Source organism: Archangium lansingense (genome assembly GCF_026626635.1).
Classification (GTDB): Bacteria; Myxococcota; Myxococcia; order Myxococcales; family Myxococcaceae; genus Archangium; species Archangium lansingense.
In genome coordinates this window covers 3104608-3217068 of the sequence record NZ_JAPNKA010000001.1, presented here as the reverse complement: position 1 = coordinate 3217068, position 112461 = coordinate 3104608, and the positions used below count along the sequence as shown (strand labels likewise).

Below are 112461 nucleotides of genomic sequence, written 5' to 3'. Positions count from 1 at the left end.
GCTTGTCAGCTCGCGCCTGGGATAGGTGCCCACTTGCGAGCGCCTGGCCCCTCCTTGCCGAGACGGTCGCCGGGGTTGGCCAGCTTGCAGCTCTTCAAGGACAGGCAGCCGCAGCCGATGCAGCCCGTCAGATCGTCACGCACCTGCATCAGCCCCTTGATGCGTGCATCGAGCTCGTCGCGCCATTGGGCAGACAGCCTCGCCCAGTCCGCCATGGTGGGCGTGCGCTGCTCAGGCAGGTAGCTGAGCGCCTCGCGGATCCGCTCGAGCGGGATACCGACCCGTTGCGCGGCCCGGATGAAGGCGACGCGGCGCAGGACGTCTCGAGGGTAGCGGCGCTGGTTGCCGCTCGTGCGGCGGCTGCGCAGCAGGCCCTTGTCTTCGTAGAAGCGAAGTGCCGAGACGCTGACACCGCTGCGCCTCGCGACCTGTCCGACCGTGAGTTCCTCCAGCTGCATGGCGACCCTCCTCACCTCAAAATGAAACCTCAAGTAAGGTCGAGGTCAAGTGAGGGTTCGGGTCGCTCGTTGCGTTGAACTCAGAGGTGCCCGCCGTAGCGTTGAGGGCATGAACGAGCCACTGACCCAACCCCCCTCCCATTCCCCCACCCCGGCCCCTGCTCCGCTGCGCCTGGCCGTCATCCTGGGCAGCGTGCGCGACGGCCGCTTCGCCGACACCCTTTCCTCCTGGCTGGTGCCGGAGCTCCGCCAGCTGCATGACGGCGAGCTGGACGTCATCGATCTGCGCCACGCCGGGCTGTCCTTCGGCTGGGGCCACGAGCCCACGCCCCTGTCCGACGGAACGCCACGCTTCGACGAGCGCATCGCCGCGGCCGACGGCTTCGTGTTCGTCGTGCCCGAGTACAACCACTCCTTCCCGGGGCCTCTGAAGACAGCCATCGACCAGGCCTATGCGGAGTGGAACGCCAAGCCAGCCGCATTCGTGTCCTATGGCGGAGTGTCCGGCGGCCTGCGGGCGGTGGAGCAACTGCGCCTCGTGCTGGGCGAGCTGCACGTCGTGGACATTCGTGACGGAGTGAGCTTCCCCAACGTCGGGAGACAGTTCGACGCCAATGGGCAACCCCGCGACGCTCAGGGCGTGCACCAGGCGCTGCGGCTCATGCTGCGCCAGCTCGAGTGGTGGGCGCACGCGCTCCAGGTCGCGCGCCGCCAGCGCCCCTACGGGAGTGGGTCCTGAATCGCAGGCACAGCCATGAACCACACACCACAAGGAGCTGAACACATGCCAATGCAACGCACCTTCCGGGCCCCAATTCGCCAGTCTGGCGCCGGAGCGATCAACCCGAGTCTCTGGACCCTCGAATCACCCGCAGCGCAGCAGGCCGCCGCCGAAGCCGTGCTGTCGGCCATGCCGGCGTCACCGGGCCTCCTGCGCCTCAGTGTGTTTCGTGGGCTCGAGGACCTCACGCTCTTCATCCTCTCCCAATGGACGGACGCAGCTGCGCGCGACGCCTTTCTTGCAACCAACGGGACGCCGCGAGCAGCAGTCGATGAAGCGGTGCCGGGCATCCGCCGCGATTGGCGGGAGCCGTCCAGTCCCTATCGCAGCTTCGTGAGCAGGGAGCGAGGGGAGGCCGGGTGCCTCGTGGTCGTGCGCCAGCCCTTGCTGCGCTCGGATCCCCAGGCCCAGCGCGACTGGGTGGATACGGTCATGGCGGCGCTAGAGGCGGATCCCCATCCGCCCGCTGGCCTGCTCTCCGCGACGTTCTTCTTGTCGGATGATGGCGCGCACGCCATCAACCTCGCCGAATGGACGAGCGCCGATGCGCACCATGCGGCGCTGCAGCGTGGGACGGACCCGCGGGCCCAACACGGGAGCATCGGAGACTCTCCCCTCTGGCGGGCGGTGCGCTCGCACCCGGCCATCCGCGCCGAGCACGAGGTCCGGCGCTTCCAGCTCCTCGGCGCGGTCGAGCCCTGAGGCAGGGCTGCCGGCGCCCGGCCTCTGAGGTGTGGAAGCCTCACGGGCCGCCGAAGGACCAGAAGATGGACGGGATCGAACGTCTATCCCCGAGGCAGCACAAATCCCTACATCAGTGGTAGACGTCCACCACTGAGTCGCGCCAGTGTCCGCGTCCTCGAATTTACGGGCGCGGGTGGCGCGGCTCGCGAGAAGACGATGGCCTCCGCCACCGCCGTCCTGAAGGTGATGCTCGATGAAACGGCGAAGAAAACCATTGAGGAGGAACTCGAGAAATGCGCGAACCAGGCACGCACTGAAGTGCTCCTCCGGTATCCGAAGCAATTCAAGGGCCCTGCACCTGATGCGAGCGAGTGCAAGCAGGAAACAAAGTCCCAAGGCAGGCGCGTCACGTGGGCCATGCGACTCGGTATCGAGATGCATGAGGTCGCTCGGAAATGCGCCGAGGAAGCGCTGAGTCGGGTGCGGCCCGGGAGATTCAGTCTGGAACAGCGCTACCGCATCACCGACATGGAGACAGGCGAAAAGGAGTTGGTCAGCGCCGAAGAGGAACAAGTGCTCGAAGAGTCCGGCAATGGCGGAGAGTTGAAGGGCACCCTGAAGCCCGACGTGGTGATCCACGAGGGGGATCCGCTCCATGCACAAGCCGTCTACGACTTCAAGTTTCCCTGTGTGGATACTGGCTCGATGCCCAAATGGACCCCATATCCACCGGGACATCCGTTCGCGGGTTCCACCCAAGGACGCATGTACCTGGACTTCATAGCCCCCATTGCTGGGCGCATCATGCCTTGGATTGGAGCATTCTATGATTGAGCACTACCCGCGAATACGCATCCACGCCAAGAACGGGTACCTGCTGATCAGGGATGGGCTGGCCCTGACATTCTTCATGCGCCATTCCCATGCGACAATCACGCAAGCCATCCATCAATCGTTGGAGACGTACCTCCGTGCGGTTGGCCCTGATGCGCTCACTTTGTACGCGGATGAAGAAGGCTTCTGGCAGTCGCTCGATGCTGTTGGATGGGAACTCATCCATGGCAACCTGCGACACCCGCAGATGGCCATGATTGACTTATCGGGCGTGGCGGACAATCAGCGGAGCTATCAATTCAGCTACCAGGGCAGGGAGCTGGAAGGTCCTTTCTTCAAGGGACATCCGGGTGCGGTCTCCGCTGTCTCCTTCTGGTTGCCCACCGAGTACATTGAGGAGCATGGTCCGAGACGGGTACGAGAGCTCGCGATGGAGCTGGCCTCGGGACTGCCCTTCTGTACTGGCAATGCCGGGCTCTCCTTCCACTGCGATACCAGCCTGGTAGGAGTGCAGAGAGAAGTTCACAAGCTGCGCCTCCGCTACCCGGGCATGGATGTTCCGGACATCGATTGGATCTCGTTACACATTGGCACCCAGGTACGGGGCCCCTCCTGGCTGACTTTCCTCGGACAGCCCGTGCTGGGGGAGTTGGGCGGTGTATCCGGGCTTAGCGCCCAGTTGCGCCATCCGGAAACCACCGTCCAGGCGATGGAGGGTGATAGGGGCGTTGTCTCCCTGGGGCTCTGGCCCGAGGCTGGTGACACCGAGCAGGGCAACGTCTTGCCCGAGTACCGGGAACTGGCGCGCGTGCTGGAGCCCTGGCTCTACCACGAGCCGCGTCTCCATACCTTCCAGTCCATGGAGGACACGCGCCGATGGGAACGACGGTTCCTCGAGTGACAACAACGTTCCCTCACCCCGGCATCAGGAAGCGGGCGATGACGCGCTTGAGGCCCACGCCCCCACCGAACTCCACCGTCACCTTCGCGTTGGGTCCGCTGCCGTCCGTCGACACGATGCGCCCCATGCCGAACTGCTCGTGGCGCACCCGCATCCCGCGCACGTCTCCGCTCACGCCGTCCATGTCCGACGTCTGGGAGTAGGAACGGTCGATGCGCGGGCCATCGTCCTCCTCGGCCCAGTTGCGCTTGCGCGTCATCATCGGCGACGCCTTCGGCGCCGGTGTCTCCAACTCCTGCTCCGCGAAGCCGAAGAGCGACTGCGGCACCTCCCGCAGGAAGCGCGAGGGCGGGTTGTAGCGCAGCTCGCCGAACAGCGAGCGGCACTGCGCCAGGCTCACGAACAGCCTCTTGCGCGCGCGCGTGAAGCCCACGTAGCAGAGCCGCCGTTCCTCGGCCATCTCCTCCCCGTCCGGGTCATCCGCCGCCAGCGAGCGCGAGTGCGGGAAGACGCCGTCCTCCATGCCGGTGATGAACACCGCATCGAACTCGAGCCCCTTCGCCGCGTGCAGCGTCATCAACGCCACCCGACCCTCGCCCACCTCCGCATCCGCCTCGCCCACCAGGCTGATCTGCTCCAGGAAGGCATTGAGCGGGGGCACGTCCGCCGTAAGGGGCGAGTCGTCCAGGCCCTCCTCCTCCGGAGGTCTCGCGGGCATCGCGCCTTCCTCGTCCCCCACCGACGACGCCGCCACCGCCGCGGCTGCACGGTTCAGGTCGAACTCCTGCGCGGCACCCAGGAACTCTCGCAGGTTCTCCGCCCGCGTCAGCGACTCGTCACTGCCCTCCGTGACGAGCGAGTCCACCAGGAGCGTCTCCCTCAGCATCTGGTCCACCGCGCTCGCCGCGTCCTTGGACTCCTGCGCGTAGGCGTGCAGCGAGGACACCACCGCGTGGAAGCCGGTGAGCCGGCGCACCGCCGCCGAGTTGAGGCCGGTAATCCGCTCGGGCGCCGCGGTGGCCTCGTACAGGCTCACCCCCGCCTGTTGGGCCCAGTCCACCAGCCGCTCCACCGTGGTGTCGCCGATACCGCGCGCTGGCGTGTTGATGATGCGCAGCAGGTCCGCGTCCGAGCGCGGGTTCACCATCAGCCGCAGGTAGGCCGCCGCGTCCCGCACTTCGGCCCGGTCGTAGAAGCTGCGCCCGCTCACCAGCGTGTACGGCACCCGCGCCAGCCGCAGCGCCTCTTCCAGCACGCGGCTCTGCGCGTTGGTGCGGTAGAACACCGCCATCCCCGCGTACTTGATGAAGCCCTCGCGCTGCAGTTCGTGGATGCGGCGCGCCACGTCCTGGGCCTCGGCGCGCTCGTCCCGGTTCATCATCAGCGAGAGGTTCTCGCCCTTGGGCCGATCGCTCCACAGCTTCTTCGGCATGCGCCGCGTGTTGCGCGCGATGACCGCATGCGCCGCGTCCAGGATGTTCTGGTCCGAGCGGTAGTTCTGCTCCAGCTTCACCACCCGGGCGCCCGCGTACGACTCCGGAAACCCGAGGATGTTGTCCACGCTCGCTCCACGCCAGCGGTAGATGGACTGGTCGTCATCGCCCACCACCACCAGGTTGGGCCGCCGCTCCGGGGGCGCCAGCAGGCGCAGCAGCTCGTACTGCACCGGGTTGGTGTCCTGGAACTCGTCCACCAGGATGTGCTGGAAGCGTCGCCGGTACTGGTCCGCCACATCCGGGCGCTTGCGGAAGAGCGCCACCAGCAGCAGGAGCAGGTCGCCGAAGTCCACCGCGTTCGCCGCGCGCAACAGCCGCTGGTAGGCCCGGTAGGTCTTCTGCACCACCATCCCGCGCAGGTCTTCCGTGTCCACCTCCATGTCGTCCGGGAGGCGCGCCGCGTTCTTCTCCTGGTCGATGCGGTGGAGGATCTCCCGCGGCTGCATGACGGGGTCCACGCGGACCTCGCGCATGGCGCGCTTCACGAGCTGGAGCTGGTCTCCATCATCGTAGATGACGAACGAGGGGGTGAGTCCGCCCACCACCGACTCCAGCGACTCATCCCGCCCCACCGACTCGTCCCGGAGGACGCGGCGGAGGATCATCGCCGACGAGGAGTGAAAGGTGCTCACCACCAACTCGTGCGCCTGGGCCCCGAGCAGATGGAAGAGCCGCTCCCGCATCTCGCGCGCGGCCTTGTTGGTGAAGGTGACGGCGAGGATGCGCCAGGGGAAGACGCCCCGCACCTTCACCAGGTGAGCCACCCGGCGGGTGATGACGCGCGTCTTGCCGCTGCCCGCGCCCGACAGGACGAGGAGCGGACCATCCCCGTGGAGGACCGCTTCCTTCTGGGGATCGTTCAGGTCTTTGAGGAGTTCGTCGGCGTTCAAGGCAAGGTGCTTTTCTAGAGGCAAACCCTGCTTCTAACGAGTTTCCGTCCGAGTGGAAGGACGTTCCACGCAGGGACTCGCCCGCCTGCCCTACGGGGGAGCATTTCCGAGGCGTCTCAACACCCGCAGTCGCAGTTCTCCACCACCGCCCCGGCCAGCTCGGAGCCGTCCTCCTTCAGCAGCCGCACCGCCTGCGAGGGCCAGGACTCCTGCACGAGCAGCTCCACCTTCCCGTCCCCCTCCAGGTCCAGCACCCCCACCACGTCCTCGCCCGCCAGCTCCTCGCGACCGAGCGTCCGCTCCCCGCCCGGCCCCAGCACCACGGCCCGGGTGACCTGCTGGTTGTAGTCGCTGCCGCACACCGAGTTGCCCTCGCCCGTGCGGAAGCGCGCCACCGTGAAGACGGCATGAGTGTCCCCAGAGGCGAAGCGGAACGCCTTCACCTCCTGGCTCAGTCTCTCTTGCACCTGCTCCGCCTGGATGGAGCCCTCGGAGCGCAGCGCGGCAAAACGCGCAGAGCGCCGGAGCGCTTCCTCCTGAGCAGCCAGAGTCTCGGCGGAGGGCCCCTCACTGGCCTCGAAGAACACCGGCGCCTTCGAGCCCGCGGGCAGGGCGAACGCCAGCACGTCCGGCGCCACCGAGCAGTCCAGCTCGGCGAAGGCCCAGGGCCGGCCACAGCCCGGAGCCTCGGGCGGCGGCTCCTGCTGGAAGTAGCCGAAGTGGGGCACGCCCCGGTTGATCCACGCGAACCCCTTCACCGTACAGCCCGCCTGGACGGGCCCGGCCGCGCCGTAGAGGTCCACCGTGTCCCCCTTCACGAACAGGCCCATGGGGTCCTCCTCCACCGAAGCCATCCAGACGCTCCGGCGCGCGTCCACCGGCTCGAGCGCGACGCTCGTGGTCCCCTCACCCAGCAGCATGAAGGTGCGCCCGGCGTGCGACTCCACGAAGCGCGGCACCGTCCGCCGGTTCAGGGCCTCGGCACGGGCAGCATGGGCCTCGGCCTCGGCGCGACAGGTAGCATCCCGGCGCTCCCGCTCGGGCTCCAGCGGCCCGGCGTTCTTCACGTACGCCTCCACCCCCGCCTCGGAGAGCTGCTTCCGGAAGGCCTCCGCCTCCGCCCTCGCCGCAAACACCTTCGCCACCACCACCTCCAGACACGGGCGCAGGTCCCGGAAGGCGTTGGTGGACAGCCGCAGGGGCTCCGCGGGCAACCCCTTCTCCCTCATCGCCTCCAGCACCTCGCTCCCCTCCCCCGGGACGGACGAGGAGTGGACGATGACCAGCCACTTCTTCGCGTAGCGGGCCTCGGGCGGCGGGAGAGCCACACTGGGAGTGGAGGCGTCCGGCGTCCCGGCGTCCGGGGCTACGGCGACAGCGGCCGGAGCTGGCTCGGATGCCCCACAGCCGCGCAACTCCGTGCATCCCGAGAAGGCCAGCAGGACAAGGACGGACAGACGCGGCAGGCGAGGCATGGACGACGTTCTACCAGTAGAGTCGCGCCATGTCCGAAGCAGACACCCGTCCGAGCCAGGAGCAACTGGACCGCTACGCCGAACAGTTCAACCAGAGTCAGACCATGCGTCTGTTCGGAGCGCGGTTGAGCTTTCCCCAGGGTGAAAAGGTGGTCGTTGCCCTCTCCGAGGTCCGTCCCGAGCACCGGGGCGGGCTGGGCACCGCCGCCATCAACGGGGGCATCATCTCCGCCCTCTTCGATTACGCCATCGGCTGCACCCCCGCCCTGGTGGACCCCACCCGCCGCGCCGCCACCATGCAGCTCTCCATCAGCTTCGAGCGGCCCCTCCGCGGCAACGTCGTCCGTGCCGAGGCCACCATCGACAGCGTCGGCACCTCCACCCTCTTCGCCTCCGCCCGGATGTACGACGACAAGGGGCAGGTGTGTGCCCGCTGCCAGGGGGTGGTCAAGCTGTCCCAGATGAAGTGGGCCTCGGGAGAGAGCCCAGCCTTCAACTGACGCCCCCCGCCACCCCCCTCCGATATGTCCACCGACACGGGACGTTTCCCAGGCACCGGGCAGCAGCGAGACCCCGGCGGGCCCGTGGAAGCTCGGGAAGACACAATGGGTGTGGCCTTGGTGCAACCAATTCGGAGCGTGGTGCGACAGCCGGAGGAGAGCGCGCGACCGGGGGGGAGTGCGCTGGAGGACGAGGCCGAGCTCGCACGACGCGCCCTGAACGGGGAGCGTGCCGCCTGGAACGCCCTCATCTCCCGCTACCACCACCGCGTCGTGGTCTCGCTGCTGGCCCGGGGGGTCCGGGTGGACCGGGCCCAGGAGATCGCCCAGGAGACGTGGACCCGGCTCATCCAGCAGCAGCAGAAGGGGATGCTCACCGAGCTGCGCCTACCCAACCTCGCCCTCACCCAGGCGGCCTTCCTCGCCGCCGACGAGGCGCGCCGGGCCCGCCGCGAGTCCCTGGCCGGCCCGGTGGAGGAGCTGCCCGAGTCCCACCACCCGGTGGACCCCTCGGTGTCCGCCGAGCGGCGCCTGCTTTCCGAGGAACAGCTGGCCCGGGCCCAGGCGGCCCTGCGCGAGTGCTCGACGAGTGCTCAGCGTGTCTTTCAACTGGCGTGTGACGGCCAAGAGCTGCCGCACGCCGAAGTGGCCGCGCGCGCCGGCTTGTCCGTGCAGCGCGTCCGTCAAATCCTGTGCGAGGTCCGCAAGAAGCTGCGGGGCGCCCTCGAGGAGGAAGCATCATGAACCAGCCGCACATCCACCCCGCCGACGCCGAGCAGTACGTGCTGGGTGCATTGCAGCCGGAAGCCGCGGCGGCCCTCGAGGCCCACACCATCGCCTGCCCGCCCTGTGCCCTCATCCTCCAGCGCGAGGCCCTGCTGGAGGAGCAGCTGCGCGAGGTGGCCCAGGCCCCCGTCCAGGAGGCCCGGGTCATCCGCCCTGCCCGCTGGAACCGTCCCAGGGTGTCCGCCGCCGCGGGGGTGATGATGGCGGCCGCGGCGGCGGTGACTCTCCTCGTCCTCCGCCCCGAGCAGGCCATGCAGCCGCAGCCCCAGGACGAGGACTTCCCCGTGATGGCGCTGCCGATGGAGCTCCCCGAACTGCCCGAGCGGCTGGTCGCCTGCCCGGATCTCACGAGCCAGGAAACCTGTGCCTCGGAGGCGCTGGCGCGCGGGCTGCTGGTGCAGTACCCCCAGGGCGTGGGCGAGGTGCCCCGCTACGAAGGCCACTCGGGAATTCCAACGGACGCGCTGAGCGCCACCGGGCCCTATCCGCTGTGAAAGGCACCGCCATGACCGACCGGATGAAGCAAATCCTGACGCTCCTCTGGGTGGCGGTGCTCGCCCTGGGAGGCCCCGCCTCGGCCGCCGAGGACAAGAAGGCCCTGCCCGAGGGGTGGTTCGTCACCGAGAGCACCCCCAAGCTGTACGAGGCGGGCCTGGACACGGAGAACCCGTGCGAGGGCAACCGCAGCGCGTACCTGCGCTCGCTGCACGCGATTCCCTCTGGTTACGGCACCTTCATGCAGGCCTTCGGCGCGCAGACCTTCCGCGGCAAGCGGCTGCGCTTCTCGGCGGTAGTACGCACCGAGAACGTACAGGGCTGGGCTGGCCTGTGGATGCGCGTAGAGGGGGAGGACCCCAAGGAGCCGCTCGCCTTCGACAACATGCAGTCGCGTGCGCTGGTGGGCACCACGCAGTGCAAGCGCTACGAGGTGGTGCTGGACGTGCCCCAGGAGGCCAAGGCCATCATGGCCGGGCTGATGCTCAGCGGCACGGGCAAGGCGTGGATGGGCACGGTGCGCTTCGAGCCGGTGGACGCCTCGGTGCCGGTCACCAATCTCATCGCCGAGAGGCCCCGCTCCCTGCCCGCCGGCCGCATCGGGGGGGTCTGGTTCAACGCGGAGAAGGTGGACTCCCCCACGTACCGTGCCCTGCCGCAGCCGGACGGCTCCTGGAAGGACAACCGCGCCCACGTGGTCTCCCTGGTGGACGGCAACAGGGTGAAGGGCACCCTGGCCAACCAGGAGCTGAACGTCACCATCAAGGCGGGCGGGCCCTCCACCCTCATCCAGGGCCAGTGGGGCGTGGATCCGGTGTTCATCGAGCTGGGCGCCGAGAAGCTCGTCATGAAGAAGGGCATCCACTCGCGCGAGCTGGTGCGCGAGGACGAGCGTCCCCGCGACGACGGGCGCTGCATCCGCTACCGGGTCGCGGGGGGCGTCCAGGGGAGCGACTACCTCGACATCTGTGGCATGGCGCTCAGCAAGAACCCACCGTTGCTGCCGCTCGTCATCGCCTTCCTCACCAACGACTTCCGCCCGCTGTCCGCCCAGCTCGGTGGCGTCATTCATCCCCAGGCCCCGGTGGATCGCGTCGCCCAGCCGCCCCGCGTCAACCATTAGTCGACCCAGTCCGTCGGACAGTAGGCTGAAGCGCCCCTGGCGCCAGCGCACGGGTTGTGCTGAGCATCCCGCGCATGGAAACGCAAACACGCACCGCGCTCGTGGCCGGCGCGAGCGGGCTCGTCGGAGGCTTTCTGCTCGACGCGCTGCTCGAGGATCAGCGGTACCGGGAAGTGCACTCGCTGGGCCGCCGTCCGCTGCCCCGGCAGCACCCGAAGCTCGTCCAGCACACCGTGGACTTCGCCCGGCTCGGCGATGAAGCGCTGCCGCCCGCCCAGGATGCCTTCTGCACCCTGGGCACCACCATCAAGAAGGCTGGCAGCCAGGAGGCCTTCCGCGCCGTGGATCATGACGCCGTGCTGGCCTTCGCGAGCGCCGCGAAGAAGGCAGGCGTGCGGCGCCTCCTCGTGGTGACGGCGCTCGGCTCCAATGCGCGCTCGCGCGTCTTCTACAACCGCGTGAAGGGAGAGACGGAGGAGGCCCTCAAGGCCATGGGCTTCGAGTCGCTCGTCATCCTCCAGCCGTCGTTGCTGCTCGGCGAGCGCGCCGAGAGCCGTCTGGGTGAGCACGCGGCCATCATCGCCTCGCGAGTGCTCGCGCCCCTGCTGCGCCCGCTGGCCAGCCGCCCCATCGAGGCCCGCACCGTCGCGAGGGCGATGGTCTCCCTGGCGCACACGGCACCTGGCGGTGTGCGGCTGGCTCCGTCGGGAGAATTGCAGGAGCTCGGCCGGTAGGGCGTACCTAAAAGGAGAAGTCGCGCTCGAAGATCTCGTTGTTGCCCACCCGCACCATGAGGTGGGCGCTGCGACCGCCACCGGTGCCGAGGTCAAACTGGAGACCTTCAGGGCCTTGTTGCGGCTTGAGCGAGGGCTTGCCGGGAGCCAGGAAGACGGCCGCCGTCACGGCACGCCCCGCGAGGGGTTGAACCAGGAGCCGGGCCCGCTGACGCTCTCTCACGAGCACCACGCGGAACTCTCGCCGCTCCTCCAGGACTTCACGCTGCTCGGGATGGCGCGCGGCGCCGGGCCTGCGCGCGGGGGGCTCCGCGGTGCGCGAGGTGCGGGCCGAGGCGGCGGGCTGCTCGTCCAGCGCCTGCTCGATGGCCTCGTCTCCCTCCTCCAGCGCCCAGATGGCCTGTGCACACTCGATGCATTTCTCCGTATGTCCATCCACCCAGTTCAGCTCCGTGGCCGACATCAACCCCATGTCGAAGCGCCACAGGTCATCCGCACTCAGGTGCCGCTTGGGGGGAACTTCGACGGTCTCACTATTCGCCAGGTCCGCACGGCAATCCGAGCAACTCTGCAGGTGCGGCCCTGGCCGCTCGGGCCGGCTGCTCAGCGCGGCGAGGAAGTCGTCACAATCCGCGCGCTCCGTGAACCACCAGGCCCGGGGCCGCTCGGCCGTATCGAGGATGTCGCGCTCAGCCCGGCGTTGCGAATTCAACGGGATGAACCAGCGGGCCTTGGGACGGAGCGCGGCATCCAGACGTCCCAGGCCGTCGCGAAACGCCTTCAACCGCGCTGCCGCCTCTCCATCGAGCGCCCCATGAATTGATTCCCACTCGCCGATGGCGCGCGCGGCGGACTCGGCCCTGTCGCGCGCGGTAAGTCCGTCCATGGAGGAGGTGCGCCAAACCTCGGCTTCTTCGCCTTCCTCTCCCAGCGCGGCCTCGGCGGCTTCTTCCGCAGCGCGCAGCAGCGCGGGCTGAAGTGCCTCGGGCTTCTGCGACCGCAGCCAGCCGTCGATGTCCGCGCGGGTCAACCCCCGAAGGGCCTGCTCGACGCCCTCTCTGCCCAACCGCTCGGCGCGCCGGAGAACGTCTCCAATCGCCTCGAGCGAACCGCCGTTGGAAGCACCACCCCGGATGAGCTGCGCACGCCGGGCCTGATAACGAGAGAGTGTGTCGACGACCATGTAAGTACCCTCCTCCGGGTACGTGGGGGGCTCACTCGTGCCCGCCCTCCTGCTGGAGGTCGAGCAGATAGAGCCGTAGGTAGGCCTGTGCGCGGCTGACGCGCTTGTACGAGTTGACCACGCTGATGTTCAGGCGCCGGGCGCATTCCTCGTGGTCCTCTACGTCCTGGTGGTGGTACAGGTCCCACGCACCAGCTTCCTTGGGGTGCTCCTGCTGCAGGCGCTCGAAGGCACGCCAGTAGAGCTCCTGCGCCTCGGAGCGCTCCTCGCTGCGCCGAGACAAGTCCACCGCGCGAGCCACCTCGGAGGCTGGCTCCTCCATGACCTCATCGGGGTCCGACGCGGCAGGCGCGAGGTCCTCGCGCTGGCGCCGGTAGAAGTCGATGGCCACGTGCTTGACGATGCGCAGGAAGAACGTCTTGGGAGACGCGCTGCGCCCGGGCATCTGCTCGGAGACGCCCCGGAACTGGTCCAGGCCTCGGTCGAGGAACTTGCCGACAGCGTCCTGATAGAGCTCGTCCGCGTCCGCCGGAGAGCCACGGCCGTAGCTGGCCTGAATCTTGGAGATGACATAGCGGGCCGGACGGGCCCAGCGCTCACACAGCGCACCAAGGGGCGCCCCCACCGCGTCGCCGCCGGCGCGGCGCTGGAGCACCTCTGCGAACAGTTCGTCATCCGTGAGATCGTCGAACACCAGAAGGTCCTCGAAACGCCGCCTGGAAGGATGAGCCACCTGCCTGAGCAGGGTGGGGTTCGGTGAAACGGCGGGTCAAGGTAGCACGACGGCATCCGAAGGCGGTCTCCCGATGACACGGTCCCCGAATGTCCGACAGAGGGCACACGAGGGGTACTGGAGGACAGGGACGGAACCCGCTCGGGATTCCTGACACCGGGGATTTTCCGTCCCATTTCCGGGCAGTTTTCGGCTCCGGGCCCCGGCCGGGCAGGCTTCGCCCCGGGTGCCAGGTGGCCCGGACGACCCGGGAAGCCCGAGAGGTTGCCCAAATGTCCCCCCTGGAAACCCGGCAGGGGGAGGAGGACAGGGCATGTGGGGACCCCAGCCTGAAGCCGAACCCCCTCCCGCTCCAGGCCAGACCCACGAGAGTGACAGCGAGCGCATGCTACGCACCCTGCTGGGAAATCTACGGGGGATGGCCTACCGGTGTCCCAATGATCCCCGCTACCCCCTGATGTACGCCAGCCCGGGCGCCCTGGAGCTCACCGGGTACAGCCCCGAGGAGCTCACCGAACACGTCGTGCTCTGGCGGTCGCTCATCCACCCCGAGGACGTCCAGCAGGTCTGGGAGGGAATCCAGAGGGCGCTCGCCTCGCGGAGCCCCTTCACCCTCACCTATCGGATTTACACGCGCAAGGGCGAGGAACGCTGGGTGTGGGAGCGCGGGGTGGGCCTCGGCGAGAGCCCGGACGGGGTGCAACTCCTGGAGGGCTTCATCACCGACATCACCACCTTCAAACGCGCGGAGCACCGCCAGGCCTTCCTCTCCTCGGTGAGCGAGACCCTGGCCAGCTCGCTCGACTACGAAGACACGCTGGCCCATGTCGTGCAGCGGGCCGTGCCGATGCTCGGAGAGGGGTGCTTGCTGGACATGGTCGAGCCGGAGGGCCCCATGCGCCGGCTGGCGGTGGCGCATGTGGACCCGACCCGGGCGGAGCTGGCGTGGGAGCTGGCCCGGAGCTACCCCCAGTGGCGAGAGGATGCAGGCGGACCCGGGGCTGTCGTCCGTACGGGGAAGACCGAGCTGCTGGAGGACGTCTCCGACGAGTGGCTCATTGAATACGCGCGTGACGCCCGGCACCTGGAGTTGCTGCGCAAGACCGGAGTCAGCTCCGTGCTGACGGTGCCCCTGCACGCCCGGGGCCGCACCCTCGGAGCGCTCACCTTCTTCCACTGCTGTGCCAGGCACCGCTATGACCCGGAGGATCGACTTCTGGCCGAGGACCTGGCGCGCCGGGCCGCGCTCGCGGTGGACAACGCCCGGCTCTACCGCGAGGCCCAGCTTGCGGTGCAGCTCCGGGACGAGTTCCTCTCGGTGGCCTCGCACGAGCTGAAGACACCGCTCACACCCCTGCACCTCAAGCTCACCGCCCTGTCACGTGAGCTGCCGCGGTGCGGCGCTGGGGACACCCGCACCGAGGCGCTCCAGCGCCACGTGGAGGTGGCCAAACGCCAGGTGTACAAGATGTCCACGCTCATCAACGCGCTGCTCGACGTCAGCCGCCTGTCGCGGGGGAAGCTCAAGCTGGAGCCCTCGGACACGGACCTGGGCGAGGTGCTGTGCGAGGTGACGGCCTGGTTCGCCCCCGAGGCGGCCCGAGCGGGCTCGGAGCTGCGGGTGGAGGCCTGGCCACATGTGACGGGCTGGTGGGACCGGCTGCGGCTGGAGCAGGTCGTCACCAACCTCATCTCCAATGCCATCCGCTATGGCGCCGGCCGCCCCATCCATGCCCAAGTGGAGGTGGTGGGAGCGCGCGTCCGCCTGGTGGTGCGCGACCAGGGCATCGGTATCGCGCCTGATGCCTTGGAGCGCATCTTCGGCAAGTTCGAGCGAGCCGTCTCGGAGCGCCACTCGGGAGGCCTGGGGCTGGGGCTCTACATCACCCGCAGCATCGTGGAGGCCATGGGCGGCAGCATTCGGGTGCAGAGCCGCCCGGGAGAGGGCTCCACCTTCACGGTCGAGCTGCCACGCCGTCAGGAATGAGCGAGACTCCACGTCACTGGAGGCGAAGCGAATTTTCGGGCACCCGGCCGAAGAGGCCCTACAAGCCTTGGTGGTTCGACTCCACCCACCTCCACTCTCATGGGGGTGACGCCGGCGGTCGGCACTGAATTTGGGATTCAGACAAACCGGCTTCTTCACTCGGGTGCCCACTTCTTCAAGGAAGTATCATCATGTCCCGCACCATCGTCATCGGAGACCTTCACGGGTGCTACGACGAGGCCCTGGAGCTGCTCGACAAGGTGGGCGCCACCTCGAGTGACCGGATCATCTTCACGGGTGACCTGGTCGACCGCGGCCCCAAGCGCCGCGAGTGCGTCGAGCTGGCCATGCAGCACGAGTCCATCCTCGGCAACCACGAGGAGAAGCACCTGCAACAGCGCCGCCGCAAGGACGCCGACCTCATCCCGGACCACCTGGAGACCCGGCAGGCCCTCGGCCCCGAGCACCTCGACTACTTCGCCACCCTGCCCCATTTCATCCTCCTGCCCGAGTACAACGCCGCCGTGGTCCACGCGGGTGTCCTGCCCGGCAAGTCCATCGCGAACCAGGACCCCTACCACCTGCTGCACGCCCAGTGTGTGCGGCCCCCGGAGCGCAAGAGCTTCTGGCCCTCGAAGGCGCCAGCGGACTACCGCTTCTGGACGCACCACTGGAAGGGCCCCGAGCGCGTCATCTTCGGACACACCGTGTTCGACCGGCCGCTCGTCACCGAGTACGCGGTGGGCATCGACACCGGGTGCGTCTACGGCCGCTCGCTCACGGCGGTGGTGCTCCCCACGTGGGAGCTCGTCTCGGTGCCGGCGCGACAAACGTACCGGGGTGGCAAGGACGTGGCCCTGCTCCCCGTCCACGGCGACGTGAACGTGTTCTCGTGAGCCGCGGCGAGCCGCATGTGAGGCGGGTCATCCACCCCGCCCGCATGCGAAGCTCCCGCCCCGATGACACGCGTCCTCTCCTTGCTGCTGCTCCTGGGTCAGGTGCCCGCGCTCGCCGCGGAGTCACCGGCCCCTCCCGCTTTTGACAAGCAGGGCCGCACCCTCGGCCCGCCCCTCTCCGAGCGCGTCACCGACTACGAGATCGACGCCCGGTTGGACCCCTCCACCCACGCGCTCACCGGTCAGGAGACTGTCACCTGGCGCAACCGGAGCGCCGAGCCTCAGGCCACGCTGTGGTTCCATCTGTATTGGAACGCCTTCAAGAACGACCGCTCCACGTTCTACCGGGACTCCAAGGCGATGGGAGGCATCCGCAACGAGGACGCGAACTCCCCCTCCTACCCCGAGCGCAAGAAAGACGAGTGGGGCTACTCGAACGTGAAGGCCCTGAGGGTGAAAGGCGGGGCGGATCTGCTGCCCACGCTGCGCTTCGAGCATCCGGACGATGACAACGCGGAGGACCAGACGGTCTTCACCGTGACGCTGCCCGAGCCGGTGCCTCCCGGCGGCCAGGTGACGCTGGAGCTCGAGTGGGAGGCGCGCGTGCCCAAGGTGATCCTCCGCGCCGGCCGCACGGACAGTGGCTTCTATCTGATGGGCCAGTGGTTTCCGAAGCTGGGCGTGCTGGAGGTGCCCCCCGAGGGCGGCGCCACGAGCCCCCGCTGGAACTGCCACCAGTACCACGCTGCCTCCGAGTTCTACGCCGACTTCGGCACCTACGACGTGCGCCTGACGGTGCCCCAGGCGATGAAGGTGGGCGCCACGGGCGTGCTCGTGGATCGCCGCGAGAATCCGGACGGCACTCAGACGCTGCGCTACCACCAGGATGACGTGCACGACTTCGCCTGGACCGCCTCGGAGCGGTTCGAAGTGCTCGAGGACGTGTTCCGCTCGCCGGGCCTGCCCGAGGTGGGGCTCACCGTGCTCGTGGACAGGAACCATCTCCGCTCGGGGCCGCAGCTCATGGCGTCCGCCAAGGCGTCGATAGAGCACTTCGGGCGATGGTGGTCCCCGTGGCCATACTCGCACCTGACGGTGGTGGCCCCTCCTACGGACGGCACACCCGCGGGCGGCATGGAGTACCCCACCTTCATCACCGCGGTGGGCCGCGCCGAGCCGGGCGAGCCCAAGGACTTCATCATCTGGCAGACGGTGGCGCACGAGTTCGGCCACAACTACTGGCAGGGACTGCTCGCCTCGAACGAGTTCGAGGAGCCATGGCTGGACGAGGGCATCAACAGCTATGGGACCTACAAGCTGTGCCTTGCCGAGGACGTGAGGGCCAACCCGGCCGATTTCCTTCCCAGCCCCCTGCGCGGATGGGTGGGACCCCTGTTCGCCCAAGACTGGGATGAGCGAGACCGGATGCGCGGCATGAGCGGCCTGCGCGAGAACTCGCCCATCATCCAGGCCTCGTGGCAGTACCGGAGCCGGGGAGACTATTTCCGCAACGCCTACAGTCGTCCGCAGCTGACGCTCTTCGCCTTGGAGCAGCTGGTGGGCGAGGAGACCATGGCGCGCATCATGCGCACCTATGTGGAGCGCTGGAAGTTCCGCCACCCGCGCGGCGAGGACTTCTTCGCCGTGGTCAACGAGGTATCCGGGCAGGACCTCGGCTGGTTCTTCGACACGTTCTTCCGTGGGACGGGCGCGCTGGACTACGCGGTGGGCCCAATCGAGTGCGAGGAGCGCGCCGGGAAGAAGGGCCTCTTCGACGACGGCAAGGGCGGCGTCCTGCTGGTGGAGCGCGAGCCTCGAGACGCGGCGAAGGACGAGCCGGTGAAACGCTGCGAGGTGCAGGTGAGCCGACTCGGAGACATCCGCATCCCGGTGGACGTGAGGGTGACGTTCGCGGATGGCTCGTCGCTGGTGGAGCGCTGGAACGGACAGGAGCGCTGGAAGCGCCTGAGCTTCGAGCGCACCGGCAAGGACGCCGGCCTCAAGCAAGTGGAGCTCCACGGAGTCAACGCGCTGGACATCCAACCGGCCAACAACTCGCAGACGAAGGACCTGTCCGGCCACGTGGCTGTCTCGCTGTTCGGCTGGACCACCTACGTGAGCCAGATGCTCTCCACCGCCGCCTCCCTCTTCCTCTGAGCCACGCCATGAACCCCTTCCGTTCGATTCTCACGGCGCCGCTCAGGGCCTTCTCCGAGCTGAAGCTGCTCGGCGTGCTGCTGGTGGCCAACCTGTGCATCTCACTCGTCCGGTCCGTGCCCGTCCTCCTCCCCGCCATCGGCCAGTTCGGACACTCCCTCGCCGGCCGGGACCGGCCCTTCCCCTCGCCCGAGGCGGTGTTCGACTTCAGCAAGCAACTCGCCCAGGGCGGAGGCTCGTTCCTCGCGGGCCCGCTCCTGCTGGGCACCCTCTTCGCCTTCGGGCTCCAGCTCGTGCTGGCGGGCGGCATCACCTCGCGGCTGTGCTCGCCGGGACGCTTCTCGCTGGCCGACTTCGCCCGCGACTGCGCCGCCCAGCTCGGCCGCAACCTGCGCCTGCTCGGCTGGGCGATACTGGGGCTGCTCCCAGTGGTGGGGCTGGGGGTGCTCGCCACCGTCCTCCTCTCCCGCGCGGGGAAGCCCACGCTGTTCACCCTTCCGGGCGAGCACTGGGCACTCGAGAACCCCTTCACCTTCTGGAGCGTGGCGCACCTGGCCCTGATGGTGGTGCTGTTCGCGCTCTGGCGGTCGAGCTTCGACCTGGCGCGCGTCCAGCTCTACGCGGACGACCAGCGCAAGACGCGCCTCGCCGCCTGGCGCGCACTGAAGCAGATGGTGCGCTCCCCGGGGGCACTCCTCAGCTATATCGCCGTGGGCCTGCTGGGCCTGGGGATGGTGCTCGCCTTCGCGCGACTGCACGCGGCGGTACAGGTGACCAGCACGGGGAAGGCCTGGCTGGCGCTGCTGGTGGCACAGCTGGTGGTCGCCGCACGGCTGGGCTTCTCGATGGCCACCACGGCCGTCACCGTGGAGGTCTACCGCACCATGGCTCCGCTGACCGTCCAGGCCCCGGTGGAGCAGCCCGCCTCCACTCCCGAGGCTCCTCCCCTGGCTCCAGCCCCCGAGGCAAACGCAGCCGAGCCGACACCCCTGCTCGCCGACACGCAGAACGTCAGCGCGGAGCCGAGGGCTATCGGGGATGATGCAGGACGTTCCTGAACCCCCCCTGGGAGGACTTCATGCATCGCAGCCGGCTCGCTGCTTTTGTCATCGATTGCAAGAGCGAGGACGTCGAAACGGCCACGGCCTTCTGGAGCAAGGCCCTCGGCAGACCCGTCGCGCCCCACACACCAGAGGACAACAAATACCGCGAGCTCTCGGCGAAGGCCGAGGAGCCGATGATCCTCATCCAGAAGGTGGATCATCCGAGCCGCATCCACCTGGACATCGAGACCGATGACCTCGAGGCCGAGGTGAAGCGGCTGGAGGCGCTCGGAGCAAAGCGGGTGGAGTTCATCAAGCGCTGGTGGGTGATGGAGGCGCCGACGGGCCAGCGCTTCTGCGTCGTCCGCCCCCAGCGCGGGCCCCTGGAGTCCCACGCCAACGAATGGAAGGGCGAGGGCTGACGCACCTCAAGGAGGCGCGGTCATGATGCCGAGCCCCTCCGCGCCGGCCTGCTTGGCTCCATCGAGCGCGGCCACCACCTTGCCGTAGGGGGCGCGGTCATCCGCCGTGAAGAACAGGAGCCTGTCTCCCGCGCGTCTGGCGGCCAGGACGCGCGTCAGGCGCGGGATGTAGTCCGCCTCGCTGATGGGCTCGTTGTTGAGCGTGAGCTGGCCCTCGGGAGAGACCGCCACCACCACCTGTGAGGCCTCGGGAGCCGAGGACTCTGTCGCTTCGGTCGCGGGGAGCTTGACGTCGAGCTCCCGGTTCAGAAGCGGGGTAACGACCATGAAGATGATGAGCAGCACGAGCACCACGTCCACGAGCGGAGTGACGTTGATGTCCGCGTTCGCCTGGCCTTGAGGCAGCACGAGCTTCCTGTTGCGGGTATCCATGGCGTGCCTCCTCGTTACGGACTCTTCGGCTGCACCACGCCAATGGCCACGCCCTTCGCACCGGCACTGCGGGCCACGTCCATCACCTTGCGCACGTCCCCATACGAGAGCGCCTGATCCGCCTTGAGCAGCAGGCGGCGGTGGGGCTTCTCGCGCAGCTCCTGCTTGAGCCGCTCCTGGAGCGCCGCGGCGTCCGCGTAGTGCTCGGCCTCGACGAAGGTCTTCTTGTCCGGGGTGACCGAGACGATGAGCGGATCCTCATGCTTCTCGCCATTGACGTGGGTGGCATGGGGAAGCGTCACGTCCTTGCCGCGCTGCATCATGGGCGTGACGACCATGAAGATGATGAGCAGCACGAGCACCACGTCCACGAGCGGGGTGACGTTGATCTCGGCCTTCATACCGCCCCGGCCACCACCGACGTTCATTCCCATGGGGATTCGCACTCCTGTGTGAGGGGGAGAATGAGTCCACCGTACGCAGGCGCACGAGGGCGTTGGCCGACGCCCTCCCATGCTTTCGTCATCGTTGTGTCACGGCGCCGAGGCGCCAGAGGCACTCAGCTCCGGCGCAGCACGAAGATGTGGCAGTCCCCGCCCTTGAGTCCCCGCAGGAGCGGGCCGACGAGCCGCGTGAGCAATCGGTTGGGCAGGCGGGTCACCGAGGGCTCGCGGCGGTTGAACGTGTGCTCCACCTGGACGAAGCCCGTATCGCGCACCATCCGCTCGAACATATGGGTGTGGATGGGCGTGATGTGGGTTGGATCATTGAAGCGAGGATCCTTACCGAACATGCGCAAGCTGCCCGTGGCCAGGTACTGCAAGCGGGCGGGAACGTTCTCGATGTTGGGCGTCGTGAGGAAGAGGAAGCCTCCAGGCTCGAGCAGCTTGTGACACTCCCGGAGGAAGGCGCGCGGGTTCTCCAGATGCTCGATGACCTCGACGGAGGTCAGGGCAGCGAAACGCCCCGAGAGCTTCGCGGCGAACGGCTCGTTGAGGTCGGCCACCACCAGCTCGGCCCCTGAGAATCGATAGGAGTCCGCATCCCGCTCGACGGCGACGACCTGGTGCCCGAGTGCCTTCAGGCGCGCGGCCCAGGCGCCCGTGCCCGCCCCGAGGTCCGCCACCCGCCCGGAGGCTGGCAGGTGCCGCCGCAGGACGGAGATCAACCCCTCGTGGAGTCCATCGATGGTGCGGGCCTGCAGGTCCGCAGGAACCGCTTCGTTCTTCTCCTGAATGCTGGCGTGCATGGCTCCCGCTTCCGACGCTCGTTCCGGAAGTCTAACCCGGCAGGGCCCCGACCCAGAAGCTCGGCCCGAGCGAGGGAATCGCCCCCCGCGGCCCAAAGAAAAATGCGGTTAGGCTGCGTTCCGCGAGTGCGCGACATGAGGACTTCCTCTCTCCTTTTCATCCTGCTGGTGGTCACGGGGGCCGCGTGCCGGAGCCATACGGATGGTTCGGGCTCGCCCCTGGACTTCGCCATGCGGGTACCGGGCCCCAACATGGCATGCGCGCCGGCCGGGGTGATGGAGGGAGCGAGCGAAGTGCACGCCCAGGCCTGGACGGCTACACGAGAGCTGAAGCGCAAGGGAGCCTGGCTGGAACTCGGGCTGCGTGTGGAGGGCAAGCGGGTCCGGTTGCTCACCGTACACAAGCACGAGGGCACTGGCGGCGAGGCGGGCCCAACGGACGCGGAGGGTTTCCGCAGCCTGCTGGAGTGGGCGCTGTACCGGTACGCGCGAGAAGAGACTGGCGAGGTGGTGCTAACACTGCGGCGGGGCGAGGGCATGTGGAGGGAGGAAGAGGACTCCACCGGCCCGGTGCTCTCGGCCACCCTGCCCCAGGCGCCCTATGAGGTCTTCCTGCGTCATCAGCGCGAGAAGCCACCGCCCGCTGGCCTCTCCCAAGAGGAGCGCAGCCAGCGCCTGACGGCTCTCAAGAGGCTGGAACAGTGGCTGATGCTTCAGACGGAGGAGGCGTTGAAAGAGGCGCCTTCTCCCTTGGAGAAGTACGTCACGCTATTGGAGGAGGAGCGGCAGCGCGAGGTGCGCTGGCAGGCGGTGCAGCGCAAACTGGCCGAGTACGAGCATTGGGGCATGAAGTTGCTGGACACCTACGCCCCGCCTCCTCGCCGCCTGGCGCCGGGCTATCTCTTGAGCGAGTCGCCCCTGCGCGAGCAGTCACTGCGTGCACTGGGCAATGCCACGCTGGCCTGGGCCTACGCGCACACAGAGGACCCTGACTTCCTGAAGCGCACTCCGGACGAGGTGGCGCTCTACCTGCTAGCGAGCCGCTCGGCCCTGGCAAGCGCGGTGCAACTGGGCCGGATGGCACCGGTGCACCTGGACTACAACGAGGCCTTCGACCCGGAGGTGTACAAACCCGAGGAACTGTTGGTGGAGGTCCTGGTGGGCCTGACACCGGGCTCGGGCGAGGTGGCCGACGCACGAGCCGCCGTCACCGGCAGGAGCATCACCGAACACCGGCTCACGAGCACCGAACGCATGGTGTGCGCGCTGGCGGTGCTGGTGCCCTTCGTCGCCGGTTCCGTGCTGCTACGGGGTGGCGACGAGGGCGTGGAGCAACTGGCGCTGCTCACCGGCCGGAGCCTGGACGAAGTGCGGGTGCTCTCCCGGGTGGCCTCGCATCTTTCTCCTGGAGACGCGAAGGAGATAGAGCGCCTGATGGCGGCCGCATCCCGGGGCCACTCCTTTACGGAGGAGGAGTTCCAATTCCTCCAGCGGGTGGCGCGTGGGCTGGAGGCTCCGCTGCGGGAGGCAGCCGGGGCGCTGAAGGCGGGCCAGAAGGTGCCGCTGCTGGGCGTGCGCATGCTGCCAGATGGAAGCCGGCTGCTGCCCGGTACACCCGCCCATAAGGCCCAGCGCTGGGTGGACTACCAGTTCCGCCACCCGGAGAAGTACCACCGCTTCACCTTCCAGCCAGACTCCGACTGGGAGCGCATGTACGAGTCCATCCTCAAGAACCGGCCGGCGGGCAACGCCTTCGAGGATGCCATCCTCCAGACAGGAAGATACGAGCGCAACAGCGCGATGATGATGCCTCCGCCGGGCAGCCGCGCGCAGGGCTTCATCCCGGACTCGGTGAAGGGCAACCCGGCGGAGCTGGTGTGGGGCCAGCCCTACCCCTTGGTCGAGGCCAAGGCGCGTCAGAAGCTCTCCCTCTCTGGAAACCTCGAGGCGATGCTCAGGTACGTAAATGAATACGGAGGTCACATCGAATTATGGGTTCGTTCGGCTGCTCATCCCCAAGGAGCCACACACCTTTCAAAACCGCTCATGGACCTTTTGAACGAACTGCAAAGTAAAGGTAAGGCGCGCGTGATGCGCTACCCGTGATCCCCTTCTCCTGCGCCATCGCCATGCCTATCAAATACTTCAAAACCCAGATTGGACTCCCACCCGGCCGCCCGTCTGGTGAAGTGATAGGGAAAGTCCTTGAACTCATTCTCTGTAGATACCGATGGTTCGAGCCCAGGCGCTACGGTTACGCATCCCTGGCGGAGCCCATTGACCCAAGCAACATGGAGCTTGACCCACTCGTCACTTACTACAAGGAGCATGGCAGCCTTTGTGTTGCAGCGCGCACCGATCGTGACTTCATCTGGCTCAGTCCCAGCCTCACCGTTGATCCACCCTTCACGGGAAAAATCAGCTGGCAGACGTCCGTCACCTCCGCATCGAAAGCCGCCTGGCGCGCGGCGCATGCCCAGCAGGTGGCGGAGCTGATGCGCCTCGTCCGGTCGCCCCTGGCCCTGGCTGGGTTGGATACAGATCTCCACGGCAAGCAATGGCGGCTCGTCCACAAGAGCCTGCCCACGGAGACAGGAAAGGACTTCACCTACTCGGAGGAGGAGTTCATCGTGCGCGACTACAGCGAGGGGCTCCCGGGGCTCGTCTGGCGCAACTTCTACGGGCCTCCCTTCATCCGCATGTTCGGCGAGCGCCTCGACGCAGTGCCCTCCGAGTGCCGCAAGCCCCTCGGAGAAGACCTCGTCCTCGTCCAGCCCTATGAGCTGCCGACCGAGGCTGGTACCGAGACCGGAATGGCCCGCGAGCGCGAGCTCATCTCCCTGCTCGGCCCCGAGTGCTTCTACGACCACGAGCGCCGCACTCTCCCGACCCGCCGCCCCGTCCTCGACTCACTCGGTCAGCCCGTTCACTGAGCTGACAACCCTCGACGCCAGGGCGGTCCCGCGTGCAAGCTCTGCCCTGCCCGAACCTCTGGAGAGAAGCTCATGGCCATCGATGATGTGCAGGGCCCATCCGCGCGGGAGTTGCTGTCCCTGCCCCGCCTCGCTCCCCTCATTCCCATGCTCTACGTGGCCTGGACCGACGGCGAGCTGACACCAGAGGAGATCCGCGCCCTGGGCGCCGCGGCCCGCTCGCAGCGCTGGTTGGACCTACGCTCCACCGCCGTGCTGGCCCACTGGTTGGATCCCCTCAATCCGCCCAGCCCCAGCGCCCTGGCCCAGGTGGGCGAGCACATCCGCCGCACCTCCGAGCGTCTCTCCCGCAGCGACCAGAAGAGCCTCGTGGAGCTGGGCGCCCAGCTGGCCGAGGCCATTGGTGGCAAGGACGCCCTACCCGCTCCCATGCCCGAGCTGGCCCGAGACCTGGCTCCGCTGGAGACCGCGCTCGGCGTGTCCGGCGTCGAGGCCGTGCGCACGCTCGTCCCCGTCCCCACGCTCCGCTCCGTCAAGCCGGCCGAGCCCCACTCCTTCAGCGTGGATGCAATGAATGCCGTGCTGGAGCGCACGTACTCCGCCGAACGCGCCCGCGCTCGCGAGTGGCTGGCCGACCCGAGCTTCCGCTACGTGGATGAGCGGAACACGGCCGCCTACCGCGCCCAGGTCCTGACCTGGTTGAAGGAGCTGGCCGGGCGCGGGCTGGGCAAGCTCGCGTACCCGGATGACCTCGAGAAGGTGGACCTGGGCCGCTTCATCGCCGCCTTCGAGACGTTGGCCTACTTCGACCTGAGCCTCGTGGTGAAGGCGGGCGTGCACTTCGGGCTCTTCGGCGGAAGCATCTACTTCCTGGGCACCGAGCGACACCACCGGGAATTCCTGCCCAAGGTGGCCTCGGTGGAGCTGCCCGGCTGCTTCGCCATGAGCGAGCTCGGCCACGGCTCCAACGTGCGGGACGTGGAGACACTGGCCCGCTACGACGCGGAGCGCGGCGAGTTCGTGGTGCACACGCCCTCGGAGTCGGCGCGCAAGGAGTGGATCGGCAACGCAGCGCTGCACGCGCGCCTGGCCACGGTGTTCGCACAGCTCGAGGTGAATGGAGAGCGCCACGGCGTCCACGCGCTGCTCATTCCCCTCCGTGACGAGAAGGGCCAGCTGACTCCCGGGGTGCGCGTGGAGGACTGCGGCCTGAAGATGGGGCTGAACGGGGTGGACAACGGGCGGCTGTGGTTCGACGGCGTGCGCATCCCGCGCGAGAACCTGCTGGACCGCTTCTCGCAGGTGAGCCCCGAAGGCCAGTACACCAGTGCCATCACCGGTGTCTCCAAGCGCTTCTTCACCATGCTGGGCACGCTGGTAGCGGGCCGGGTGAGCGTGGCGTGCGCGGCGCTGAGCGCGGCCAAGAGCGGGTTGAGCATCGCCATCTCGTACGGTGACGAGCGACGGCAGTTCGGCCCGGCCGGTGCGGAGGAGGTGCGGCTGCTGGACTACCAGGCGCACCAGCTCCGGCTGCTGCGCCCGCTGGCCACCACGTACGCCCTGAACTTCGCGCTCGAGCACCTGGTGAAGCGCTACGTGGGACGCACGGAGGAGGACGCGCTGGAGGTGGAAGCCCTGGCGGCGGGCCTCAAGGCCTATTCCTCCCGGCACACCACGCGCACGCTCCAGGTGGCGCGCGAGGCGTGCGGCGGCCAGGGCTACCTCGTGGCCAACCGACTGCCCTCGCTCAAGGCGGACACGGACGTCTTCGCCACCTTCGAGGGTGACAACACGGTGCTGTTGCAGCTCGTGGCCAAGAGCTTGCTCACCGGCTACCGACAGCAGTTCGAGGACGACCGCGTCTTCACGGTGATGCGGCTCATCGTGGACCGGGCGTCGGGCGCGCTCGGGGACCGCAACCCCTTCTCGGTGCGGCGCACGGGCAGCGAGCACCTGCGCGACGGGGACTTCCAGCTGCGTGCGCTGCGCTTCCGGGAGTCGGATCTGCTGGCCTCGGCGGCGCGGAGGCTGCGTGAGCGGCTGAGCGCGGGGGTGGACTCCTTCGAGGCGTTCAACCAGTGCCAGGACCACCTGTTGGCACTGGCGCACGCGCATGTGGAGCGTGTGGTGCTGGAGCGCTTCCTCTTGGGCCTCGCCGAGGTGGAGGACCCCGCGCTCAAGACGATGCTCGGACGGCTGTGCGACCTGTACGGCCTCGGCTGCCTGCAGGACGCGAGCGGGTGGTTCCTGGAGAACGACCACATCGAGGGCGCAAAGGCCAAGGCCATCCGCAAGGAAGTGACGCGGCTGTGTGCCGAGCTCCGGCCCGACGCGGTGGCACTCACGAAGGCCTTCGGCATCCCGGACACATGCCTGGCAGCCCCCATCGCACTGGGCAGGCCGTCGCCGTAGGGCGACCTTGCACGTCCACCTGCCGCTCGGCGGCCCGGCCGAGAGCCCGGGCACGCCCCGCCACTGAAATCCCCCGTCAGGAAGCCCGGAGAGCGTCGTCCTTCCGGGCAGAACGAGACATCGCGCCCGGCCGACCCGGCCCAACACGCCCAATTGACCTGAAACGTCAATTTGACCATCCAAGTCAAATCAATGGCCGGGTCACTCGGGCGCGACCTTTCCTGGAGGGGCAGCACATGACGACGCGCAACCAGACCACCCCTACGCTCCCCGAGGCCCAGCGCGGCCCGGCGGAGAAGCTCCTGGACCTGGTCCTCGGGGGCTCCGCCCACCTGTGGCACAACCGCCCGGGTCTGGACGTGAACGGCGTCTGGCATCCGGCCCAGGGCGCCAGCGCGGACCTCGTCCGCCGCGGCACCCCGGTGAAGCCCGGCCTCTTCGTGCCCGCCGCCGTGAAGCTCTACCGCCAGCTGCTGGACATCTACCGGCTCAACACGGACCTGATGGCGCACTTCGCGTCCTACGCGCTCACGCAGACGGACTGGCGTGACCTGAAGGTGGCCACGTGCGCGCTGATGCTCGTGCAGAGCCACTCCGGTCAGCCCGTGCGCGAGGACGACGGCTCCATCGCGTTCCTCGACGACGACTTCCGCGTCATCGGTGAGGCGATGATCCTCCACTACGAGCGCAAGTCCACGCGCATGCTCACGCCCAAGGCGGTGCTGCGAGTGGCCGAGCTGCTCGAGACGCCGGAGATCGCCCGCCTCAACCGAGAGGCCGGCTTCGGTGACCCCGCGTCCCGCAAGCCGCCCCTCGGCCGGTGGAAGAACGTGGCGACGAAGTGGCTGCGGCTGCGTGAGCAGAACCTGCCCATGCTCCAGGGCCTGGTGAAGGCTGGCTACAAGGAGACGATGAAGAGGACTGCCCGCAAGGCCGGTTACAAGCCGGTGACGCAGGCCTTCTTCGAGGTGCTCGGCTGGAAGCAGAAGCAGGCGGCCGCGGGCCACCGCTCGGTGGGCCTGGAGGGTCTCAACCTCGTCAAGCGGGAGCGCTTCGATGGGCTCTCGGAGGCGGAGATCTGCGAGTGGATTGAGCTGGAGCGCCTCTCCTACAAGGAGGTGGTGGGCCGGCTGCCCAAGGACATGGGCCTGACGCCGGCCATCATGGCGGCGCTCTTGCCCTCGCTGTCGGACCGCGATTTGCGCATCCTGACACCGACGCTCGAGGAGCTGGGGTTGATGTCGGACCCGGCCATCCGCGGGCGGTGGGAGAAGGCGGTGCAGACGGCGACCGACCAGCGGGCGCTCCACATCGTGAAGAATGTCCGCAGCCAGGAGCTGAAGGCGAAGCTGGAGGAGGCGAGCGACAACGCGGCCAAGGCGGCGGTGGCGGAGGCGACGGCGGAGATGGACGTGAGGGTGATGTTCCTCATCGACAAGTCCGGCTCCATGGAGGGCGCCATCGAGCAGTCCAAGGAGGCGCTGTCGCGAATCCTCGCGGGCTTCCCGCTGGAGAAGCTGCACATCGCGTCGTTCGACACGATGGGCACGGTGCTCAAGCCCAAGGCGGCGAGCCGGGCGGCGGTGCAGCACATGCTGCAGGGCATCAAGGCGTCGGGCGGCACGACGCACGCGGCCGGTGTGCATGCGCTGCACCGGGCGGGAGTGCGGGTGCCGGAGGAGGCGAAGCTCATCTGCATCGTCGTAGGTGACGAGGCGGGTGAGGCGGGTGACCAGTTCGCCCGGGCCTTCCGCGAGTGCGGCTACAGCGTGGCCGCCATGGCGATGTTGGTGAGTGTGGCCAGCGCCGCCAACCGGGGCAACACCGTGCGCACGTGCGCGGGGCAGCTCCGGGTGCCGTTCAGTGAGGTGTCGGTGGACCAGTTCGAGGACCCGTACCAGGTCCCCCGGGTGCTGAAGGCGTTGATGGACGCGCCGACGGCGACCGGTGCCAGCCAGTCCGGCTGGGTCGAGCGGGTGATGCGCACGCCGCTGCTGAAGGTGGCGTGAGAGAGGAGTGGGTGTCGTGGACTACCGGAAGTTCCTCGGGAAGGTGGAGTCGGCGGTGTTGCCCTACTTCGGTGGGGCCTCTGTCGACGCGCCCTCGCGGCGCCTCCGCGTGTCCACGCCGCCCGCTCCGGGCTGGTGGCGCTTCGACGTGCAGGGGCGCACCGCCACCGCGAGGGAGCCGGCCGGGCCGGAAGGGCTCGACGGGCTCCCGCTGGTTCGTGGACATTTGTGGGGTACGCGCCTGGTACGAGAGGGAGCGGTGGCCGAGCCGGTGCACCTCCTCCCCGAGGAGGAGCCACCGCGCTTCTCGCCGCTGCGCGCCCGGCGCTGGCATGACGGCTCGCTCGTCTTCGAGGAGATCGAGTTCGAGGGCGAGGCCGAGGGTACCGCGCGGCTCATGTTGGAGGAGGGCCGAACGCTGGCGGAGGTGAAGGCCGTGCCGGCCTCGCTGCGTGCGGCCTTCGGTTACGCGGTGCTGGAGGGCGCCTCGCGCGCACTTGGCATCCGGTTCTCCCCGGTCGAGGTACGTGGACAGGTGCTGTCTGTGTCCGAGGGAGGCCGTCCTGCGGCCGAGGCTCGGCTGCGGGCACTGGCCACGGAGCGTGAGGCCCACGTGCGGGCGGTGGAGGCACGGCTGCTGGCCCTGGAGGCGCAGCAGCGGCGAGTGGAGCAGGAAGCTCGGCTCCACGCGGAGCTGGCACGGCTGGGGAGCCGTCCGCGTCATCTCGAGCGTCAGGCCCGGGGCGCTACACGGGTGGAGCAGGCACTGGAGTCAGCGGGAGCGCGGCTGCTCGACACGCGGCGGCTGGGGAGCGATCGGCTCGAAGTGACGTTCGGCTTCATGGGCGAGCGCTTCATCAGCATCGTGGAGGCGAACACGTTGCAGGTGGTGGACGCGGGCATCTGCCTCGCGGGGTCGGACCGACAGGTGAACCTGGAGAGCCTGCCCTCGGTCATCCGCGAGGCCATCGAGGACGACGTGCTGGTCATTACCCGGCACGCTTGAGACGCCCCTCTCCCTCTGGGAGAGGGGCGGGGGTGAGGGTCTTCCCATGAAACCGCGCGAGGTCTGCTTGCTCATCGGCCGGAGCGGAACGGTGCTGTGGAGCGATGCCTCGGACAGTCCTGTGCTGCTGCCAGACTCTCGCGCGCGCTGGGAGGCCATCTGGCGGCTGCGAGGAGAGTTGGAGGAGATCGCTCACAGCCACCCGGTGGGTCCGCTGGGCTTCAGCGCCGAGGACGAGACGACGATGGCCGCGCTCACTGAGGCGCTCGGGCGACCCATGCGCTTCTCGGTGGTGGCACCGGACGGCATGGTGGTGCGTGAGGACGGCAAGGACGTGCGAGTGACGCAGGAACCCGCCTGGGCCGCGCTCCTCCGTGTTGACTCCGGCATGCGCGCACAAGACCTCTGCCAGGTCCAATCCCTTTCAGTGAAGTGACCGAAGAGGATGAATATCCCCTCTCCCGAGGGGAGAGGGGAAATGGTCAGCACATGTGCTCAGGGGCGCTCCTTCGTCAGCACCTCCAACCGCTGCCACTCAGCGTCCACCGTGAGTTCGAGTACTCCGTCTCGCACGCGGTGCTCCCTCGCCCCCACCACCTCACGTGGCGCTGGCAGTCCGTAGAGGCACAGCGTCTCCGTGTCGCGAGCCAGAGGCAACGATCCCTCCGTGCTCCTCTCCAGCACGAAACGATCCCCTACCCTCTCTCCGGACAACCGCGTCAGACGCGACTCGCCGTAGCCCTCGCCCGCATCCTCGTACAAGCGCGCATCCACCCGCTCCGCCACGTGCACGTGCCACGTAAGTTGGGACCAATTGGCCGAGGTGGTGTGCAACGCAGGCTCGGTGAGGGCCAGCGCGCCTCCCGCCCGCAACCACAGCGGCACCGTGCCCAGTGGCACCAAGGCGATGACGTGCTGGCCACCCTCGGTCACCTCCCCCGGAGCGCCCAGGTTGAAGAGTGGAAGCCACCGCCCCTCGGGCAGGTACACGAGCCGCCGCATCACGCCCTGACGCACCACCGGGGCCACGAGCAGCTCCCTCCCGAAGAGAAACGCATCGTCCGTGCGCAGCGCCTCCTCATCTCCCGGCGCGTACATCACGAGCGGGCGCATCACCGGCAGGCCCTCCACGGACGCCTCGTGTGACAGTGTGTAGAGCGTGGGCATCAACCGATAGCGCCGCTCCAGACACTCGCGCGCGATGGAGAGGTACGGCTCGCCGAAGCGCCAGGGCTCTTGCGGAGGGGTCCCCTTTCCCGAGTGGTTGCGCAACAGCGGATAGAAAGTACCCGCCTGCATCCAGCGCACGAGCAGCTCCCCGCTCGCACGCCCGAGGAAGCCAGGCACGTCCACCCCTGCGAAGGAGACACCGGACAAGCCCAACCCCAGCAACATGGTGAGGGAGAGCTCCAGGTGCGCCCAGTAGCTGGAGTTATCCCCCGTCCACATCGCCGCGTAACGCTGGATGCCAGCCGAGCCCGCGCGCGTCAGGATGGAGGGCCTCCGCTCAGGGGCTAGCTCACGCATCCCCTCGTACGCCGCCTGCGCCATACCGAGCGCATAGACGTTGTGCACCTCCAGGTGGCGCCTGTGGCCGTGCCGCGCATCGTGCGGCAGCGTGGGCCCCTCCACTTTCCCCAGGTGCACCGCCGGGGCCGTCCGGATGTCGAAGGTCTCCCGGCCGTTGAGCAACGAGAAGCAGGCCGGCTCGTTCATGTCGTTCCAGAAGCCCGCGATGCCCGCCTCCAGGAAGCCCTGGTGCCACCGGCCCCACCACCTGCGTACCTCCTCGCGGGTGAAGTCCGGGAAGGTGGCGGGCTTGGGCCATACCTCGCCGAGCAGCACGCTGCCTCGGTCATTGCGCACCAGGTAATCCCGCGCGAGCGCCTCGTCATAGACGCCGTACCCCGGCTCGGCCTTCACCGCTGGGTCGATGATGGTGACCAGCTTCACTCCCTGCTCGGCCGCCTCGCGAGCCAGGCCCGCGGGGTCCGGGTAGCGGGTGCGATCCCACGTCCAGACCTTGTAGCCCTCCATGTAGTCGATATCGAGGTACACGCAGTCCAGTGGGAGGCCGTGTGCCCGATAGCCGTGAATGACGGAGCGGATGTCTCCCGCGTTCTCGTAGCCCCAGCGTGACTGCTGCGCGCCCAGACTCCACAGCGGCGGCAGTGGGGGGCGTCCAGTGAGAGCGGTGTAGCGGCGCACCACGTCCCCGGGCATCGGCCCGGCGAAGAGGTAGGTGTCCAGCTCGGGACCGGCGGACTCCCACTGCACGAGCGAGGCATCCTCGGCCCCCACGTCCACCTCCATGCGCCACGACTCGTCGAGAAAGAAGCCCCAGGCGAGCCCCTCGCGCAGGCCGAGGCAGAAGGGAATGGACTGGTAGAGCGGGTCCGTGTCCGGGTGGTGCGGCATCACGTCCGTGTTCCAGAAGACGAAGTGCATGCCGCGCTTGTTGAGTGCCCCCACCTTCTCTCCGAAGCCCAGCCAGGCCTCGTCCGGCGGCGCGTGCAAGGCGAGCCGCGAGCGGAAGCGGTCGACGGGGTAGTCCGGCATGACCTCGCCGGAAAACTCCTCACACCGGGCGAGTTCCCGGCCAGCAGCATCAAGCAGGCGCCAGGTGCCCTCAGCCAGCGACACCACCAGCGAAAGCTCTTCCGTCACCACCACCGCCACCCGGCCCTGCTCCTCGCGCCGGACCGAAAGCGGCAGCTCCCGCTGCTCCACGACGGCCCAGGACTGTTTGGGAGGCAGCTCGCGAGGCCCGGACGCGGTGTGCTTGAAGGCCGGGAGGTGTCGCAGCCGCAACACGCCGGGCAGGGGACAGCGCACCTCCAGCGCGGCACGTGGGCCCCAGAAGGTGACACGGGTCGGTTCGACGGAGAGGTCTTCGAGGCGCATGGACGCCGGAACCTAGGCACAGCGCCGTCCCCACCGGCAGCCCTTCACGGCGCTCGCGTTGACTACCGGCAGGATGCGCGCGCACGAGCTAGGATGGCGCCCGTGAGCACGGACAACCTGGAAGACGGCGGACGCACGGATCGCTGGCAGAGCCTCGTGGCGGGAGCCTTCCGGCTCGAGGAAGCACTGAGTGCCAAGGAAGGCCCGGGAGTTGGAGCGGGAACGACTGCTCCCGCCCTTCTCTACCTGGACAGCCTGCTCGAGGTCTTCCCCTCGAGTGTGGATCCGCTGGAGGACTTCGAGGGCTACGCCGTCCGGCGGATGGTTCTCGCCCTGCGGCACGCCCTGGAGCAACAGGGCGGCCGCTGAGCCCTGCCAGGACTACAGGTTGTAATGCCCCGCCGCTTCGGGCTGGTAGGGCACGGCGACGATGCGCAGGCGCTTGCGGCTGCCACCGGGCATGGGCCACTCGATCTCCTGGCCAACGGAGAGCCCCAACAGCGCCGCGCCAATAGGGGCCAGCACGGAGACTCGCCCCTCCGCTACGGACGCCTGTCTCGGATAGGACAGCGTCACCTCGCGGGTCTGCTGAGCGGACTCGTCGAGGTACACCACCCGGCTGTTCATGGTGACCACGTCCGGCGAGACCTCGGTGGGCTCGACCACCGTCGCCCGGCCCAGCTCCGCATCGAGCGCCTCCGCAGCCTCGAGGCTCCGTGCATCGGCAGCCGTATCAATGACGGTCCGCAGACGATCCAGGTCCTGCGACGTCACCACGATTCTCGGCTGCGCCCCTCTCTTGTCCGTCATGTGCATGCGCGTTGGCCTCGGCAACGGGTAAAGCGCCCATTGTCCGCATGCAGCAGCGGGAGTCAATCCATGACGACGGACAGAGGGCGGTAGTAGCCCTCTGCCCGGAGGCGTCTCACACCGGCCGGAGCTCGGGGCGGACATCACTCGGGCTGGCCGAGGGCTGCTCCAGCTTCTCTTCCACGGCCTTCACGCCAAACGCGCTGGGGTCGAGCCGCTCGCGGCCGGTGAAGACCTGACGGGCCCGGCCCAGCAGCCAACCGAGGCCCTTCACCGCGTCGCGCAGCAGCCGCGCGGGCGCCTGGCGCGAGGTCAGCGAAGGGCTGAGCAGGTCGAGATCCTCGCCCTTCATGGTCAGCTCCTTCACCCCCACGCCGTGCGTGTACACCATCTCGCCGCCCAGCCAGCCGGTGTAGGCGGCCAGTGCGAACGAGCCCAGTCCCACCAGGCTGGAGACCAGCGACGAGCGATGCCCCGTGCGCCACACGGCAACGCCGAAGGCCCCCAGCACGATGCCCACGTTGCCCAGGCCGTGCAGGAACATCATGTCGCGCGAGTGCCGGTCCGCCTTCACCTCCTGCGAGGCGGCCATCCCGGCGAACCCGGCCAGCAGCCCGCTCGCCGCCGTGGTCCACCACAGCGTCCGGCCCGCCTTGTCCAGCCTCGGGTCCCCGGTGAGCGCTGCCGTCAGGTCGACCACCACCGTGGAGGGAAGCAACGCCAGCGGCGCGTGGATCAACGTCGGGTGCAGCTCGTGTACACGCATTTCCATGAAAGTCCTCCTCATCGTCCTGGGAAGCTTGGGGCGCACCGCCCGGCGGACAACCCGCCCCGCTGGACTTCTGGACACGCTGCACCCCTGACTGCACCAGCCCTCCAGGGAGGGGCAAACGAGGAAGCACCCTCCTTGTCATGGCCGCCGGGAATGCGCAGGGCCCGAGGTCGCCGCGCCCGCTGAGGCTCGCGCGGCTCGCCTTCGTTCCACACCCGCTCCGGGTTGCGCTCGGCGTTCAACCCCATCGAAGAGCGCTCTGCCCTCATCCACCCGATGCTGGCCGACAACACCACGTCCACGCATCGCCCTGTACACAACCATGCACGCGACTCGGAGCCACTTCAGACCGCGCTCCTTCGCGTTGCGCATCCCCGCGTCCGAGCATCATGGCTCCACGATGCTTACGCATTTCGTCGGGTGGAGTTCACTTCGCCCATCCAACGCTTGGGCGCTGACACCCAGTGGACCAGGCGTGGAGCGCTCTCGAAGGAGGAGCACCGTATGTCACTCGAATCGCCGCGCCCGCCGCTGGAAGCGGAACAAGCCAACACCGCCGAGTTGCTCGCCCCCACCGCCAACCCGCCGGGGCAGGTGCCCGCGTCTTTGGCACCCACCGGAGAGCCCAGTGGCCGCCGCAGGCTGGGCAAGTCGGGGTCGGCCAGGAAGGGCCGCACCGTCGCGAAGCGCAAGCCCGAGAAGAAGCGCCCGGCTCCCGCCAAGAAGGCCGCTCGCAAGAGCACGCGGGCCACCAGCAAGACCGTCCGCGCGAAGAAGGGCCGGAGAATGGAGCCAAAGGTGGGAGGCCGTAGGGCCTCGGCCCAGCAGAAGAAGAGTCCCACCAAGAAGACCGGCCCGGCCCGGAAGACCGTGGCCAAGCGTACCGCCGCGAAGACGGCCACCGCTGCCCGGCGTGCTCCTGCCGCCAAGCGGGCTCCGGCCGCCGCCAAGCGCACCACGAAGCGCACCGCGAAGCGCGCCACTGGCCGCCGCTAGGTCCGGGAAGGGCTCCCCGCGCGTCTCCTCGCTTCCCCTCCACCCAGGTGGTGGACGCGCGCCGGAGGTCTTGTCATGGTCGGGCCATGCGCATTGCACGTCTGCTCACTGTCTCGACGCTGGCGTTCGCGACGCCCACGCTCGCCGCGCCCCCGTCCAAGCCCGCCATGAAGAAGCCCGCCGAATCCAAGCCCGCTGAACCCGCGCCGTTTGACCTCGAAGCCGAGACGCGAGCCTGGCACCAGAAGCGCATCGCCAATCTCACATCCGAGGAAGGCTGGCTCAGCCTGGTGGGCCTGCACTGGCTGAAGGAAGGCGACAACCGCGTGGGCTCCGCCCCGGAGAGCGAGGTCGTCTTCCCCGCCGGGACGCCGGCGCACCTGGGCACCCTCACGCAGAAGGACGGCAAGGTGACGCTCGCCGTCCAGCCGGGGGTCTCCTTGACGCGGGCGGGCCAGCCCTTCACGGGAGGCGAGCTGGGCGCCAGCGAGAGCGAGAAGGACGTGCTCGCGCTGGGCTCGCTGCACTTCTACCTCATCCGCCGGGGTGAGCGGCTGGGCATCCGGGTGAAGGACTCGGAGGCCCCTGCGCGCAAGCAGTTCCACGGCATTCCCACCTGGCCGGTGAGCGCGGCCTGGCGCATCGAGGGCCGCTTCGAGCCGGCGACGACCCCGCGCAAGATCTCGGTACCGAACGTGCTCGGCGTGGTGGAGGAGATGCCCTCACCGGGCACCATCGTCTTCACGGTGAATGGCCAGGAGTACCGGTTGGATCCAGTGCAGGAGAACAGCACGGAGCCGCTCTTCATCATCTTCGCGGACCAGACCAACCGCACCGAGTCGTACGGGGCGGGACGCTTCCTGTACACGGACCCGCCGAAGGACGGGAAGGTGGTGCTGGACTTCAACCGGGCCTACAACCCCCCGTGCGCCTTCTCGGCCTATGCGACGTGCCCGCTACCTCCTCCGCAGAACCGGCTGAAGCTGCGCGTGGAGGCCGGCGAGAAGCGCTACGGCGACCACTGAGCGTCAGGAACCCCCACCCGTCCACGTCCCCCAGGGCAAAGCCCAGCTCGAGCGCCTCCCCACGAGGCCCGAGCCGGGCCACCAAGGAGGCGTGAGATGGCGACGCTGAACATCACCTACAACGGCCTGTCCTCGGACCTGCCCCTGGAGCTGGACGGCCACGTGTCGGACGTGGACGTGCGGCGCATCGCGTTGGAGGTAGTGCGCTCGGGCGGGGCGCCGGGGCTGCACATCGCGAACCTGCGCGAGGACGCCTTCGTCCACTACGTGGTGGACCGGTTCCGCGGTCCCCGGGGCGAGGATCGCATCTACCTGCGGCCCAAGGTGCCCTTCGGGGCGTAAGGAAGGCCCGCCATGCGCATCGTCTTCTGCGGGGTGGGGGCCATTGGCTCGACGGCGGCGGTGCTGTGCCGCAACCTGGAGGCCACGCTCGTCTTCATCGACTTCGACCGGGTGGAGTCCAAGAACCTGCTGGCGCAGGCCTTCGTGAAGCCCTCGGTGGGGAAGAACAAGGCCGAAGCGCTGAAGCTCCAGCTCCTCAACCTGCACGGGGTGAAGGCGGAGTCCTTCGGCGTGCGGGTGACGCGCGACAACGTGGCGGCGCTGTGTGGGAGTGCGGACCTGCTCGTCGACTGCTTCGACAACCAGGCGAGCCGGGTGCTGCTGAGTGACTTCGCGCGGACGGCGGGTAAGCCACTGGTGCACGGGGCCCTGGCCGCGGATGGCACCTTCGGGCTGGTGCGCTGGGATGAGCGCTTCATCCCGGACGCCGAGGACACCCAGGGCCAGGCCACCTGCGAGGGAGGAGCCCACCTGCCCCTCATCGGCCAGCTCGGCGCCACGCTCGCGCGGGTGGTGCAGGACTTCGTGAAGCACGGCGCCCGCCGCGACGCGATGGTGAGCCTCGTCGCGGTGACGCCGACCGCTCAGTAAGCCACTCCCGGGCGGCTTACTCCCGGGCGGCTTCCTTCGAGCCGACCACCGTCATGTTCATGCCGATCTGCACCGACAGCGGCTTGCCATCGACGGTGATGGTCATCTTGCCGTTGATGTTCCAGCCGAAGGAGCCTGTCGAGAACGCCTTGACCTCGGCGAGCATCTCCTGGCCGTTGATGACCACCTTCAGCGGCTCGGCCTTCTCCTGGAACTGCTTCAGCGTCACGGGGCACGGGGACTTTGCCATGGGGCGCGCACCCTATCACAACAGTTCCAGGAGAAGGCTCACCCCGATTACTCGCTCCGCGGCTCCACGAGGGAAGCAGCCGGTTCAGACGTGGAGCGAGTGAACACGAGCGCCGGCGTATCCATCACCCGCGTGTCGTGCTTCACCCGCTTGCCCAGGATGAAGTTCGGGGTGAAGGGCTCGTCGGCTACAGAGGAGGCGGCATACGGCACGAGGAACCGGTCGCTCCCGTAGGCCACCGCCGGGCGGAACTCATTGCCGAGCTCACCGCCCGAGATGGCGAAGCCAGTCGGATCCCTCACGTCCCCGTCCTCCTCCACCCGGGCGCCCCAGATGCGGTGCGGACCCGCGCGGGTGTCATCCCAGACGACGAGGGACTTCGAGTTGTGGTGAGCCACACCCGGGAAGCGCTGGTCACCTGGCTCGGTGGAGATGGGAAGGCCCGCCGGGTCATCCACGCGCCCATCCGAGCGCACGCGCGCACCGAAGACATCCCAGTCCGTGCCGTTGCGCATGTCCCCCCAGACCACGAGGAACCGCCGGCCGGTCCAGGTCACCGCGGGCGTCCGCTGCATGCCAGGCGCTGCACCAATGGGGAAGCCGCCCCGCTCGAGCAGGGTGCCGTTCTCCTTCACCCGGGCCCCGTAGATGTCGGGCGTGTCCAGTCCGCCGGCGGAGTCCGTCCAAACGACCAGGAACTGCTTCCCGTCCCAGGCCACTGCCGACTCGCCCGTCACCGGAGAGTCGGAAATGAAGATGACGGTGTCATCCAGCCGGCTCCCGTCGGGACCAATCCGCAGACCCGCGATGTCGCTGCCCTCGTCACTGTCGACGTTGAAGGTAACCAGGCACAGCTTCCGGGAGCAGGCGATGCCCACGTCGCCTGACACCTCGCCGGAGGAGATGACGGTGAAGACGGGCCCGGGCCCCGCGCCATTCGGAGCCAGCCGCGTCCCATCCACCCCATCCGTCGAGTCCCAGACGACCACGAAGTCCTTGCCGTTGAACGCGACGTTGGGATTGCGCCCGAAGTCCCGCTCCGGGTGGGTGTTGAGGCGCAGTCCCTCGGGGTCCAGCAGGGTGCCGTCCGGCTTCATGCGCGCTCCGTAGATGCCCCCGTCCCGGACGTCCTGCCACACCACCAGGTACTTGCCCCCTCCGTATGCCACCTTCGGTCCGAAGAGCGCCGTCGGCCGGGGCTCGGGCAACGGCTCATTCCGGGAGTGCGCGGCCTCCACCGTCGAGACTGCTTCCTCCCCGGCTTCCCCCTCCGGAGCCATGAGCTCGGAGTCCACCCCACAGGCAGACACCAGCACCCCGAACAACACACCAACCCACAGCCCGGCACTCCGGGCCCTCATCGCTTGCCGCATGTGTGTCCCCCCCTCTGATTCAGGACACCCGCAAGCTCTGGCGCATCATGGAAGACAGCAATCGTCCAGAGAGGATGCCCCACGAGGCCCGCTCGGCTGGACGTCCCCGCCGGGTGCCTCTCGCGTTCAGCCCCGTTCATTCCGGGCACAGCCTGGCTTCAACGCACCGGCAGCGGCTTGGGCCCGAACCGGCGCACCGCGCGTCCGGAGAGCACGTCCGCGAGCGCCTCGTCGATGGGCAGCCCTGGGTTGCGCATCAACCACATGAACTCGCCCGCCGGGTTCACCTCGAGGAAGACGTGCCGGCCCTCGGGCGTGACGATGAAGTCGAAGGCGCCATAGTTGAGCCCCAGCGCCTCCATCAATTGAAGCGACTGGACCCGCACCGGCTCGGGCAGCGTGTAGGGCTTCCACGCATCGACGAGCGCCGCTCCCTCACGGCGCCAGTCCTCCCGGGCCTTCGGCAGCGCCTGCGAATCGATGGCCGCCGCCATCACCTGCTCTCCCACCACCGTCACCCGCAGCTCCACCGCCTTCGCCAGCCGCTCCTGGAAGGTCATCGGACACAGGTCCAGGCCCTCCAGGTCCTCCAGCTCACTCGCCTCCAACGGCGTGGTGAAGACCACCTGCTCTCGGCCCCGCTCGTCGTAGACGGCGAAGGACGCCATCATCTTCGTCACCACTCCACCAGGGCAGCTCGCGGCGAAGGCGCGCACCGCCTCCGGATCATTGGTCATCAGCGTGCGCGGCACATCCATCCCTAGCGCGCGCGCCAGCTTGAGCTGCAGCGGCTTGTGCTCCGCGCGCCGGATGACGTCGAGCGCATCCAGCTGAAACACCCCGAGCGCCGTCATCATCCCGAACAGCAGGCGCCGGCTCTCCTCCACCGAGGGCTTGCGCAGCTGCTCATCCATGTCCTTGGGGATGCCCGCCCCGGTGGCGTTGCGGCGGTACCAGATGGCGGAGACCTCCGACAGATCGAGCGCCCCGTCGGGCCCGGACAGCCGCCCTCCACCCGCCTCGTCGAGCGAGAGCTGGATTTCGGTGGGGAACAGGTCCGAGTCGAACCGGTAGACGCGCTCGCCGCGCGACTCGAGGGCACGCCGCACGGCGCGAGGCGCCTCGTTGTCCTGGGAATGGGTGACGATGAGGATGGCCATGACGCTCCTGCGTATGCCGTCAGGGGGAGCCGCCCTCGGACGCGAGTGCGTCAGCCAGGGCCGCGGCGATGGGAAGGCCGAGATCCTTCTCGAGCATGCCCCACTCGCCCCCGGGGTTGACCTCGAGGAAGACGTGCCGTCCCTCGGGTGTGACAATGAAATCCGCGGCGCCGTACACCAGCCCCAGCGAGGCAACCAGACGAACCAGGCGCTCCGCCACCTCCGGCGGCAGCTCACCCTTCTCCCAGCGGACCTCGTCCGGCCGGGAGCGCCGCCAGTCCACCTGCCCCTCCGCCGAGCGCGAGGCGTCAATGGCCCCCACGAAGCAGCGCTCGCCCACCACGGCCACCCGCAGCTCGCGCGCCTTGTCGATGCGCTCCTGGAACACCATGGGGCTGTGACGCAGCCCCTCGAGCTCATCGAGGTGCTCGGGACCAATCGCGCTCGTGTAGACGAAGGGCTGCCCGCCCGCCATGGACTGCGTCAGGGGCGTCAGCATCTTGGCCACCATCCGGCCGCGCACCTGCGCGAAGAAGGACCGGACGCGGGCAGCGTCGTTGGTCACCAGCGTGGGCGGCACCTCCAGCCCCTGGGCGAGGGCCAGCCGCAACTGGCGCAGCTTGTTGCCCGCCTGCTCTCCCCGGAGCGGGTTGATGAACCGGCAGCCCGCCGCCGCCAGCCCGTCGAGGAAGCCCTCGAGCGCCGCCTTCGACTCGCGCACACAGCTCTCACGCCAGGCGGGCTCCAGCGACTCATCGAGCAGGGGAGACACCAGCCGGCGCAGCCAGACCGAGCGCACGTCCTCGCCGCGCAGCTCGCCGGCCGCCGTCCGCAGCACCACCTCGTCCCCTTCGGGCCCCAGGCGCGACGTCAGCTCCAGCTCGGCCGGAAAGCCATCCGTGTTGACCCGCAAAGGACGAACCCCCCGCCGCGACAGCTCCTCCGCCACCCGGTCGACCGTGTAGAAGTCGGCGCTATGGGTGAGGAGCAGGACGATGTCGCGGGCGGAGGGCATGTGAAGACCGGGGCGCGCAAGTCCGCGCCAGTCGTTGATTACAGCTCCGACTCGTCGCTGTCCGAGGGGTACTTATGCGTCGTGTCGGGGGGCAGCTTCACGGAGGCGATGTGGTCGTCGTTGTCCGAAGGGTACTTCTGGGTCTGATCCGCACCACCCGACACCTGATCCAGCTCCTGGTCCTCGAGCAGACGGGCGAAGAACGGCTTCTTGGTCATGTCCTTCTTCATTTGCAGCCTCCTGTGGGGTGGCTCTCGGGTCTGACAGCAAGAGGGGCACCCGAGCAGCCCAGGTACTATGGAATTCCGGTTTATCGAGTTCAAGCGAAACGTGAGGGCTTCATTCGGCGCGGGCCCGGGCGGGAGCGGGGTGCCGGCCATACTTGCGCATGGCCTCGACGAGCCGGTCATGAGGTAGGGAAAAGACGCGGATGCCATCGGCGCCCGTCAGGGTGTCGGCGGCGAGCATGGAATGGAGAATGGCCTCCTGGGTGGCCTGTACCGTGGCCTCGAAGAGCGGGTTGAGGTGCCCGTTGTCCAGCGAAGAGACGCGGGCCACCGGGCTGTCCGCGGGCGGCTTCACCGGCTGGGTGGAGAAGGCGAGGAAGATGTCACCCGAGTAGTCCTCGCCCAGCCCGCCCATCTTGCCGATGGCGAGTGGGACGCGCCGAGCGATGCGCTCCAACTGGTGCGGCAGCAGCGGCGCGTCGGTGGCCACCAGCACGATGATGGAGCCCATGCCCTCGGGGATGGTGGAGGTGGTGAGGCTGGCGCTCTGGGCGCACGGGCGCATGTCGCGGACGAGCGGTGACGAGGGCGCCTCGCTGCCCGTGTAGCAGGGCTGGAGGTCGCGAATCTCCTCGCCCACGGGGACCCCCTCCACCGAGAAGAGCCGCCGACTGCCGTAGTTACACTGCACCAGCACGCCCAGCGTGTAGCCGCCCAGCGCCTCAGGCAGTTTGCGCGAGGCTGTTCCGATGCCGCCCTTGAAGCCGTGGCAGATCATCCCCGTCCCGCCACCCACGTTCCCCTCGGCCACGGGGCCGCCGCTCGCGCCGTCGATGGTCCGCAGGGCGTGCTCCGTCTTGACGTGAAAGCCGTTGATGTCGTTGAGGATGCCATCGTAGGTCTCCGCGACCACCGGCAGGCCGAGCTCCCACCCAAGGCCGTGCCTGGCGCCCCAGTCCACCACCGCGTCACGCACCACCCCCACGCTGGAGGTGTTGGTCACCATGACAGGCCCTGAAAGCAACCCCGACTCGGCCACCCACGTGGTCCCCGTCATCTCGCCGTTGCCGTTGAGAGCATAGGAGGCCGCGAAGACGGGCTCGGACATGCCCTCGCGCCCCCGAGGCAGCACCGCGGTGACCCCCGTGCGCACTGGCCCCTTGCCCATCAGGAGCCTGCCCTCCCCGGTGATGAGCGTCGTGTGACCGACCAGCACCCCGGAAACGTCGGTGATGGCGTTGAGGGGACCGGTCTCCCCTCCAAAGGTGATGCCCAGGTCGCGCGCACGAGCCTTCGCCGGAGCGGGTTTTGCCTGAGCAGGTGCCACCGGAGCGGGCTTCGCCTGCGAAGACGCGGCGCAGCCCATTCCCGGAACACAGAGGAAGAGAAGCGCGGAGAGAAGGTGGGAAGGACGGAAGGGGCTCATGAGAGGAGAGGCAGGGGTTCGGGAGCGGAAAGGAAAATCACCGGAAAATACTCCGTCAGGAATCCTGGGGCCCAGCGTCTCTTCTTGGTGAAAGGAGCGGTGACGATGCGGACGACGACGATGAAGCCGGGAACGATGAATCCGAAGCAGCACAACAACCATGCCGGTTTCCGCAACGTGCGCGTCAGTGCCCTGCCGGCCCCCTCCTCTCAGTCGCGGTATTGCCAGTATCCCGTGGTGCAGCGCGGTTTCCGCGGGACCTTTGACTGGTTGCCATACCCGAGCCTCTTCTGATGCTCCGCCTCCAGATGTGAGGCGGCGCGACGGAGGCCGGGCTCCCGAAAGGGTTCCCGGCCTCTCTCATTTCCAGCCTCACCCATCTGGGGACGTAGAGCGTTACGGAGACGCGTCGGCCTGTAGAGCCGAAGCCCGACAGGGCCCTCTGGGTTCGACTCCCAGCGTCCCCACTCTGCAACTCGAAGTGCGCAGCAGCTCTCTGACAACTGAATCGCAGTGGTGAAGCGCCGCCTGCCCTCATGAGAGGCGGCACACGCCTCCGTAGCTCATAGGTAGAGCACCCGCCTCTTAAGCGGGTGGCGAGGGTTCGAATCCCTCCGGAGGTACTCACGCGGGTGTCGTCCAGCGGAAGGACACTGGTCTCCCAAGCCGGAAACACGGGTTCGAATCCCGTCGCCCGCTTCACTCACTCCGGGATCGTCTAATGGCAGGACGGCGGGCTCTGACCCCGCAAATGCAGGTTCGACCCCTGCTCCCGGAACTTCGTCGTCAATGCAGCACATTCCACAGTAGCTCAATGGAAGAGCAGGCGGCTGTTAACCGCCAGGTTGGGGGTTCGAATCCCTCCTGTGGAGCTTCATCGGGATGTAGCTCAGCCTGGACGAGAGCGCGTGCTTGGGGTGCACGAGGCCGTCGGTTCGAATCCGGCCATCCCGACTCTGTCTGTCGCAGTCGTTGTCGTTGTCCTGCCTGGGTGTAGCTCAATTTGGCAGAGCGCGCGGTTCGGGTCCGCGAGGCTGCAGGTTCAAATCCTGTCACCCAGATGTGTCAATCAACCCCTTCCAGCCGACCTCGTATTGATTGGCTCCGTAGCTCAGTTGGATCAGAGCGCTCGGCTACGAACCGAGAGGCCGCAGGTTCGAGTCCTGCCGGAGCCGCCACTTCCGCCCCCGTAGCTCAGTTGGAGCAGAGCGCTCGGTTCCGAACCGAGAGGCCGCAGGTTCGAGTCCTGCCGGGGGCAACTGTCTTGATGCGGAGTGGGACCGGGCGTCCCACCGGGCCTCATAAGCCTGGGCCGCAGGGTTCGACTCCCTGCTCCGCAACTCTGCTTCATGCCGTCCTTGCGTAGGTGGTCCGCGCGCCCGTTTGAAAAATGGGAGGACCAGGTTCGATTCCTGGGGTCGGCACTCTCAGCACTGTTTTGCCCCTGTAGCTCAGTTGGTAGCAGCACCGGTTTCGTAAACCGGGGGTCGTCGGTTCGAGCCCGACCGGGGGCACTCCTCACCTTCTCTTGAAACCTTCCACTTGCACGCCGAGCCAGCTGGAGACGGCACTGGTCTCACATACCAGGTCTGCTGGGTTCGATCCCCAGGGCGTGTACTGCAACAGGCTCCCCAACCCGTCCGCGTGGCCCAATCGGGAGAGGCGGCTGGCTCAAACCCAGCTCAGGTGCGAGTTCGACTCTCGCCGCGGACATATCCCCCAGTAAGGAAACCCGAGTCATGGAGACGCTGGTCCTCAACCAGTCGTATGAACCCGTGGCACGGATCTCCTGGCAGCGCGCGATGATGCTGCTGTGGCAGGGGAAGGTCGAGGTGGTCGAGGAGTACGACGACCGCCTGGTCCGCTCCGTCACCCTCGAGATCCGGATGCCCTCTGTCATCCGCTTCCTGCGCGGCGAGCGGCGCAAGGGACGCGGCATCAAGTTCAGCCGCGACAACGTGTACATGCGCGATGGCTGCAAGTGCCAGTACTGCGGCCGGAAGGTGTCGCGCCCCGAGGCCACGTACGACCACGTGGTGCCCCGGGCCCAGGGTGGCCGTACGACTTGGGAGAACATCGTGATCGCCTGTGTCCCCTGCAATCAGAAGAAGGGGGGCCGCACGCCCGTGCAGGCAGGGTTGAAGCTGCTCTCCACGCCGGAGAAGCCGCGCAAGCTCCCTGGCTCGGTGCAGCTGACCTTCGCCTACGAGAAGGGCATGCCCGTCTCGTGGCGCAAGTTCCTCCGTGACGTTGCGTACTGGCACACGGAGCTCGAGGAGTGAGCGACGGGTAGAGGGCAACCTCCAGAGGGGGCTGCCCGGCTCCGCTCCGTGACAGGAGCGGTGCAGACAGGGGAGGCCAGAGGCGTCCCCGGCCCGAACGCCCCGCACGCCGGCAGGCGGGAGTTGCTGCCGGCACACTTTGGAAGGTCGACACCGGAGGCCCGGTGGCCCGCCTCGAAAGCGGTGCGGGCGCTGTCACGCGCTCGGGGTTCGAGTCCCTTGCCTTCCGCTCTACTCGCAGTCTGGAGCATGTCTGCCGGGTGGCCGGCAGCCTGGCTGGAAACCAGGTGGGCCCTCCGGGGCCCGTGGTTCGACTCCATCGTGTTCCGTTTCCTGGAAGTGTGAACTGGCGATGGCGCCAGGCCCCGTTGCTAGCGGGTGCGGACCGGCTCCCGGTCTGAGGTTCGAGTCCTCCGCCTTCCGTTCTCTTCCGCTCCACCTGGACAATTGATTGTCGAGTCAAGGGCCTACAACCCGGAAAGAGTTGGGAACCCGTCATTCCCACCCTCCGCTGACGCGGGGCGTAGTGAACCACACGGCCGGAAGGCGCATGGATCTGCGTTCACACCATCCCCAAAGGGAGGACGCACATGGAGTGGCTCGAGTTCAAGCGTTGGTCTCCGGAGGTGGAGCAGCTCCTCGCGCACCAGGCAGCGCGCCTGAGCGCCACCGTCCGGCCCCCCCGTTCCCCGGCTCGCGAGAGCGCTAGCACCCGGGCCCGGCGGCTGGAGGCCCTGCTCCGGCAGACGCCTGCCTCCAACCCCTGGGGGCACCCGACTGCCGAGTGCTGATTCCGGCACCGGCGGCCATGGTCGAGGAAGCAACGGGGTCCACCACTGCGGTTCAGCACGCTAGAGTGCCCCCGCGCCTTTCGAGGCGATCCCGACCATGGCCACCAGGAAGAGCGAGGACAACGAGCGGCTCATCGACCGAGACCTGACCGCGCTGGCGCGGGAAGGCAAACTCACGGCCGCGCACGGCGTGGACAGCGCGGTGATGGAGGTGCTTGGCCTCCTGTCGCGAGGGGGCAAGCACCCGCTGCTCTCCGGAGAACCGGGTGTGGGCAAGTCCGCCCTGGTTCAGGAGGTGGCGCGCCGCATCATCGAGGGCCGCGTGGACGCGGAGCTCGCCAACGCGAGGATGGTGGAGGTGTCCGTCGCCAACATCCTGGCGCGCAGCACCCAGCGTCAGGCGGCGGAGACGTTCGAGGAGCTGCTGGCCTGGCTCAGCAGGCACCCCTGTCCCATTGTCTACATCCGCGACCTGCCGGCGGTCATCGGCGGGCCCCTGGCCCCCGTGGCCTTCCGCGCCCTGCGCACCGGGGGCATCCGCTTCATCTTCGAGACCGAGCCCAAGCGCGTGCAGGAGCTGCTTCGCGCGGATGAGGCCTTCTCCGAGCGGCTCCACCTGGTGCCTCTCCTGGAGCCGCCCGCCGAGCGGGCCCGGTGGATATTGGGCCGCGTGGCCGAGGAGCTGGAGCGTGAGCTTCACCTGCCCATCGACCCGGCAGCGTGCGACCTGACGCTGCGGCTGGCCTCCAAGTTCCTGCTGGCCCAGAGGCTGCCGCGCAAGGCGATTGAGCTGCTCAAGGAGACGGCCGCGGAGGCCGCCGGCGGAGCCAAGGACCGCGTGGGTCCCGAGGACGTCCTCACCCGCTTCTGTGCCACCACCCGGCTGCCGCGCTTCGTCGTGGACGACGCGATGGCGTTGGATTTGGAGGAGACGGAGCGCTTCTTCGGCGAGCGGCTGCTGGGGCAGACGGACGCGGTGCAGGCCGTGCTGCGCTCGGTGGCGCTGCTCAAGGCGGGGTTGAATGATCCGCGCCGGCCGCTGGGCGTGTTCCTCTTCGCCGGCCCCACCGGCGTGGGCAAGACGCAGCTCGCCAAGCTGCTGGCCGAGTACCTCTTCGGCTCGCAGGACAGGCTCGTCCGCCTCAACATGGCGGACTTCCCCAACGATGGGGATGAGAGCGTCCCGTTCGGGGCCTCGTGGGCTCCCGCCGTGGAGACGAAGCGCGGCGAGCTGACGGCGCTGCTGGAGGGGAAGGTGTTCACCGTGCTGCTGCTCGACGAGTTCGAGAAGGCCGCGCGCAGTGTGCACGACCGCTTCCTACAGCTCTTCGACGAGGGCACCTTCGTGAACGGGGCCGGGGAAACCATCTCCTGCAACAACACCGTCATCGTGGCCACGTCCAACGTGGGCGCCGAGGTGTACCGCGAGCCGGCCATCGGCTTCATGGGCTCGCGCCGTGCCGAGGAGCTCATCACCGAGGTGGACCGGCGCATCGCCGAGGCCTTCCGCCCTGAGTTCCTCAACCGCTTCGATGCCATCTGCCACTTCCAGCCGCTGACGAAGGTGGAGATCCGGAAGATTGCCCAGCGAGAGGTGGGCCGGGTGCTGGAGCGCGAGGGCATCCGTGCGCGCGGGCTGGACGTGGAGGTGACGCCGGCGGTGGTGGACCTGCTGGTGGACCGGGGCTACTCGCCGCAGTTCGGCGCGCGCTACCTGCAGCGAGAGATTGAGAAGACGCTCACCGCGGCGCTGGCGGTGGAGATTGCCCGCCGTCCGCTGCCCCCGGGAGCCCCGGTGCGGGTGGAGACGCGGCCGGGCGGCAAGGTGGTGGCGGTGGCCGAGCTCGCACCGCGCCCGCGCGAGGAGACGGCACAGCTCGCGCTGCCGACGGAGAAGTCGGTGTCGGCGGTGAAGCGGCGGTTGGACAAGAAGTCGCTGCTCAACGAGATGGACCGGCTGGTGGGACGGGCGCGGGCGCTGTCGGTGTCGGCGGACCGGCCGAGGCTGGAGGAGCGGCGCGCGGAACTGCTGGCGGCGACACAGGCGCCCAACCTGTGGGACGACCCGGAGCGCGCGGCCTCGACGCTGAGGGCCTTCCGCACGGTGGAAGCGCAGCTCAACGAGCTGGACCGGATGGAGGAGAGGACCACCTTCGCGCGGCGGCTGGTGCGCGAGGCGAAGGGAGAGGCACAGCTCGCGTCGGCGGCGAAGCAGGTGGAGGAGGTCGCGCGCGAAGTGCAGATGGCCGAAGTGCTGGGAGCCGCGGGGACGACGGACCACGGCGACGAGGCACTGGTGGACATCTGCGCGAGCGAGACGGGCGAGGGCCAGGACGCGTGGGTGCAGGAGCTGGCGACCATGTACTTGGGCTGGGCGGAGCGGCGCGGCTACGAGGGCATTGCGGTGGCGGAGGCGGAGGAGCCCTTCCGAGTGGTGGTGCGGATTGCCGGGCCCGGGGCCTACGGCTACCTGGCGGGCGAGGCGGGCTTGCACCGGCGCATCGATGAGGAGAAGCGCCAGCGCGCCTACGTGCGAGTGCACCGGGGCGGGCCGGTGGAGGACGAGGAGAGCCTGGACGTGGACGGCCGCGAGGTGCGCCGGCACGAGGGCACCTACCTGTCGCGGGTGAAGACAGAAGTGACGGTGAAGGACGAGACCTCGGGCCGGATGATGACGCTGGCAGGCGCAAGCGAGTTGGGCGAGATGAAGGACATCGCCTCGCGAGTGGTGAAGGGCCAGGGCGGAAGCAACACCGCGGACGAAGCCCGGCGCTACCACCTGGGCCGTGGCGCCCGGGTGGAAGACCCGCGCACGGGTGCCGGCACTCCGCGAGTGAAGGACGTGCTGCGTGGCGAGCTGGACGTCTTCATCGCCGCGTGGATCTCCCGTCCGCCCACATCGGGCTCCACGAGCGCCGCGAGCTGATTGATTTCACCTTTCCTGTAGAAGAGTTCGCCCCCAAATTCAAAGCCGAAGTGCCTCACGTATGAATGCATCAACCCATTCACACAACATTGCAGCTGCCTTAGCCAGAACATCACACAAACCTTATGCCTACCGACCTCGCCATAATTCGCAATGCACTTCCAACGCTTGAAGCTGAACTCCGTCAAGCTTACGAGGCTCTTTCAGAACTAGAAGAGTTGGAGGACCAGGAGCGCCATGGCACATCCGACCAAGATGGACCGAGTACTAAGGAAAGTATCAGATGGACCAAAAGCAGAATGGCATCAAGAGCAGAGAGACTCTTCAGGCTCATCCTGAACGTACTTGAGGCTTCTGGGTTGCCAGGAACTCGCGAAAAACTACAAGGGGAGTGGGCGGCACTCGTCACAGACATCAGCGAAATTGAATGGATGGAAGAGCTAGGCGTACTGAACAGTCCTGCCTTAACCCTACTTCAGGACTCTTTGTATGGCCTGAAGGCTATTGCAGGTACAAGCCTAAGCGCGCCTGAGGAGGATGCTCTTCGCAGGGTAGAAACGGTTCTAAAAAGCCTACCTTACATCATGGCCAAGCGCGGAAAGAAGATTAACTCCGAAGCTGATGTCCAGGAGGTACTCGATGAATCGATGAACCTGATGTTCGAAGGTAAGTATGAGTCGAGACCAGAAGTCGGCGGACTCGTGAAGGGGTTCACGGCAGATGGAGGCGTAAGAGAACAAGGCATCATTATTGAACTCAAATTCGCGCGTTCTGCCGAAGACTTGAAGAGATGCATCGAGGAACTCGCCGCTGATATTGCTGGCTATCGCGGCTCCCGTGACTGGAAGTACTTCTACGCAGTGCTTATCATGACGGAGCCACTCATCACGGAGGTAAAGTTTGAAGCAGAACTCATACGGATGGATGCCAAAAACTGGAAAGGATTTGCACTTCATCTCGGTCGCAGTGGCACCTAATCCATGGGCACTTATCTCTTCCATTTGAAGCCCAAGCGATTGCTACATTGGTTGCCGAGCATAGTGCTGGCTCTGGCCGTGCACAGCGGCTGCCACACCGTTCCCGTCCAGGTGTCTCCCCAAGCTCCCGAGCTGCGCTTCGGTGGCCGTGTGGACCGTGGAGACGCCCAGGGGGCCCGTCTCGCCTGGGGTGGCACGTCCCTCACCGTGCGATTCACTGGCACGTCCCTCGGTCTGCGCCTGCTCGATCTGCCCAAGGTCGAGGAGCGTGCTCCCAACCGCTTCCGCTTCAGCGTGGACGGTGCGCCCTTCCGCGACCTCTACGTGGGCGAGGGCCGCATGCTCTACCGCGTCGTCGAGGGCCTCCCCGAGGGCGAGCACGTGCTGCGGCTGGAGAAGGAGACCGAGTCCTCCGTCGGAGAGACCCAGTTCCTCGGGCTCGAGCTCGACCCGGGCGCTCAGTTGCTACCCGCGCCTCCCGCGCCTACGCGCCGCATCGAGTTCATCGGCGACTCGGGGCTCACGGGCTTCGGTATCGAGGGCAAGAACGAGCAGTGCAGCTTCAACGTGGAGACCCAGCGCAGCTCCCTCACCTGGCCTGCCCTCACCGCGCGTGCCCTCGGCGCCGAGGCCACCATCATCGCCTTCTCTGGCAAGGGCGTAGCCGTCAACCACGCCAACGACCCCTCCCCGCCCCTGCCCCAGCTCTACGAGCGCCCCCTCCCCTATCGCGAGGACAGCCGCTGGAACTTCAACTCATGGGTGCCCGATGCGGTGGTCATCCAGCTCGGCGCCAATGACTTCTGGAAGGAGCACCCCGGCGAGGAGCGCTTTCGCAACGCATACCGCGCCCTGGTGGATGGCATCCGCGGCCACTATCCCAATGCCCACATCGTCTGCCTCCTGGGCTCCGGCATCAGCGACAGCTACCCCAAGGACCTCAATGCGCGCAGCAACGCCCGTGTCCTCATCTCCGGCGTAGTGGAATCCCTGCGCCAATCCGGAGATTCGCGCGTGCACTTCGCCGAGGTGCCTCCCAAACTTGAAGACGAGGGATTCGGCTGTGTCTGGCACCCCAGCCGGAAGACCCATCAGCGCACGGCCGAGCAGATGACGCCCCTGCTGCACGGCCTGCTCGGCTGGCGCTAAACCGGGCCTCATACAACTCTGTAACGAGAAGCATGCTCTTTTGATCACAAATCCAGGACTACGTACTCAAGTGCGGCGCTTGATTTTATTATTGATTCGATAGAGCCTCACGGATTGCGCAGGAACACCGTTGATTGCGCCTCGAACTTTGTCCAATTTATCTGCCAAAGCAGTATCCTCGACTACGCGCTCAAACATCATCTCACTGACTCTCCGCAGCACCTTCAAACTAGTTGCTTTTGAGATCACATCAATGAGCGCGGCATTCCCGCTCGCAATTTGCCCTCCCTTAACAAGATCACCGACAACGTCGACATCAGCTATTTCGATGGCATTACGCGCAAGCTTGCGAACCCCTTCATTAAAAGCGCGCACACTCTCTCGAATTTCATCATCCCGAACTGGCTCTCCCTTTGACTCCAGAACATCTGCAATTATCGCACGCATGCGCCGAGTCTCCGCCTGATCGAAGACGTCAAGGTACTCATCAACTGGGATTTTTTCGCTGTAAGCAATCTCCAGAGCCTTGAGAATCTCTCCCATGCGAGAGACCTGCTCCTTTTTCATCAGCTTCGTCTCGGGCAGGAAACTATCCGCATAGAAATCTAGCAGTGATTCATTCACAACCAAACCAGTATGCAAGGACGCGCCGAATGCCTGAGCCATACACAAATGCATGGCCGCGCTGTGCATATCAATAAAAGCAAATGCTGCGCGCCCATTCTCACCAGAGAGGCGAGTCAAGCAATGCGTCAACAACATTGCAGGAGAAAATTGAGGAAGGGCCAAATGACCAATCCTCCACATCACTCCTTCGAACGCCTCGGCTCCCCTTATCATAACAAGGGAAGCGTCACGAAGAAGGCTGGCATTAACATCCTGGGCCCGTGCCGTCTCAGATATCGAATCCGCCAACTCAAAAAGCACATGAGAGAGTGAGCGGTCCTCACGGAGCATTCGCAGATATGGAGTGCCTTGCCACGCATATCTCGCAGCCAAATAATCCAAATCACGCCCTCCCAAGAACCCCAGCGATGGATCCTCAATAAAAGTGCGCGAGATGGCTTCCGGATAAACCCCAAGGCCAAACTTAAAAATCGGAATAATCTTGCCTCTACGACAATAGGCCAAGAAGTCAGACTCTTTCAGCCCAAACCGATTAAGATAGTAATCGCCTTCAGGGTACCCTCCACCCGGAGACATGACGGTATAGATGCGGTCATAGACTGGCAGGAAGCAAGAAATCGGGGTTGCCTTACCAAGAGATGTTGTACATAGCACCTTGGTACCTTTGAAGTTGTCCACCAGTGGCAGAGGAGGAGGCGCACCTGACATGACCTGCTTAAGTCGCCTAGCGAACAACTCCTCTTCTTGTTCTAAGAGGTTGTTGATACGCGGCTCCCTCCTGGGGACAAAGAAACCAGCATTATTCAAATCATTTCGAGAGTCATCCGGCGGCAAGGGGCGGACATCAACAGAAAGTCCAGCGAATCCAACTGCGAGCAATGCAGCTCGCACATCTCTGATAAGCAACTCTGGAGTTGAACCATCCTCGCAAGCGACAAACACCCGCAGCGCAAGGGGCTGATCCGGTGGACGCTTTTCAAATACCAATCTCCCAAGTGAAGGGACCAGCCGGACGAGAGTCTCCTTCAATTCCCAATCCACCTGCGTGGTGTTCAGCGAAGCCAAGCGGAAGCGCGCATATGGCGGTTCCTCCTCAATAGCCCCAGGAAGATCCTGGGCTATAGAAACCTCGTACCTCACCGCAAGCTGGCCCACGTAATGCAAAACCGACCTAATTCGCTCCTCTAGTTCTTCGTCATCCTGTCCTGAACTTGCACGCGCATAGATCTTAACAAGAAAAGGGCCTGACACCTGGATCTCCAGAGCATCAAGCCCTCTAACCCTCGCCAGTAGCGAGCGCCGAATTTCTGCAACCGACCCAGACATAATATGCCCTCAACCCTACCTCGGTTTTACTCCTCCCAATCTTAGCCGGTCACGAAGGACTGGACACCTTGGAAATGATTGATAGAGGTCCGGCACACACGCCCGGCCCCCCCTAAAGCAGGCATCTAATTCCGCATCTCTGGCTAGCCATGCAAGAAGCCTGCTCGGCTGGAAGTAGCCCGCGACCTCACGGAGCTGGCTGCGCAGGCGGCACTGTCGGAGAGGAGCCCGGTGTCATCAGCGAGTCACACGTGGCACCGGCCATCCACCGGCGCGTGCAGGCCTCGCGAATGATGGGCTCGCGGAACTGCCAGAGCAGGACGAACAGAATGACGAGCCCGATGGCCAGCCACATGCCCGGCGAGCGCGGCTCCGCCTCATCGTCCTCGCGCGCCTTCACGAGGACCGAGTGCAACACGTCAGTCCTGTCCACCCTGGCGTTCTTCGGCAGCCTCGGCCGGCGGGTGATGAGCGCCGCCAGATCCCTCGTGAGCATCAACTTGTCGTTGAGTGCCCAGCCAGAGCCCTCCAGCAACAGCGCCAGGTTGCGCTTGCGCAGCTTGAGCCACCCCAGCAGGCCCGAGGGCAGCATCACCACGGCAGCCACGACCATCGATGCCGAGATGACGTCGAAGACGGTGAGCGACTTCATCTGCGTCACGATGAAGGCCAGTGACGAGCCCACCGCCGCGAACGCGATGCCCGCCGCCGCGATGAAACCACCAGGACCCGCCGCGGGAGCCGCTGGAGCCGGCGCCGCGGGAGCGACCACGGTCCCCTGCGCATAGCTCTTCTCCAGTGTCTCATCGAGCGACTTCTCCCCGGCCGCCGCCATCCCTTCGATCTTCTTGGAGATGAACTGGCCGATCCGCTCGAACGGCATCGTCATCGATTCCCACAGCGACACGGGCTGCCGGATGACCTGCGTCACCACGGCGTCGTACTCGCGGCCCTCCACGTCGTAGAACACGCCGCGCTTGCCCACCATGAGGCCGCCACTCCGCCCGCGCGTCGCCGGCACCGCCACCTCGTAGCTCTCACCGCCCTCCTTCGCCGCCACATGCACATAGAGGGTACAGGTGGTGCCCTGGCTCGTCAGTGCCGCGTGCGCGGCCCGGTTCGTCACCAGCACCGCCAGCCTGAACCTCCAGCCCCCGAGGATGAGCGTCCCCTTCTCCATCAGCGCGCGCCGCTTCGTCTGGTACAGGTCCGGCATGCTGATGAAGTTGTTGGCGAACATCAGCAGCCAGCGCTGGTAGAGGATCAACCGCTCCAGCTCGTCCACCGCGTCCAGCTTGTCCTTCAGCGCCAGGTCCGCCCGGCACGCCGCCTCCAGGGCCTCGAGCTCCGACTCGGAGAGGGTCGGCAGCACCTCCACCAGTCCGCGCAGAGGGCTCGCCTCCATCCTCGACTGCCACGCCAGAATGGCGTCGGCCTTCGCGGACAAATCGCGCCAGGCGGTGTCCACCAGCGTCGCCATGTCCCCGGTGAGTGGCACGGCCACGTCCTTCCGGAAGGCGTCCAGCTTCTCGAACGACTGACCCCGGTACAGCCGGGACCAACGCAGCGCGCCTCCGGGCTCGGGAGGCGCTACCGGCAGTTCCGACACCACCCGCGCCAGCGCCTGCGTATCCCCGAGTGCCCCCTGCACCCGACCCGCCTCCAGCTTGAGGCTCGTAACGGCCTCGGGCTGCGCTGCCACCAGCCGGCACTGCAGGAAGTACGTGTCCAGCAGCGGCCGGATCTCCTGGATGCGCCGGGCGTGCTCCACGCTCCGCTCGCCCCACGCCAGCACCGAGGCCTTCTCCGCCAGGTGCACCAGCAGCGCACTCCGCTCCTCGCGGAAGCGCTGAAGCATGGGCAAGTCCACTCCCGCCTGTCCCGCCCGGTTCTTCACCTCGGGGAAGCAGGCCATGAGCTTCTGCGCCAGCGGCCTCAGCGGCTCGGGAAGGAAGGCCGGGGCAACAATCCCATCCCCGTTCTGCCCTGCCTCCCGCAGCGCCTTCTCACTGGTGCGCACCTGCTCCAGCGAGATGCGTGTCCGGTCCACGGCCTTCAACGTCTCCAGCAGGATGCCGGCCACGTCCCGGAGCTTCACTCCCGCCTCGGAGAGCGCGTCCAGCGCGAGCACGTCGCTCGCCGCGTCCGCTCCCTGGTACGACTTCAGCAGCTTCACCGCGTGCTCGACGGCGGCGCGAAGCTCGGCCACGCGGATGCGCTTGTTCCCATCCGTGTCGACGAAAGCGAGGAAGCGCGGGTCGCAGTTGAGTCCTTCCAGAGGGCAGGCCGTGGCCAGCCACTGGGTCTCCGGTATGCGCACGGCCTCTACGAGCACCTCAAAGGAGGGGATGGAGACCTGCAGCGAGCCTCCATAGCGGCGGTAGACGAGGGGGGACGTCATGGCGGCGCACCAGAGCACAACCGCCCGCCTGGTGGGGAAGCGGTTTCAGCGTCGGCGCTGACGAATGGAAAAACCCCGACTCCTTCCGTTCACTCCTAAGGAGACGGGTGAACATGGTGGATGCCATCGGAACGGGACTGCTGGGCACGGGGTTGCTGGCCAGCTTGGGCGCGGGTGCGGCTACGGGATTGGGGGCCCTCCCCGTCCTCGTCTCCCCTGACTTCGGACGCAAGGCACTGGACCGGATGCTCGGATTCAGCGCGGGCGTGATGCTCGCGGCCACCGCTTTCTCCCTGGTCATCCCCGCGCTCGGCCTGCTCCTCCAGGGGGGTAACGCGCCAGGCGGGGCCGTGCTGAAGGTGGGCCTTGGCATGCTGCTCGGCGCCCTCTTCGTGCGCAGCTGGCACGCCCTCATGCCCCACTCACATGTCCCCGAGGACCTCCCCGCCCACGGGGGCTTGAGCCGGAGCCGGGTGATGCTGTTCGTGCTCGCCATTACCCTGCACAACTTCCCCGAGGGCCTGGCAGTGGGCGTCAGCTTCGCCGGCCCTGAGTCGCGGTTGGGCCTGGCCGTCGCACTCGGCATCGCCGTGCACAACCTCATCGAGGGCCTGGTGGTAGCCGTGGCGCTGAGGGGCTCGGGCATGAGCGCCAGTCGCTCCGCCTTTCTCGCGCTGCTGACGGGACTCGTCGAGCCGCTCGGCGGCCTGCTCGGCGTGGGAGCACTCTCCCTCAGCACCCGCCTGCTCCCCTGGGGCCTCACCTTCGCGGGCGGAGCCATGCTCTACGTCGTCACCCGCGACGTCATCCCCGAGAGCCGTCGCAGCGGCTTCCAGCGTGAGGCCACCAGCAGCCTCATGTGGGGATTTGCCCTCGCCCTGGCTCTGGACCTCTCGCTCGCCTGACCTTCCGCTCTCCTCCCGACAAGAGGAGGGCGCCTCTGGCCGGGCCATGCCTCGACCTGCTTGCATCTGCCACCTGCACGGGGCATGTCTCGGGGTGTGAGCCAAGCGCACCAGCAGACCGGGTCGGGTGAAATGGACGCAGCCCAGAAGAACGACGGCATCTTCAGCGCCTACTCGAAGCAGCAGCCTCGCCGTCCCAAGCGCATGCTGCTGCTGTACCCCGCTGCGGCGCTGTTCCTCTTCCTGCTCGGCAAGTGGTTCGTGGCCTTGCAGCCGGCGGCCACCCCCTACCGTGTGGAGACGGCCTGGGGCCTCCGTCAGGTGAACAAGGGCATGTCGCCGCAAGACGTCTCCGGCATCCTTGGCCAGCCCACCAGCAAGGAGCGCCGCGGCAACCAGGAGTGCTTCCAGTACGGCCGCCCCACCATCAAGGAGCCCACCTTCGTCCTGCATGTCGTCTGCTACGAGGACGGCAAGCTCATCGAGGTGTCCGAGAAGCGCTACAACTCCTGGGTCGTCACGAGCGACATGGCCATCTCCCCCGCTCCGCTCGAGTACGAGCTCCAGGACGAGCCGAAGCCCGAGGCCCCGGCCAGCCCCAGCGCGCCGAGCGTCGCCGGCCAGAACCCCATGTAGCTGCTCACGTAGAGGACGATCCGAAGTCCTCCATTCTTGACGCGGTGTGAGAAGATGCCGCCTTTCCTCCGGCCCACCGGAGCAAGGTGACATGCGCTGGCTCCACTCGGTGCTCTTCTGGTCGTTCTTCGCGGCAAGCTCCGCCGTCCTCTTCTGCGTCGCGCTCGTCATCTTCCTGGTGACGTGGCCCTTTGATCGCAACGGCCGGGTGCTGCACCTGTTCTCCTGTGCCTGGGCGCAGCTCTACTTCTGGGTGACTCCCGGCTGGCGGCTGCGAATCGAGGGCCGCGAGCGCCTGCCCTGGCACGGACCCGCGGTGCTGGTGTCCAACCACCAGTCCCTGGGCGACATCCTCGTGCTCTTCGGCCTCTACCGGCCCTTCAAGTGGGTCTCCAAGGCCAGCAACTTCGAGCTGCCGTTCCTCGGCTGGAACATGTACCTCAACCGCTACGTGGGGTTGGTACGCGGGGACAAGGACAGCATCGCGAAGATGATGGCCGAGTGCGAGCGCTGGCTGAACCGGGGCGTGCCGGTGCTCCTCTTCCCCGAGGGCACGCGCTCGCCGGACAACCAACTGCTGCCCTTCAAGGAGGGCGCCTTCCGGCTGGCCCACAACCAGGGCTGCCCGCTCATCCCCATCGTGCTGACCGGCACGGGGAACACCCTGCCCAAGCACGGGCTGCTGCTCAAGTTCCGGGCGGACTGCAAGGTCCGCGTCCTCGAGCCCGTGGACCCGCGCGCCTTCCCCGACGCCACCACGCTGCGCGACCACGTGCGCGGCCTCATGGAGCAGGAGAAGGCCCGCCTCGAGTCCGGGGCAACCGCACCGTGAAGGTAGTGCCCTCCTCCGCGTTGGAGCGCACCGAGATGGTGCCGCCATGGCCTTGGACGATCTGCGCAACGATGTAGAGGCCCAGCCCCAGGCCCGAGGCCGGGTGCGGGCTGTCCCGCGCAAGCCGCCGGAAGGGCTCGAAGATGGCGGGCAGCAGCTCGGCCGGGATGGGCGGGCCCGCGTTGTTCACCTCCAGGACAACGCTCTCGTCCTCGTCGCGCAGCAGCAGGCGCACAGGCGTCCCCTCGGGGCTGTAGTCGAGCGCGTTCTTGCCCAGGTTTCCAATCACCTGGGAGAGCCGGTCCGGATCCCAATCGCCCTCGAAGTTCCCCGCTGCCTCCAACCGCAGCTCGCGCCCGGGGTGGCCCGCATCCAGCTCGTCCATCGCATGCCGCACGAGGTGGCGCAGGTTGAGGTGCTGGGGTGACACGGGAATGCCACCCCCCAGCCGCCCTCGCGTGAAGTCCAGCAGCTCGCCAATCATCCGCGCCATGCGCTCGGCACTGCTGATGATGCGGCGCACGGGCTTGAGGTGGCGGGGAGACAGGTCCTCCGAGCACATCAACGCATTGGCGGACAGGAGGATGGCGTTGAGCGGATTGCGCAGATCATGCGAGACGATGCCCAGGAAGCGCTCACGGAATTCCGCTGTCCGGCGCAGCTCCTCCTCCGTGCGCTGGCGCTCGGTGATGTCCACCACCACCGTGCCCACCCAGCGCACCACGTCTCGCGTGTCCCGCACCGGGTAGAAGCTCAACAGGTAGTGGTGGATTTTCTCCCCATCGGCCGCCACGGGATGGGCCAGCTCTCTGTCCCGAAGGGGCTCACCCATCTCGAAGACCTGGCGCAGCAGGGGCTCCAGGAGCTCGGCATACTGGGGAAGCACCTCGCGCACGGTGCGCCCCAGCGTCTTCTCCACGGGCCTGCCGTTGATGTCCGCGAGCATGCGGTTGACGCGCACATAGCGCAGCTCCCGGTCCACGAAGGCCAGGCCAATGGGCGCGGTGGACAGCAGCGAGTCCAGCAGGGCGAGCGTCTCGGACTGCTCCGCCTCGTGCCCCAGCCGCTCCGTCTCGTCCCGGGCGGAGAGCACCGCACCGGCCGAGGTGCCATCGGATCGAAGCACGGGCGAGGCGGTGCCATTGAGGATGAGCTCCGAGCCATCCGGGCGCCGGACCTTCCAGCGAGCCCCGGTGACCGTCTCCCCCTGGAGGGCCCGGTACAGCGCCGTCTCCTCCAGGGCCAGGGGCTGCCCCTCCTGGTTGAGCAGACCGTAGGTAGCCGTCCACTCGGGCGCGGCCACCTGCTGGCGGGTGACGCCGTGCTGGCGCTCGGCCTCCGCGTTGAAGACGCGCAGCACGCCCTGCTCGTCCGTCACGATGATGGCATCCCCGCTCTGCTCGATGACCAGGCGCAGCAGCTCCTCATGCGTGCGCATCGTCTCTTGAGCCTCGCGCTCACGGGTGGCCAGCCGGGTCTGCACCAGCAGCGCTGAAGCCCGGCTCACCATCGCCCGAAACAGGAGCTTGTCCTCGTTGGAGAACTCGAAGGCGGTGATGCTGCCCATTTGCGCCACGCCGATGACCTCCTCCCCGGCGATGAGCGGCACCCCATAGAGGGCGCGCGTTCCCCGCTGCCGGAGCACCTGGCTCTTCACCAGCGGATCCGTTGCCGCCGAGCGCACCTCCAGCGGGCGCCGCTCGGCGGCGACCTTCCCCGCCAAGCCCTCGCCCACCCGGAGCCCAAAGCCAGCGGCCACCTCCTGCTCCAAGCCCACCGAGGCACGCGCCCGGAGCACGTCCCCCTCGAGCAGCAGCAACGTGACGGTGTCCACCGCCTCGGTCGTCTCCAGCACCACGCGCAGCAGCCGCTCCAGGAAGGTGTCCAGGTCCTCCGAGCCAAGCGCCGCCTCGGAGATGCGCTCCAGCGCGACCAGGGTGCGCTCGCGGGCCCGCGAGTAGCGCGCCACGGCAATGGCCACCGCCTCATCAAACGTCTGGTTGAGGCGCTCGACCTCCCGCAGCAGTGTCTCCACGTCCCGCTCGCCTTGGTGGCCCACGTACTGCCCATAGAGCCGCAGGACACTGGAGCGCAGCAGCGAGTACTCGTGGGTCACCTGCTCCAGGTCGAATCCCACGTCCAGCCGCTGCAGCGCATGGATCTCCGGCCACTCCTCCAGCGAGCCCTGCGCTCCAGTGTGGACGCCCTCCACCAGGTCCGCCATCCGGTCCAGCAAGGGCGGCAGATGGTTCAGCAATCGGAAATGAGAGAGCTGGCGCGTATAGGGAATGAGCCGCACCGCGCGCTCCCACTCCGCGAGGATCAGCTCGCGCTGCTCCCGGATGAAGTCACAGAGGCGGCGCCGCTCCCCGGCTCCGGCGACTGGCTGGTGCGTGGACATGTCCAAAAAATGTGGACGCCGGCCCTCGCTGGAGCCCAGTTCCCAAGGCCAGGTACCGCTCTCTCGCCTGCCTGGCGGCCCATCTACCTGGCGCCAGGCCCGCCTCTAAAGCTCTCTCGGGAGCCGGCGCGCTACCTCCAGCAGCAGGACGCGCTGGTGCTCATGGTCCACGTCGTAGAGCGCAATCGCATCATCCACCACCACCGAGGGAGTCGAGGTCGGATGTCCCGAGCCCTTCATCCTGCCGGGGAGGACCTCCTTGCACTCCTCGGCGAGGGCGCTGGCGACAGCATCCAGTTCCTCGCGGATGCGCCGGTAGGTCTCCAGTGACAGGTGGGCGAGCTGATTCCACGCGGATGGGCTGATTTCGACGGTGTACACGGTGCGCAGGCCTGTTGAGTCACTCCTCCCATATTGTTTGAGCACAAACCAGTCCAGTCCAATTCCCCGTAAAGTCCAGGGCTTGGAGAGATGGGGTTCAGTTCCAAACGGTCATTGCTACAAGCCGTGGACGCAAGAGCTCCCGTTCCCCTCCTTGCGCGAGTGAACCCACACCCAGGGTGGCACCCGCCAGAAGACGCCCGCACACCCACCGCCCCCAGGAGCGGGGTTGATGCCAGATGAAACCCACTCCGCGCCCGCACCATCCAGCAGCGGACGTACGTGGATTCCCTTGCCCCATGCCTTCCCGAGCACGTGCGGAGCCCCCGCTACAGCTTCGCGCCGAATTCCACTGGGGGGCCGTTGGTGCTCCCCATCGGACTGGAGCGTCGTCATGCGTAGCGATTCTCTTCGGGCACTCGCCTGCGTTTTTCTGCTGTGGGGCTGTACAGAGGGAGAGCCGGCCACGAGCCCTCGTCCTCAACAGGCGGAGGCAGCCGCGGTGCCTACCCGCTTCACGGACACGGTGGTCGTCGACGATCTGGACTCGGCGACCTCCATGACCATCGCACCGGATGGGCGCATCTTCGTGTGTGAGCAGGAGGGCCGGCTTCGGGTCATCCAGGACGGCAAGCTGCTGAGCGCGCCATTCCTGACGGTGACGACGAACAGCAGCGGAGAGCGGGGCCTGCTCGGCGTGGTGTTGGATCCAGACTTCCCCCGCCAGCCCTACGTGTACGTCTACTACACGGCCACCTCGCCCCAGCTGCACAACCGCCTCAGCCGCTTCACCGCGAACGGCAACCTGGCCGTACCCGGCAGCGAGCGCATCCTCCTCGAGCTCGAACCCTTGGGGGCCAGCAACCACAACGGGGGCGCCCTCCAGTTCGGGCCCGGCGGCAAGCTCTACGTGGCCGTGGGGGAGAACACGCGCTCGGACCGGGCACAGCGCCTCGACACGCTGCTGGGCAAGATGCTGCGGCTGGAGAAGGACGGCTCCATCCCCACGGACAACCCCTTCTATACGCGCACCACGGGCAGCAACCGGGCCATCTGGGCGCTCGGCCTGCGCAACCCCTTCGGCTTCGCCGTGCAGCCAGGCACCGGCCGCATCTTCATCAACGACGTCGGGGCGGGCGACTGGGAGGAGATCAACGAGGGCGTTGCCGGAGCCAACTACGGCTGGCCGGAAACGGAGGGCCCCTCGACGGACCCGCGCTACCGCGCCCCGCTGTTCGCCTATGAGCACGGCTCGGGCACCAGCCGCGGCTGCGCCATCACCGGGGGCGTCTTCTACAACCCGGCCCAAGCCCAGTTCCCCGCGGAGTACACGGGGCGCTACTTCTTCTCGGACTACTGCAATGGGTGGATCCGCACGTATGACCCGAAGAATGGCGCCGTCGCCGTCTTCGCCACGGGGCTGGAGGCGCCCGTGGACCTCGACGTCGGACCGGACGGCAGCCTGTACTACCTGGATCGCGCGGACGACTCGGTGCGCCGCATCCGCTACACGGCGGCCAACGAGGCCCCTACGCTCGCGACCCACCCCGTGAGCCTGACAACGCGGCCCGGCCAGTCCATCACCTTCACGGTAGGCGCCACTGGGACGCCGCCGCTGCGCTACCAGTGGCAGCGCAATGGCGCCGACATGGCGGGACAGACGTCCGCGAGCGTCACCCTGGCAGCGGTGACGCTCACGGACTCGGGGGCCCGCTTCCGTGTGCGGGTGTCCAACGACTACGGCTCGGTGCTGAGCAACGAGGCCACCCTCACCGTGAGGAGCAACACCTCGCCCGTCGCCACCATCCAGCTGCCCGTGGAAGGGACGCTCTACAGCGCGGACAACGTCATCGCCTACGCGGGCCTGGGCACGGACGCCGAGGATGGGGTGCTGCCAGCCAGCACCTTCACCTGGCGCGTGGACTTCCACCACGACACCCACCTGCACCCCTTCATTCCGTCCACGCGCGGGGCCAAGAGTGGGACGTTCACCGTGCCGGACCGGGGCGAGACGGCCGCCAACGTGTGGTACCGCATCCACCTGCGAGTGGAGGACTCCGGCGGGGCCGCCCACGAGCTCTTCCGAGACGTGCGGCCCCGGAAGGTGAAGCTGCGGATGAGCACCGCGCCCACGGGGCTGCAGCTGGCGCTCGATGGGCAACCCCAACCGACCCCGTTGGAAGTGGAGACCGTGGCCGGCGTGGTGCGCGCACTCGGAGCCAGCTCTCCCCAGGTGAAGGAGGGAAAGACGTACGTCTTCGACCGCTGGAACCACGGGGGGGCGGCGAACCAGGAAGTCAAACCCACCGCGGACGCTCAATACACGGCGGTGTTCCGGGAGGTGACCGCCCCGGCCCAAGGCCTGCGGGCGGAGTACTTCGATGAGCCCAACTTCACGGGCCTGAAGCTGGAGCGGGTGGACTCCACCGTGGACTTCCGCTGGGAAACGGGCTCGCCGGACCCGACCCTGGATGGCAACAACTTCTCGGCGCGCTGGACCGGAAGCGTGGTGCCCCAGTACTCGGAGACGTACACCTTCTATACCCAGTCCAATGACGGGGCCCGGCTCTGGGTGGACGGCAAGCTGCTCATCGACGACTGGACCATCCACACCACCACCGAGAACCGGGGCACCATCACGCTACAGGCAGGTCGCGCCTATGCCCTCCGGGTGGAGTACTTCGAGCAGACGGGGCTGGCCATCATGCGGTTGCACTGGTCGAGCCCCAGCCAGAGCAAGCAGATCATCCCCCAGGAGCAGCTCCGACCAACGCCTCCCTAGCCCTGGAGCGGGCGGACGGGCATCTCCCCCATTGATTCGCGCCCGGGATTGCGGCAGCAAGCGCTTATCTCTCCGCAGCGAGGTACCGCCATTCCCAGCACGCACCTGATCTTCCCGTCCGCCGAGTCCCACCGGAGCTGGCTGGAGCACCACTCCGCCCTGCCGCGCGGCTTCCGCGTCGGGCGCACGCGCCTCGAGTTCATGCCCGCCGAGGTGGCCAAGCCGGCGAAGATGAACCTCACGCTCCTGGTGCTCGACGAGCCGACCCCGTCGTTCGCGGCGGTCTTCACGAAGAACGCCTTCCCCGGAGCGCCGGTGCTCATCGGCCGCAAGCGGCTGGAGGAGCCCACGCTGGGCGCGCTGGTGGTGAACAACAAGGTGAGCAACGTCTGCGCGCCCGGGGGCGTCGAGGCCTCCGAGCGGCTGTGCGCGGCGGTGGCCGGAGGGCTGGGGCTGAGCGCCTCGCAGGTGCTGCCCTGCTCCACGGGCGTCATTGGCTGGCGGCTGCCGGTGGACGCCATGGTGGAGGCGGTGCCCAAGGCCGTCTCGTCGCTCGAGGGCGGGTCGGTGCTGCCCGCCGCCGAGGGCATCATGACGACGGACCTGTACCCCAAGGTCCGCCGGGCCCGGATCGGAGAGGGAAGCATCGTGGGCATCGCCAAGGGGGCGGGGATGATTGAGCCCAACCTGGCCACCATGCTCGTCTTCCTGATGACGGACGTGGACGTGCCGCGCGAGGCGCTGCGCGCGGCGCTGCGCTCGGTGGCCTCGAGGACGTTCGGCTGCATCAGCGTGGACAGCGACACGAGCACGTCGGACACGGTGGCACTGCTGTCGTCGCGCAAGGTGCCCTGCCCCAGCCTGAAGGAGTTCGAGGCCGCCCTGGAGCAGGTGTGTGCCGACCTGGCCGAAGACATCGTGCGCAACGGTGAGGGGGTCCACCACGTCATGCGCGTGCAGGTGCGCGGGGCGCCGAGCGAGGACGTGGCTCGGGGCATCGGCAAGTCGGTGGTGAACTCGCCGCTCTTCCAGTGCGCGGTGAACGGGAACGACCCGAACGTGGGCCGGCTGGTGGCGGCGATCGGCAAGTACGTGGGAGCGCACCACCCCGAGGTGGACCTCTCCCGCTGCACCCTGCGCATGGGAGGCCGTGTCATCCTCGAGCACGGTGCCTTCCGGCTCGACAACGAGACGGAGAAGGCCCTGGTGGCACACATGAAGGGCGCCGAGCTCTACACCAGTGTGCCGCCCGCGGATGGGCTCACCTTCCGCCCGCAGGTGACGTACCCTCCGCACGAGCGCTCGGTGGAGATTGAGGTGGAGCTCGGCACCGGCCCGGCGACCTGCACGGTGCTCGGTGCGGACCGCAGCCACGAGTACATCAGCGAGAACGCGGACTACCGGAGCTGATTCGCCAGCTGTCCCCTCTCCCTCTGGGAGAGGGTCAGGGTGAGGGATTTCCCCAGGAGGACGACCCTCACCCCCCGCCCTCTCCCAGAGGGAGAGGGAGTCGCAGCACGTTCACGTGTCGAGGAAGGCCCGGAGGCGCGCGGCCACGACTTCTGGCTGGCGAATCGGCAGGTCGTGGCTCGCCTCGGGAATCGCCTCACAGGTGAGGTTCGGAAGGAGTGAACGCGCTCGGGCCAGCATCGGCTCCGCGTCGTAGATCTTCTCCTGCTGGCCGACGAGCAGGAGCGTCGGCGCGTGGATGCGCCGCAGCACCTCCTCCTTCACCACCCCCGGCCACTGTCCGGGGTACCAGCCAAAGTGGCGAAGCCCCGTCCACATCACGTCGGCAATCCCGCTCATCACCGCATCGTACGGGCCACCCGCCTCCGCCGCCGGAACGGCCGCCCAGCGCAGGTAGGCATGGACCCAGTCCCGGCGTGGCCAGATCAGGAAGGGAATGCCGCGCAGGACGAAGGCCGTGTTGAAGCGCACGAAGGTGGCCCCGGGAGCGAGCATCACCAGCTTCGACACCCGCTCTGGGGCCCGCGCGGCGTACTGCGCGGCGAGCCACCCACCGTACGACATCCCGCCCAGGTTCGTCCGCGGCAGCCCCAGCGCGGTGAGGAGCTCATCCAGCCAGCCGAGGAGATCCTCGACGCGCAGCAGGGGACGGTGCGGCACGCTGAAGCCGTGGTCACCCGGGGTGTCGACGGCATAGACCCGGAAGGACTTCCCGAGCTCCAGGGCATTCGCGGCCCACATGCCGGAGGTGACCTTGAACCCGTGGAGAAGCACCAAAGGGGGAGCCCCCTCCCGCCCCCAGACCTGTACTCGCGTCCGCGCGCTCGGCGTCTCGACATCCCGTGACTCGGGCGCGGTGGTCCACAACGCAATCAAGTCATCATAGGCACGGCGGAAGGCCACTTCGGTTCGAGGATTCATCGCTCCCCTCCTACGCGGCCCACCCTACTTCCTTCTCACTCCACGACCACAGCCGTTCGGCGGACTCCCGGTCCTGAGCCCTCTTCGACACGGGTGCGCGCTTCTTCTTGTAGAAGTACTCGCCCGAGACGGAAGCCACCTCGTCGCTCGTCGCCAGATACACGGACGTCTCGGCGCCCTGCTCCGGCGTCAGGAAGAAGAGCCCGAGGAACGCCATGATGGGCTTGCCGAACCCGGTCTGCCGATCCACGCCGAAGTTGCTCCCGACCGCTCCCGGGTGCAGGCAGTTGGCGGTGACGGCCGTGCCCCGGAGCCGCTCCGCGAGTGCCTTCGTGAACAGGATGTTGGCGAGCTTGGACTGCGAATAGGCCTTCCACACGCCAAAGCTCTGCGTCAGGTGCGGATCCTCCCAGTGGATGGACCCCGTCTTGTGCGCGCCCGAGGACACGTTGATGACTCGCCCCTGGGGCGCCCGCCGCAACGGCTCCAGCAGCAGGTTCGTCAGCAGGAAGTGGCCGAGGTGATTGACCCCCAGCTGGGACTCGAACCCGTCCCGCGTCGTCTCCCGCTTCACGGTGATGACGCCCGCGTTGTTGATCAACACATCCAGCTTCTGGTGTCGGCTCTGGAGCTCGCGAGCGAAGTTCCGGACGCTCTCGAGCGAGCCGAGGTCACACAGCATGAGCTCGAGCTTGTCCGAGCCGCTGCGCTGGATGACGTCCTTCAGGGCCTGCTCACCCCGCGCGGCACTGCGGCACGCCATCACGACGGTGGCGCCCTTGCGAGCCAGCTCCGTCGCGGTGGCAAGCCCCACCCCCGAATTCGCACCGGTCACAACTACGGTCTTCCCGTTCATCTGGCGGCCCTGCCTCCCAGGCTCTCTCACCAGTGGGCTTCATCCACCGGCTCGGAGGGGCGAGTCTTGGAAGGAAAGCAAGGCAGGCGCAACGAGTCCTTCAGGGCAAGTGGGCCCAAGCCCGCCAGCACGCCGTACCGCCGGAACCAGGCCTGCTGTGCCCCCTCCCCCTTCCAGAACTACTGCATGGACGGCGAGGGCTGGGACGTCTCGCGCCGCGCGTAGTCGGCCATCCCCTCGAAGTCCAACAGCAGGCAGGTCTCGTCGCCAACCACCCACGCGTCATGCCCTGGCGGAATGTAGGCCACATCGCCCGCGATGAGCAGGGACCGGGTGCCGTCGTCCATGACGACCTCCATGCTCCCGGAGACGACGTAACACGAGTGAGCGGACTGGCAGCTCCGCGTACCGGCGATGGGCTGGACGTCCTTCGACCACTTCCAGCCTGGCTCGAAGACTCCCATCCCAATGTTACTGCTGCCGAGATGAAGGAGATCCAAATGCCCGTGCGAGAGGAAAGGTCGCCGCTCATCGGGCTGTGCGAACTTCTTGATGACGAGTTGGCTCATGGCGTGCACCTCCGCGACCGCGGGCGAGACACGGTACGCGCCTGAGGACCCGGACGATCGCCATTCAGGGAAAGGTAGGGACAGCTCCGGGCTGGAAGCAGGAGCCAAGGAGGCTAGGGTAGGGCCCCATGGACGAGCTCGTCATCTCCAACGGCCTCTTCTTCGATGGACACGGCAACCCACCCCGCGTGCGGCACCTGGGCATCCGCGACGGACGGGTGCGGACCATCAGCGAATCACCCCTGCCCGCGGGGCCGGACACGCGCGTCATCGACGCCACGGGCCGCTGGGTGATGCCCGGGTTCATCGACCTGCACACCCACTACGACGCCGAGGTGGAGCTGGCCCCCTCGCTCTCCGAGTCCGTGCGCCACGGCGTCACCTCGGTGATGGTGGGGAGCTGCTCACTCAGCCTCGCGGTGGGCACACCCGAGGACCTCGCCGACCAGTTCTGCCGCGTGGAGGCCATTCCCTACGACACGGTGCGCTCGCTGCTCGAGCGCAAGAAGGACTGGGAGACCCTGGGCGAGTACTTCACCCACCTGGACGGGATGCCGCTGGGACCCAACGTGGGCTCGTTCGTGGGCCACTCGGCCATCCGGGCGCACGTGATGGGACTGGAGCGCAGCCTGGACCCTGCGGTGAAGCCCTCGTCCGAGGAGCTGGCCCGAATGGAGGCGCTGCTGCGCGAGGGGCTCGACGAGGGCTACGCCGGCCTCTCCATCATGACGCTGCCGTGGGACAAGATTGGCGGCAGCCGCTCCATCCGCAGCCGTCCCCTGCCCTCCACCTTCGCGAGCTGGTCCGAGTACCGCCGCTTCACGCGCATCCTCCGCGAGCGGCGCCGCGTCTTCCAGGGCGTGCCCAACATCACCACCAAGGTGAACGTCCTCCTCTTCCTGTGGGAGAGCGTGGGGCTGCTGCGCCAGCCGCTGAAGACGACGGTCATCTCCATGATGGATACGCGCGCCACCCGAGGACTGCACCGGCTGATTGGCCTGGCGTCGCGCTTCTTCAACCGGGTGCTGAAGGCGGACTTCCGCTGGCAGGCGCTGCCGGAGATCTTCGACCTGTGGTCGGACGGCATCGACCTGGTGGTCTTCGAGGAGTTCGGCGCGGGAGCTGCGGCGCTGCACCTGCAGGACGCGGTGGAGCGCAAGCGGCTGCTGGAGGACGCGAAGTACCGGGCGTGGTTCAAGCGGCAGTGGAAGAGCAAGCTGCTGCCCAAGGTGTTCCACCGGGACTTCAACCAGTCGCGAGTGCTGAAAGCGCCGGACGCCACACTGGTGGGCCGCTCGTTCGCGGACATTGCCCAAGAGCGAGGACAGAACGTGGTGGACACCTTCCTGGACCTGGTAGCGCGCTACGGCCCGGAGCTGCGCTGGTACACGGTGATGGCCAATGACCGGCCGCGGGAGCTGGAGTCCATCGTGAGCCACCCGGACGTGCTCATCGGCTTCTCGGATGCGGGGGCGCACCTGCGCAACATGGCGCACTACAACTTCCCGCTGCGGATGCTGCGGCTGGTGCGCGAGGCGGAGCAGCGCGGAGAGCCCGTGATGCCCATGGAGCGCGCGGTACACCGACTCACGGGGGAGATAGCGGACTGGCTCGGGCTGGACGCCGGCACACTCGCGCCGGGCCGGAGGGCCGACGTGGTGGTGCTGGACCCGGAGCGACTCAGTGAAGGACTGGACGTGCCCCAGGAGTCGTCGATGGAGGGCTTCGACGGCTTCGTGCGGCTGGTGAACCAGAACGGTGGCGCCGTGGAGACGGTGCTCATCAACGGCCGGCTCGCGGTGGACGGGGGAGTGCCCACGCCCGCGCTGGGCCGGGAGAGGGGCTTCGGGCGCGTGCTGCGCGTGGGGAGCGGCGCTTAGTAGCCGAAGACCTGCTTCTCCTTGCCCTTGGCGAGCAGCGCATCCTCCTGGCGCTGCTTCTCCTGGGCCCAGGCTTGCCCCTTGGCCCACTCTGAGTCGAGCTCGGCCTTGACCTTCCCCCAGTCCTTGTCGGCGTAGGGCTTGATGGTGCGAAACAGCTGCTCGGCGTGCTCACTGGCCAGGGGATGGCCGAGGAGCTCCGCACGGCGCATCGCGCGGAGGGCAAGGTTCTTGTGGCCATTCCACGCCAGCGCCATGCCCAGGCTGAACCACAGGTGCGGGCTCTTCTCGCCGCTGCCGAAGCGGATCATCCCCACGAGGCCCTGCAGGACGTCCTTGGAAAGCTCGGGTCTCTTCCGCCCCAGCCTGGCCTCCTTCGGATTCATGACGAAGAGATAGTCACCCGGGTCGAGCGGAAGGCCGAGCAGCTCCTCCTTCTGGACGAGCTCGGGAGTGACAGCCAGCCGTTGCAGGTACTCGATGGCCTTCACCTGGTACTTCTCGCGGCCGAAGTGGGCGTCCGGGTTGATGGCGATGGCGCGGCGCAGCTCCTCGAGCCCCCGCGTGTAATCGCCCGCGTGGGCATAGAAGGTGCCGAGGTTGGCCGCCGTGGTGTACAGGCCGGGGAAGCGCTTCTCCTTGGCCTCCATCGTCGCGATGGCCTCCTGGGTGCGGCCGAGCTTCTCGTACGCCACCGCGAGATCGTCATACCGCTCGGGCTTCACATCTGCCTGCTCCAGCAACGGCAGCGTGTAGGCCACCTTGCGCTCATAGAAGGTGGTCGAGTGCTTGAGGATCCGCCCCCGAACCACGGCGGCAACCTCGTCGAGACCAATGGACTCTTCCTTCAGGGTGTCGCTGTCCCACAGGCACGCGAGGGCAGGAGGCACGAACAGCAGGAGGACGGCGGGGACGAGGAGGAGCGAACGAGAAGACTTCATGATGAACCCTTCGAGCTAGATCTTCCGCAGGCGGACGCGGCGCACCTTGTGGTCCGCACCCTTCACGAGGATGAGCCGTGCGCGCGAGCGGGTGGGCGCGATGTTCTGCGCCAGGTTGGGTCCGTTGATCTCCCCCCACACGGACTCGGCGCGCGCGATGGCCTGCTCCTCGGTGAACTCGGCGAAGCGCCGGAAGAAGGAGCGCTCATCGCGGAACGCCGTCTGCCGCAGGTGGAGGAAGCGATCCACGTACCAGCGGCGAATGTCCTGCTCGCTCGCGTCTACGTAGATGGAGAAGTCGAAGAAGTCCGACAGGAAGGTCTGTGGCAGCTTCCCGCCCTCCACCGGCCCCGTCTGCAGGACGTTGAGCCCCTCGAGGATGACGATGTCCGGCCGCCGCAGCACCACCGCCTCGCCGGGGACGATGTCGTAGACGAGGTGCGAGTAGACGGGCGCGGACACCTCGGCGCGACCGGACTTGAGCTCGGCGAGGAAGCGCACCAAGGCGCGCCGGTCATAGCTCTCCGGGAAGCCCTTGCGGTGCATGAGGTTGCGCTCGGTGAGCACGCGGTTGGGGAACAGGAACCCGTCCGTGGTGACAAGCTCCACGTGCGGATGGTCCGGCCACCGGGACAGCAGCGCCTGGAGGATGCGCGCCGTGGTGCTCTTGCCCACCGCGACGCTGCCCGCGATGCCGATGATGAAGGGCACCTTCTGGGCGAAGCCGCCGAGGAACGCCTGCTGCGCCGTCCAGAGGCTCTGCGTCGCGGCCACATGCAGGTTGAGCAACCGGGAGAGCGGCAGGTAGACGTCCGCCACCTCCTCGAGGTCCAGATGCTCCCCGAGCCCACGCAGGCCCTCGACCTCCTCCGCGCTGAGAAGCAGCGGGGTCGCGGCGCGCAGAGCCCTCCACGCCTCGCGCTCGAAGTCGACGAACATGGACGCGGTCTGTTGCTTGGGTGCGGACATGGGGCCGTCCTCCCTGACGGCGTCCCCATCCTACCCAAGCGTCCGGCGGCGAACGGAATCCTCGTGAACTGTCCGCCCCGCTACGCCCGAAACATCCAGAAGTGACACCCGGGCAGCGAACTGACGAACACCCCTTACATGAATTGCTCGAATAGCTGCATTTTCGTCCATGGCCAGTTTCTGAACACACCCAGCCACTCGAGGGGGAAACGCATGGAGACCACAGCAACTCGGAGGACCCGCGGTATCCGTCGAGGCACCACGGTGCTGCTGCTGCTGGCCGCCGTGGCCTGCAACCCGGTGGAGGCCATCCCCGAGCACCAGGAGGAGCTTGCCCAGCAGGAGCAGGAGCTCCAGTCCACCAACAGCGCGACGCTCAACGGGCTGGCCTTCAATGGCCTCGCCTTCAACGGGCTGGCCTTCAATGGCCTCGCCTTCAACGGGCTGACCAGCGCCGAGTTCTCGGCCTGGTTCAACCAGAACGACTCGCTGGCCGCGACGGTCATGCGGTACGTCGTCACCTGTGCCGTGAAAGCTGGAGAGACGCGCACGTTCACGGATAGCAAGGGGAGAACGTACGTCTGGCAGGGCTCGCTGGGGCTGGCCCCGGACTGGGCCAGTGGACAGCCTGCGACTGTGACGGAGCAGCAACTCGTCTCCGCGTGCCTGGCCGCCCACGTCAACAAGTTCGGGCGCCGTGTCGCCATCTCCGTGCAGGGAAGGAACGCGCGGGGAGAGTCCATCGCCACCACGCCAGCGGAGCTCCAGGAGTTCTCGCAGCGGGAGGGCTGCTTCTTCGGCAACCTCTTCACCAACGAGGGCGTCTTCGCCGGCAACGACGACAGGCCTCTGGGCAGCCATGAGAGCAGCGTGCGGGCATGTGCCCTGGGCAGGGCTGGTGCCTGCGCTCCCATCGTCCAGGCGGGAAGCTGTGCCGCGAGCTGCACGCGCGACCCCACGAACACGTACTACACGCAGTGCACGCGCAACGGCATCACCTACGCCCCCATCACCACCCGCATCCACCCCCGGGACATCTACACGTGTGGTGACCGCAAGTGCCAGTTCACCGAGTCCTGCGGCATCGGGCTGAGCACCACACATTGCACCCTGGACTGCGGCATCTGCCTCTTCTGAGCCACCGCCGGGCGGCACGCACCGCCCGCCGCCGTTGAAGAGCAGGAGCTTCAGGGGACGGCGCTCGAACGGGTTGCCGAGCGCTACTCCCCGGCCGGCTTGAAGAGGAACGGGTACGTCACCACAACGCGCCCTCCGCCCTTGAGCTTGGGGAAGACCCACCCGCGCACCTTGCCCGCCACACACTTCTCCAGCTCGGAGTTGTCCGTGGTGGCCTGTGCCACGTCCGAAGTGACCACCGAGCCCTCCGCGGAGATGACGAACCGCACGGACACCTTGCCGGAGAGCGACGGGTAGCGGTTGAGCAGGTGCTCGTAGCAGTAGCGCACCTGCGAGCGGTTGAGCTGGATGACGCGGCGGATGAGCTCCCGGTCCAGCGGGCTGGAGACCTGCGCCTCGTCGTTGGCGACAATCACGGTGGAGCCCTTCTTCGGGCCGAGCCGCGCCACCCCTTCGCCATAGTCAGCCTCTCCGTTGGAGCGGCCGCGAATTCCATCATTGCCGATGCCGACGGTGTCGCGAGAGCCACCCCCTCCACTTCCAGGCTCGCCGCGCAGCCCCGGCAGACCGAGGTTGTTGCCGAGACTGCTGGTCCGGGGGCCTTCGACCTTGTCCATGGAACTCTTGATGAACTCGGCGAAGCCGCTGCCGATGAAGAGGGTGGAGGAGCTCCCCTCTTTGAAGAAGCTCCGCGCGAAGCCGCGAACATCCCGCTGCATTCCCTTCGGCCCATTCAGGCCAAACTGCAGGCTCCGCGCGAGCTTCGGGGCCCGCTTGGTCCGGGGCTTCTCCTCGCGCGGCCTGGACGCCTCGCGCACGGCCTCCTTCTCCTTCTTGCGAGTATCGAGCTGCTGGAGCAACCGGTTCCGTTGCACCTCGGGCGGCTTGACGATGAGTTTGGCGATCCGGGACGAATCGCCGGAGAGCGCATCGGCATACGCGGTTGCGTCCGCATCCTGATGGGCGGCGGTGATGACGAAGAAGGCCGCGAGGAAGAACATCACCAGGAAGACGTTGACGAGGGTGAAGTCCAGCGAGTCCGTCCATGGCACCACCGCGCGGCGGGGCACCGGCTGGAAGCACACCTCCAACCGGACGCCGCCCAGGTCCATCCAGAGGAAGTCCTCCGTCTCCAGGGTGAGCGCATGCGCCTCGCCCTCATGCGAGGTGAGCCCAGACTCGATGACGGCCCGCAGGTCGCGCGTGTCCCCGCTCCGGGTGAGCCCGCCTTTCATCCTGCCGGTGAAGCAGACGGTGAAGCCCTGGCCATCCGTGCGCAGTACCTCGAACCGGGGAGTACCCAGCCGCGCATCGCCCATGACGAAGTCCACGCCCGCGGCGCTGCCCACGCTGAAGCCCTTCCGCGCGCCCGGTGCGACAAAGAACTCGCCCACGTTCCGATCGCCCCACATGAAGCGCAGGCTCACCCCGAGAGGCCCCCGGGCCTTACGCGGCGGACTCCGGCGCACACGCTCGGCGGGAATGATGGAAGGCGCGACGGGAGCGCGGGCCACTTCCACCACGGGAGCAACAGGCACCGGCACCTGCGCGGGCTCCGGCACAACGGGGGGCACGGGCTCGGCGCTCGCGACAGCCGAGGCGAGGTTCCGCGCGGCCACCTCCACCGGGTTCTCCAGGCGCAGGGTGGTGTCACCCACCCGAATCTCATCCCCGAAGGTGATGCGCCCCTTGGTCACCCGCCTGCCGTTGACGTGAGTGCCCCCGACACTGCCCATGTCGGTGATGGACAGAGCGCCATCGGCCCCTGCCTCGATGATGGAGTGGATGCGGCTGACCTTCTCGTCCTCCAGACAGAGGTGCGCGGATGCGAGACGGCCAATCTTGATGATGTCGCGCTCGAACTCTCGCGACGTGACGAGCACGTCTCCCTTGAAGACTTTGAGTCTGACAGGAAGGGCCATGGGGGCCTCCGATGCGTGGGCGAAAACACCAGACACCGCCTGCGGAAACAGGTTCCCGAGGTTCCGCCACCGCAGCTCGTACCTGTGGCACAGTCACGCACGTGAACCGCTCCACACTCCTCCTGTGGCTGCTCCTGTCCTGTGCCGTGGCCTGCTCGCGCAAGACGGAGCTCAACACGCTCGGACTCCAGTACGAGCCCCCTTCGGGCATGGCCCTGCTCACCGTGGAACCGGGCCCACCGGCCGTGGCCCGCTTCGAAGGAGGCCTGGAGCTACGCTCGGTGGAGGGCTCGACACCCAAGGTCACCGCGCCACCGGAGGGGATTCTGGCTTCCGCCGGTGTGCCGATACCGGGCAAGCGGCTGAACTCGACGGATGGGACGCTCCCCGCGGGACCGGTGGCGCGCTACGAGTTCCAGCAAGGCACGTCGCGGACCCTCATGTACCTCCTTCCTCTCGAGAACCGGTTCGTGCTCGTCCTCTACACCGCGCCGGAGCGCGATTACGGGCCCGGCTCGGCCCGGGTGGAGCGCTCGCTCTCCACGCTGATGCCCACGCGCTGAGGTGTCAGCGGCGAGAACGGCGGGGGACCTGGCCGACGATGAGCTCGACGCCGCCTTGGAGTCCTTCTTCCTCCGCGAAGGGAATGCCCGACTCATTGACCTCGAGCTCAATCACGATCCGGGTCTTCACAGTCCACCTCCAGTGCCTCCCGTGATACGTCGACAGCATGACCCGATTGAACGTCGGCATCGAGGAGCACGTCATCGCCGATTCCGGCACGGGACCGTACGGCATCACCAGCGGGCCGGACGGCGCGTTGTGGTTCACGGAGATCACCGCGGGGAGGATCGGCAGGATCTCGGTGGGCGGCGAGCTCGAGGTCTTCCCGCTGCCCTCTCGGGACAGCCGTCCGGCCATCATCACGACGGGACCCGACGGCGCGCTCTGGTTCACGCTGAACCAGGGCAATCAGCTCGGGCGAATCACGAGGAGCGGCGAGCTTGTTCTCTTCCCGCTTCCCACACCCGGGGCGGGCCCGTTCGGAATCGCATCGGGTCCTGATGGCGCACTCTGGTTTACCGAGCTAGGCGTCAACCAGATCGGCCGGATGACCACAAGCGGTGAGGTCCGCGAGTATCCGCTTCCCACGCCGGGAGCCTTCCCCTCCATGATCGCTCCGGGATCCGATGGGGCGCTCTGGTTCACCCAGAACCAGGGGAACAGCATCGGCCGAATCACGGTGGAGGGGACGCTCACCCAGTACCCGCTGCCTTCGGCGGGCGCCGGCCCGGTTGGCATTGCGCCTGGCCCTGACGGTGCGCTGTGGTTCGTCGAGATCCAGGCCAGTCGGATCGGCCGAATCGCGCTGGACGGAAAGGTGACGGAGTACCCGATTCGTGAAGGCTCTCGGCCGCACGCGATCGTCACGGGTCCTGACGGAGCACTGTGGTTCACCCAGTGGGGCAACAACCACATCGGAAGGCTCACCCTCGCGGGTGACTACGCGGAGTTCGCGCTTCCAACGGCCGGCTCAGAGCCGCACGGCATCGCCGCTGGACCCGATGGCGCGCTGTGGCTCGCGCTGGAGCGCGGCAGCATCGGACGCCTCTTCCTGAAGTAACTCAAGAGGCTTTACCGTCCGACTCCTGGCTGGAAAAGCACCGCGAGAACTCCTCGCGGGTCGTCGGCAGCACACCGCCTCTATCCGCGAGCCGCATCGACTCCTCGTAGAACCGGGAGAACGACCCGCCGGTGATGAACGTGAAGGGCCGCATGGCGCTCAGCACGTCGTACAGGCCGTAGTGCTGCCACTCCCAGGTCAGGGTCGTCAGGGCCAACATCCGCTTCCCGACCCGCTCCCGCATCGCTTGCGTCTCGGCGCGGCTCACTCCATTGCTCTCGAGATACCGCAGCGCCCCCTCCTGAAGCTCGGGCGAGAACTCGGTGTCGAGGAACTCCTCGAGGATGAACGACCAGACATCGTTCCGCCGCACGAAGGGGATGCCGTGCCGGCTCGCGAAGTCCGCCAGTTCCTGGGCCTGCGCCGCCGGCACGAAGAGGTACTCGCCCTCGCGCGTGCGCACCGCAGGAGGGAACCACCCGACACACACCTCGCTCAGCGCCTCGGCGGGAATGCGCGAGGGCCGGCTGCCCCGCGGAAACGGGTAGCCCCTGAGCACCAGAGCGCCTGGCTCGAAGCGAATGCGCCAGCGTGTCATGAACATGCGGCTCCTCTTCACGGAGGGTGTCAGGAAATACCCTCGCGCGGTACCCCAGGCGCTTCCCTCCCCGACCTCCCTCCTGGGAGTATGCGCCCGCCATGTTCCTCCCGCGATTCCTGCTGCTGCTGTCCGCCCTCGCCACGCTGCCCGCAAGCGCCGAGATCGCCATCCCAGTGACCGAGGTTCCCTCTTGGGTAGAGCCCACCTCGATCGATGCCGGGCGCGCGCTGCGCGAGGAGGACGCCGTCTCGGGCCTCCACGTGTTGCTGTCCGAGGAACAGGTCCGCGTCTCGCCGGAGCTGACCGAGCGCTTCGTCCGCCAGGTGCGCCGCGTGGTCAGCAGCCGCGGCGTGGAGACGGGCTCCAAGCTCGAGGTGAAGTTCTCCAACACCCACGAGCGGGTGCGCCTGCACGGCGTCTGGCGGACTCGCGACGGCGTGCGCACCCAACTCCTCCGCGCCGAGGAGGTGAAGGTGATTCAGCAGGAGCGCGAGCTGGACGTGGGCATCTACACCGACAAGCGCACTGCCCTCGCCTTCCTCCAGGACGTGCGCGCGGGAGACCTGCTCGATGAGTCCTGGACGGTGGAGGAGGCTCATCCGCTCTTCCGGGGACACCACCTGGATGCGATCTCCCTGGCGAATGAGGTGCCCGTAGCCCACCTGGTCCACCGGCTGCTCGTCCCAGCGGACCTGAAGCTTCACTACAAGACCCAGGGCCCGGTGGCGGCGGTGGAGCCCACGGTGCGCGAGGTGAGTGGCCTGCGCGAGTACCGGTGGGAACGCAAGGACGTGCCCACCTTCACCGGGGAGGACGGCGTCCCCGACGATCTGGCCATGTGGCCCCATGTGCAGGTGAGCAGCTTCCAAAGCTGGGCCGAGGTGGCCGCCTGGGGGCTCTCGTTGCAGCAGGGACTGGAAGGCTCGCCCGAACTGACGGCGCTGGCCGAGTCCTGGCGCGCCCTTCCCACCGAGGAAGCGCGCTTCCTCGCCGCGGTGCGCTTCGTCCAGGACGAGGTGCGCTACCTGGGCATCGAGCTCGGCCCCAACACCCACCAGCCCCATGCGCCGGGCCAGGTGCTCGCCCAGCGCTTCGGTGACTGCAAGGACAAGGCGCTCCTGCTGACCACTCTGCTGCGCCCGCTGGGCATCACCGCCCACGTGGCCATGGTGCACTCCCGTCAGCAGGGGGGCGTGGCCTCCATGCTCCCCTCGCCCTACGCCTTCAACCACGTCATCGTGCGCGCCCAAGTAGCCGGACGCACCGAGTGGGTGGATGCCACCATGACCCATCAGCGAGGCCGGCTCGGCGCACGCAGCCCGCTCCCTTATGCCAGGGCACTGGTGATCGCCCCCGGCACCGCCGCCCTGGAGTCCATTCCCCAGCCGCCGCCCGAGGGGCCGGAGCTGGATGCCCACTATGTGCTCTCGGTGAAGCCCAATGGCACTGGGACGCTCGCCATCACCAGCCGCTACACCCGCTCGAAGGCAGATACGGCCCGCTCGTGGCTGGCCGGCTTGTCGGCGGAGCAGCTCACCACGCGCTTCCTCGATCAGCGTCGCGTCCTCTTCCCCAAGCTCAAGTCCGAGGGCACGCCGCGCGTACAGGACGACGCGGACGCCAACACGGTGACGCTGGAGGAGCGCTACACGCTCGAGGACGCCTGGGCCAATGGCGGTCTGCGCATCGCCGCCGCGCAGGTGAGCGGGGAGCTGGCCCTCCCCCGCCGTACCGAGGGGCGTGTCCATCCCGTGGAGGTCACCCACCCGACGCACCTCCGCGAGCGCTGGGAGATTCGCTCCGACGCCCTGTTGAACGTGGCCCCCTCGGAGAAGACGGTGGAGGGACCCGCCTCACGCCTGGAGACGTCGGTGGTCCCCGGGTTTGGCGGCTTCACCTACCAGGTGGAGTACCGGAGCCTGGCGGACCGGGTGGCGCCGGGTGCACTGGCCCGGCATGTCGAGGCGGTGAAGGAGATGAGCACAGAGCTCGGCCTCGCCTTCGCCGCGCCGATAGGCGTCCTCTCCTCGTCCACGTCCAACGCCCCGCAGCTCTCGAGGAACACCAGCCTCGCCATCAGCGCCGTGTTCCTGCTGGTGGTGGCTGCTTTGTGGCTGGGCATTCCCCAGCGACTGCGCCGGTTCCTGAGTGAGCGCAAGGCCCGGCGGGCCGCGCCTCCCCGTTCCGTGAGTCACCTGCGCGAGCGCGAGAAGGGGGCGACCGTGATGGTCGTGGAGAGCCTGGATCAGGCCGACCAGCGCATCCGGAGTGAGCGCTGCTCCTGCGGTGGCACCTTCGAGCGCGTGCCGGACGCTCTACAATTGCGGCACACGGGGAGTGACGGCCGGGCCATCACGGTCCTCCGCGTGCGCTGCACCTCCTGCCACGCGCCCCAATTCCTCTCCTTCGACGTGCGACCCAGCTAAGGCCTTTTGCAAAGGGCCCTGGCTACGGGAAAGTGACCTTGGGGATGGTGAGGGTGCGGCCGTCCGCCCCCCATAGACGAAGCGTCACCTCTCCGGATGGCGCCCCAGGCGCCTCGAGGAGCACTCGCTGACGCTGTTGGGGCGGGATGGGCTCGCCCTGTCCGACGCGCACCCCCTCCAATGCGTCCCCTGTGGGACTCACCAGAGAGGCCCCTTCCGGGATCCATGGCTCGGAACCGGAGTTGAGTACCCACACCTCCGCCGCCACCGTGAGAAGGGAGCGGTAGGTGACGAGAAGCGAGAAAGAGAGGCCCTCGACCGGGTCCTGCTCATCCAGCCCTGGCCTGAGTTGCCTCGTCGGGATGCCCCTGTGTCCCAATGCCCCAGAGAGCAAGAGACCTGTAAGCCCTCCGGACTGCGCGAGTTGGACTTGCAGGTGCTGGACCTGCTCGCGCAGTTGCTGATTCGCCGCGCGCTCCTGGGCATTCTCCTGCAGCAGGGCTTCCCGGGAGCGTTGGTCGCGGAACACCTCCACCTGGTGCGTCGCCCGTCCCGAATGAGCCACCAGGGAGAATGTGACGCTCTGCCGGGAAGGGCCGTCGCCTCCCCAGCGAGCTGTAAGGCGAAGCCGCTCCCCAGGAGCCATGTCCGGAGGCGGCACGAAGCTGATGCCACTCCTGCCGCGCATCACTTCCGCAAAGCGCACCTCGTCCTGGAGTTCCACGACGACGGGCGCGTCGAAGGTAAAGCCCGTCAGAATTCCGGGGCGGACGCATACCTCGTGAGCGACTTCGCCGAGAGACAGGGACAACTCGATGCGCTGGATATCCTCGCAGGGGGTAGCAGCGGGCGGTGCGGAGACAGGGCTTCCATGGAGAAGTAAAGCCACCAGGGAGGCAGAGGCTGTGGTGGGCATTGGGCGAACCTACTCGAAGCGCTCAACAACCTCGGCGGAGACGACACTGTAGACGACCGGCCGCGTGGGCGTGCTGCCAGCCTCCTTCTCAGTCTCAGTCCCGAGCGCGTTAGAGCCGATGGTCATCAACTGCAGGCACACGGGCACAGTCTCCCCACTGGGCAGGGTGGCCTTGGTGAAGCGGCCGTAGACGCGCTCCGTCCCGAAGTAGAGACGCCCGGCAAAGATAGTCCGACCCGGGAGCGTCCCCCACGGGCCGATGGACTCGACCGTGAGCTCTCCCTCGCGCACAGGCACAAACTGGCCAGGCTTGAGCACAGGAGTCAGGCTCAAGGCGAGGACGTGCCGGAGGATCCCGAAGCGCTTGTGTGTCGCGGCGGCTCCAGGCGGGCACTCCGCAGGCGGGGGCTGGGGGCGCGGCTGCGGACCACTCACGCAGCCAGGCGAACCGGCCACGCAGCCGGCGACAACCACGTTGCGGACCATCTTGGACGTCTTCATTGAGGGCTCCTCGCTATTCGCCGCGGTGGCGACGGGCGCGGGGGTGGGGGCCGCGCAGTACGCAACATCCACTGCCGTGGCCGTCGCCTCGACTTTCCGGCCGGAAGTGGCCTGGGACGTCGCGGGGGAAGGAGGGGATGCGGTGCGTGGGGTGTCTCCAGCGACGCACAGCAGGAAGGCCGCACCGAGAGCGAGCCCGGCAGCCCGCCACCGCCCCTGGAGCCGACTTCCGGGCACCCTCGGCGCTGGCGCGGCAGCGCGCGGCACAGGGGAGCCTCCAGGGAACAGGGATGTACGCCAGAAACTGTCCGCCTGGGTGCACAGCTCCACCAGGTCCTCCGCGAGCGCCTTGGCATCCGGGTAGCGGGCCTCGGGCTCCTTCTCCAGCATCCCCATGCACAACTCGCTCAGGGCCAGGGGCACGCGCGGGTTGTGCACATGCGGGGCCGGCGGCGTCTTCTCGAGGATGGCCCGGTTCAGGTCCGGGCCGTTCCGGTCTCCGAAGGGGAGCGTGCGCGTCAACAGGATGTAGATGACGACGCCCGTCGCCCACAGGTCGTCTCCCGGAGCGAAGGGGTAGGGCTCCCCCTCCCACTCCCGGGCAAAGCGCAACGCCTCCGGGCTGCGGTACTCCGCGGTGCCCGGCGGCAGCCGCATGGTGAGGCGTAGCGCTCCCTCCTTGAGGCCCGCCGCGCCGAAGTCCACGAGCACCGGTTGCCCATCCGCCTCGCGCATGACGATGTTGGCCTCCTTGATGTCCCGGTGCACCACGCCCGAGGCATGCACGTCCGCCAGGGTGAGCGCGAAGGGCAACAACAACCGCATCACCAGCTCAAGCGCGGAGGGATTCTCTTCTGCCGCCCAGACATCGAGCGTGCGACCCTCGACGAGCTCCAGGGCCAGGACGAGGAAGCGTGGCTCGTCCTCTGGCCAGAAGCCATACCCGTGGAAGGACACCACGTTGGGGTGCCGCACCAGGCGCAGCGCGGCCGCCTCCCGGTCACCGCGTGGGTCGATGCGCACCAGCTTGATGGCGTAGAGCCGCCCGCTCCGTCTCGCGCGGTACACGGTGCCGAAGCTGCCGGAGGCGATCGTCCCCTCTACAGTGAAGCCGGCCACCTCCGAGCCTGGAGTGAGCTCAGGCACCACCCCCCACAACTGACCGCCTTCGTCGAGCATGCAGCGTTCCTCCGGAAGCTGAGGACGCTACCAGAGCGGGAAGCGAGAAGACCCGAACCTCTGGGGTTGGGCAGATCAGTCGGCGAACAGAAGGAGCAGCGCCTTCGTGCGCTAAGTTCGAGTAACTGCGAAACTCGAACCAAGCCGGAGCTCCGCCCATGCGTGCACATCAGGCCAGTCGAACAGCGGTGAAAGTAGGCCGGTTCGTGGCAATGCTTGCCCGCCAGCCCCGGCTCGCCCCTCTGTTGCCGAAGGGCGCCGCGGAGTCCATGGAGCGGCTCATGCTGCACACGGGGCTGCTGAAGCCCTGGATGCTCCGGCTCTATGCCGCCCCCTGGTACGGCCGCCTCGTGACGTCCATCGAGCGGCATACAGTCCCGGGCCAGGTGCTGTGCGTCGGGCTGCGCAAGCGCTTCATGGACGACGAGACTCGCGCCGCGTTGGCGGAGGGAAAGCGGCAGGTGCTCGTCGTCGGGGCGGGGCTCGACACGTTGTGCTGGCGGCTGGCCAAGGAGTACCCGGAGGTCACGTTCATCGAGCTGGACCATCCCGCCTCCCAGGCGATGAAGCGCGAGGCGCTGGAGGGCCTGGGACCACTGCCGCCCAACCTGCACCTGGTGGGCGTGGACCTGGCCCGCACGTCCCTGGAGGAGGCGCTCTCCCAGCTCGCAGCATGGCAGAAGGAGACGCCGAGCGTCGTCATCGCCGAGGCCGTGCTGATGTACCTGAAGGAGGCCCACGTCTCGACCTTCCTCGAGGCGGTGTACCGGAGCACCGGACCTGGGAGCCGGCTGCTGTGCACCTGCTTCCGCTGGGAAGTGAATGGACGGGCAACCGCAGGCGCCGGGACGCGGCAATTGATCTCGAAGTCGCTCCGGCTCGCAGGCGAGCCACTCCTTTGGATTGTCCGGGACGGAGAGCTGGACCCCTTGCTGGCGCGGCATGGCTTCCGGCAAGACGCCTCGCCGGAGCGAGTGGAGCTGCATCGCCGCTACCTCGTGCCTGCGGGTCTGCCTGAAGTGCCGGTGTCGGACTTCGAGTTCCCGGTCGTGGCCGACAAGGAGTGAAGCCCTTCGCACCCTGAGCAGCGGCAGGCGTGCGCTCGTCCCGAGGCACCACTGGACGAATCGCCTCACTCTGCCCACCCTCTCATACCAACGAAGACATGGGAGGTTGGGGATGCGTGTGTGGCGTAGCGTGGTTTTACTCTGCTCGCTGACGGTGGGGTGTGGCGGGCCGCTCCCGGAGGAAGCCATTCAAGAGGACGAGCGGCCGCAGGTCAGCTCACCGGACGAGGATGGAGACGCAGTACCGGAAGCACAGTGGGGCCGCCCGGAGCTGGGAACCGCGAGCCTCGTCAAGGACATCTTCCCACCGCACGATGTCAGCTTGCCGCCGTGGTACGCGCCCAGCCCGTCGAGCCTGGTGGAGTTCCGCGGGAAGCTCTACTTCGCAGCCAACTTCGAGAACGGCCGCACTGGTTTGTGGAAGAGCGATGGGAGCGCAGCAGGCACCACTCCGGTGAAGGAGTTCCCCGCGCGCCCGAGCTCCGCCGCATCGATCGTCGTGGATGAACTGACGCGCGTGGACACGCGGCTCTTCTTCGTGGCGGACGACGAAGTCCACGGCGGCGAGCTGTGGGTCAGCGATGGCACCTCCGGAGGCACACGGCTCGTGAAGGACATCACGCCCGGAGAGGGAGACACGCTCCCGTACAACCTCACCGCCGTGGGAAAGACGCTGCTCTTCTTCCGCTACATCCCCGGGACGCTGGACGCGCTGGAGCGCACCGAGCTGTGGCGGAGCGATGGCACCGAGGCTGGCACGGTGCGGGTGAAGGACCTGGGGCCCGAATCGTCGCTGTCGTTCACGCAGGCCATCGTAGGCAGCACGCTCTTCTTCGTCCTCACGGACCCGGCACATGGAACGGAGCTGTGGAAGACCGATGGAACCGAGGCCGGCACGGTGCTCGTCAGGGATCTCCAACCGGGCCCCGACAGCTCGTATCCGTTCCATCTCAGCGCCGTGGGCCGGTTCGTCTTCCTCATCACCGCGACTCCCGACGGGGTGAGCCGGCTGTGGAGGAGTGATGGCACCGAGACCGGCACGGTGCTCATCGAGGAGTTCCCAGCAGGCCCGGACACCTACAATCCGAGGCTCATTGGGGTCGTGGGAGGACGCTGCCTGTACCTCACGCTCACCAGTCTGTCCGACAATCGGCTGTCCCTGTACAGGCTGAGGGTGGACGAGGCGGGCAACGTGTCCAAGAAGCGCGTCGCGACCCTGCCCAATCCGTTCGCCGGTGACCCTGACGCGACCCCGTACATCACCACCTTCACCGTGGCGGGCAGCAAGCTCTTCTTCGGGCTCGCCATCGGCTCCTCGGGCCCAGCTCCGCGCGACGTTCAGCTCTGGGTGACCGATGGGACGGGCTCCGGAACGAGGCTGGTACACCGGCCGCTCAGCCTGTCCGACGAGTTCGAGTCCCAGCTCTACACCCTGGACGACCGCATCCTCTTCGCCGCCTCCGGCGAGGGAACGGGACTGGAGCCGTGGGTGAGCGATGGGACGGTGCAAGGCACGCGGATGCTGCAGGACGTCTCACCGGGGACTGGCTCCTCGTACCCGCGCGCCTTCACCCGGGTGGGCTCCTCCGTCTTCTTCACCGCCCATGACCCCACGCATGGCGATGAGTTGTGGATGCTCCCACCGAGAAGCTCCCTGGCCTCACATTAGGACTTTGAAGCCCCTGGCGCTGAGCGCGCGCAGCCCCGCTCAGCGCCCGGTGGGGGGAGGCCCTCGCGGAACCCCTATTGCAGTCGTACTTTCAGGCGCTCCTCCGCAGCATTGGGCCGCCCGAGGAGGGCATCGAGCAAGCGTTCCTCGATGCCCTCCTGTTCCCAGACCGCCGTCCGCTCAAGCCTCACACATTCCTCGGGCGCGGCATCTCTCTCATTACCGGCGGTGTCGAAGATGGTGCAGCGACGGAAGTCTCCCAGATCCTGCATGAATTGAACGACAGGTTGATTCAAGTGCTCCTCGAGATCCTTCCTTCCAATGAATTCCCACGCATCGAGAGCCAGATGGCGGACAGCAATCCTGAAGAGGATGGGTTTTGATGCAATCCTGTCCAGATCGGAATCCGGACTTGTGGTTCTGTAATTGTAGAAGGCCGCATATGGCGATTCAAGGAGCCTGCCGTAGCCGAAAGAGCCGTCGGCGAGGGTAATCCTGACGAATGTTCCTCTGACATGCTTCTGACTGCCCATCTATCAGTCTCCGGTGTAGGGGTGGAGTTGACCCCACTGCTTCACGGCGGCGTCGTGGAACAACCTGCCCAGTGGATTGTCTTTCGCCACGCCGCGCTGGAGGTTCTCGGTCCGACACGGTTTTTGAGTATCGGATTGCGCGCCTCCAAAGGAGTCCATCAACTGCTGCTCTCTTCCACGGATCCGCCAATAAGAGCGCCTAACAAAAATAAGGTTTGAGGGTGGACGGTACGGTGGACGAATAGGCGGACCATGAGCACCTGGGGCCCATGACTCGCGAACTCGTACCGGACGCGCTGTGGGAGAGAGTCGCTCCGCTGCTGCCGGTTCCCAAGAAGAAGAAGTCCGGGCGTGGCCGGCCACGGGCAGACGACCGAGCCGCCTTGGAGGCCATCGTCTTCGTGCTCAGGACTGGCATCCCATGGGAGCTGCTCCCGCAGAAGCAGTTCGGCTTGTCGGGGATGACGGCCTGGAGGCGCCTGGAGCAGTGGACGCGTGCTGGGGTGTTCGAGCAGCTCCAACGCAACCTGCTCAACGAGTTGGGACAGCAGGGCCTGGTGGACTTCAGTCGCGCCTCGATCGACTCCTCATCGGTCCGAGCCTCAAAAGGGGGGCCCTCACGGGCAAGAACCCGACGGACAGAGCGAAGGCGGGCAGCAAGCATCATCTTCTCGTCGACGCCAAGGGCCAGCCTCTGGCAGAGAGCCTGACAGGGGCCAACGTCCACGACACGCACGAGCTGTTCCCGCTGCTCGATGCTGTGCCTGAGGTGAAGCAGCCTCGTGGTCGTCCCCGTCATCGGCCCGGCAAACTGCACGCTGACAAGGCGTACTCTTCGCGCAAGAACCGTCGGGGCTTGCGCCGACGCGGCGTTACCGCACGCATTGCGCGGCCTGGCGTCGAATCGAAGCAGCGGCTGGGGCGGCATCGGTGGGTAGTGGAGCGAACCAACGCGTGGAAGAACCAGCAGCGGCGCCTGCGCGTGCGAGATGAACGGCGGGACGATGTCCACTTCGGCCTCCTCGTTCTGGGTAGCTGCCTGATACTCTTCCGAGGCCTAAATCCTGATTTTTGTTAGGCGCTCTAAGCAATATCACTATATCTATTCGCGTAATCGACCGCTGTCCCGAGATCGAACTTGTCAAGCAGGGCCTCCTGGAACGCAGGACTCTTCGGTTCATCGTTTTCGTCAATGTGATGGTTCAAATCCCGGGCGTTGACAGCCGCCACGGCTTGAGGGCGAAGGGGTTTGTGCAGATCAACCACCATGCTGGTGCGCCCCGAGTAGTAGCGGCCGGTTTTCACGCTGAACTTCGTATAGGTCGCGTAGAGGCGACCCCAGTTCTTTTCTCGGGCTCTGCCATTGTCGACTTCTGTCGCCGGTCCTGGAGCGGTAGGCGCATGGGGCTCGGAAGCCGGCATCACCCCACGCGTGGGCGCAAGTGTCCCCGGTTGCACTGTGACCTTGGGCGCGTAGCAGCCTTGGGCCCATCCCTGAAGGTCGCCGAAGTGGGTACCGTAGAATGTGTCCGCGATGTCGAGCGGGGTCTGCCTCCCGTCCAGTGCGGCCTTGACGGTCAAGCAGACCAGGACAACGCTGCCCCCCGCCGCCAGCACGGAGCCTCCGGGCACGAGGGCTCCTCCCGCCGCGGCGACGGGCCCTGCTTCCGCTGCGGTTGTGGCACCTCGTGGCACGAGCCGGAGCACGGCGCGTGGAATGCCATTGCCCAGACCCTCGCCAGCAATTCCCTGGAGCAGTCGTGGCGGGGGCTGGGCGCTCGGCGCCACGGGCACACCCGACTTGAGCGTATCCTGGCAGCCACCGGGACGGACGCCTCGCGTCGTGCCGCTACACCCCACCAAGCACATGGAAAGCAGCAACGCCACCCAGCCTGGCATGCGGCGCATTCTGGCGCGGGCGCGCTTGGGCCGCCTGGGGGAGGCCGCACCAGGGGAGGGTCTTCCGTCAGGGCGCCGGGGGACGAGCCAGGTGAGGCTGGACTCATTCATGGTGGGAGTTCCTACGGGCGTCGTCTACCACGACGGCTGGACCATGGCCCTCCCCCCCTCGCGGACGTGCGCTGAGCCCACCTGGCGTGCCGTCCGCCGCAGACTGATACCCCGAGCCGCTCAGAGGCGCATAAGAGAAATGGGCGCCTGGTGTGAAGAGGCCCGGGACCCACCACGGCCCGGGCCCTACGCGCGCAGCAGGCCGCGCACGCCAAGCACCGTGTACGCCGCCGAGAGCCCCGCCATCACCGACTGGGAGATGACGGCAGCGGGCCGCTCGAGCTTCTCCCCACGCAGCAGGGCGGGCAGCAAGCGGAGGCCTCGTGCGGCCCCCAGGAAGCCAAGCAGCCCGACGAGCGCCGAGCTTCCCAGCACCCAGCGCTGAGAGGACACCCGGCGCGACAGCAGGCCCAGCCCAAGCGCCGCCGAGCCGAAGCCCGCGGGGATGAGCGCCGTCTTGTGTTGCCTGCCCGTCGCGAGAAACCCTCCCACGCCGAGCGTCGTCAGCAGCGAGCCATAACCCAGTGTCCAGTTCTCCATACAGCACCTCCTCGATTCCGGATCGTCCCGGCCCGGGGAATGTGGACATGGCGCAGGCTCGCTGCCCGGGTAGTTCACCAGGTCATGACGGCCTTCGAAGGAGCGGCGGCGGGTTCGGCCGCGACAGGCTGCTCCAGGTCACGGAAGCCCTCCTTCTTCGCACGGACGCGGTAGTTACCCTTGTCCACGTTCTTGAACCGGTAGTTGCCCTGCTCGGTGGTAAGCGTCGTCTGCACGACGCGGCCCTTCTCATCCACGAGTTCCATGAGCGTGTTCGCGGACTGCCCCCTGCCCCCACCGAGGGCGAGCTCTCCCTCGATCTCTCCGTAGCGCTGGCGCTGCTTCGTCTCGCTGTCGTGGAAGAAGAGCGCGCTCTCGGTCTGCAGCACTTTGCCGCCCGCGTCCCGGTACGCGAGCCGGGCCTGGTACCTACCGCGCGGCTTCGCCTTGCCATCGTTGCCCTTGCCGTCCCAGGCGAGCTCCACCGCGCCAATCTCCCCCTTCTTCGACACCGAGAACACCTTGGACTTCGGCTTCGCCTCGCTGCCCTCCCCCACCTCCCAGACCTCGAGCTCGATGGAGCCACCGGCGGCCGGGTCCGCGATGTTGCGGAACGTGACGAGCGTGCGCTGCGAGGCCTCGTCGAAGTTCGCACCCACCTGGGTCATGAAGACGTTGCCCGCGAACACCTCGAAGCGACGGCGGCTCGTCTGCCCCTTCGCGTTGGTCGCCACGACGTCCAGCACGTGCTTGCCATCCTTCAGGCCCGCGGTGCGCCACGCATACGAGAGCTTCCCGCCACAGGCCGTGTGCACTGGCAGGTCGTCGACGAGCAACTCGAGCCGAGAGATGCCACCGGCCTGGTTGTCCGCGGCCTCCACCTGGATGTTCATCGAGTCGGTGACGTGCTGGCCGTCCACGAGCCCGCTCACGGCGATGCTCGCGACGTCCACGGTGACGAGCCCGAGCACGGCCCACATGGTCTCGGCCTTCTCCGCGCCACCCTGGTCGCTCTTGTACGTCGTCCATGCGCCCGTCTTGTCCTGCCGCTGCACCAGATAGCGCATGGCCCGGGAGATGGGCGCGTCCGAGTCCGAATAGCCCGCGAGCTTGAGGGCATACACCGTCTGGCCCGTGGCGAACGCATCACTCTTGCCCTTCGCCAGCCCCCAGCCGCCATCCTGATTCTGCCGCTCGAGGAGCATGCGCTGGAGCCGGAGCGAGCCGGGCTCCGCGCGGCCCACGCCCGCGGCATTCAGGCCCAGGAGCGCGAAGTTGATGTCCTGAATGTAGACCTCGGCGCCCGAGCGCTGCCACTGGGCGGAGGTGGCGGTGAGGAAGGACTCGGACTTGCGGAGCGGCGCGAGCCACTTCGCGTCCGCGGTCCTCGCATGCGCCTGGCGCCACGTCTGGGCGGCCTGGAAGGTCGTCTGCATGGTGCCGCCCGTCACCGGACGGCGGGCGTCATCATCCGGGATGCTGCCGTTCTGGGCCTGCAGGGAGACGAGCTCCTTCGCGTACTTCAGCAGGTCATCGGTGTACTTCGAGTCCACCCACCGGTCATACCGGGCCCAGGCCGAGCCCTCGAAGGCGGCGCCCGTCACCCGGCCGCCTGCCGTGACACCGAGCTTGAGCGCCTTGACCATCGCGTCGATGTCCTTCGGGGCAACGTCGTACTGGTGGTTCCTGCCGGCCGTGAGGGCCTCGAGGGTGACCGCCTGGACATGGCAGCCGAAGCACTGGTGCTGCGCCGTCCACTCGGCGCTGGAGCGGGAGAGATAGCTGAGCCCCTTATGCGCGGCCTCGCGGACCTTCGGGTCACCCCGCGATGCGGCCGCCTGCTGCGGCTGGGCCTCGCACTTCTCAGGTGGAGCGGGGGGTTTCGGGGCAGCGGGTGGCTGCGCGAACGCGGGGATGGACAACGCCAGGCAAAGCGCGGCCAGGGCCGAGCGGGCCATGGGGACCTCCAGAGCAGTGGGATGTCCCGTTAACGGACGGCGCGGAAATTCGGTCTACGCGCTGAGAAAGGTCACTTCCCGAGCGCGAAGTTGACGAAGATCTCCACGTCCGAGCTCAGCCCCACATCCGAGAACTCCCACTGGAGGATGCGCTGGCGCAGGCACTCCGCCAGCTCCCGAGGGAGCGGCTGGGCGGGGGACAGGGTGACGCCCTGCGTAGCCCCACTCTTGGAGACACGAATCTTCGTTCCCAGGGTCGCCGGTGCACCGGGCGGCAGAGAGCAGGCACGCAGGTCCGGAGCGCGCGCCTCCACGGCCTTGCGCAACAGGGCCCGCTGGGACGAGATGGGCACAGAGGCCGGAGCCGGCGGCTTCGGCACGGGCTTCTTGGGGGCGGGCTTCTTCACCACCGGCTTCGTGACCACGGGCGCTGGAGGAGGCTCGGGCGGAGGCACGAGAGCAGGTACCGGCTCGGCGGGCCACAGCCAGAACACCACGAGCAGCAACAGCACCGCGGCCAGCACCCACCGCCAGCGCCGCGCCGGCCGGGTGGGAACAGGCCTGCGCCCTCGGACGCCACGCACCGCCAGGGACCGCGGCTGGAGGGCTCCAGCCGGGCGCCGGACAGCACGGCCCCGAGGGACAAGCCTGGGTTGCCGGGATGTGGCCCGTCCCCTCATCGCTGATCTGCGGGCAGGCGGAGGAGCTCCGCCCAGTCCTTCGCGAACCTGCTCGAGAAGCCCGTCCAATCCCCCGCCACGGCCGTGCACAGGTCCTGCCAGGTCCCCAGCCCGGCCTGGTGGTTGTTCAGGCCATTGCTGAAGGACGAATAGAAGACCGTGGACGAGGGGCCGATCGCATCGAGCGCGGTGCGCGGGAAGTTGCTCATGGCCGCGCAGCGCTCACGGAGCTGCTGGTAGCTCTCGGACTCGGAGGTGCCGACGAAGAGGAAGCGCGTCTGCGAGCGCGGCAGCGTCCAGCCGTAACTGGAGCGGTTGAGCCAGGCGGCGGGGTCGTGCGAGCCACCGAACCAGTCCGCTGGCGTCATGCCGCTCGTGCCGCAAGAGGACGAGCCGTAAGCCACCGGACGAGCACCGTGGTCGAGCACCACGACGAGCAGTGCCCCCACGGACGTGCTGAACGGCGAACCACCAGAGGGAGTGGAGTAATCGACGGGGGACACCGATGCCCAGTTCAGCCGGCTGCCCATCTCCGCCAGCGCCGCCGTGCTGCACGCGCTGGGAGCCGAGCCCTCCGTGGAGGCAGCCGCATTCTCCAGCAGGGACCGCAAATCCGACACCGCCAGCTCCTTGCCTCCCTTGGACCAGTACAGCCGCGACTCGTAGAGCGAGGCCACGCCCGTCATGCGGACGTCGAAGCCCTCCGCGGAGAGCTGCGCGGTCATGCCGCGGATGAGCGCCGCATAGGAGTCCGCCAGGTTCGCCGTCCCACGGTCGATGCGCACGAGCCAGAGCACACCCGTGCCCGGGTCTCCGCCCTGCCCGCTGCCCGGAAAGGAGGTCGTCGGCGCGGGCCCGCCATCCTCGCCACCACCTCCATCACGGGGTCCACCACCGTACCCACCATCGCCGTATCCCCCACCACCGGCATCCCACCCGACAATCACCCCGCTATCGGGCCGGGAGCCGGCATCCGGCTTGGACTCAACGGGAGGCGGCTCGATGAGGCAACCACTGAGCAACGCAACGAGAACGAGTGCGCAGGCGCGCATGTGAAACCCCCTCAATTGGCGCGCCCGGCCTGCGCGCGGTTCTGCATCGTAGTCAGTCCTCTGCGGAACATCTCATCCTTCAGGCTGGCAAGCAGCTCCTTCCGTGCGCCGATGAACGCCTCTGGACGCTCGGCCCCGCGCATCCCCAACTCTTCCTGGAGCTCGCGCTGCATCGAAGTGGGGCACGCCGTCAGCAAACGCTCCCTCAGCGAGCGCTCCGCTCCGTTGAGGTAGGTGACGAGCTGTGCCGGAGGCAGCCGCAACAGCGCCGCGCCGAGCACCTCCACCGGCGCGCTCACCAGGCTGGACTCTGTGACCAGGGACGAGACCAACCGCTCCGAGCCCTCGTGCCGCAGCCGCTCGATGAGCCGGTCCTGCTCCTCCATGGGCAGCGTGTCGAGCACCTCGCCCAACACCCGCTCGAGCTGGGACGCGCCACCGGCCGTCTCGGTGAGCTGGGTGCGCAGCTCGTCCGCCACCGCCAACGCGTAGCGCGAGCTCAGCTCGGGCTGGCGGGCGAGTCCGAGCGCGAGCTCCGCGCGCTGGGAAGGCGTCAGGGCCTGGAGCGCCACCGCACGCAGCGAAGCGGGAGCAAAGCGCAGCGCCACCTCCCGAGCCCCCGCGGACAGGCTCTGGCACGCCGCCGCGAAGCGCTCGGGCCGTACGCCCTCGAGGAAAGCGAAGGCGGCCTCCACCGAGTCCTCTGCCTGGGCCAGCCGAGCGGCGATGGAGCGGCCCTCCAGGTCATAGAGCGCGGTGGCCCGCGAGCCCGCGTCCCCCGCCGGCACTCGCCCCAGCTCGGCGGCGAGCCCGGACAGCGACGTGCCCAGGGTGGAGTCCCCTCGCAGGTCATCCAGGAGGAACTCCCCCATCTCCCGCGTCCAGAGGGCCACCTGACGCAGCTCGCCGCGGGCGAGTGCCTCGCGCACCACGGCGTTGCGCACCGCGCGCTCCTCACGCAGCGTCCGCTCCAGCTTCCGCGCCCGGACGGCCGGGTACTCGGTGGTGGGGGCAGCCGCAGAGGGCGTGGGCTCCTGAGCGAGCGGGGGCTCCTCGGGCATGGCGTAGTCCAGAGGGGCCGGAGCCGGCGGGCGGCGGGCGGCGATGACCAGCAGCACGCCCAGCACGAGCACCGTCAGCATCAGCAGCAGCGCCAGCACCAGCAGCGGGGCGGCCTCCAGCAACCGCTCCTGGAGCCGCTGGGTCATGGGTGGCACCTCCTTCGTCCCCTGCTCCGCCTCGGAAGTCGGGGGCGTGGCGGAGGGCTGCTGCGGCTTCTGGTCGAGCGGAGGCGCCTCCAGGTGGGGGGCGTTGCGGGGCGGGAAGGCCACCGACTCCACTTCCACCGTCGGCTGCGGCCCTACGGTCTTGAGCCGCTGCGCCACCAGGTCCTTGAGCCGCGTGCGGAAGGGTCCCGGCAGCCGGCTGTCCACCAGCACGCGCGCGGTCACCGAACGCAAGGTGGGAAGCGTGGCCCCGCCAGAGAGGGTCTCGAAGCCCGGGGTACCACCCCCCACGGATTCCTCCTCCACCCGCGCCTCCACGGAGACGAGCACGCACTGCTCGGGGCAGAGCGTGCGAAGCAGATCAGTGACTTCGGCGCGTGAGCGCTCCTCGGCGTCGGCGCGCAGGCGGGCCTGGGGGGTGGCGGGGTTGGCCAGGGCGGCGGTGCACACCAGGCAGCCCAGGGCGATGAGCAGATGTCGTGACAAGCGAATCATTGGCTATTCCACCCGGATGACGACCCGGCGGTTGGCGGCGCGCTGCTCCTCGGGCGAGCCCTGGGCGGCCACACGGCGTGTATCGGCGAAACCCCGCACGGACATCCACTCGCGGCCCACCCCGCCCTGCTCGAGCGCGGTGCGCACGTTGATGGCGCGTTGCGAGGACAGCTCCCAGTTGGAGGCGAAGCGCGAGTTCCGGATGGGGACGTCATCCGTGTAGCCCTCGATGACCACCGCCCGGCTGGGCAGCGTCTGGAGCATCCGCGCGATGGAGGCGATGGCCTTGTTCCCGTCGGCGCGAATGTCCGCCGAGCCCGAGTCGAACAGGAGCGCGTCCTTGAACTCGATGGCCAGCCCGTCTGACTCCTCGCGGGTGAGCACCTGCTGCTGGAGCCCCTCCTGGGTGATGAACTCATCCACCTTTTGCTTGAGCTCCTCCAGCGGCGCTGGCGCTCCACCCGAGATGGAGGCGGCCATGCGCTCGAACTGGGCGGGCTTCACCGGAGACACGGCCAGCAGCAGCACGAAGAAGCCGATGAGCAGCGTCAGCAAGTCGGCGTAGCTGATGAGCCACAGCTCGTCCTCCTGCCCCTTGCTCAGCATGGCCTCCAGCTCATGGTCGTCCATTACGACTCTCCCCCAGTGCCAGTAGCGACCTCGGGCACGGCGGACGCCACGACCGGCACTCCGGTGCCGGACAGCTCGAAGAGCTTGCGCACATCCGCCAGCGGCTTGTCCTCGCGGATGAGCACCAGCGCGCGGGTAATGAGCTTGGCCTCCTCCACCGACACCGTCATGTGCGAGTGGATGATGCGTCCCAGCGGCTGATAGACGGCGTTGGCCAGCACCAGCCCGTACAGGGTGCACAGCAGCGCGAGCGCCATCGAGGGCCCGAGCTGATCGAAGCGAGACAGGTCCTTGAGCAGCGAGATGAGGCCGAGCACCGTGCCCACCAGACCGGCGGCGGGTGCGACGCGGGCCAGGGTGCCCAACACGTCCTCGCTGCGCTTCATGGCGCTGACCATGCAGTACAGGGAGGTGCTGGCGGTGCTCTCGATGTCCGCGGAGGAGTACTGGCGCACCACCAGTGGCCCAAGCTGCCGCAGCACGTCATGCCGGGCGCTGCTGGCGATCTCCAACGCGCGGGCGGGCCGGCGCTGGCGCACCTCGGAGGCGAACTGGGTGAGCGACTCGTAGAGCTGGGCGCGCGAGCGGGACGCCGAGAAGCGCATGGCGCGCACCAGGACACGCGCCGTCCCCGCAAGCTCGCTGAACTTGTAGGAGGCCACCGTCATGAAGATTGGCGCCAGCCCCAACAGCACCAGCGACGGAACATGGACCACCCCCGTGAAGGCGCTCGAGTGCCCGAGCAACAGGGTGTAGGCCAGGGTCAGGGCGAGCCCCACGAGCCCGACGATGAAGTGCATGGACTACTCCTCTCCTGAGGCAATGGTGCGAAGGGCCTCGGCCACGCCTTGGTCCTCCGGATTGAGGGACAACGCCTTCTCCCAGGCCTGCCGGGCCAGCTTCGGCTGACCCAGCTTCAGGTAGAGAGAGCCCTTCATGGCCAGGAGCCGGGCGTCGTTGGGGTATTCCTTCTCCAGGTTCACCAGCTCGATGAGGGCCAGCTCGTAGCGGCGCGAGACGTACATCTCCTTCACCCGCGCCACTCCGCCCAGATAGCTGCGCGTACGCGCCGCCCGTTGGGCATCCACCACCTGACCCACGGCCGGCTTGCCTGCCGCGGCGGGCTGGGACTCCTTCCCAGCCTTGGCCGACAGCACGGCCTCCGCGAGCATCTCTTCGTCCGCGGAGGTGAGCATCTCCACCGGGCCACCACCCGCGAGCGGCAGGCGCACCTCATAGCCTCCCGTTCCCTCGGGCAGCTCTAGCTCCCACACCCGCCCGGCCTCGGCCATGCGCAGGATGTACTTCTGCGGTGGCGTGAGCGGCGGCGGCTTCTGCTTCACGCCAGAGCCAGAGCTCGGAGGCGCCGTGCGCCGCATCTCATCCGGTACCACCAGCCTCTTGCTGGAGCTGGAGGTCTCGCAGGCGGGCAGCGCCGCCAGCAGCAGCAATCCCCAGAACCCGGACTTCATCCCGTGAGGCCTCACCATGTGAATCCCATCCCCGCCTGCGGGGTCAGCCCGCCGACTGTGTAGGTGCTCTCCACGCTGCTCTTGAACGGCACCAGCACTCCGAGGCTCGCTTGGAGGGTGATGCGATGTGCCAGCACGCACTCGCCCTGGGCGTTGAACATGGGCGAGTTGCCCACGGCGCCCGTGACGAGGAAGCCGGCCGAGCCGCCGAGGAAACAGTTGATGTTGTAGACGTTCTCCGGGTTGAGCCGCCGGAGCAGCGTCGCGGAGGCGAGCCCGCCCGCCATGCGCGCGGGGTTGATGATGCCGGCCAGCGTCACACCCGCGCGCCACTCGCGCTCCTCTCCGAAGGCTTCGGAGAACCGGTAGGCGGTGTAAGCCCCCCAGATGGGGCCCTCCGGATGGCCCGAGGTGGGGATGACCGTCGCCCCGAAGTGGATCGAGTGGTGGAAGCGCGGCCGCTCGTTGATGCGATCCTCCAGGTCCTTCAACCGCACCTCGCGGCTCTGCACCTTGTCCGCGGAGCGGTACAGCAGCGCGGTGTGCGGGTGCACCCGGTAGCCTTCGGCGAACATGATGGTGGAGTCAGCGGCCCGCACCATCTCCACGTCGAACGCCAGTGAGTTGGGCGCGGTATGCAGGGTGAGGCTCACGTTGAGCACCACCTGGGCGTTGTACTTCTTCGCCAGCTTCTGCAGGTCCTCCTTGCGGGAGATGCCGCGGCGCACGACCCAGACACCGTCCTCCACCTCGGCGTGCGTGGCGTAGCACTCGTAGCAGCGCACCACCGTCATGTTGGCCGCGCGGTGGATGGCGGCCACCAGCCGGGCCTCCAGGTTGGCGGCGAACTCGGGATTCATGTTCTCCGAGACGCGCACCCGCTCCAGCAGGATGGGAGCCACCCGGTTGGCACCCAGGCGCGCCAGGTCCGCGGCGAACTCGTCGAGGATCTCCTCCAGGGCATCGTTGGCGTCCACCTCTTCACCGGGCCGAACGAGCCGTCCCTCGCGCGTCTCCAGCCGCACGGGCGGCTTGGGCCTGGCGTAGATGCTGGCACCCGCCGGTATCTCGTTGTCCGGTGGGGCCTCGTTCGAGGCGGTGGGGGACTGGGCTCCCACGTCGAGCGCCCAGAGGAGCCCGAGTAAGAGGACGATGGCTTCACGGCGCATGCGGAACCTCGGCCCCCGTTGGCGCGGGGACAGCGGCGGGAGTGGAGGGCTCGCGCGGGAACCAGTCGCGCGGCGAGCCATCGGGAAGAGGAAGGGCGAGCAGCGAATACGGCTCCGGCCACTCCACGGAGAAGGGAGGCGGCGGCAGCGTGCCCTGGGGAGCCCCAACGGCCACCTGGCCCACTGCCACGAAGGCCTCCTGGCGCTTGCCCTTGGCCACGGGCTGCGGCGGGCGGTCCTCGAGCGCTGCGACAAGCGCGGGGAAGACCTTCTCGTGGCGCGAGTGCACGCCCTCGCGCACCCGCTCCAACTGCGCGCTCAGCAGCGGGCGCCACCGGGGCTCCGTCAGGTCCGCGCTCGCCGTCACCAGCGTCTGCGCGAGTGCGAGGGCAATGCGGTCGACCTCCTCCAGGTCCCGCACTGGAACGCGCTCCTGGCGGCGCAGAGCGAGCAGCCGCTCGATGGAGCGGGTGAGCCCAGCAGCATCCCCAGAGGCCAGCGCCACCTCAGCGCGCAGCGCGAAGCCACGGGCTCGGGACGGCACGCCCCGCTCCTGGAGGAGTCGCTCGGAGACCTCCAGGGCGGTGCGCACATTGCCCACGCCGAGCGCGAGGCTGCCCAGGCTGGCCATGCGCCGGCCCAGTCCCGCCACGGGTCCCAGGTCCTTCAGCAGCGCCAGCGACTGGGGCTCCAATGCACCGCGAGCCAGCGAGGCCAGCATCACCCCGCGCAGCGCCTCCACCAGAGGATCCTGGGAGCTGGCGAGCGCCGGGAAGACAGGGGCAATGGCCTGCAACAGCGCTTCCCGATCTCCGAGCGCCTGATACGCCAGCGCACGGCGATAGAGGAGGTCCTTGCGCAGCTCGGCCTCGGCGGCGGGAGTGGAAGAACCGGGCCACTGCGCATATGGCTCGGTGAGCGCGAGCACCTCCTGCCAGCGCCCTTCGGTGGAGAGCTGCGCCGCGGCCTGCACGGCGATGGGCAAGCGCCGCGAGGCAAGCGCGGGCTCACGAGCGAGGCTCACGTACCCCTCACGGGGCTCCAGCTCCAGTGCCAGGCGCAGGAGTTGGGCGAAGGGACGCAGCTCCTCCGCGAGCACGGGAGGACTGAGCCGGGCCGCCATCTCCCGGGCCTCGTCGGCCTTTCCCCGCGCCAGCAACTGGGAGGCGCGATGGTAGAGCAGCCGCCCGGACGCCTCCGGCCCCAACACATCCACCTCCTTCAGCAGCTCGGGCGTGAGCAGGCCCAGCTCGTCGGCGGGAGCCGCGGGCTTGTCACAGGACCAGGCCTTCAGCTTGACCTCGAGCACCTCAGAGGACCAGCGCTCCTCCTCTACCGGCCAGCGCAGCACCTCGCCCTGGGCGAACACCGAGGCGCGCCGGAAGAAGTCGGGGGAGAGGACGTCGCGCCACACCGTGTCGGATTTCGCGGCAGACGCCCCGAGCCGGCCCCGACGGGCCTCTTCCAAGCGCAGCAGGGCGCGCGAAGCGTGAAGACGGTCTTCGGCCTTCAGCGCAGGAAGGGGCTCGCAGTTGAGGAAGCGCACCACGTCGCCGAAGAGCGCCTGCTGCTCCGCGTCGGCTGGATTCACGGGGGGGTCGGCCAGCAACGCCACCAGCCCGCGCAGATCCTTCGCCCAGAGCTGCTCGGAATAGGGATTGGCGGCGAGCACCACCGCCAGCAGCGGGGCCATCACAGCACCACCCCGAAGGTCAAGGTGGGCTGCACACCGAGGGAGAGCGAGCTCCGGCTGCGCTGCTCGATGGCCAGGACGAGCGGCACATCGAGCTGCGCGTGAAGCCGCGGCGACAGGCGCATGAGCAACCCGGGGCCGAGCAACAGAGAGGGGCTCACCCCGCGATCGGTGAAGGTGAGACCGAGGTGCCCGGCTGCCTGGACGTCGAAGTGCCACACCTTGCTGGCGCTGGGGTCGACGAGCACCTTGCCATAGCCAACGCTGTAGCGCCCGCCCACCGCGAGCAGCGCGACGGGACGGTGCGCATCAGGGACGAGGCCGGTGCGCTCGAACACCTCGACACCGGCGGGGCTGAGCGAGGAGAGGAACAGGGCGAGCTTGACCTCCAACCCGCCCTCCTCCACCGGGTACCAGCTGCCCGACGCGAAGAGGCCCGGGTTGCTGTAGTAGTCCCCGCGCGCGAGGTAACCCAGCCCACCGGTGACGAACGCGTGCCCCTCCTTGAGCAGCAGGCGCCGCTCCACACGCACGGGCTCGCCTTCAGCCCCGGGAGTGGGAGGCGCGTCGGCGGCGGGAGGGGTGGCGGCCAGCAAGGCGCCCAGGAGTCCGGCAAGCATCATGGCGCGCTCTTCAGCAGGCAGCGGGAGGTGGTGTTCCAGACGACGAGCTCGCCATCCGGGGGCACATCATAGAGCCGATCGCAGTTGGCGCGGCACACCTCGAGCTCGAAGCGCACCACCAGCGGCTGCAGCTTGCCATTGCGCGGGGTGGGCCCCTGCTGAGACCCTGAAGCAGTTACCTGGATGCGCGGGGGGCGGGTCTTGTCCACCCGGACGGCCTGGGTGCCGTAGGTGAAGTTCGCTCCACTCAGTGTGGAGAGCCGCGTACAGCCCTTGAACTCGCGCACCCAGGTGAGCTCCTGCGAAGAGAAGAGCGGGAAGCCATCCGCCGGAGGCTGCTCGAGCTGCACGAGCGGAAGCTGCGTGCGCGCCACCTGCTCGAGAGGGGTCGTCAGCACTGAATCGCCGCTGTAGGTCCAGGAGGCCTTCTGCTCGAAGGTGAGACCCTGGGTGGAGTCAGGGGTGGACAACGCCCACAGCAGCGGCACTCCCGTCGAGCGCTGACGGAGGGAGTAGAAGCTGTACTGCAGGTTGGGGGGGGGCGGCAGCTCCACGTTGTTGAAGTAGATGAGCACCGGCTTCACACGCCCTGTACCGAAGCGGGACTCGGCGAGGAGCAGCTGTTGCTCGTAGGTGCTGACGGAGAGCTGCCGCGAGCTCAGCTGGACACAGCTGGGAGAGAGATCCTGGGCGGGCATCTCCAGCCCTTGCCGACCCGGCGGCAGCATCACGGCGCGGAACGCCGCCGTCAGCTTGGACTTGATGCGGCTGCACTCGGAGGCATCGGGCAGGTGGAGATCGAAGATGAGCCCGTAGACCATGGGCGCATCCACCACCGCCAGAGTCTGCTCACGGGACAGGAGGCTGAGCTCAGGAGGATGGGGGTCCACGAAGCGGGCCTCGCAGCCCAGGACAAGCACCAACGCGAGCACGAGCCGACCCAGGCCAGGCCCGCTTCGCTCGAATCGTCCCCCCCGCTGCGTACTCACCACGCGAGCTGTCGTTGGCACCCTGAAATCCGCATCTCCGGCCCGGCGCACCTTCTAACAACAGGGGCCTCTGTCCTGTAAAGAGGGAGGCCGCATCGAGCCCACTCTTTCCGACGCGCACAGCTGCCCATGGGGCGCTTTGTCGCCTCATCCGTTGAACAGGCCCCTGTCTACAAAAGAGGCCGCCCAGCGGATGCCCGGCAACATGACGACGGGCCGCTCCTCACCGAGGAAGACAAAGCGGGCCTCGTGCGCGCCCAGCAGCAGAGAGCCAGGCTCGCCGTCGCCTTGCACCGCAAGGGCGGATGGGTCGGGGTGGGAACAGACTTCCCCATCTGAGCCAGGACAGCTCGAGACGCCAGTGACGGAGGGCGCACTGTAGGTGCCCCTCAGAGCACCTCGAAGTCACGTGGCGGCGTGCAGTTGACGATGCCGCAAGTGAGACGCAGAGGTGGGGTGCAGCCCGTGGACGCGAAATCCTCGAGCTTGAGCTGCTTCACGGCCAGCACCCCGCCGATGATCTTGCACAGCTCGGTCTCGTCCAGGTCCGAGAGGGACTCACCCGAGGGGCTCTCGGGAAGAGCCGCGCGCTCCTCGGCGGAAAGACTGGCGCGGAACGCCGGGTCCTTCCATGCCCTGACAATCATTTCCGTCTTCATGGCCCTGTCTCCGATGCTCGTGACACCCATCACGGGTGACACGTCCATTCAGATGGAGGGCGCAGAGACGGAATGTGACTGGCTTTGCGTCAGCTCCGGCGCGCGTCAACCCGTGGGCCGAGCCTTGTGCGCGAGGTACTGGCGCACCGCGAGCACATCGAGCCCCACCAGGCCCGCGAGGAAGAGCCAGCAACCCACCGCGTTGCCCATGACAACGAACCACCAGATGGAGAGACCCGCGGCGAGCGCTACCGGCAGCTCCGGGAACTTCTCCGGCGGGCGCCGCCCGAACAGCATCGACCCGGCCAGGAGGAACAGCGCACACAGGGCGGCGATGGAGGCCTGCCGGGTGCGACCGGAGTAACGGAACTCGGGCACGTACCAGGCAACCGGGTTGTAGTCGTTCCTCCAGCGACCGGCGTAGGGCACGTCCCCGAGGAGATCCGGATCCTCGCTGACGTACCGGGACTCGATGGCGCCGCGGTAGTAGCCCCCATGCTTCACCCAGGGAAGCTGAAAGGCCAGGAGGCACACGCCCAGCGCCACCAGCACCCCGAGGCGAGGCCCGCTGCGCACCGAAGCCCAGGAGAAGTCACCGGCTGGGAACACGGCGAGCCGCCGGCGCACCTGCTCGGAGCCAGCCAGCCAGGCCGCGAGCAGCCAGAGGGGGGGCGTGAGGCCGATGCCGAACTGCTGCACCGCGTGCGCGAGGGTGAGCAGGGTGAAGACGAGGTGCAATGAAGGGTTCCACACCTCAGGCGGGAGCTGCTCCACCCAGTGCAGCCAGGGCGGGAGCGGCTGCCCGGAGGCGCGCTGTTCCTCCACGAAGACAAGCAGTCCAAGGGCCAGCATCACCAGGGACCAGAGCAGGCCGATGCCCTGGAAGAAGGGCAGCACCGAGAGGGCAATGGCGGCGGCCTCGAGCAGGACCGCGAGTTGTGTCCGCGAGAAGCGGGAGAGGGGGGTTGCAGTGGACATGGCGGACTTCCAGAGGCCGGAGGAGCGCGGCCACCATACCTCCGAGGGTGAGCACCGGGCCACTAACGGCAGGCCCCCACCCCCAAGAGCAGGCCACATCAGGTCGCGAGCTGTCCCGCCCGATGGCAACATCCCGCATCCTCGCTGAACCAACAGGGAGCGGTCCTATGAAGCTGCAACTGTTCGTCAGTCTTTGGGTTCTCACGTCTCTTGGCTGCATGGGGAGGACCACCGTCCCCTCCTCCAGGCTTCCTGAAGGGGCTCGGCTGGTGGACCTGACCTACAGCTTCGACGAAAACACCCCTTACTGGCCTACCTCGCCCTCCGGCTTCGAGCTGAAGCAACTGAGCCACGGCATGACGGAGGCCGGCTTCTTCTATGCGTCCAACACCCTGTGCGCTCCCGAGCACGGAGGGACGCACCTGGATGCACCCATCCACTTCGCCGAGGGGAAGATGTCGGCCGAGCAGCTCCCACTGGAGCGCCTCATCGCGCCAGCGGTCGTCATCGACTTCTCGGCCGACGCGATGAAGGAGCCGGATGCCCTGCTCCAACCCGCACACATCGAGTCGTTCGAGAAGGAGCACGGCCCCATCGAGCCCGGAACCATCGTCCTGGTGCGGTCCGGCTGGGGAAAGTACTGGCCCAACAAGAAGCAGTACCTGGGCGATGACACGCCAGGAGATGCCTCGAAGCTCCACTTCCCTGGCATCTCCCGGGAGGCCGCCGAGGCCCTCGTCACGAGAAAGGTCGCCGCCGTCGGCATCGACACGGCCAGCGTCGACTACGGGCCGTCCAAGGACTTCATCGCCCATCAAACCCTCATGAAGGCGGACATCCCTGCCTTCGAGAACGTCGCGGCCATGGAGCAGCTCCCCACTCGCGGCGCACTCATCCTGGCCCTGCCGATGAAGATTCGCGGCGGCTCGGGAGGCCCTCTGCGGATCGTCGCGGTGCTACCGCCAGGGTGAGCCTCCACCTCAGCCGCCAGCGCTACTCTCCCACGCGGGCGAGCGTGGCGGTCTGTAAGAAGGAGCCCGGGTACATCTTCCCTCGCGCCGTGGCCATCACCGTGCCCGCCATGTCGAACCGGCCGCTCCTGCCCGAAAGCTGGAGCGTGCCACGCGTGAGCGTCAGGGTGAGGGTCATGCCGTTGTCTCCTGGGTACGTGCAGGAAGCGCCTGGCCTGAGTGCCGCCCCCTCCCCCTCAACGTCCGCGAGCAGGAAACACCGCCCCACCGCATCGGAGAGGACGAGGTCCGAGGCCGTCCCCTCCGAGACGCGGAGAGTGTTCGAAACCTGGGAGGAGTAGTGACCGATGTCCTGGATGCTGTAGTGGGCGGTACCCGTCACCGCGTAGACGCCGTGGAGCTCCTGGCCGGCGGAGCCACAGCCCAGAATGGCGAGCAGGAGGAAGGAGAGTGCGCACTGCCTCTTCATGAAGGTTCTGCGTGGAAAGGGTCGCATGCGCCGCGCCCTGTGCAGGAGCCCTGCCATTCCCCTCGTGAAACCTGTTCCGAGGGTCACTCCCCCCACGGCGGTCCACCGTCCATCCAGAAAGCGGGATGGGCATCGCGCCCGCTGAACGGAGGGGCCCTCCTCGCCTGCCACTTCTGGGTACCCAGGTGGAACGACTGCGCCGCCCGACTCACGGCGTGCCCAAGCGAATACCCAGGGGACCGGATTTGACCTGGAACGTCAGAACCCGCCGTTTACGAAGCACCTGCAGCCGGCGTTGGCCGTACCCTGACTGCTGGGTCAGTGATTGGAGCTGCTCGAAGGTCGGGAGCACGACCGTCCCATACGTCAGGAGGACATCCCCGGGCCACAGACCCAGCTGCTCCGCCTGAGAGCCGGGTTGGATTTCGGAGATGGATCTTCTCTTGAAGCGGCGCTCGAAGCCGGGCTCTAGCGCCTCTCCCTGGCGGTAGGCTTTCTCCGCCGCCGAGACCTTGCCCATCAGCAGGTAGGTGACGCTCAACAGCTCGTAGAGTTTCGCGTCCTTGGTTCCCTGGTCAGCAGCCTCGGTCAAGACGGCAATGGCGTCTTGATACTGCCGACTCTTGAGCAAGCGCTCCGCGCGTACAACAGGTGGCAGTTCATCCACCTCCGCTCCTGGCTCCGTGGCGGAGACCTCCTCATCCTTAGAGGGCACCGGACGAGTCTCCCCCTCGGATTCATCCTGGGCCGCCTGGGCTTCCACCTTGCTCGGCGCGGGGGAGGCCCTGGGGCGCACGGTGCGCTCCACAGCATTGCGGCCTGCCGTGGGAGCAACCGTTGGCTCCTGCTTACCGAGAGGAAGCACGAGCAAGAGCAGGAGCAGGAGCAACAGTGCACCTCCCCCCACGAGCCAGGGCCAAGGCACCCCGAGCCTGGGCCAAGGCCCCCTGAGCCAGTGGGGCAGCGTGGCTACCCATGCTGGACGTGGGCGGCTTCGATTCTGGACGACATTCTCAGCGGGCGGGCTGATGTTGACATGAACCGGGGTGCCTTCCCCTTGGGACGGAGCGACCTCGCTGACGACCGCGTGGGGAGCTGGCGCCGGTTCCATGTCCGCGGGCTTACGCAGGAGCAGACGAACAGCCTCGGCCAGGTGCTCCATGTGCCGCTCCAAGGGAGGGGACATCGCATCCAGCCAGTGCGGCGTGCTGATGAAGTATTCCAGCGACTTGGAGGGCATCACGTCTTCGATTCGGAATGGAATCACGGGGATGCCACGATGGACAGCGCGCTCGACCTCCCTCTTGATTTGATGAGAGCTATTGGCGTTCGCCGAAAAGACCAGGACCAGGGAGCGCGCCTCATTCAGCGCATTGATGATGGCCTCGCCCCAATCCTCTCCCGCGAGGATGTCCCGAGGAGCAATCCAGCACCGGATGCCGCTCTTCTCAAGGGTAGCGCAGACCGCATCGGCAGTCCTCTTGTCCTTGACGGCGCCACTCGCGTAGCTGATGAAGACATCATAGGCCATGGAGAATCAGGAGCGCCCAGCCCCCCTCTATCAACCGTGTCCCTCTGCGGCCCGGAGCACAAGCCATCAAGGGGCCGGGCAGGGAGTGAGACATTTCCTCAGGCGGCAAGCGGCGCTGAGGGCGGGCGTCCGGTCGTCCAGGTCAGCCGAGAGCAGGGTTCCTCTCTCGTAGCACCAAGAGGGCAGGCATCCCGGCGCGGGCCTGCCCGGGTTGCATCAAATGGAGTTGGGAGCAGCCGAAGCAGCCTCATCCTGAGCAAAGGGCTTCTCCTGGACGGGCTTCAACTCATACGAATGCTCCGGGTTGTAGCCCATGGTCCACAGGAAGGGCACAAGCAAGAAGATGCCGCCAATGATCGCTCCGATGTCGGCTTGCTCATTGCGCCTGAGCGTGGTCTCGAAGTCCTGATAGCCCTCCTTCGTCAGCTTGACCGAGGTGGAGGCGCCAACAAGCTTCGTGTCCGAGTACGTGTACGGCGTCGTCCCCACCTTGCTTCCGTCAATATAGACATCAGCTCCCGAAGGGTTGCTCCGGATGACGGTGCTGCTCGCGCAGCCCACCGTGAACGTGAGTACAGTGGAAACAGCCATCAACCGCATGAAGATGGTTTTGCTTGAGGTCATGGCGAGAGGGATAAACGAACGCTCCTCGTGGAGTCAAAGCAGCAATCCCCTGCAATGTTGCATGTCCCACCCTCTCACCGTGTGACGATGCTTTGCAAACAATCGAGTGCAAGCCATCAACCGGCGCCTCGCGGAGTAGCGCGATGAAAGTCGCGGGCCGGTAGGGGCTCGATCGGGTGGATGTTGAGCCCGCGAGCGGGAGCCCTGCATCGAGGGTCCTTGGCCGCACGACCTACCTTGATGGAAGAGGAACAGGGAGGAGCCTCATGGTGCGCTGGCGCGTCGTCCACCAGGGCGATTCCGGGCGGGCCGGGCCACCGCGGCCAGGACCCGAGGTCCCTCTTCCGCCTCCCGGGGGCCTGCTCGCTCCCCCGCCAGTCAGCACCCGTGAGCTTCTCTTCGCGAATGGAAACTCGGCTCGGCAAGCAACCGTATCCCCCGATGCGGACCCCACCGAGGTGCTACGAGCGCTCGGAACCCCGCGCCCCCACTCGCTGCTCCTCCTCATCGGCGGCGCGGACGAGTTGGACCCGGCCCTCGGGGCACGCGTGGAGCAGCTCTTCAGCCGGGGGCTCGTTCCCGCCGCGACCGAAAGCGGGGCCCTCATCCTCGATGGAGGAACGCGAACGGGCATCATGAGCCTCATCGGGCGGGGGATCGCCGAGAGCGGCCATTGCTGCCCCCTCGTGGGGGTGGCTCCCGAGGGACGCGTGGCCTCCCCTGGAGACTCGGCCACCGAACAGGACGACTCCCGCGCGGAGCTCGACCCCAACCACTCCCACTTCGTGCTGGTGCACGGGAATGCCTGGGGAGATGAGACAGACATGCTGTTGCGCCTCGCCTCGGCGCTCGCGAGAGAGGTGCCCGTGGTCGTCGTCCTCGTGAACGGCGGAAACATCACGAAGGAGGAGTTGCTCCGGGCAGTGCGGCACCACTGGCCCATTGTCGTCATCCAGGGGAGCGGGCGGCTGGCGGATGAGCTCTCCACGGCCCGCCATACCCACTCGCTCGCCGGAACGGACCCCGTGCTAGCAGAGATTATTGGCGAGGGTCGCATCGTGCTGTTTCCCCTGGAGGGCGCTGCTCACGCCTTCGAGCGCCTGCTGCGGCGCCACCTCGGGGAAGAGACGGTCCTCACCCTGGGGTGGCAGCGCTGCGCGAGCTACGACACCAATGCCGCGCGCGAGCAGCGAACCTTCCGCAGGCACCAATGCTGGGTGCTGGTGCTCGGGGTCGCGAGCACCGCGGCCGTCTTGTTGAAGACACAGCTCGCGTCGCTCGGCCTGGGGGCACCGGGAACCTTCTCCGCGCACCTGCTCCAGGCCATCATCCTCGGGTTGGCCGCGAGCATGACGGTCCTCGTCGCCGCGACGAGCCGTTTCAAGGCAGGGAGCAAGTGGATCAACCTGCGCGCCAATGCCGAGGCCATCAAGCGAGAAATCTACCGCTACCGCTGCCAGGAGTCTCCTCATGTCGCGCGGCCCCCAGGGCCCTACGCGCAGGAGCTCGCGGGCAAGCTGAGGGCCCTCAGCCACCAGCAGCTGCGCAACGATCCCCACTTCGCCGCACTCCGCTCCTACACGGGGCCACTACCACCGCCGGGCTGCGTAGCACCGGGAGACGATGGCTTTAGCCCGTTGACGCCAGCGCGCTACATCCAACTGCGGCTGGATGACCAGCTCACCTACTACCATTGCCGCATTGACAAACTCGACCGGCACTGGGTGGCAATGCAGTGGACCGTCACCATCCTGGGAGGCATTGGAACGATTCTGGCCGCCACCCAGTTCGCACTGTGGGTGGCCCTGACGACGGCCCTCGTGATGGCGCTCACCACCTACGTGGGCTATCAGCAGTCCGAAGCCAGGCTCACCAAGTATCAGCAGGCCGCCACCGACCTGGAGAACGTCAAGGCCTGGTGGAGCGCGCTGTCCAAGGAGGAGCAGCGCGACTACCGCAAGTTCGACATCCTCGTCGATGACACGGAATTCATCCTCCAGAACGAGGTCTCCGGTTGGGTACAGGACATGAAGGAGATTCTCCTGCGGCTCGAAACCCGGCGCGAGCGTGAGGCCGAAAAAGTCCCTACCCGGACCAGCCCCCTGCATTGACAGAAAGAGAGAGGCGCCTGGCCAGGAGTTGCGTCAGCTACCGGCGGGGGGACTGCGCCGGGAGCCGAGCTCCGGCTTCAGCGCCATCAACAGCACCGGGCTCAGGAACGCATCCGCCAGGCCCGCCACCCAGAGTGTCAGCCCGGTCAGCAAGCCCAGGTGGGCGATGCCCTCGAAGCGCGAGAACTGCAACAACAGGAAGCCCCCAGCCACCGCCGCCGAGGTGACAAACATCGCTCGCCCACACTCGCCCAGCGACTCCAAGGCCGCCTGCTTGTGAGGCTCGGGGGCACCGTCCGCCTTCAACCGCAGGTAGCGCCGCTTGAAGCGCACCAGGTACTGCAGGGTGTCATCGTCCGCGATGACCAGCGCCATGCTCGCGATGATGACCGTGGACGGCTTGAGGCTAATTCCCAACAGCGGCATCACCCCGAAGAGCACTCCCACCGGCAGCACGTTGGGCAGCAGGCCGATGAATGCCAGCTTCGCGCTGCGCAACACCAGGAAGAACGCCAGGAAGCTCACCGCCAACGCAGACAGGAAGCTCTGGAGCAGCCCCCGCGTCAGCATCCCTGTCACGTGCTCCGTCATCGCCAGGTTGCCCGTCACCGTCACCCGGTACCCCGCCGGTACCTCGCGAGACACGAACGCCTGTGCCAACTCCACCAGCTCCTGCATCCGCCCCGCTCCCACGTTGGGAAACAGCGCCACCACCCCCGCCGCGCTCCGGTCCTCCGACAGCACCGTGTCCAGCGGCTGATAGCGCGCCAGCCGCGTCACCGCCTTCTCCGTCGTCTCCTCCGTCCGCAGGAGCAGCCCCGGCCCGAACACCGCCTCGTACACCGGCTCCACCAGCCGAGGCAGGCTCACCACCGGCGGGTGCTCGGGCAGCGCCGCGAGGTACGCGTCCACCCGCTCCTGGAAGGCCATGGCCTCCGGCGACAGCGCCGCCCCCGCTCGCCCGCCCTCCGGCTCCAGGAAGATGGCCAGCGGCACCAGTCCGCCGAGCGCCCCCTCCGCATACGTCAGCTCGGCCGCCAGCGGCGAGTCCTGGCGCAGGTCATCGAACACGCGGAACTCGTGCTGCAACCGCGTCATGGACCCCACGCTCAGCACCGCCACCAGGGCCGCCACGCCCATCACCCGCCGGGGATGGCGCACCACCTGCCGCTCCACCCACCCCAGCACCGAGTCCAGGGGCCGCGTCCGCGAGGCCTTCAGCTCGCGCCTCGCCCGGGCTGCCGAGGCCCGCGAGCGCAGGGACAGCACCCAGGGCAGCACCAGCATGTTGGCCGCCCAAGCCATCAGCACGCCCATGGCGGTGGCCAGGCCGAACTCCCATACGGCGGTGAGGCCAATGAAGCCCATGGACAGGAAGCCCGCGGCGATAACCAGCTCGGTGGCCAGACAAGGCCCGGCCGCACCCGCCAGGGCCTCGGTGAGCGCCTGCGTGTACGGCATCCCCGAGCGGCGGCGCTCCTCCAGGTCCGACAGCACGTGCACCGTATCCGTCAGCGACACGATGAGGATGACGATGGGCGCGAACGAGGTGAGCACCCCGAACGGCACGCCCACCCACCCCATCGCCCCCACCATCCACATCCACGACACCACCAGCGTCGCCGCCGTGGCCAGCACAGACCACACGTCTCGATAGGCAAACGCCACCAGCCCGAGGATGACGAGCAGTGCCAGGGGCAGCAGCCGCCCCATGTCCTCCTCCACCATGAGGGCCAGCGTGGCGCGCACCGCTGGAGCCCCGGAGAGCGTCAGCTTCAGCTCCGGTCCCGCGTGGCGGGCCAGCAGCTCACCAGCCTGGAGGGAGAAGGCACGCTCGGCGAGGATTCGCTCGGCCCCTGCCCCAGACGCGAGCGCCACCTGCACCACCGAAAGCTCCCGCGTGGGGTGCACCAACGCCCGTGCTAGCGGCTCCTTCCGAGCCTCGGCGAGCGCCTCTCGGAGCAACTCCCCACGCGCTCGGGACTCCTCGGGGAAGAGGAGCCCTCGCGCCGTCTGGGCCGAGGCCGGTCCCACCACGTGCCGCACTCGAGGCAACCCCCGGAGCTCCTCCTCCAGCTTCGCCAGAGAGGAGAACCCTTCGGGTGTGAAGACGTCAGGGCCCTCGGCAATGACGAAGACCTGCGAGTCCTCACCGGGAAAGGCGCGCCGGTAACGATCGAAATCCGCCTTGGCCGAGTCCCCGATGGGGTGCATCCGCTCGATGGAGGGGTCCATCGGCACACGCGCGGCACCCAGGCCCGCCAGTACGCACAGCACCAGCAGCCCCAGGCCCAGACGCCACCGGTGCGCCAGCAGGCGCTCGAAGAAGGCGAGCCAGGTCACGACTGCTGTCTACGCCCACCGGAGAGGAAGTACAGCATCTCCTTGCGGTAGCCGAAGGGCTCGCGGGCCTGCGGCGGCAGCCCCACGGGAGCAGTGGCCGTCTCGGGCTCGGGCCAGTGCACGGTGCCGAAGACGACGTCCCACACCGTCAGCGTCCCGCCGTAGTTGCCCTTGCCGACTCGCCGGTGGTGGTGGCGATGGTACGCCGGGCTGATGATGAGCCAGTCCAGCCACCCCAGCGAGTACCCTCGCGCCGAGTGGTGATACGTCAGCACCACCGAATACAGCGCGAAGTAGAGCTGTACCGACAGCGGAGAGAAGCCCAGTCCCGCCAGCAGCGCCACCAGCGCCGAGCCCGACAGAATCACTTCCAGCGCATGCGTGTGCGTCACCATCCAGACGCTGAAGTGCTCCTCGCGATGGTGCTGGAAGTGGAAGCGCCAGAGGAAGGGATGCTGGTGCTTCACCCAGTGGCTCGTCCAGCTCACCAGCTCGGCCACCAGCATGCAGGCCACGAAGTCCAGCACCGGCGGCAGCGTCCCCGGCCGCATCAGCGTGGGCAGGTGCGTGTGAAACCACGCCGCCGCGGACTGCACCACCAGCGTCGGGATGAAGCTGGTGAAGAAGAAGGCCCAGTTGCGCCGCCGCCTCGGCCCCGCCGCGAAGCTGTCTGCTCGGAACTGCGGGTCGCGCAGCTCCAGGAGCACCAGCGCCAGCATCGCCAGCGCCGTCCCGGTGTGAATGAGTCCCAAGGCGTCCATCCGCCAGCAGACTTGCACGAGCCGGGCCGGGACTCACAGAGCCCCCTCCCCCACCTTCCGGTGGAGGAGAAGGGCCATCGCTGTGCAAGGTGCTGTACGGAGGCGTGCAGGAGGCCCCTCACTCGTCGTCGACTCCGAGCAATGTGGGAGGAAGTGGGCCTCCACTCGGAGTCGACAACGACTGACCTCAGGCCTCCAAGTCATCGTGGCCTGCAGACGCAGCACATGGGGCAGGTGCCTGGGAGTGGGTGGTTGGGGGGGCAGCTGCCCGTCTCCGAGGTGGCGGTGCAGCCCGAGCCAAAGGTCCCACCTTCGATCGTCGAGCCGGAGCAGATGGAGGCGCAGGATCTCGTGCAATTACCCAGCGGCCCCAGCGGGGTGTCGCCACAAACGGCGAACGTGTGCACCGCCGGCCCAGGAAGCCCCTGAATGCCCTGGATGCCTTGGATGCCCTGGATGCCCTGATCCCCCTTCTCCCCCTTGTCGCCCTTCGGTCCCTGCAGCCCTACTGGCGAGCCGATCCACTGGCCCTGGCCATTGATGATCGTCACACCACCGACCGCGTAGCCCCCCGGTGAGTTGAACAAGGCCGGGGTCAGGTTTCCGGAGATCACACCATTCGTGATGGTGGCACCGTTGTGGAACAGGGCCGTGTCGAAGACGAGAGGATAGGTCGGTGCGGTCGTGCCGGTCTCCACGTGAGCGCCGTTCTTGCGGTACCTGACCACGCCGCCCTCGACGGCGACGCGTAGGACGTCCCCGGGCACATAGCTGCCAATGGGCCGGACGTTTCCTCCTTCGATGGCCGCGAGAGTGCCGAACCGGCTGAGATAGAACCCATAGTCGATGTCCGTGAAGGACGTGCTGCCATCGTCCCTGCTGAGACCTCCAACACGGTCGCCCGTGGTCGAGCTCGCCGTGAACTCCACGAAACCGTCTCCAGAGGTAATGGCCTGGGTCGAGCTGGCGCCCGCATCCCAGCCCTCCGTGGGAAGGTTCTTGGTCAAGCTGTTCCCCGAGACGGTGACCCCCGCAGCGTTCCTCCATTGCACGTTTTCGGTCGCGGCCCGAGCGGACGCGGCCACCAACACCAGGCCCAGACCGAGGGCCATCTTCGAGAGGATATTGATTCCCATTGCACGACTCCTTTCTTGTGAGCGAGGTGCCGCCTGGCTTCGATAGAGATGGATTGGATGCAATGGCGTTGGGCGTCTTCTGGCGTTGCAGACCCACCGACGAAGACACGCATGGCAAGCTCCCCTTCTTCCGCGGGGCCAAGGCGATCAGCCTCAACGACGCAATAAATCTAGCTTCGAGCCGAATTCACCGCCCCAGCCGGCACGAAGGTCTGGCGAGACCGGGCGCTCATGACACCGCCGAAGAAGCGCTCCCTGAGAGTGCTGGTGGAGCGATGAGTGGGCTGCGTGCGGATGTGACGCCGGCTCGTGCCCGTTGCGCTCGGGACGCACTCTCGACGGGCGGGCTCCGGCCCTCAGGTCCGCCAGGGACGGCAATGAAAGTCATTGTCGGCGGGAGCGGCATCCCTCTAATGCCAGGGATTGAATCCCAGGCACAACCACCACCTGGAGCGAACGCCATGAGCATGAGCAAGGAAACCATCATCCGCGCCTGGAAGGACCCCGCCTTCCGCGCGAGCCTGTCCCCCGAGGAGCGTGCCGCCGTCCCCGAGTCCCCCTCCGGCCGGTCCATCTGCGAGCTCGAGGACAGCGCGCTGGAGGACGCCGTCGGCGGGATGCCATCCCCTCTCACCGCGAATCCCCTGCTGTGCCAACAGACAGGGGATGCCTGCCCGATCACCGGCAACCTCTGCACGCCGCCCCAGACCATGCCCCTGGCCTGCGACGCCATCTGATGAGCCCCGTGCCCACCGCGATCGTGCCCGGCCATGGGTGAGGGGCCCGCTCTGCCGCCTGTGTCCGGGGCGGGAGCCATGGCCACGGTTGGCCCGGAACCCGGGCGGCTCCAGCTTGAAGGCTGAATGGACGTCGCCCCACCTCTCTGGAACAGGAGCGGCCGGCCCGGAGTACGGCCGGCCGCCCGGCAACACGAGGGGAGACCGGGCCGACATGAGGGGAGCGCCATGCTGACCGAGAATCGAAGCGAGCACCTGGGCAATGTGGAGATGGCGGTGAGCGGGAGAATCGTGGATGCCGGGCCGGACCACCTCACCATCCGAGATCTCACCGTGGGCGAGGACGTCACCGTGCGCATCGACGACCGGACGAACTTCAGCTGGTTCCAGCCCCGACACGAAGGCCAGCTGACCGACACCGGCCAGATTCGGGTGGGCTATTTCATCGCCGGGGGCATCCACACGGCCAGCGAGGTGCTCGTGATGGAGCCGGGAGACGGCAGTCCCATCGCTGGGCCGCTCGCCCCCCACGTGCACTGACCACGAGCCGCAACATCATGGGAGCACCGCTCACTGCTAGCGGCGCTCCCACTGTGAGGGGCTCTTCGGACCTACTTCAGCTGGCCTGGTGGAGTTTCCCCAGGCCCTCGCAGCCGCGCCAACTCGGCCTGAAGCTCCGCCAGGCGCCGCTCCGCCTCCTCGCGTCCCCGCTCCGCCTCCTCGCGTCCCCGCTCCGCCTCCTCGCGACCTCGCTCCGCCGCCTGCCTCCGCCGCTCCTCCTCTTCGCGCAGCCGCTGCTCCTGCTCCAGCAACTCATGGGACTCCAGCAACAGTGCGTTGCCTACCCATAGCCGCAGCTTCCCTCCCGCCAACTCGAACTCCAGCCCCAGCACCTCCGAGCGATAACGGCCCGCCTCCAGGGGAATGCGCTCGTACCGCCTCGCCTCGGGAGCGGGCAGCCGATACGCCTCCAGCCGCTCCCGTGCCCGGTCGTAGATGAAGTACTCGGGAATGCCCAGCCGGGCATAGCGCTCCACGTTGTACTCGGCGTCCTTCTTGCGATCGCCGCCCACGTGGACCTCCATCACCCACTCCAGCCCCTTGCCCTCGTAGCTCACCATCCACTTGTTGCGCGGGTGCGTCTCCACGTCTCGCACCACCAGCAGGTCCGGCGCGAAGCGCCTCTCCCCCGGGTAGTACACCGGCAGCTCCGTGCCCAGGTACACCTGCCGCCTCTGCCGGGAGAAGAAGCCTCGGAGCACATCCCGCGTCTCCAGCTTCGCTTGGGAGTGCAGGTCTCCCTCCGGCATCGCCATCTCGTCCCAAGTCACCTCGCCAGGAAGTGACTCCACCACCTGCCCCTGCTCCGCCACACTCATCCGCTCCCACTCTTCTTGCGTGGGCGCCTGGGGAAAGCTGCCTCCACGCTCCTGTGCGCGCTGTGCCATTTCCCAGAGCCTGGGGTGGGCCAGCGCGCGCGTCAATCGCCCCCGCCGC

102 protein-coding genes and 15 tRNA genes are annotated in these 112461 nt (G+C 67.7%); 63 read left to right on the top strand and 54 right to left on the bottom strand.

The annotated features are described in order from the left end of the window. Positions 1-5: 5 nt before the first annotated feature. Positions 6-458: a redox-sensitive transcriptional activator SoxR gene (gene soxR, locus OV287_RS12965; RefSeq protein ID WP_308809561.1), complete on the bottom strand. Its 453-nt coding sequence runs from the start codon at positions 456-458 to the stop codon at positions 6-8. A gap of 109 nt (positions 459-567) precedes the next feature. Here soxR and OV287_RS12960 point away from each other — a divergent pair, with 109 nt between their 5' ends. The 4 genes from OV287_RS12960 to OV287_RS12945 all read left to right on the top strand — a co-directional run bounded on the left by OV287_RS12960 (position 568) and on the right by OV287_RS12945 (position 3658). Then, positions 568-1197 (top strand): NADPH-dependent FMN reductase, encoded by a 630-nt coding sequence (locus tag OV287_RS12960; RefSeq protein WP_267534329.1) that lies wholly within the window; start codon positions 568-570, stop codon positions 1195-1197. 45 nt (positions 1198-1242) lie between these two features. Continuing rightward, entirely contained in the window at positions 1243-1941 is a 699-nt protein-coding gene (locus tag OV287_RS12955; protein ID WP_267534328.1) for an antibiotic biosynthesis monooxygenase, read from the top strand. 198 nt (positions 1942-2139) lie between these two features. Then, positions 2140-2757, top strand: a complete 618-nt coding sequence (locus OV287_RS12950) for a hypothetical protein (protein WP_267534327.1) — start codon at positions 2140-2142, stop codon at positions 2755-2757. Next, positions 2750-3658: a DUF3396 domain-containing protein gene (locus OV287_RS12945; protein WP_267534326.1), complete on the top strand. Its 909-nt coding sequence runs from the start codon at positions 2750-2752 to the stop codon at positions 3656-3658. The genes OV287_RS12950 and OV287_RS12945 overlap by 8 nt, the downstream gene beginning before the upstream one ends. 13 nt (positions 3659-3671) lie before the next feature. Here OV287_RS12945 and OV287_RS12940 read toward each other — a convergent pair whose 3' ends face one another. Continuing rightward, positions 3672-6044 carry an ATP-dependent helicase gene (locus tag OV287_RS12940; protein ID WP_267534325.1) on the bottom strand — a complete coding sequence of 791 codons (2373 nt, stop codon included), beginning with the start codon at positions 6042-6044 and terminating at the stop codon, positions 3672-3674. Between the two features lie 116 nt (positions 6045-6160). Next, positions 6161-7519, bottom strand: coding sequence for a hypothetical protein (locus OV287_RS12935; protein ID WP_267534324.1), 1359 nt, complete (start codon positions 7517-7519; stop codon positions 6161-6163). A 29-nt stretch (positions 7520-7548) separates the two neighbouring features. On the opposite strand from OV287_RS12935, the gene OV287_RS12930 reads away from it, so the two are divergent. The 5 genes from OV287_RS12930 (at position 7549) to OV287_RS12910 (ending at position 11157) form a co-directional block, all read left to right on the top strand. Then, complete coding sequence (locus tag OV287_RS12930; protein WP_267534323.1) at positions 7549-8019, top strand: PaaI family thioesterase; 471 nt, start codon at positions 7549-7551, stop codon at positions 8017-8019. A gap of 120 nt (positions 8020-8139) precedes the next feature. Beyond that, entirely contained in the window at positions 8140-8763 is a 624-nt protein-coding gene (locus OV287_RS12925) for an RNA polymerase sigma factor (protein ID WP_267534322.1), read from the top strand. Beyond that, a complete protein-coding gene (locus tag OV287_RS12920) occupies positions 8760-9299 on the top strand; it encodes an anti-sigma factor (RefSeq protein ID WP_267534321.1) in 540 nt (179 codons plus the stop codon). The genes OV287_RS12925 and OV287_RS12920 overlap by 4 nt, the downstream gene beginning before the upstream one ends. A gap of 11 nt (positions 9300-9310) precedes the next feature. Then, positions 9311-10423 (top strand): AraC family transcriptional regulator, encoded by a 1113-nt coding sequence (locus OV287_RS12915; RefSeq protein ID WP_267534320.1) that lies wholly within the window; start codon positions 9311-9313, stop codon positions 10421-10423. A 74-nt stretch (positions 10424-10497) separates the two neighbouring features. After that, positions 10498-11157 carry an oxidoreductase gene (locus OV287_RS12910; RefSeq protein ID WP_267534319.1) on the top strand — a complete coding sequence of 220 codons (660 nt, stop codon included), beginning with the start codon at positions 10498-10500 and terminating at the stop codon, positions 11155-11157. Between the two features lie 7 nt (positions 11158-11164). Here the strand turns inward: OV287_RS12910 and OV287_RS12905 are convergent, their stop codons facing one another. Next, positions 11165-12340: a hypothetical protein gene (locus OV287_RS12905; protein ID WP_267534318.1), complete on the bottom strand. Its 1176-nt coding sequence runs from the start codon at positions 12338-12340 to the stop codon at positions 11165-11167. A gap of 31 nt (positions 12341-12371) precedes the next feature. After that, entirely contained in the window at positions 12372-13034 is a 663-nt protein-coding gene (locus OV287_RS12900; protein WP_267534317.1) for an RNA polymerase sigma factor, read from the bottom strand. 457 nt (positions 13035-13491) lie between these two features. Between OV287_RS12900 and OV287_RS12895 the strand changes: the two genes are divergently transcribed. From OV287_RS12895 to OV287_RS12875, 5 genes are all read left to right on the top strand, one after another. Next, the gene (locus tag OV287_RS12895; protein WP_267534316.1) at positions 13492-15060 is read left to right on the top strand and encodes a sensor histidine kinase; all 1569 of its coding nucleotides are present in this window, start codon (positions 13492-13494) and stop codon (positions 15058-15060) included. 191 nt (positions 15061-15251) lie between these two features. After that, positions 15252-15956: a metallophosphoesterase gene (locus OV287_RS12890; protein ID WP_267534315.1), complete on the top strand. Its 705-nt coding sequence runs from the start codon at positions 15252-15254 to the stop codon at positions 15954-15956. A gap of 63 nt (positions 15957-16019) precedes the next feature. Continuing rightward, positions 16020-18113: a M1 family metallopeptidase gene (locus OV287_RS12885; RefSeq protein ID WP_267534314.1), complete on the top strand. Its 2094-nt coding sequence runs from the start codon at positions 16020-16022 to the stop codon at positions 18111-18113. Between the two features lie 8 nt (positions 18114-18121). Next, complete coding sequence (locus tag OV287_RS12880) at positions 18122-19171, top strand: hypothetical protein (protein WP_267534313.1); 1050 nt, start codon at positions 18122-18124, stop codon at positions 19169-19171. A gap of 20 nt (positions 19172-19191) precedes the next feature. Next, positions 19192-19578 (top strand): VOC family protein, encoded by a 387-nt coding sequence (locus tag OV287_RS12875; RefSeq protein ID WP_267534312.1) that lies wholly within the window; start codon positions 19192-19194, stop codon positions 19576-19578. Between the two features lie 6 nt (positions 19579-19584). On the opposite strand, the gene OV287_RS12870 is transcribed toward OV287_RS12875, so the two are convergent. From OV287_RS12870 to OV287_RS12860, 3 genes are all read right to left on the bottom strand, one after another. Continuing rightward, a complete protein-coding gene (locus OV287_RS12870; RefSeq protein ID WP_267534311.1) occupies positions 19585-20010 on the bottom strand; it encodes an ExbD/TolR family protein in 426 nt (141 codons plus the stop codon). 14 nt (positions 20011-20024) lie between these two features. Then, the gene (locus tag OV287_RS12865) at positions 20025-20444 is read right to left on the bottom strand and encodes an ExbD/TolR family protein (RefSeq protein WP_267534310.1); all 420 of its coding nucleotides are present in this window, start codon (positions 20442-20444) and stop codon (positions 20025-20027) included. Between the two features lie 125 nt (positions 20445-20569). Further along, positions 20570-21259 (bottom strand): class I SAM-dependent methyltransferase, encoded by a 690-nt coding sequence (locus tag OV287_RS12860; RefSeq protein ID WP_267534309.1) that lies wholly within the window; start codon positions 21257-21259, stop codon positions 20570-20572. Between the two features lie 135 nt (positions 21260-21394). Here OV287_RS12860 and OV287_RS12855 point away from each other — a divergent pair, with 135 nt between their 5' ends. The 6 genes from OV287_RS12855 (at position 21395) to OV287_RS12830 (ending at position 30055) form a co-directional block, all read left to right on the top strand. Further along, positions 21395-23365, top strand: coding sequence for a hypothetical protein (locus OV287_RS12855; RefSeq protein WP_267534308.1), 1971 nt, complete (start codon positions 21395-21397; stop codon positions 23363-23365). Between the two features lie 185 nt (positions 23366-23550). Beyond that, positions 23551-24192 (top strand): hypothetical protein, encoded by a 642-nt coding sequence (locus OV287_RS12850; RefSeq protein WP_267534307.1) that lies wholly within the window; start codon positions 23551-23553, stop codon positions 24190-24192. Positions 24193-24264: 72 nt separating this feature from the next. After that, complete coding sequence (locus tag OV287_RS12845) at positions 24265-26604, top strand: acyl-CoA dehydrogenase family protein (RefSeq protein WP_267534306.1); 2340 nt, start codon at positions 24265-24267, stop codon at positions 26602-26604. Between the two features lie 236 nt (positions 26605-26840). Continuing rightward, positions 26841-28613, top strand: coding sequence for a VWA domain-containing protein (locus OV287_RS12840; RefSeq protein ID WP_267534305.1), 1773 nt, complete (start codon positions 26841-26843; stop codon positions 28611-28613). A 16-nt stretch (positions 28614-28629) separates the two neighbouring features. Then, positions 28630-29619, top strand: coding sequence for a hypothetical protein (locus OV287_RS12835; protein WP_267534304.1), 990 nt, complete (start codon positions 28630-28632; stop codon positions 29617-29619). Between the two features lie 46 nt (positions 29620-29665). Then, entirely contained in the window at positions 29666-30055 is a 390-nt protein-coding gene (locus OV287_RS12830; RefSeq protein ID WP_267534303.1) for an MPN domain-containing protein, read from the top strand. A gap of 59 nt (positions 30056-30114) precedes the next feature. On the opposite strand, the gene OV287_RS12825 is transcribed toward OV287_RS12830, so the two are convergent. After that, positions 30115-32523, bottom strand: coding sequence for a glycoside hydrolase family 31 protein (locus OV287_RS12825; RefSeq protein ID WP_267534302.1), 2409 nt, complete (start codon positions 32521-32523; stop codon positions 30115-30117). Positions 32524-32625: 102 nt separating this feature from the next. On the opposite strand from OV287_RS12825, the gene OV287_RS12820 reads away from it, so the two are divergent. Further along, positions 32626-32892, top strand: a complete 267-nt coding sequence (locus tag OV287_RS12820; protein ID WP_267534301.1) for a hypothetical protein — start codon at positions 32626-32628, stop codon at positions 32890-32892. Between the two features lie 12 nt (positions 32893-32904). On the opposite strand, the gene rnk is transcribed toward OV287_RS12820, so the two are convergent. Together rnk and OV287_RS12810 are read right to left on the bottom strand one after the other, a co-directional pair. Beyond that, on the bottom strand, positions 32905-33333 hold the full coding sequence (gene rnk, locus OV287_RS12815; RefSeq protein WP_267534300.1) for a nucleoside diphosphate kinase regulator: 429 nt from the start codon (positions 33331-33333) through the stop codon (positions 32905-32907). 115 nt (positions 33334-33448) lie between these two features. Continuing rightward, a complete protein-coding gene (locus tag OV287_RS12810; protein WP_267534299.1) occupies positions 33449-34105 on the bottom strand; it encodes a DUF2231 domain-containing protein in 657 nt (218 codons plus the stop codon). Between the two features lie 504 nt (positions 34106-34609). Between OV287_RS12810 and OV287_RS12805 the strand changes: the two genes are divergently transcribed. From OV287_RS12805 to OV287_RS12790, 4 genes are all read left to right on the top strand, one after another. Beyond that, positions 34610-35101, top strand: coding sequence for a hypothetical protein (locus OV287_RS12805; RefSeq protein ID WP_267534298.1), 492 nt, complete (start codon positions 34610-34612; stop codon positions 35099-35101). An 86-nt stretch (positions 35102-35187) separates the two neighbouring features. After that, positions 35188-36126: a DUF1684 domain-containing protein gene (locus OV287_RS12800; RefSeq protein WP_267534297.1), complete on the top strand. Its 939-nt coding sequence runs from the start codon at positions 35188-35190 to the stop codon at positions 36124-36126. A 96-nt stretch (positions 36127-36222) separates the two neighbouring features. Continuing rightward, positions 36223-36468 carry a hypothetical protein gene (locus OV287_RS12795; RefSeq protein WP_043394189.1) on the top strand — a complete coding sequence of 82 codons (246 nt, stop codon included), beginning with the start codon at positions 36223-36225 and terminating at the stop codon, positions 36466-36468. A gap of 12 nt (positions 36469-36480) precedes the next feature. Then, complete coding sequence (locus OV287_RS12790; RefSeq protein ID WP_267534296.1) at positions 36481-37059, top strand: HesA/MoeB/ThiF family protein; 579 nt, start codon at positions 36481-36483, stop codon at positions 37057-37059. A gap of 16 nt (positions 37060-37075) precedes the next feature. Here OV287_RS12790 and OV287_RS12785 read toward each other — a convergent pair whose 3' ends face one another. The 6 genes from OV287_RS12785 to OV287_RS12760 form a co-directional block, all read right to left on the bottom strand. Beyond that, complete coding sequence (locus OV287_RS12785; protein ID WP_267534295.1) at positions 37076-37309, bottom strand: hypothetical protein; 234 nt, start codon at positions 37307-37309, stop codon at positions 37076-37078. A gap of 47 nt (positions 37310-37356) precedes the next feature. Then, positions 37357-38682 (bottom strand): hypothetical protein, encoded by a 1326-nt coding sequence (locus OV287_RS12780; RefSeq protein ID WP_267534294.1) that lies wholly within the window; start codon positions 38680-38682, stop codon positions 37357-37359. Between the two features lie 158 nt (positions 38683-38840). After that, complete coding sequence (locus tag OV287_RS12775; protein WP_267534293.1) at positions 38841-39842, bottom strand: MvdC/MvdD family ATP grasp protein; 1002 nt, start codon at positions 39840-39842, stop codon at positions 38841-38843. 19 nt (positions 39843-39861) lie between these two features. After that, complete coding sequence (locus OV287_RS12770; protein WP_267534292.1) at positions 39862-40857, bottom strand: MvdC/MvdD family ATP grasp protein; 996 nt, start codon at positions 40855-40857, stop codon at positions 39862-39864. 38 nt (positions 40858-40895) lie between these two features. Continuing rightward, on the bottom strand, positions 40896-41087 hold the full coding sequence (locus OV287_RS12765) for a microviridin/marinostatin family tricyclic proteinase inhibitor (RefSeq protein ID WP_267534291.1): 192 nt from the start codon (positions 41085-41087) through the stop codon (positions 40896-40898). A 109-nt stretch (positions 41088-41196) separates the two neighbouring features. After that, a complete protein-coding gene (locus tag OV287_RS12760; RefSeq protein WP_373371826.1) occupies positions 41197-42450 on the bottom strand; it encodes a DmpA family aminopeptidase in 1254 nt (417 codons plus the stop codon). A gap of 165 nt (positions 42451-42615) precedes the next feature. Here OV287_RS12760 and OV287_RS12755 point away from each other — a divergent pair, with 165 nt between their 5' ends. From OV287_RS12755 to OV287_RS12655, 21 genes are all read left to right on the top strand, one after another. Beyond that, positions 42616-42804, top strand: coding sequence for a hypothetical protein (locus OV287_RS12755; RefSeq protein ID WP_267534289.1), 189 nt, complete (start codon positions 42616-42618; stop codon positions 42802-42804). A gap of 88 nt (positions 42805-42892) precedes the next feature. Beyond that, positions 42893-42977, top strand: a tRNA-Tyr gene (locus OV287_RS12750). 85 nt (positions 42978-43062) lie between these two features. Beyond that, positions 43063-43133 (top strand) — tRNA-Lys (locus tag OV287_RS12745). A 5-nt stretch (positions 43134-43138) separates the two neighbouring features. Continuing rightward, positions 43139-43209 (top strand) — tRNA-Gly (locus OV287_RS12740). 8 nt (positions 43210-43217) lie between these two features. Further along, a tRNA-Gln gene (locus tag OV287_RS12735) sits at positions 43218-43288 on the top strand. A gap of 22 nt (positions 43289-43310) precedes the next feature. Next, positions 43311-43382: transfer RNA gene (locus OV287_RS12730), tRNA-Asn, on the top strand. A gap of 6 nt (positions 43383-43388) precedes the next feature. Beyond that, positions 43389-43464: transfer RNA gene (locus OV287_RS12725), tRNA-Pro, on the top strand. A 33-nt stretch (positions 43465-43497) separates the two neighbouring features. Further along, positions 43498-43571 (top strand) — tRNA-Pro (locus OV287_RS12720). Between the two features lie 39 nt (positions 43572-43610). Further along, positions 43611-43688, top strand: a tRNA-Arg gene (locus OV287_RS12715). Between the two features lie 5 nt (positions 43689-43693). After that, positions 43694-43768, top strand: a tRNA-Arg gene (locus tag OV287_RS12710). A gap of 10 nt (positions 43769-43778) precedes the next feature. Next, positions 43779-43850 (top strand) — tRNA-Met (locus tag OV287_RS12705). A gap of 11 nt (positions 43851-43861) precedes the next feature. Continuing rightward, positions 43862-43934 (top strand) — tRNA-Phe (locus OV287_RS12700). 16 nt (positions 43935-43950) lie between these two features. Next, positions 43951-44024 (top strand) — tRNA-Thr (locus OV287_RS12695). A gap of 124 nt (positions 44025-44148) precedes the next feature. Beyond that, a tRNA-Leu gene (locus OV287_RS12690) sits at positions 44149-44223 on the top strand. A gap of 26 nt (positions 44224-44249) precedes the next feature. Then, positions 44250-44792, top strand: coding sequence for an HNH endonuclease (locus OV287_RS12685; protein WP_073566406.1), 543 nt, complete (start codon positions 44250-44252; stop codon positions 44790-44792). Positions 44793-44933: 141 nt separating this feature from the next. Continuing rightward, positions 44934-45021 (top strand) — tRNA-Ser (locus OV287_RS12680). Between the two features lie 16 nt (positions 45022-45037). Continuing rightward, a tRNA-Ser gene (locus OV287_RS12675) sits at positions 45038-45120 on the top strand. A 262-nt stretch (positions 45121-45382) separates the two neighbouring features. Then, complete coding sequence (locus tag OV287_RS12670) at positions 45383-45583, top strand: hypothetical protein (RefSeq protein WP_267534288.1); 201 nt, start codon at positions 45383-45385, stop codon at positions 45581-45583. Positions 45584-45680: 97 nt separating this feature from the next. Continuing rightward, positions 45681-48509: an AAA family ATPase gene (locus OV287_RS12665; RefSeq protein ID WP_267534287.1), complete on the top strand. Its 2829-nt coding sequence runs from the start codon at positions 45681-45683 to the stop codon at positions 48507-48509. Between the two features lie 125 nt (positions 48510-48634). After that, positions 48635-49486: a PD-(D/E)XK nuclease domain-containing protein gene (locus tag OV287_RS12660; RefSeq protein WP_267534286.1), complete on the top strand. Its 852-nt coding sequence runs from the start codon at positions 48635-48637 to the stop codon at positions 49484-49486. Between the two features lie 63 nt (positions 49487-49549). Beyond that, positions 49550-50635: an SGNH/GDSL hydrolase family protein gene (locus OV287_RS12655; RefSeq protein WP_267534285.1), complete on the top strand. Its 1086-nt coding sequence runs from the start codon at positions 49550-49552 to the stop codon at positions 50633-50635. 66 nt (positions 50636-50701) lie between these two features. Here the strand turns inward: OV287_RS12655 and OV287_RS12650 are convergent, their stop codons facing one another. Both OV287_RS12650 and OV287_RS12645 read right to left on the bottom strand, forming a co-directional pair. Next, complete coding sequence (locus OV287_RS12650; protein ID WP_267534284.1) at positions 50702-52588, bottom strand: hypothetical protein; 1887 nt, start codon at positions 52586-52588, stop codon at positions 50702-50704. A gap of 187 nt (positions 52589-52775) precedes the next feature. Further along, positions 52776-54989 (bottom strand): kinesin, encoded by a 2214-nt coding sequence (locus OV287_RS12645; RefSeq protein ID WP_267534283.1) that lies wholly within the window; start codon positions 54987-54989, stop codon positions 52776-52778. A gap of 113 nt (positions 54990-55102) precedes the next feature. On the opposite strand from OV287_RS12645, the gene OV287_RS12640 reads away from it, so the two are divergent. The 3 genes from OV287_RS12640 to OV287_RS12630 all read left to right on the top strand — a co-directional run bounded on the left by OV287_RS12640 (position 55103) and on the right by OV287_RS12630 (position 57362). Further along, positions 55103-55894 carry a ZIP family metal transporter gene (locus OV287_RS12640; protein WP_267534282.1) on the top strand — a complete coding sequence of 264 codons (792 nt, stop codon included), beginning with the start codon at positions 55103-55105 and terminating at the stop codon, positions 55892-55894. 132 nt (positions 55895-56026) lie between these two features. Further along, positions 56027-56530: a hypothetical protein gene (locus tag OV287_RS12635; protein ID WP_267534281.1), complete on the top strand. Its 504-nt coding sequence runs from the start codon at positions 56027-56029 to the stop codon at positions 56528-56530. A 91-nt stretch (positions 56531-56621) separates the two neighbouring features. Beyond that, a complete protein-coding gene (locus tag OV287_RS12630) occupies positions 56622-57362 on the top strand; it encodes a lysophospholipid acyltransferase family protein (protein WP_267534280.1) in 741 nt (246 codons plus the stop codon). On the opposite strand, the gene OV287_RS12625 is transcribed toward OV287_RS12630, so the two are convergent. Then, positions 57313-59763, bottom strand: a complete 2451-nt coding sequence (locus OV287_RS12625; protein ID WP_267534279.1) for an ATP-binding protein — start codon at positions 59761-59763, stop codon at positions 57313-57315. The two genes, OV287_RS12630 and OV287_RS12625, sit on opposite strands and share 50 nt — an antisense overlap. 105 nt (positions 59764-59868) lie before the next feature. Then, the gene (locus OV287_RS12620) at positions 59869-60144 is read right to left on the bottom strand and encodes a type II toxin-antitoxin system RelE family toxin (RefSeq protein WP_267534278.1); all 276 of its coding nucleotides are present in this window, start codon (positions 60142-60144) and stop codon (positions 59869-59871) included. A gap of 502 nt (positions 60145-60646) precedes the next feature. Between OV287_RS12620 and OV287_RS12615 the strand changes: the two genes are divergently transcribed. Next, positions 60647-62926, top strand: a complete 2280-nt coding sequence (locus OV287_RS12615; protein ID WP_267534277.1) for a PQQ-dependent sugar dehydrogenase — start codon at positions 60647-60649, stop codon at positions 62924-62926. Positions 62927-62974: 48 nt separating this feature from the next. Continuing rightward, entirely contained in the window at positions 62975-64336 is a 1362-nt protein-coding gene (gene argJ, locus OV287_RS12610) for a bifunctional glutamate N-acetyltransferase/amino-acid acetyltransferase ArgJ (RefSeq protein ID WP_267534276.1), read from the top strand. 111 nt (positions 64337-64447) lie between these two features. Here argJ and OV287_RS12605 read toward each other — a convergent pair whose 3' ends face one another. The 3 genes from OV287_RS12605 to OV287_RS12595 form a co-directional block, all read right to left on the bottom strand. Beyond that, positions 64448-65317 (bottom strand): alpha/beta fold hydrolase, encoded by an 870-nt coding sequence (locus tag OV287_RS12605; protein ID WP_267534275.1) that lies wholly within the window; start codon positions 65315-65317, stop codon positions 64448-64450. 10 nt (positions 65318-65327) lie between these two features. After that, complete coding sequence (locus tag OV287_RS12600) at positions 65328-66173, bottom strand: SDR family oxidoreductase (RefSeq protein WP_267534274.1); 846 nt, start codon at positions 66171-66173, stop codon at positions 65328-65330. 179 nt (positions 66174-66352) lie between these two features. Continuing rightward, positions 66353-66742, bottom strand: a complete 390-nt coding sequence (locus OV287_RS12595; RefSeq protein WP_267534273.1) for a cupin domain-containing protein — start codon at positions 66740-66742, stop codon at positions 66353-66355. A 128-nt stretch (positions 66743-66870) separates the two neighbouring features. Here OV287_RS12595 and OV287_RS12590 point away from each other — a divergent pair, with 128 nt between their 5' ends. Beyond that, the gene (locus OV287_RS12590; RefSeq protein ID WP_267534272.1) at positions 66871-68622 is read left to right on the top strand and encodes an N-acyl-D-amino-acid deacylase family protein; all 1752 of its coding nucleotides are present in this window, start codon (positions 66871-66873) and stop codon (positions 68620-68622) included. On the opposite strand, the gene OV287_RS12585 is transcribed toward OV287_RS12590, so the two are convergent. Together OV287_RS12585 and coaA are read right to left on the bottom strand one after the other, a co-directional pair. Next, positions 68619-69563, bottom strand: a complete 945-nt coding sequence (locus OV287_RS12585) for a tetratricopeptide repeat protein (RefSeq protein WP_267534271.1) — start codon at positions 69561-69563, stop codon at positions 68619-68621. The two genes, OV287_RS12590 and OV287_RS12585, sit on opposite strands and share 4 nt — an antisense overlap. A gap of 15 nt (positions 69564-69578) precedes the next feature. After that, the gene (gene coaA / locus OV287_RS12580) at positions 69579-70532 is read right to left on the bottom strand and encodes a type I pantothenate kinase (RefSeq protein WP_267534270.1); all 954 of its coding nucleotides are present in this window, start codon (positions 70530-70532) and stop codon (positions 69579-69581) included. A gap of 213 nt (positions 70533-70745) precedes the next feature. Between coaA and OV287_RS12575 the strand changes: the two genes are divergently transcribed. Beyond that, positions 70746-71669 carry a hypothetical protein gene (locus OV287_RS12575; protein WP_267534269.1) on the top strand — a complete coding sequence of 308 codons (924 nt, stop codon included), beginning with the start codon at positions 70746-70748 and terminating at the stop codon, positions 71667-71669. Between the two features lie 83 nt (positions 71670-71752). Here the strand turns inward: OV287_RS12575 and OV287_RS12570 are convergent, their stop codons facing one another. Next, positions 71753-73591, bottom strand: a complete 1839-nt coding sequence (locus tag OV287_RS12570) for an AgmX/PglI C-terminal domain-containing protein (RefSeq protein ID WP_267534268.1) — start codon at positions 73589-73591, stop codon at positions 71753-71755. A 101-nt stretch (positions 73592-73692) separates the two neighbouring features. Here OV287_RS12570 and OV287_RS12565 point away from each other — a divergent pair, with 101 nt between their 5' ends. After that, positions 73693-74154 (top strand): hypothetical protein, encoded by a 462-nt coding sequence (locus tag OV287_RS12565; protein WP_267534267.1) that lies wholly within the window; start codon positions 73693-73695, stop codon positions 74152-74154. Positions 74155-74158: 4 nt separating this feature from the next. Here OV287_RS12565 and OV287_RS12560 read toward each other — a convergent pair whose 3' ends face one another. Then, complete coding sequence (locus OV287_RS12560; protein ID WP_267534266.1) at positions 74159-74284, bottom strand: hypothetical protein; 126 nt, start codon at positions 74282-74284, stop codon at positions 74159-74161. A gap of 37 nt (positions 74285-74321) precedes the next feature. Between OV287_RS12560 and OV287_RS12555 the strand changes: the two genes are divergently transcribed. Next, the gene (locus OV287_RS12555; protein WP_267534265.1) at positions 74322-75215 is read left to right on the top strand and encodes a Vgb family protein; all 894 of its coding nucleotides are present in this window, start codon (positions 74322-74324) and stop codon (positions 75213-75215) included. 1 nt (position 75216) lies between these two features. On the opposite strand, the gene OV287_RS12550 is transcribed toward OV287_RS12555, so the two are convergent. Then, positions 75217-75813 carry a hypothetical protein gene (locus tag OV287_RS12550; protein WP_267534264.1) on the bottom strand — a complete coding sequence of 199 codons (597 nt, stop codon included), beginning with the start codon at positions 75811-75813 and terminating at the stop codon, positions 75217-75219. A 101-nt stretch (positions 75814-75914) separates the two neighbouring features. Here OV287_RS12550 and OV287_RS12545 point away from each other — a divergent pair, with 101 nt between their 5' ends. After that, complete coding sequence (locus OV287_RS12545; protein ID WP_267534263.1) at positions 75915-78242, top strand: DUF3857 domain-containing protein; 2328 nt, start codon at positions 75915-75917, stop codon at positions 78240-78242. A gap of 22 nt (positions 78243-78264) precedes the next feature. Here the strand turns inward: OV287_RS12545 and OV287_RS12540 are convergent, their stop codons facing one another. Then, a complete protein-coding gene (locus OV287_RS12540; protein WP_267534262.1) occupies positions 78265-79158 on the bottom strand; it encodes a DUF2381 family protein in 894 nt (297 codons plus the stop codon). A gap of 9 nt (positions 79159-79167) precedes the next feature. Beyond that, entirely contained in the window at positions 79168-80838 is a 1671-nt protein-coding gene (locus OV287_RS12535; RefSeq protein WP_267534261.1) for a serine/threonine protein kinase, read from the bottom strand. A 212-nt stretch (positions 80839-81050) separates the two neighbouring features. On the opposite strand from OV287_RS12535, the gene OV287_RS12530 reads away from it, so the two are divergent. Together OV287_RS12530 and OV287_RS12525 are read left to right on the top strand one after the other, a co-directional pair. Then, a complete protein-coding gene (locus OV287_RS12530) occupies positions 81051-81905 on the top strand; it encodes a class I SAM-dependent methyltransferase (RefSeq protein WP_267542336.1) in 855 nt (284 codons plus the stop codon). Between the two features lie 112 nt (positions 81906-82017). Beyond that, positions 82018-83574 carry an ELWxxDGT repeat protein gene (locus OV287_RS12525; RefSeq protein ID WP_267534260.1) on the top strand — a complete coding sequence of 519 codons (1557 nt, stop codon included), beginning with the start codon at positions 82018-82020 and terminating at the stop codon, positions 83572-83574. Between the two features lie 74 nt (positions 83575-83648). Here the strand turns inward: OV287_RS12525 and OV287_RS12520 are convergent, their stop codons facing one another. Next, positions 83649-84107: an Imm26 family immunity protein gene (locus OV287_RS12520; protein WP_267534259.1), complete on the bottom strand. Its 459-nt coding sequence runs from the start codon at positions 84105-84107 to the stop codon at positions 83649-83651. Positions 84108-84376: 269 nt separating this feature from the next. Here OV287_RS12520 and OV287_RS12515 point away from each other — a divergent pair. Continuing rightward, positions 84377-85185 (top strand): IS5 family transposase gene (locus tag OV287_RS12515; protein ID WP_267534258.1). Its coding sequence is split into 2 segments (ribosomal slippage): positions 84377-84725 and positions 84725-85185, totalling 810 coding nucleotides; the frame shifts between segments, so codons are not numbered across the junction. Positions 85186-85190: 5 nt separating this feature from the next. On the opposite strand, the gene OV287_RS12510 is transcribed toward OV287_RS12515, so the two are convergent. The 15 genes from OV287_RS12510 to OV287_RS12440 all read right to left on the bottom strand — a co-directional run bounded on the left by OV287_RS12510 (position 85191) and on the right by OV287_RS12440 (position 100281). Then, complete coding sequence (locus OV287_RS12510; RefSeq protein ID WP_267534257.1) at positions 85191-85739, bottom strand: hypothetical protein; 549 nt, start codon at positions 85737-85739, stop codon at positions 85191-85193. Positions 85740-86303: 564 nt separating this feature from the next. Further along, positions 86304-86657 (bottom strand): hypothetical protein, encoded by a 354-nt coding sequence (locus OV287_RS12505; protein ID WP_267534256.1) that lies wholly within the window; start codon positions 86655-86657, stop codon positions 86304-86306. 74 nt (positions 86658-86731) lie between these two features. Beyond that, entirely contained in the window at positions 86732-88615 is a 1884-nt protein-coding gene (locus OV287_RS12500; protein WP_267534255.1) for an Ig-like domain-containing protein, read from the bottom strand. A gap of 71 nt (positions 88616-88686) precedes the next feature. Further along, entirely contained in the window at positions 88687-89199 is a 513-nt protein-coding gene (locus OV287_RS12495; protein WP_267534254.1) for a hypothetical protein, read from the bottom strand. Positions 89200-89291: 92 nt separating this feature from the next. Continuing rightward, a complete protein-coding gene (locus OV287_RS12490) occupies positions 89292-90347 on the bottom strand; it encodes a hypothetical protein (protein ID WP_267534253.1) in 1056 nt (351 codons plus the stop codon). An 11-nt stretch (positions 90348-90358) separates the two neighbouring features. Beyond that, the gene (locus OV287_RS12485) at positions 90359-92068 is read right to left on the bottom strand and encodes a FliG C-terminal domain-containing protein (RefSeq protein WP_267534252.1); all 1710 of its coding nucleotides are present in this window, start codon (positions 92066-92068) and stop codon (positions 90359-90361) included. Positions 92069-92071: 3 nt separating this feature from the next. After that, positions 92072-92698, bottom strand: coding sequence for an OmpA/MotB family protein (locus OV287_RS12480; protein ID WP_267534251.1), 627 nt, complete (start codon positions 92696-92698; stop codon positions 92072-92074). Next, positions 92698-93498: a MotA/TolQ/ExbB proton channel family protein gene (locus OV287_RS12475; protein ID WP_267534250.1), complete on the bottom strand. Its 801-nt coding sequence runs from the start codon at positions 93496-93498 to the stop codon at positions 92698-92700. The genes OV287_RS12480 and OV287_RS12475 overlap by 1 nt, the downstream gene beginning before the upstream one ends. Before the next feature lie 3 nt (positions 93499-93501). Beyond that, a complete protein-coding gene (locus OV287_RS12470) occupies positions 93502-94170 on the bottom strand; it encodes a tetratricopeptide repeat protein (protein WP_267534249.1) in 669 nt (222 codons plus the stop codon). A gap of 11 nt (positions 94171-94181) precedes the next feature. Further along, the gene (locus OV287_RS12465) at positions 94182-95339 is read right to left on the bottom strand and encodes a hypothetical protein (protein ID WP_267534248.1); all 1158 of its coding nucleotides are present in this window, start codon (positions 95337-95339) and stop codon (positions 94182-94184) included. Then, positions 95329-97032, bottom strand: a complete 1704-nt coding sequence (locus OV287_RS12460; protein ID WP_267534247.1) for a hypothetical protein — start codon at positions 97030-97032, stop codon at positions 95329-95331. Before OV287_RS12460 ends, OV287_RS12465 begins: the two co-directional genes overlap by 11 nt. Next, on the bottom strand, positions 97032-97655 hold the full coding sequence (locus OV287_RS12455) for a hypothetical protein (RefSeq protein WP_267534246.1): 624 nt from the start codon (positions 97653-97655) through the stop codon (positions 97032-97034). The genes OV287_RS12460 and OV287_RS12455 overlap by 1 nt, the downstream gene beginning before the upstream one ends. Further along, the gene (locus OV287_RS12450) at positions 97652-98644 is read right to left on the bottom strand and encodes a hypothetical protein (protein ID WP_267534245.1); all 993 of its coding nucleotides are present in this window, start codon (positions 98642-98644) and stop codon (positions 97652-97654) included. The genes OV287_RS12455 and OV287_RS12450 overlap by 4 nt, the downstream gene beginning before the upstream one ends. Positions 98645-99033: 389 nt before the next feature. Then, entirely contained in the window at positions 99034-99303 is a 270-nt protein-coding gene (locus OV287_RS12445; protein WP_267534244.1) for a mersacidin/lichenicidin family type 2 lantibiotic, read from the bottom strand. A 105-nt stretch (positions 99304-99408) separates the two neighbouring features. Beyond that, positions 99409-100281: a hypothetical protein gene (locus OV287_RS12440; RefSeq protein WP_267534243.1), complete on the bottom strand. Its 873-nt coding sequence runs from the start codon at positions 100279-100281 to the stop codon at positions 99409-99411. Positions 100282-100448: 167 nt separating this feature from the next. Between OV287_RS12440 and OV287_RS12435 the strand changes: the two genes are divergently transcribed. Further along, the gene (locus tag OV287_RS12435) at positions 100449-101252 is read left to right on the top strand and encodes a cyclase family protein (protein WP_267534242.1); all 804 of its coding nucleotides are present in this window, start codon (positions 100449-100451) and stop codon (positions 101250-101252) included. A gap of 22 nt (positions 101253-101274) precedes the next feature. Here OV287_RS12435 and OV287_RS12430 read toward each other — a convergent pair whose 3' ends face one another. The 3 genes from OV287_RS12430 to OV287_RS12420 form a co-directional block, all read right to left on the bottom strand. Further along, complete coding sequence (locus OV287_RS12430; RefSeq protein ID WP_267534241.1) at positions 101275-101721, bottom strand: hypothetical protein; 447 nt, start codon at positions 101719-101721, stop codon at positions 101275-101277. 208 nt (positions 101722-101929) lie between these two features. Continuing rightward, positions 101930-103252: a TIR domain-containing protein gene (locus OV287_RS12425; protein WP_267534240.1), complete on the bottom strand. Its 1323-nt coding sequence runs from the start codon at positions 103250-103252 to the stop codon at positions 101930-101932. Positions 103253-103468: 216 nt separating this feature from the next. Further along, entirely contained in the window at positions 103469-103876 is a 408-nt protein-coding gene (locus OV287_RS12420) for a PEGA domain-containing protein (RefSeq protein ID WP_267534239.1), read from the bottom strand. Between the two features lie 266 nt (positions 103877-104142). On the opposite strand from OV287_RS12420, the gene OV287_RS12415 reads away from it, so the two are divergent. After that, positions 104143-105987, top strand: a complete 1845-nt coding sequence (locus OV287_RS12415; RefSeq protein WP_267534238.1) for a DUF4231 domain-containing protein — start codon at positions 104143-104145, stop codon at positions 105985-105987. Positions 105988-106020: 33 nt separating this feature from the next. On the opposite strand, the gene OV287_RS12410 is transcribed toward OV287_RS12415, so the two are convergent. The 3 genes from OV287_RS12410 to OV287_RS12400 all read right to left on the bottom strand — a co-directional run bounded on the left by OV287_RS12410 (position 106021) and on the right by OV287_RS12400 (position 110227). Beyond that, entirely contained in the window at positions 106021-108330 is a 2310-nt protein-coding gene (locus OV287_RS12410; protein WP_267534237.1) for an efflux RND transporter permease subunit, read from the bottom strand. Beyond that, a complete protein-coding gene (locus OV287_RS12405) occupies positions 108327-109082 on the bottom strand; it encodes a sterol desaturase family protein (RefSeq protein ID WP_267534236.1) in 756 nt (251 codons plus the stop codon). Before OV287_RS12405 ends, OV287_RS12410 begins: the two co-directional genes overlap by 4 nt. 209 nt (positions 109083-109291) lie before the next feature. Continuing rightward, the gene (locus tag OV287_RS12400; protein WP_267534235.1) at positions 109292-110227 is read right to left on the bottom strand and encodes a hypothetical protein; all 936 of its coding nucleotides are present in this window, start codon (positions 110225-110227) and stop codon (positions 109292-109294) included. A gap of 461 nt (positions 110228-110688) precedes the next feature. On the opposite strand from OV287_RS12400, the gene OV287_RS12395 reads away from it, so the two are divergent. After that, positions 110689-110964, top strand: a complete 276-nt coding sequence (locus OV287_RS12395; protein WP_267534234.1) for a mersacidin/lichenicidin family type 2 lantibiotic — start codon at positions 110689-110691, stop codon at positions 110962-110964. A gap of 228 nt (positions 110965-111192) precedes the next feature. Then, on the top strand, positions 111193-111504 hold the full coding sequence (locus OV287_RS12390) for a hypothetical protein (protein ID WP_267534233.1): 312 nt from the start codon (positions 111193-111195) through the stop codon (positions 111502-111504). Positions 111505-111575: 71 nt separating this feature from the next. On the opposite strand, the gene OV287_RS12385 is transcribed toward OV287_RS12390, so the two are convergent. Further along, positions 111576-112412: a Uma2 family endonuclease gene (locus OV287_RS12385; RefSeq protein WP_373371825.1), complete on the bottom strand. Its 837-nt coding sequence runs from the start codon at positions 112410-112412 to the stop codon at positions 111576-111578. Positions 112413-112461 lie beyond the last annotated feature (49 nt).

Excerpts from the sequence above, each read along its gene's own strand:
- soxR (WP_308809561.1), bottom strand. The coding sequence starts at position 458 with ATGCAGCTGGAGGAACTCACGGTCGGACAGGTCGCGAGGCGCAGCGGT.
- OV287_RS12960 (WP_267534329.1), top strand. The coding sequence starts at position 568 with ATGAACGAGCCACTGACCCAACCCCCCTCCCATTCCCCCACCCCGGCC.
- OV287_RS12955 (WP_267534328.1), top strand. The coding sequence starts at position 1,243 with ATGCCAATGCAACGCACCTTCCGGGCCCCAATTCGCCAGTCTGGCGCC.
- OV287_RS12950 (WP_267534327.1), top strand. The coding sequence starts at position 2,140 with ATGGCCTCCGCCACCGCCGTCCTGAAGGTGATGCTCGATGAAACGGCG.
- OV287_RS12945 (WP_267534326.1), top strand. The coding sequence starts at position 2,750 with ATGATTGAGCACTACCCGCGAATACGCATCCACGCCAAGAACGGGTAC.
- OV287_RS12935 (WP_267534324.1), bottom strand. The coding sequence starts at position 7,519 with ATGCCTCGCCTGCCGCGTCTGTCCGTCCTTGTCCTGCTGGCCTTCTCG.
- OV287_RS12930 (WP_267534323.1), top strand. The coding sequence starts at position 7,549 with ATGTCCGAAGCAGACACCCGTCCGAGCCAGGAGCAACTGGACCGCTAC.
- OV287_RS12920 (WP_267534321.1), top strand. The coding sequence starts at position 8,760 with ATGAACCAGCCGCACATCCACCCCGCCGACGCCGAGCAGTACGTGCTG.
- OV287_RS12915 (WP_267534320.1), top strand. The coding sequence starts at position 9,311 with ATGACCGACCGGATGAAGCAAATCCTGACGCTCCTCTGGGTGGCGGTG.
- OV287_RS12910 (WP_267534319.1), top strand. The coding sequence starts at position 10,498 with ATGGAAACGCAAACACGCACCGCGCTCGTGGCCGGCGCGAGCGGGCTC.
- OV287_RS12905 (WP_267534318.1), bottom strand. The coding sequence starts at position 12,340 with ATGGTCGTCGACACACTCTCTCGTTATCAGGCCCGGCGTGCGCAGCTC.
- OV287_RS12895 (WP_267534316.1), top strand. The coding sequence starts at position 13,492 with ATGGCCTACCGGTGTCCCAATGATCCCCGCTACCCCCTGATGTACGCC.
- OV287_RS12890 (WP_267534315.1), top strand. The coding sequence starts at position 15,252 with ATGTCCCGCACCATCGTCATCGGAGACCTTCACGGGTGCTACGACGAG.
- OV287_RS12885 (WP_267534314.1), top strand. The coding sequence starts at position 16,020 with ATGACACGCGTCCTCTCCTTGCTGCTGCTCCTGGGTCAGGTGCCCGCG.
- OV287_RS12880 (WP_267534313.1), top strand. The coding sequence starts at position 18,122 with ATGAACCCCTTCCGTTCGATTCTCACGGCGCCGCTCAGGGCCTTCTCC.
- OV287_RS12875 (WP_267534312.1), top strand. The coding sequence starts at position 19,192 with ATGCATCGCAGCCGGCTCGCTGCTTTTGTCATCGATTGCAAGAGCGAG.
- OV287_RS12870 (WP_267534311.1), bottom strand. The coding sequence starts at position 20,010 with ATGGATACCCGCAACAGGAAGCTCGTGCTGCCTCAAGGCCAGGCGAAC.
- OV287_RS12865 (WP_267534310.1), bottom strand. The coding sequence starts at position 20,444 with ATGGGAATGAACGTCGGTGGTGGCCGGGGCGGTATGAAGGCCGAGATC.
- OV287_RS12860 (WP_267534309.1), bottom strand. The coding sequence starts at position 21,259 with ATGCACGCCAGCATTCAGGAGAAGAACGAAGCGGTTCCTGCGGACCTG.
- OV287_RS12855 (WP_267534308.1), top strand. The coding sequence starts at position 21,395 with ATGAGGACTTCCTCTCTCCTTTTCATCCTGCTGGTGGTCACGGGGGCC.
- OV287_RS12850 (WP_267534307.1), top strand. The coding sequence starts at position 23,551 with ATGGAGCTTGACCCACTCGTCACTTACTACAAGGAGCATGGCAGCCTT.
- OV287_RS12845 (WP_267534306.1), top strand. The coding sequence starts at position 24,265 with ATGGCCATCGATGATGTGCAGGGCCCATCCGCGCGGGAGTTGCTGTCC.
- OV287_RS12840 (WP_267534305.1), top strand. The coding sequence starts at position 26,841 with ATGACGACGCGCAACCAGACCACCCCTACGCTCCCCGAGGCCCAGCGC.
- OV287_RS12830 (WP_267534303.1), top strand. The coding sequence starts at position 29,666 with ATGAAACCGCGCGAGGTCTGCTTGCTCATCGGCCGGAGCGGAACGGTG.
- OV287_RS12825 (WP_267534302.1), bottom strand. The coding sequence starts at position 32,523 with ATGCGCCTCGAAGACCTCTCCGTCGAACCGACCCGTGTCACCTTCTGG.
- rnk (WP_267534300.1), bottom strand. The coding sequence starts at position 33,333 with ATGACGGACAAGAGAGGGGCGCAGCCGAGAATCGTGGTGACGTCGCAG.
- OV287_RS12810 (WP_267534299.1), bottom strand. The coding sequence starts at position 34,105 with ATGGAAATGCGTGTACACGAGCTGCACCCGACGTTGATCCACGCGCCG.
- OV287_RS12805 (WP_267534298.1), top strand. The coding sequence starts at position 34,610 with ATGTCACTCGAATCGCCGCGCCCGCCGCTGGAAGCGGAACAAGCCAAC.
- OV287_RS12800 (WP_267534297.1), top strand. The coding sequence starts at position 35,188 with ATGCGCATTGCACGTCTGCTCACTGTCTCGACGCTGGCGTTCGCGACG.
- OV287_RS12795 (WP_043394189.1), top strand. The coding sequence starts at position 36,223 with ATGGCGACGCTGAACATCACCTACAACGGCCTGTCCTCGGACCTGCCC.
- OV287_RS12790 (WP_267534296.1), top strand. The coding sequence starts at position 36,481 with ATGCGCATCGTCTTCTGCGGGGTGGGGGCCATTGGCTCGACGGCGGCG.
- OV287_RS12785 (WP_267534295.1), bottom strand. The coding sequence starts at position 37,309 with ATGGCAAAGTCCCCGTGCCCCGTGACGCTGAAGCAGTTCCAGGAGAAG.
- OV287_RS12780 (WP_267534294.1), bottom strand. The coding sequence starts at position 38,682 with ATGCGGCAAGCGATGAGGGCCCGGAGTGCCGGGCTGTGGGTTGGTGTG.
- OV287_RS12775 (WP_267534293.1), bottom strand. The coding sequence starts at position 39,842 with ATGGCCATCCTCATCGTCACCCATTCCCAGGACAACGAGGCGCCTCGC.
- OV287_RS12770 (WP_267534292.1), bottom strand. The coding sequence starts at position 40,857 with ATGCCCTCCGCCCGCGACATCGTCCTGCTCCTCACCCATAGCGCCGAC.
- OV287_RS12765 (WP_267534291.1), bottom strand. The coding sequence starts at position 41,087 with ATGAAGAAGGACATGACCAAGAAGCCGTTCTTCGCCCGTCTGCTCGAG.
- OV287_RS12760 (WP_373371826.1), bottom strand. The coding sequence starts at position 42,450 with ATGGGCTGCGCCGCGTCTTCGCAGGCGAAGCCCGCTCCGGTGGCACCT.
- OV287_RS12755 (WP_267534289.1), top strand. The coding sequence starts at position 42,616 with ATGCGGACGACGACGATGAAGCCGGGAACGATGAATCCGAAGCAGCAC.
- OV287_RS12685 (WP_073566406.1), top strand. The coding sequence starts at position 44,250 with ATGGAGACGCTGGTCCTCAACCAGTCGTATGAACCCGTGGCACGGATC.
- OV287_RS12670 (WP_267534288.1), top strand. The coding sequence starts at position 45,383 with ATGGAGTGGCTCGAGTTCAAGCGTTGGTCTCCGGAGGTGGAGCAGCTC.
- OV287_RS12665 (WP_267534287.1), top strand. The coding sequence starts at position 45,681 with ATGGCCACCAGGAAGAGCGAGGACAACGAGCGGCTCATCGACCGAGAC.
- OV287_RS12660 (WP_267534286.1), top strand. The coding sequence starts at position 48,635 with ATGCCTACCGACCTCGCCATAATTCGCAATGCACTTCCAACGCTTGAA.
- OV287_RS12650 (WP_267534284.1), bottom strand. The coding sequence starts at position 52,588 with ATGTCTGGGTCGGTTGCAGAAATTCGGCGCTCGCTACTGGCGAGGGTT.
- OV287_RS12645 (WP_267534283.1), bottom strand. The coding sequence starts at position 54,989 with ATGACGTCCCCCCTCGTCTACCGCCGCTATGGAGGCTCGCTGCAGGTC.
- OV287_RS12640 (WP_267534282.1), top strand. The coding sequence starts at position 55,103 with ATGGTGGATGCCATCGGAACGGGACTGCTGGGCACGGGGTTGCTGGCC.
- OV287_RS12635 (WP_267534281.1), top strand. The coding sequence starts at position 56,027 with ATGGACGCAGCCCAGAAGAACGACGGCATCTTCAGCGCCTACTCGAAG.
- OV287_RS12630 (WP_267534280.1), top strand. The coding sequence starts at position 56,622 with ATGCGCTGGCTCCACTCGGTGCTCTTCTGGTCGTTCTTCGCGGCAAGC.
- OV287_RS12625 (WP_267534279.1), bottom strand. The coding sequence starts at position 59,763 with ATGTCCACGCACCAGCCAGTCGCCGGAGCCGGGGAGCGGCGCCGCCTC.
- OV287_RS12605 (WP_267534275.1), bottom strand. The coding sequence starts at position 65,317 with ATGAATCCTCGAACCGAAGTGGCCTTCCGCCGTGCCTATGATGACTTG.
- OV287_RS12600 (WP_267534274.1), bottom strand. The coding sequence starts at position 66,173 with ATGAACGGGAAGACCGTAGTTGTGACCGGTGCGAATTCGGGGGTGGGG.
- OV287_RS12595 (WP_267534273.1), bottom strand. The coding sequence starts at position 66,742 with ATGAGCCAACTCGTCATCAAGAAGTTCGCACAGCCCGATGAGCGGCGA.
- OV287_RS12590 (WP_267534272.1), top strand. The coding sequence starts at position 66,871 with ATGGACGAGCTCGTCATCTCCAACGGCCTCTTCTTCGATGGACACGGC.
- OV287_RS12585 (WP_267534271.1), bottom strand. The coding sequence starts at position 69,563 with ATGAAGTCTTCTCGTTCGCTCCTCCTCGTCCCCGCCGTCCTCCTGCTG.
- coaA (WP_267534270.1), bottom strand. The coding sequence starts at position 70,532 with ATGTCCGCACCCAAGCAACAGACCGCGTCCATGTTCGTCGACTTCGAG.
- OV287_RS12575 (WP_267534269.1), top strand. The coding sequence starts at position 70,746 with ATGGAGACCACAGCAACTCGGAGGACCCGCGGTATCCGTCGAGGCACC.
- OV287_RS12570 (WP_267534268.1), bottom strand. The coding sequence starts at position 73,591 with ATGGCCCTTCCTGTCAGACTCAAAGTCTTCAAGGGAGACGTGCTCGTC.
- OV287_RS12555 (WP_267534265.1), top strand. The coding sequence starts at position 74,322 with ATGACCCGATTGAACGTCGGCATCGAGGAGCACGTCATCGCCGATTCC.
- OV287_RS12550 (WP_267534264.1), bottom strand. The coding sequence starts at position 75,813 with ATGACACGCTGGCGCATTCGCTTCGAGCCAGGCGCTCTGGTGCTCAGG.
- OV287_RS12545 (WP_267534263.1), top strand. The coding sequence starts at position 75,915 with ATGTTCCTCCCGCGATTCCTGCTGCTGCTGTCCGCCCTCGCCACGCTG.
- OV287_RS12540 (WP_267534262.1), bottom strand. The coding sequence starts at position 79,158 with ATGCCCACCACAGCCTCTGCCTCCCTGGTGGCTTTACTTCTCCATGGA.
- OV287_RS12535 (WP_267534261.1), bottom strand. The coding sequence starts at position 80,838 with ATGCTCGACGAAGGCGGTCAGTTGTGGGGGGTGGTGCCTGAGCTCACT.
- OV287_RS12530 (WP_267542336.1), top strand. The coding sequence starts at position 81,051 with ATGCTTGCCCGCCAGCCCCGGCTCGCCCCTCTGTTGCCGAAGGGCGCC.
- OV287_RS12525 (WP_267534260.1), top strand. The coding sequence starts at position 82,018 with ATGCGTGTGTGGCGTAGCGTGGTTTTACTCTGCTCGCTGACGGTGGGG.
- OV287_RS12520 (WP_267534259.1), bottom strand. The coding sequence starts at position 84,107 with ATGGGCAGTCAGAAGCATGTCAGAGGAACATTCGTCAGGATTACCCTC.
- OV287_RS12505 (WP_267534256.1), bottom strand. The coding sequence starts at position 86,657 with ATGGAGAACTGGACACTGGGTTATGGCTCGCTGCTGACGACGCTCGGC.
- OV287_RS12500 (WP_267534255.1), bottom strand. The coding sequence starts at position 88,615 with ATGGCCCGCTCGGCCCTGGCCGCGCTTTGCCTGGCGTTGTCCATCCCC.
- OV287_RS12490 (WP_267534253.1), bottom strand. The coding sequence starts at position 90,347 with ATGCGCGCCTGCGCACTCGTTCTCGTTGCGTTGCTCAGTGGTTGCCTC.
- OV287_RS12485 (WP_267534252.1), bottom strand. The coding sequence starts at position 92,068 with ATGATTCGCTTGTCACGACATCTGCTCATCGCCCTGGGCTGCCTGGTG.
- OV287_RS12480 (WP_267534251.1), bottom strand. The coding sequence starts at position 92,698 with ATGGACGACCATGAGCTGGAGGCCATGCTGAGCAAGGGGCAGGAGGAC.
- OV287_RS12475 (WP_267534250.1), bottom strand. The coding sequence starts at position 93,498 with ATGCACTTCATCGTCGGGCTCGTGGGGCTCGCCCTGACCCTGGCCTAC.
- OV287_RS12470 (WP_267534249.1), bottom strand. The coding sequence starts at position 94,170 with ATGAAGTCCGGGTTCTGGGGATTGCTGCTGCTGGCGGCGCTGCCCGCC.
- OV287_RS12465 (WP_267534248.1), bottom strand. The coding sequence starts at position 95,339 with ATGCGCCGTGAAGCCATCGTCCTCTTACTCGGGCTCCTCTGGGCGCTC.
- OV287_RS12460 (WP_267534247.1), bottom strand. The coding sequence starts at position 97,032 with ATGGCCCCGCTGCTGGCGGTGGTGCTCGCCGCCAATCCCTATTCCGAG.
- OV287_RS12455 (WP_267534246.1), bottom strand. The coding sequence starts at position 97,655 with ATGATGCTTGCCGGACTCCTGGGCGCCTTGCTGGCCGCCACCCCTCCC.
- OV287_RS12445 (WP_267534244.1), bottom strand. The coding sequence starts at position 99,303 with ATGAAGACGGAAATGATTGTCAGGGCATGGAAGGACCCGGCGTTCCGC.
- OV287_RS12440 (WP_267534243.1), bottom strand. The coding sequence starts at position 100,281 with ATGTCCACTGCAACCCCCCTCTCCCGCTTCTCGCGGACACAACTCGCG.
- OV287_RS12435 (WP_267534242.1), top strand. The coding sequence starts at position 100,449 with ATGAAGCTGCAACTGTTCGTCAGTCTTTGGGTTCTCACGTCTCTTGGC.
- OV287_RS12430 (WP_267534241.1), bottom strand. The coding sequence starts at position 101,721 with ATGAAGAGGCAGTGCGCACTCTCCTTCCTCCTGCTCGCCATTCTGGGC.
- OV287_RS12425 (WP_267534240.1), bottom strand. The coding sequence starts at position 103,252 with ATGGCCTATGATGTCTTCATCAGCTACGCGAGTGGCGCCGTCAAGGAC.
- OV287_RS12420 (WP_267534239.1), bottom strand. The coding sequence starts at position 103,876 with ATGACCTCAAGCAAAACCATCTTCATGCGGTTGATGGCTGTTTCCACT.
- OV287_RS12415 (WP_267534238.1), top strand. The coding sequence starts at position 104,143 with ATGGTGCGCTGGCGCGTCGTCCACCAGGGCGATTCCGGGCGGGCCGGG.
- OV287_RS12400 (WP_267534235.1), bottom strand. The coding sequence starts at position 110,227 with ATGGGAATCAATATCCTCTCGAAGATGGCCCTCGGTCTGGGCCTGGTG.
- OV287_RS12395 (WP_267534234.1), top strand. The coding sequence starts at position 110,689 with ATGAGCATGAGCAAGGAAACCATCATCCGCGCCTGGAAGGACCCCGCC.
- OV287_RS12390 (WP_267534233.1), top strand. The coding sequence starts at position 111,193 with ATGCTGACCGAGAATCGAAGCGAGCACCTGGGCAATGTGGAGATGGCG.
- OV287_RS12385 (WP_373371825.1), bottom strand. The coding sequence starts at position 112,412 with ATGGCACAGCGCGCACAGGAGCGTGGAGGCAGCTTTCCCCAGGCGCCC.